The 102,197-nt window shown below is 55.0% G+C and carries 86 protein-coding genes (1 of these 86 only partly in view); 33 read left to right on the top strand and 53 right to left on the bottom strand.

The window, feature by feature from the left end; translation table 11 throughout:
• Positions 1–45: 45 nt before the first annotated feature.
• Together V7787_RS01495 and V7787_RS01490 are read right to left on the bottom strand one after the other, a co-directional pair.
• Positions 46–1,404, bottom strand: coding sequence for a DUF4041 domain-containing protein (locus tag V7787_RS01495; RefSeq protein ID WP_336085063.1), 1,359 nt, complete (start codon positions 1,402–1,404; stop codon positions 46–48).
• Between the two features lie 189 nt (positions 1,405–1,593).
• On the bottom strand, positions 1,594–1,842 hold the full coding sequence (locus tag V7787_RS01490; RefSeq protein ID WP_336085061.1) for a hypothetical protein: 249 nt from the start codon (positions 1,840–1,842) through the stop codon (positions 1,594–1,596).
• 197 nt (positions 1,843–2,039) lie between these two features.
• Here V7787_RS01490 and V7787_RS01485 point away from each other — a divergent pair, with 197 nt between their 5' ends.
• Entirely contained in the window at positions 2,040–2,375 is a 336-nt protein-coding gene (locus V7787_RS01485; RefSeq protein ID WP_336085059.1) for an XRE family transcriptional regulator, read from the top strand.
• A 593-nt stretch (positions 2,376–2,968) separates the two neighbouring features.
• Here the strand turns inward: V7787_RS01485 and V7787_RS01480 are convergent.
• Both V7787_RS01480 and V7787_RS01475 read right to left on the bottom strand, forming a co-directional pair.
• A complete protein-coding gene (locus V7787_RS01480; RefSeq protein WP_336085057.1) occupies positions 2,969–3,409 on the bottom strand; it encodes a nuclear transport factor 2 family protein in 441 nt (146 codons plus the stop codon).
• Positions 3,410–3,826: 417 nt separating this feature from the next.
• Positions 3,827–4,249, bottom strand: coding sequence for a hypothetical protein (locus V7787_RS01475; RefSeq protein ID WP_336085055.1), 423 nt, complete (start codon positions 4,247–4,249; stop codon positions 3,827–3,829).
• 659 nt (positions 4,250–4,908) lie between these two features.
• Here V7787_RS01475 and V7787_RS01470 point away from each other — a divergent pair.
• Positions 4,909–7,092 carry an AAA family ATPase gene (locus V7787_RS01470; protein WP_336085053.1) on the top strand — a complete coding sequence of 728 codons (2,184 nt, stop codon included), beginning with the start codon at positions 4,909–4,911 and terminating at the stop codon, positions 7,090–7,092.
• 11 nt (positions 7,093–7,103) lie between these two features.
• Positions 7,104–8,003, top strand: a complete 900-nt coding sequence (locus V7787_RS01465) for a hypothetical protein (protein ID WP_336085051.1) — start codon at positions 7,104–7,106, stop codon at positions 8,001–8,003.
• A gap of 130 nt (positions 8,004–8,133) precedes the next feature.
• Here the strand turns inward: V7787_RS01465 and V7787_RS01460 are convergent, their stop codons facing one another.
• The 3 genes from V7787_RS01460 to V7787_RS01450 all read right to left on the bottom strand — a co-directional run bounded on the left by V7787_RS01460 (position 8,134) and on the right by V7787_RS01450 (position 11,260).
• Entirely contained in the window at positions 8,134–9,495 is a 1,362-nt protein-coding gene (locus V7787_RS01460) for an MFS transporter (protein WP_336085049.1), read from the bottom strand.
• A 255-nt stretch (positions 9,496–9,750) separates the two neighbouring features.
• On the bottom strand, positions 9,751–10,491 hold the full coding sequence (locus V7787_RS01455) for an SDR family NAD(P)-dependent oxidoreductase (RefSeq protein ID WP_336085048.1): 741 nt from the start codon (positions 10,489–10,491) through the stop codon (positions 9,751–9,753).
• Position 10,492: 1 nt separating this feature from the next.
• On the bottom strand, positions 10,493–11,260 hold the full coding sequence (locus V7787_RS01450; RefSeq protein ID WP_336085046.1) for an enoyl-CoA hydratase/isomerase family protein: 768 nt from the start codon (positions 11,258–11,260) through the stop codon (positions 10,493–10,495).
• A 338-nt stretch (positions 11,261–11,598) separates the two neighbouring features.
• Here V7787_RS01450 and V7787_RS01445 point away from each other — a divergent pair, with 338 nt between their 5' ends.
• A complete protein-coding gene (locus V7787_RS01445) occupies positions 11,599–12,234 on the top strand; it encodes a TetR/AcrR family transcriptional regulator (protein WP_336085044.1) in 636 nt (211 codons plus the stop codon).
• Between the two features lie 207 nt (positions 12,235–12,441).
• Here the strand turns inward: V7787_RS01445 and V7787_RS01440 are convergent, their stop codons facing one another.
• The 11 genes from V7787_RS01440 to V7787_RS01390 form a co-directional block, all read right to left on the bottom strand.
• On the bottom strand, positions 12,442–13,788 hold the full coding sequence (locus V7787_RS01440) for an OprD family porin (RefSeq protein WP_336085043.1): 1,347 nt from the start codon (positions 13,786–13,788) through the stop codon (positions 12,442–12,444).
• Positions 13,789–14,128: 340 nt separating this feature from the next.
• On the bottom strand, positions 14,129–15,496 hold the full coding sequence (locus V7787_RS01435; protein WP_336085040.1) for an MFS transporter: 1,368 nt from the start codon (positions 15,494–15,496) through the stop codon (positions 14,129–14,131).
• Positions 15,497–16,043: 547 nt separating this feature from the next.
• A complete protein-coding gene (locus V7787_RS01430; RefSeq protein WP_336085038.1) occupies positions 16,044–17,744 on the bottom strand; it encodes a class I adenylate-forming enzyme family protein in 1,701 nt (566 codons plus the stop codon).
• 57 nt (positions 17,745–17,801) lie between these two features.
• Positions 17,802–19,313 (bottom strand): 3-hydroxyacyl-CoA dehydrogenase PaaH, encoded by a 1,512-nt coding sequence (gene paaH / locus V7787_RS01425; protein ID WP_336085036.1) that lies wholly within the window; start codon positions 19,311–19,313, stop codon positions 17,802–17,804.
• 1 nt (position 19,314) lies between these two features.
• Positions 19,315–20,313, bottom strand: coding sequence for an NADPH:quinone oxidoreductase family protein (locus V7787_RS01420; protein ID WP_336085034.1), 999 nt, complete (start codon positions 20,311–20,313; stop codon positions 19,315–19,317).
• 14 nt (positions 20,314–20,327) lie between these two features.
• On the bottom strand, positions 20,328–21,440 hold the full coding sequence (locus V7787_RS01415; RefSeq protein ID WP_336085032.1) for a CaiB/BaiF CoA transferase family protein: 1,113 nt from the start codon (positions 21,438–21,440) through the stop codon (positions 20,328–20,330).
• 42 nt (positions 21,441–21,482) lie between these two features.
• A complete protein-coding gene (locus V7787_RS01410; protein WP_336085030.1) occupies positions 21,483–22,130 on the bottom strand; it encodes a 3-hydroxyacyl-CoA dehydrogenase family protein in 648 nt (215 codons plus the stop codon).
• 3 nt (positions 22,131–22,133) lie between these two features.
• Positions 22,134–23,006 carry a 3-hydroxyacyl-CoA dehydrogenase family protein gene (locus V7787_RS01405; RefSeq protein ID WP_336085028.1) on the bottom strand — a complete coding sequence of 291 codons (873 nt, stop codon included), beginning with the start codon at positions 23,004–23,006 and terminating at the stop codon, positions 22,134–22,136.
• 25 nt (positions 23,007–23,031) lie between these two features.
• Positions 23,032–24,198, bottom strand: coding sequence for an acyl-CoA dehydrogenase family protein (locus tag V7787_RS01400; protein ID WP_336085026.1), 1,167 nt, complete (start codon positions 24,196–24,198; stop codon positions 23,032–23,034).
• A gap of 29 nt (positions 24,199–24,227) precedes the next feature.
• On the bottom strand, positions 24,228–25,007 hold the full coding sequence (locus V7787_RS01395; protein ID WP_336085023.1) for an enoyl-CoA hydratase-related protein: 780 nt from the start codon (positions 25,005–25,007) through the stop codon (positions 24,228–24,230).
• Positions 25,008–25,034: 27 nt separating this feature from the next.
• On the bottom strand, positions 25,035–26,258 hold the full coding sequence (locus V7787_RS01390) for a CaiB/BaiF CoA transferase family protein (protein ID WP_336085022.1): 1,224 nt from the start codon (positions 26,256–26,258) through the stop codon (positions 25,035–25,037).
• A gap of 105 nt (positions 26,259–26,363) precedes the next feature.
• On the opposite strand from V7787_RS01390, the gene V7787_RS01385 reads away from it, so the two are divergent.
• Positions 26,364–28,097 carry a sigma-54 interaction domain-containing protein gene (locus tag V7787_RS01385; RefSeq protein ID WP_336085020.1) on the top strand — a complete coding sequence of 578 codons (1,734 nt, stop codon included), beginning with the start codon at positions 26,364–26,366 and terminating at the stop codon, positions 28,095–28,097.
• A gap of 70 nt (positions 28,098–28,167) precedes the next feature.
• On the opposite strand, the gene V7787_RS01380 is transcribed toward V7787_RS01385, so the two are convergent.
• Complete coding sequence (locus V7787_RS01380) at positions 28,168–29,088, bottom strand: LysR family transcriptional regulator (protein WP_336085017.1); 921 nt, start codon at positions 29,086–29,088, stop codon at positions 28,168–28,170.
• 96 nt (positions 29,089–29,184) lie between these two features.
• On the opposite strand from V7787_RS01380, the gene V7787_RS01375 reads away from it, so the two are divergent.
• Positions 29,185–30,186 carry an LLM class oxidoreductase gene (locus tag V7787_RS01375; protein ID WP_336085015.1) on the top strand — a complete coding sequence of 334 codons (1,002 nt, stop codon included), beginning with the start codon at positions 29,185–29,187 and terminating at the stop codon, positions 30,184–30,186.
• Positions 30,187–30,242: 56 nt separating this feature from the next.
• Here the strand turns inward: V7787_RS01375 and V7787_RS01370 are convergent, their stop codons facing one another.
• The 4 genes from V7787_RS01370 to V7787_RS01355 form a co-directional block, all read right to left on the bottom strand.
• On the bottom strand, positions 30,243–31,055 hold the full coding sequence (locus tag V7787_RS01370) for a DUF2971 domain-containing protein (RefSeq protein WP_336085013.1): 813 nt from the start codon (positions 31,053–31,055) through the stop codon (positions 30,243–30,245).
• A 141-nt stretch (positions 31,056–31,196) separates the two neighbouring features.
• Positions 31,197–32,612: an efflux transporter outer membrane subunit gene (locus tag V7787_RS01365; RefSeq protein WP_336085011.1), complete on the bottom strand. Its 1,416-nt coding sequence runs from the start codon at positions 32,610–32,612 to the stop codon at positions 31,197–31,199.
• Complete coding sequence (locus V7787_RS01360; RefSeq protein WP_336085009.1) at positions 32,609–35,749, bottom strand: efflux RND transporter permease subunit; 3,141 nt, start codon at positions 35,747–35,749, stop codon at positions 32,609–32,611. The genes V7787_RS01365 and V7787_RS01360 overlap by 4 nt, the downstream gene beginning before the upstream one ends.
• 10 nt (positions 35,750–35,759) lie before the next feature.
• The gene (locus V7787_RS01355; protein WP_336085007.1) at positions 35,760–36,887 is read right to left on the bottom strand and encodes an efflux RND transporter periplasmic adaptor subunit; all 1,128 of its coding nucleotides are present in this window, start codon (positions 36,885–36,887) and stop codon (positions 35,760–35,762) included.
• Between the two features lie 582 nt (positions 36,888–37,469).
• Here V7787_RS01355 and V7787_RS01350 point away from each other — a divergent pair.
• The gene (locus V7787_RS01350) at positions 37,470–38,642 is read left to right on the top strand and encodes a phospholipase D family protein (protein ID WP_336085005.1); all 1,173 of its coding nucleotides are present in this window, start codon (positions 37,470–37,472) and stop codon (positions 38,640–38,642) included.
• Between the two features lie 150 nt (positions 38,643–38,792).
• Here V7787_RS01350 and V7787_RS01345 read toward each other — a convergent pair whose 3' ends face one another.
• On the bottom strand, positions 38,793–39,977 hold the full coding sequence (locus tag V7787_RS01345) for a Bcr/CflA family multidrug efflux MFS transporter (protein ID WP_336085003.1): 1,185 nt from the start codon (positions 39,975–39,977) through the stop codon (positions 38,793–38,795).
• 88 nt (positions 39,978–40,065) lie between these two features.
• Here V7787_RS01345 and V7787_RS01340 point away from each other — a divergent pair, with 88 nt between their 5' ends.
• Positions 40,066–41,079: an MsnO8 family LLM class oxidoreductase gene (locus V7787_RS01340; RefSeq protein ID WP_336085001.1), complete on the top strand. Its 1,014-nt coding sequence runs from the start codon at positions 40,066–40,068 to the stop codon at positions 41,077–41,079.
• Here the strand turns inward: V7787_RS01340 and hpaR (V7787_RS01335) are convergent.
• Both hpaR (V7787_RS01335) and hpaA read right to left on the bottom strand, forming a co-directional pair.
• Positions 41,076–41,498, bottom strand: coding sequence for a homoprotocatechuate degradation operon regulator HpaR (hpaR, locus tag V7787_RS01335; protein ID WP_336084999.1), 423 nt, complete (start codon positions 41,496–41,498; stop codon positions 41,076–41,078). The genes V7787_RS01340 and hpaR (V7787_RS01335) overlap by 4 nt on opposite strands.
• 185 nt (positions 41,499–41,683) lie before the next feature.
• Complete coding sequence (hpaA, locus tag V7787_RS01330; RefSeq protein WP_336084997.1) at positions 41,684–42,589, bottom strand: 4-hydroxyphenylacetate catabolism regulatory protein HpaA; 906 nt, start codon at positions 42,587–42,589, stop codon at positions 41,684–41,686.
• A gap of 174 nt (positions 42,590–42,763) precedes the next feature.
• Here hpaA and V7787_RS01325 point away from each other — a divergent pair, with 174 nt between their 5' ends.
• The 8 genes from V7787_RS01325 to hpaI all read left to right on the top strand — a co-directional run bounded on the left by V7787_RS01325 (position 42,764) and on the right by hpaI (position 50,139).
• Positions 42,764–43,435, top strand: coding sequence for a fumarylacetoacetate hydrolase family protein (locus V7787_RS01325; protein WP_336084995.1), 672 nt, complete (start codon positions 42,764–42,766; stop codon positions 43,433–43,435).
• Positions 43,432–44,199, top strand: coding sequence for a fumarylacetoacetate hydrolase family protein (locus tag V7787_RS01320; protein ID WP_336084993.1), 768 nt, complete (start codon positions 43,432–43,434; stop codon positions 44,197–44,199). Before V7787_RS01325 ends, V7787_RS01320 begins: the two co-directional genes overlap by 4 nt.
• A 5-nt stretch (positions 44,200–44,204) precedes the next feature.
• The gene (gene hpaE / locus V7787_RS01315; RefSeq protein WP_336085082.1) at positions 44,205–45,665 is read left to right on the top strand and encodes a 5-carboxymethyl-2-hydroxymuconate semialdehyde dehydrogenase; all 1,461 of its coding nucleotides are present in this window, start codon (positions 44,205–44,207) and stop codon (positions 45,663–45,665) included.
• Between the two features lie 90 nt (positions 45,666–45,755).
• A complete protein-coding gene (gene hpaD, locus V7787_RS01310) occupies positions 45,756–46,679 on the top strand; it encodes a 3,4-dihydroxyphenylacetate 2,3-dioxygenase (RefSeq protein ID WP_336084991.1) in 924 nt (307 codons plus the stop codon).
• A gap of 62 nt (positions 46,680–46,741) precedes the next feature.
• The gene (locus tag V7787_RS01305) at positions 46,742–47,152 is read left to right on the top strand and encodes a 5-carboxymethyl-2-hydroxymuconate isomerase (protein WP_336084989.1); all 411 of its coding nucleotides are present in this window, start codon (positions 46,742–46,744) and stop codon (positions 47,150–47,152) included.
• Between the two features lie 44 nt (positions 47,153–47,196).
• Positions 47,197–48,504: an MFS transporter gene (locus tag V7787_RS01300; protein ID WP_336084987.1), complete on the top strand. Its 1,308-nt coding sequence runs from the start codon at positions 47,197–47,199 to the stop codon at positions 48,502–48,504.
• A gap of 17 nt (positions 48,505–48,521) precedes the next feature.
• Positions 48,522–49,325: a 2-oxo-hept-4-ene-1,7-dioate hydratase gene (gene hpaH, locus V7787_RS01295; protein ID WP_336084985.1), complete on the top strand. Its 804-nt coding sequence runs from the start codon at positions 48,522–48,524 to the stop codon at positions 49,323–49,325.
• Between the two features lie 10 nt (positions 49,326–49,335).
• A complete protein-coding gene (gene hpaI / locus V7787_RS01290; protein ID WP_336084983.1) occupies positions 49,336–50,139 on the top strand; it encodes a 4-hydroxy-2-oxoheptanedioate aldolase in 804 nt (267 codons plus the stop codon).
• 87 nt (positions 50,140–50,226) lie between these two features.
• Here the strand turns inward: hpaI and V7787_RS01285 are convergent, their stop codons facing one another.
• From V7787_RS01285 to hpaR (V7787_RS01275), 3 genes are all read right to left on the bottom strand, one after another.
• Positions 50,227–51,171 (bottom strand): p-hydroxyphenylacetate 3-hydroxylase reductase component, encoded by a 945-nt coding sequence (locus V7787_RS01285; protein WP_336084982.1) that lies wholly within the window; start codon positions 51,169–51,171, stop codon positions 50,227–50,229.
• Positions 51,172–51,247: 76 nt separating this feature from the next.
• Positions 51,248–52,417, bottom strand: coding sequence for a p-hydroxyphenylacetate 3-hydroxylase oxygenase component (locus V7787_RS01280; RefSeq protein ID WP_336084981.1), 1,170 nt, complete (start codon positions 52,415–52,417; stop codon positions 51,248–51,250).
• A 431-nt stretch (positions 52,418–52,848) separates the two neighbouring features.
• Positions 52,849–53,271 (bottom strand): homoprotocatechuate degradation operon regulator HpaR, encoded by a 423-nt coding sequence (gene hpaR, locus V7787_RS01275; protein WP_336084980.1) that lies wholly within the window; start codon positions 53,269–53,271, stop codon positions 52,849–52,851.
• 932 nt (positions 53,272–54,203) lie between these two features.
• On the opposite strand from hpaR (V7787_RS01275), the gene V7787_RS01270 reads away from it, so the two are divergent.
• Both V7787_RS01270 and V7787_RS01265 read left to right on the top strand, forming a co-directional pair.
• Positions 54,204–56,588 (top strand): membrane-bound PQQ-dependent dehydrogenase, glucose/quinate/shikimate family, encoded by a 2,385-nt coding sequence (locus V7787_RS01270; RefSeq protein ID WP_336084978.1) that lies wholly within the window; start codon positions 54,204–54,206, stop codon positions 56,586–56,588.
• Positions 56,589–56,866: 278 nt separating this feature from the next.
• Complete coding sequence (locus V7787_RS01265; RefSeq protein WP_336084976.1) at positions 56,867–58,009, top strand: alkene reductase; 1,143 nt, start codon at positions 56,867–56,869, stop codon at positions 58,007–58,009.
• 149 nt (positions 58,010–58,158) lie between these two features.
• On the opposite strand, the gene V7787_RS01260 is transcribed toward V7787_RS01265, so the two are convergent.
• A complete protein-coding gene (locus V7787_RS01260; protein ID WP_336084974.1) occupies positions 58,159–59,100 on the bottom strand; it encodes a LysR family transcriptional regulator in 942 nt (313 codons plus the stop codon).
• Between the two features lie 276 nt (positions 59,101–59,376).
• Here V7787_RS01260 and V7787_RS01255 point away from each other — a divergent pair, with 276 nt between their 5' ends.
• The 4 genes from V7787_RS01255 (at position 59,377) to V7787_RS01240 (ending at position 64,835) form a co-directional block, all read left to right on the top strand.
• Positions 59,377–60,714: an MFS transporter gene (locus V7787_RS01255; protein WP_336084972.1), complete on the top strand. Its 1,338-nt coding sequence runs from the start codon at positions 59,377–59,379 to the stop codon at positions 60,712–60,714.
• Positions 60,711–61,451: an SDR family NAD(P)-dependent oxidoreductase gene (locus V7787_RS01250; protein WP_336084970.1), complete on the top strand. Its 741-nt coding sequence runs from the start codon at positions 60,711–60,713 to the stop codon at positions 61,449–61,451. The genes V7787_RS01255 and V7787_RS01250 overlap by 4 nt, the downstream gene beginning before the upstream one ends.
• On the top strand, positions 61,448–62,254 hold the full coding sequence (locus tag V7787_RS01245) for a sugar phosphate isomerase/epimerase family protein (protein WP_336084968.1): 807 nt from the start codon (positions 61,448–61,450) through the stop codon (positions 62,252–62,254). The genes V7787_RS01250 and V7787_RS01245 overlap by 4 nt, the downstream gene beginning before the upstream one ends.
• Positions 62,255–62,432: 178 nt before the next feature.
• Positions 62,433–64,835, top strand: a complete 2,403-nt coding sequence (locus V7787_RS01240; protein ID WP_336084966.1) for a glucose/quinate/shikimate family membrane-bound PQQ-dependent dehydrogenase — start codon at positions 62,433–62,435, stop codon at positions 64,833–64,835.
• Positions 64,836–64,947: 112 nt separating this feature from the next.
• Here V7787_RS01240 and V7787_RS01235 read toward each other — a convergent pair whose 3' ends face one another.
• From V7787_RS01235 to V7787_RS01215, 5 genes are all read right to left on the bottom strand, one after another.
• Complete coding sequence (locus V7787_RS01235) at positions 64,948–66,270, bottom strand: OprD family porin (RefSeq protein WP_336084964.1); 1,323 nt, start codon at positions 66,268–66,270, stop codon at positions 64,948–64,950.
• A 99-nt stretch (positions 66,271–66,369) separates the two neighbouring features.
• On the bottom strand, positions 66,370–67,224 hold the full coding sequence (locus V7787_RS01230; protein ID WP_336084963.1) for an acyl-CoA thioesterase: 855 nt from the start codon (positions 67,222–67,224) through the stop codon (positions 66,370–66,372).
• An 8-nt stretch (positions 67,225–67,232) separates the two neighbouring features.
• Positions 67,233–68,327 carry an alkene reductase gene (locus V7787_RS01225; protein WP_336084962.1) on the bottom strand — a complete coding sequence of 365 codons (1,095 nt, stop codon included), beginning with the start codon at positions 68,325–68,327 and terminating at the stop codon, positions 67,233–67,235.
• A gap of 11 nt (positions 68,328–68,338) precedes the next feature.
• Positions 68,339–69,115, bottom strand: a complete 777-nt coding sequence (locus tag V7787_RS01220) for an enoyl-CoA hydratase/isomerase family protein (protein ID WP_336084960.1) — start codon at positions 69,113–69,115, stop codon at positions 68,339–68,341.
• An 11-nt stretch (positions 69,116–69,126) separates the two neighbouring features.
• Positions 69,127–70,647, bottom strand: a complete 1,521-nt coding sequence (locus V7787_RS01215; RefSeq protein WP_336084957.1) for a class I adenylate-forming enzyme family protein — start codon at positions 70,645–70,647, stop codon at positions 69,127–69,129.
• 187 nt (positions 70,648–70,834) lie between these two features.
• Here V7787_RS01215 and V7787_RS01210 point away from each other — a divergent pair, with 187 nt between their 5' ends.
• Both V7787_RS01210 and V7787_RS01205 read left to right on the top strand, forming a co-directional pair.
• Positions 70,835–71,671 (top strand): SDR family NAD(P)-dependent oxidoreductase, encoded by an 837-nt coding sequence (locus V7787_RS01210; RefSeq protein ID WP_336084955.1) that lies wholly within the window; start codon positions 70,835–70,837, stop codon positions 71,669–71,671.
• A gap of 35 nt (positions 71,672–71,706) precedes the next feature.
• Positions 71,707–72,303 carry a TetR/AcrR family transcriptional regulator gene (locus tag V7787_RS01205; RefSeq protein WP_336084953.1) on the top strand — a complete coding sequence of 199 codons (597 nt, stop codon included), beginning with the start codon at positions 71,707–71,709 and terminating at the stop codon, positions 72,301–72,303.
• 35 nt (positions 72,304–72,338) lie between these two features.
• Here the strand turns inward: V7787_RS01205 and V7787_RS01200 are convergent, their stop codons facing one another.
• From V7787_RS01200 to V7787_RS01190, 3 genes are read right to left on the bottom strand one after another with little or no spacing between them, the layout of a single operon-like run.
• Entirely contained in the window at positions 72,339–73,283 is a 945-nt protein-coding gene (locus V7787_RS01200; RefSeq protein ID WP_336084951.1) for a hydroxymethylglutaryl-CoA lyase, read from the bottom strand.
• Positions 73,284–73,288: 5 nt separating this feature from the next.
• Entirely contained in the window at positions 73,289–73,690 is a 402-nt protein-coding gene (locus tag V7787_RS01195; RefSeq protein WP_336084949.1) for a cupin domain-containing protein, read from the bottom strand.
• An 11-nt stretch (positions 73,691–73,701) separates the two neighbouring features.
• Positions 73,702–75,084 carry an acetyl-CoA carboxylase biotin carboxylase subunit gene (locus tag V7787_RS01190; RefSeq protein ID WP_336084947.1) on the bottom strand — a complete coding sequence of 461 codons (1,383 nt, stop codon included), beginning with the start codon at positions 75,082–75,084 and terminating at the stop codon, positions 73,702–73,704.
• Between the two features lie 186 nt (positions 75,085–75,270).
• Between V7787_RS01190 and V7787_RS01185 the strand changes: the two genes are divergently transcribed.
• From V7787_RS01185 to V7787_RS01165, 5 genes are all read left to right on the top strand, one after another.
• The gene (locus V7787_RS01185) at positions 75,271–76,047 is read left to right on the top strand and encodes an enoyl-CoA hydratase/isomerase family protein (protein ID WP_336084945.1); all 777 of its coding nucleotides are present in this window, start codon (positions 75,271–75,273) and stop codon (positions 76,045–76,047) included.
• The gene (locus V7787_RS01180) at positions 76,044–77,576 is read left to right on the top strand and encodes an acyl-CoA carboxylase subunit beta (protein ID WP_336084943.1); all 1,533 of its coding nucleotides are present in this window, start codon (positions 76,044–76,046) and stop codon (positions 77,574–77,576) included. Before V7787_RS01185 ends, V7787_RS01180 begins: the two co-directional genes overlap by 4 nt.
• Before the next feature lie 24 nt (positions 77,577–77,600).
• Entirely contained in the window at positions 77,601–77,813 is a 213-nt protein-coding gene (locus tag V7787_RS01175) for an acetyl-CoA carboxylase biotin carboxyl carrier protein subunit (RefSeq protein WP_336084941.1), read from the top strand.
• A 15-nt stretch (positions 77,814–77,828) separates the two neighbouring features.
• Entirely contained in the window at positions 77,829–78,677 is an 849-nt protein-coding gene (locus V7787_RS01170) for a fumarylacetoacetate hydrolase family protein (protein WP_336084939.1), read from the top strand.
• A 71-nt stretch (positions 78,678–78,748) separates the two neighbouring features.
• Complete coding sequence (locus V7787_RS01165; protein WP_336084937.1) at positions 78,749–80,110, top strand: MFS transporter; 1,362 nt, start codon at positions 78,749–78,751, stop codon at positions 80,108–80,110.
• Positions 80,111–80,180: 70 nt separating this feature from the next.
• Here the strand turns inward: V7787_RS01165 and V7787_RS01160 are convergent, their stop codons facing one another.
• Together V7787_RS01160 and V7787_RS01155 are read right to left on the bottom strand one after the other, a co-directional pair.
• Complete coding sequence (locus V7787_RS01160; RefSeq protein ID WP_336084935.1) at positions 80,181–80,924, bottom strand: hypothetical protein; 744 nt, start codon at positions 80,922–80,924, stop codon at positions 80,181–80,183.
• A gap of 144 nt (positions 80,925–81,068) precedes the next feature.
• On the bottom strand, positions 81,069–82,196 hold the full coding sequence (locus tag V7787_RS01155) for an alkene reductase (RefSeq protein ID WP_336084933.1): 1,128 nt from the start codon (positions 82,194–82,196) through the stop codon (positions 81,069–81,071).
• 147 nt (positions 82,197–82,343) lie between these two features.
• Here V7787_RS01155 and V7787_RS01150 point away from each other — a divergent pair, with 147 nt between their 5' ends.
• Positions 82,344–83,267 (top strand): LysR family transcriptional regulator, encoded by a 924-nt coding sequence (locus V7787_RS01150; protein ID WP_336084931.1) that lies wholly within the window; start codon positions 82,344–82,346, stop codon positions 83,265–83,267.
• 6 nt (positions 83,268–83,273) lie between these two features.
• Here V7787_RS01150 and V7787_RS01145 read toward each other — a convergent pair whose 3' ends face one another.
• Positions 83,274–84,197, bottom strand: a complete 924-nt coding sequence (locus V7787_RS01145; protein WP_336084929.1) for a LysR family transcriptional regulator — start codon at positions 84,195–84,197, stop codon at positions 83,274–83,276.
• 142 nt (positions 84,198–84,339) lie between these two features.
• Between V7787_RS01145 and V7787_RS01140 the strand changes: the two genes are divergently transcribed.
• Both V7787_RS01140 and V7787_RS01135 read left to right on the top strand, forming a co-directional pair.
• Positions 84,340–85,536 (top strand): MFS transporter, encoded by a 1,197-nt coding sequence (locus V7787_RS01140; RefSeq protein WP_336084927.1) that lies wholly within the window; start codon positions 84,340–84,342, stop codon positions 85,534–85,536.
• A complete protein-coding gene (locus V7787_RS01135; RefSeq protein ID WP_336084925.1) occupies positions 85,529–86,578 on the top strand; it encodes an EthD domain-containing protein in 1,050 nt (349 codons plus the stop codon). The genes V7787_RS01140 and V7787_RS01135 overlap by 8 nt, the downstream gene beginning before the upstream one ends.
• Positions 86,579–86,758: 180 nt before the next feature.
• Here the strand turns inward: V7787_RS01135 and V7787_RS01130 are convergent, their stop codons facing one another.
• Positions 86,759–87,550, bottom strand: coding sequence for an IclR family transcriptional regulator (locus tag V7787_RS01130; RefSeq protein ID WP_336085080.1), 792 nt, complete (start codon positions 87,548–87,550; stop codon positions 86,759–86,761).
• Positions 87,551–87,729: 179 nt separating this feature from the next.
• On the opposite strand from V7787_RS01130, the gene V7787_RS53000 reads away from it, so the two are divergent.
• Entirely contained in the window at positions 87,730–88,158 is a 429-nt protein-coding gene (locus tag V7787_RS53000; protein ID WP_400711155.1) for a DoxX family protein, read from the top strand.
• A gap of 539 nt (positions 88,159–88,697) precedes the next feature.
• Here V7787_RS53000 and V7787_RS01125 read toward each other — a convergent pair.
• The 11 genes from V7787_RS01125 to V7787_RS01075 all read right to left on the bottom strand — a co-directional run.
• Positions 88,698–89,654, bottom strand: a complete 957-nt coding sequence (locus V7787_RS01125; RefSeq protein WP_336084923.1) for an MBL fold metallo-hydrolase — start codon at positions 89,652–89,654, stop codon at positions 88,698–88,700.
• 471 nt (positions 89,655–90,125) lie between these two features.
• Complete coding sequence (locus V7787_RS01120) at positions 90,126–91,493, bottom strand: MFS transporter (protein ID WP_336084921.1); 1,368 nt, start codon at positions 91,491–91,493, stop codon at positions 90,126–90,128.
• Between the two features lie 47 nt (positions 91,494–91,540).
• A complete protein-coding gene (gene maiA / locus V7787_RS01115; RefSeq protein WP_336084919.1) occupies positions 91,541–92,179 on the bottom strand; it encodes a maleylacetoacetate isomerase in 639 nt (212 codons plus the stop codon).
• Entirely contained in the window at positions 92,179–93,474 is a 1,296-nt protein-coding gene (fahA, locus tag V7787_RS01110) for a fumarylacetoacetase (protein WP_336084917.1), read from the bottom strand. Before fahA ends, maiA begins: the two co-directional genes overlap by 1 nt.
• Before the next feature lie 14 nt (positions 93,475–93,488).
• On the bottom strand, positions 93,489–94,787 hold the full coding sequence (gene hmgA, locus V7787_RS01105; RefSeq protein ID WP_336084915.1) for a homogentisate 1,2-dioxygenase: 1,299 nt from the start codon (positions 94,785–94,787) through the stop codon (positions 93,489–93,491).
• 425 nt (positions 94,788–95,212) lie between these two features.
• A complete protein-coding gene (locus tag V7787_RS01100; protein WP_336084913.1) occupies positions 95,213–96,568 on the bottom strand; it encodes an OprD family porin in 1,356 nt (451 codons plus the stop codon).
• Between the two features lie 75 nt (positions 96,569–96,643).
• Positions 96,644–97,993 carry an MFS transporter gene (locus V7787_RS01095; protein WP_336084911.1) on the bottom strand — a complete coding sequence of 450 codons (1,350 nt, stop codon included), beginning with the start codon at positions 97,991–97,993 and terminating at the stop codon, positions 96,644–96,646.
• Positions 97,994–98,565: 572 nt separating this feature from the next.
• Entirely contained in the window at positions 98,566–99,357 is a 792-nt protein-coding gene (locus tag V7787_RS01090; RefSeq protein ID WP_336084909.1) for an IclR family transcriptional regulator, read from the bottom strand.
• On the bottom strand, positions 99,354–100,124 hold the full coding sequence (locus V7787_RS01085) for an IclR family transcriptional regulator (RefSeq protein ID WP_336084907.1): 771 nt from the start codon (positions 100,122–100,124) through the stop codon (positions 99,354–99,356). Before V7787_RS01085 ends, V7787_RS01090 begins: the two co-directional genes overlap by 4 nt.
• A gap of 176 nt (positions 100,125–100,300) precedes the next feature.
• Positions 100,301–101,074, bottom strand: coding sequence for an SDR family NAD(P)-dependent oxidoreductase (locus V7787_RS01080; RefSeq protein WP_336084905.1), 774 nt, complete (start codon positions 101,072–101,074; stop codon positions 100,301–100,303).
• Between the two features lie 68 nt (positions 101,075–101,142).
• Positions 101,143–102,197, bottom strand: the 3' portion of a protein-coding gene (locus tag V7787_RS01075; RefSeq protein ID WP_336084903.1) for an FAD-dependent oxidoreductase. The gene runs 682 nt beyond the window's last position; only the last 1,055 of its 1,737 coding nucleotides appear in the window; the start codon falls outside the window, past its right edge — the gene reads right to left on this strand; the stop codon is at positions 101,143–101,145.

Raw genomic sequence — 102,197 nt, 5'->3', positions numbered from 1 at the left:
GTACCGTCCCTGTGTCGTTACGCTTCACACGCCTTTGGTCACGAACTAGCTTTGCGCAGCCATGCGCTCTGATTGCTGGATCACCGGCTTGGGCAATGCCATGCGCAAGCTTTCGCGATACTGCTCCGCCGGCGCCTCATGCATGACCTCGACGACAGCATCGTAATTTTCTCGAATGACCTTCTCGATCTCAGCAATCTCGGCTCGGAAGAACTCTTTCCGCCCATTGACCTTGTTGAGCCGACCAGCTGCAAAATGCTCGTGGAGCTTCGCTTCCAATGCAGGAGCGTTGTTCGAGAACACCATCGCATGCACGTCGAACCAGAACGGTACCGAGGCGTCGCCGAGCTCATCAACTCGATCCATAGGCTCAAGGCGGCGAGTCATGCCAATCTTGTAGATGCCCTCTCCGAAAGCCCCCAGGTTAGAGATCACGTAGACGTACCCGGCTTTGGCATTCTGCTCACGGTAATCAATGAGCTTCTCTTCGCTCTCAAGCTCGGCGCGACCTGCCTCAACCTCGGCCAGTTTCACCAGCAGCGCTGAACGCTCCTCATCAGATTGCACTTGCTCAAGGCGGGCCTGGAGATCACGCATAGCGGTGGTGAAGTGCTTCCGCTCCTTCGCGATTTTCTCCCGGGCCGCGCGAATTTCCTGCTCGAGCTTCTGCTGCTCTCGAAGCTCTTCACGGGCGCGTTTGGCCTCTTCCTTTTCCTCTTGCTTCTTGATCTGGAACTCATGGGCAAGGTGCAGCTCATCGAGCTTAAGGTCGAGATAGATCCCAGAAATCTCCACGCTCATGATCTTGCCTAGTCGATTACATGCCTCATACGACTTGAGGATTCGCTTCTCGCCGAGCTCAACGTTGTCGAATTTCACATTGGCCACGCAGGCATCAGCTTCGTTGTTGAACGAGCGAATCACCAGCTTGATCATGTCGTTGACCAGCTTTCGACCTTGGGCTTGGCTGTTGTTCACCGTCCAGTTCATGTTGCCGGTGGCCGCCTGCCCATTCTTGATCAGGACTTTCTGACGATCACGGACGTGATCCAGTCGCTCCTTGTACTCCTGGCTGGAAGTCAGCTTGAACTTGGGCTCATACAGGGCAAAGCTTTCCAAGAGCAACGTTTCTTCCCAGACGAGTATCTGCCCCTGCAGGTCAGTGGAGCGCTGTGCGAGTGCAGCCAACTCCCTCTCTGAGCGTCGGGTCTCTTCGCGTACACCTGCCAGCTTCGCCTGCTCTTGCTCAATCAGCTTCTGGATATTCACTACGTCCATGGCGCCGATTTTCGTAACGAGCTCTTGCAGCTGCGAATGCTGTACCTGGAGCTCGGCAAGCTGTGCCTCGAGAACTTCCGCACGCTGTCGGTGAGCTGGGCCTTTCAGATAGTCGCTAAATGACATGGGTTCCTTCCTCGTTTTGAGTCGAATGCATAGACCAGAGAAGCACGAGGTAGGTATCGGAACGCCCTACGATGATTTGCCGTGCAAAGCCCACACGGCACTAGCTCAATGCACCTCTTCCCTGCTGAGAATGAGCGTAACCGGAGTGGAATCATAAAGCCATCATGAAGACAGCTAGGGTGCCGAGGGTTATGAGTGACCAGTGGTGCTCATATCAAGCTGCTGCCTTGCCTCACTCAACTCCACCTCCGCTTGCAGTAGCTCATTCTTGATGCCCGTCCACATCAGAACCAAGGTGGCAATTTTTTCGCGGGAGGCACTTAACTCCTCGCCCATCACAAGCAGCTCACTCTCAAGCAGAAGGCACTGCTGCTCGAGCAGCTCCTCTCGCGAGAAAAACGCGAAGCAGTCGTCCTGGGTCTCGTGTGGATTCTTCATGGCGCTCGTCACCGCGTGGAGTACAAATGTTCTCCTTCTGAGTTTAGCGAGATACACTGTATGCATCAACAGTACTTCGACGGAGGGGAATGCTCGTCACGCCTCCTTCCTGTCCTGAACAGAGGGACATTCAGACTGAGCCAGGCCGTGACCTCACGTGGAGCAACTGAGGACGAGAACATATGGAGGAATTGCACATGTCACTGAAGTCATCATTCGCCATCGTCCTTCGGACGCTTCGCACCAGGCGAAAAATCTCGCAGCGCGACTTCGGAGATACTAGCCGGACTTTCCTTTCCAAATTGGAAGGCGCCCGATCAAGCCTAACGCTGGACAAGCTCGAGCAGGTGAGCCACCGGCTTGAACTGAGTTCATTGACGTTGCTGACTCTTACCCTGAGCCAGGAGTCTGGTAAATCTGCAGCGGAACTCATCGGCGACCTCCGCTCAGAAATTGAGAGATTGGAACGCGATGGAGATATGCCGGGCTTGGAACAGGCTGCCCGTGAATCGCGCATACCGCTGGCTTCGTAGGCACGGCTAACACAGATGTGCTCACCAGAATCCTGAATCACAGGAAGCATTTTGTGCGTGTCGCCCAGGGAGTGGCATGACCTCAATAGAGCCAGGGCCCGGGTTTCGCTAGCGATGAGATCGTCGAGTCAGCTCAAAAAAATTTGGGGTAGCTCAAATTTTGAGTACAAAAGAGAAGCTAGCCGTCCTAACGGCCGAAGGAAGCGACACTTACTAATATGCCCCGAACCGTTGAATCAGATGACAAAAAGCAGGGCAAGCTCCCTGCTGAATATGTAGCTAGAAAAATCTAGGCTGCAACAGGAATCGCAACGACAGAAATGGCAGGAGCAGCGTCTGCTAGGGCATGGGAATTCTAGGAGAGTGGCGCTTTTCTTTGATTACAAAATATATACTCCGTCGCGCAAAAAAAATTTCAAGGGGGGTGGTTGAAATTTTTTTCATTCGAAGCTTTCGACGGACGTTGAGCTAACGAGTTGGCAAAGGTAGCTGCCCTCCTCGTCCTCGCCTCAATCTGTTGAGCCGGAGACTCAGGGATCAACGAAACCGTGAGATTCGATGATCCTCTGATTTGAAGGCCATCAAGCAGTGGGCTAGGCGCGCTTGGGCCAAACCACCTCCAGCTTGCTACGCGAGATGCGCCAGCGGCCGTCGATACGCTGATACTGATCCGCATACAGGCCAAGCAGGAATAGTGGGTTAGGATCAGGCTTGGACGCAGTTTCGAAATCGATGAGATAGCAGCGCCCTTCTGCGGTATCTGGCCCCGTCAGGATAATCGAGTGGTTGACGATGGCATGCATGAACGGATAGCGGCCTGTTTGGTCTCTATCAAATTTCTTGAACGCGTTCTCCAGGCCGACTCGTATTGACTCAATCCCTTCCATTTTTCCAACGGTCACCTCCACCACCGCATCAGCCGCGAAAACCTGGTCGAGCGCTTGGATGTTATTGCTGTCCAGGTGGTGAGCGTACAAGGTACGGAGATTACGGATCTCTTCACGATCAACGACGTCTTGAATGCTACTGCTCATTGGTATTCCTCTGTAACACTGAGCCAATACGGGCGCGAGACACGACAGATGTCGTCATTTCGTCGGATCGAAGCTAATGCCACGCATCCCTCACCCTAGAGCTGCTTACTTTAGTGAGGAAAAATCAAATGATAACCGGCATTGGATTCCAGTCACTTAGGAACCACAGGCTGAAATCGAGGCGGTTCGCGACTGGAAGGCTAAGCGCCCTGGCAATGGTCGCATGACGTAACAGCTTCGGCCGTCACCCGAAAAGAAGTCATTACACACTGGGCACATGTACCTGCGGCACCTCGTTGGGCACCATCCACGATTTTGCGATACGTCGTCTCGTTGGGTCAGCGCCAGTGCTGTACCAAACGCCTGGCAGTGACTGATCTAAAAGAGTCACTCACTGCCTGGCGAACGACGAAACGCCTAATCAATCGTTAAAAATTGCCCCAGTATCCAGGATCCGTAGTGAATCGCCGCCAACCCCAGAATCTGGGTCTTGATTTGGCCCAATTGCTGCCACGTAAACGCTTCTACGGCAAGACCAGAGATGATCGCGATAGCTACAAAAGCCGGCCAGGCCTTGAGAAAAAGCCGTAGTAGCCCACCATTTGTGATTGACGCCCTGATGCGCGGGAAGGCCCGGCGGTAGTCTGTCCCCACATAGGCGAGGTAAAGACCAGCACATACTCCGGTACCCAAAAGCACCGAGGTGCTTACGTTGACTGTCGCCAGCAGCCAGCACAGCGCCAATAGATTGCTACCCACCCAACTCAGCTGCTTGATGTATTTCTCGGCAGTTTTCATTTCAGGGATGGGAAATCGGGGATCGTATAATGAGCCGAACATGCGTATTCCTTACGTTCAGGCGAGCCCTATGCTCGCACTCTACCGATCGTAACGGCATAAGGCTCGCTCGCCTAACCGAAACATGACCTCTAAATTCGAGTGTGACATCGCTGAGCTATGGCCACAGTGCCGCTCTTCTACAATACTCGTCGCGCAGACGGGGTTTTCAATTTCCCCCCCTGAAACATGGAATGCGACGTTCCGTAACCACAGCGCAGGGACGGCTGCCCACCTCAAGCTCATGCCATTGGTAACTGATTAGCCGATTTTGTGGGCCTTAGGTTTGAGGGGTTGTGACGGAGGAAGCCCATGTGCTGACGCGCCACACGGCCGCTTTCAATCAAGCACCTCTGCCGTGATGACATCTCTCCAACGTCCGACACTAATCGTGTCTACTTCCCATACACCTCAGCAAGCAATGACATCCCTTGAAATTGATAAGACATGATATCATTAGGCCGCCATCGATCTACATAATGGGCGTGCAGAAACATGGACAAGCAATCTGGGAAGGAAACCCAACATGTCAACGACCTTAATATTCTAATTACCAAGGTAGTTCCGCAGGCGCCTTCCGTGTCAAGACCTTTAGAAACGGAAGCCGCAAAGGACGCCCCTCTCTTTCGTGGTTTTCATCCAATCGCATCGAGTACAATAATATGTTACGGATCCAACGGCCAGCAAAGGTGCCGAATTTTCTCAATACCTCGACTGTAATGGAAGAGCGAAGACGAATTTTAGATTTTCTTCGAAGAGATGAAGGTGACCGCAGGCAGCGTCGTGATGGGGTCAATGAGGATATGTTTTTTGACAGAGACTTTGTTAGAGCCCTAGCTCACACGTTCAAGGATAAGTGTGCATTCTGCGAGGTTGAGTTAATTGAGTCCGGACGCACCTTGCATATGCGCCCGCTACGCTATGTCGAAGGATTCAGCAAAGAATACCGGGAGTATTATCTCTGGTTGGCGTTTGAGTGGAGAAATTTGTTTTACTCCTGCGATGAATGCGCCCTCAGGAAAGGTAATAAGTTCCCAATTGAAGGCAGTCCTGCAAATTTTTTGTCAAGCTATCAAGATACTGTAAAGCATGAGCGTGCGCTGCTCATAGATCCTACAACTGACGACCCAGAAAAACATCTATTTTTTAGGCTCAACGGAGATGTTCACCCGCTGACTCACAAAGGCTACGAGACCATACAGACGTTTGGGCTCGATCGTTCTCAATTGGTCTACGCTAGGCTTAAAACAGTTCAAGATTTTTTTAGAGCGCTACAATACAGGGCTGACATGGACTTTCAGTCCATGCTTCATGCATATGCTCCACATTCAGGCTTCCTGCGAAGTATCCTTCGCAGATTAGTTGGGGCATGGAGACCGTTAGGGCGCTCATCTCTTGGCCGCGGTGACGCATTCATCCGACGTTTTGTAGAAGCATACGAAGCGGCTAGTAATGATGAGCATAGAAGATTAAAAGCGTCGATTGAAGAAATCGAGCGTGAAGAAAATCTACCTGAATTCTATTGGGAGGGTTCCCTTCCTTCAATTGACCATATACCTGGACGAGAATGGCATTACACCGCTGGAGAAATTTCAAATATAACCATCTCCAATTTCAAAGCCATTGAAAATCTATCGTTTACTCTGCCTAAGCGCAGGTCTCATAGATCTGGTACTCCGGCGCTCATGATCTTGGGGGAGAATTCAACTGGAAAGTCCAGCATTCTTACGGCAATTGCATTGGCGGCAATTGGAGCGAATGAAGCCAAAAAACTAAAAAAACATCTACCTGCACTGGTGCACAGTACGGCACTGAGCCGTTTCGATCAGTTAGATGATCGAGAAGTTTCAGCGGATATAAGTTTTCATCTGAGTGATCGCAGTGCTGCTTTTGTCTACAATCGTTCGCTAGAAGCTCCAGAAGGCTCGCCATATCCTGCTCTTAAAGTGCTTGCCTATGGGCCTCGCCGTTTTTTTGATACGGACAAGCGAAATCGGGGGTACGGGGCGGCTGCTCGTGTTGTAACTCTGTTCAACCCATTAGCAACAATTCCGTATCCGGGTGATTGGTTGCGAGCCCAAACAGGCTATAGATTTGACAGCATTGCGTCAGCCTTGAGAGTTGTCCTTGCGCTAGGTGACGATGACGAGCTGATTGTAGAACCAGATTATCTCGCAGTCAGAGCTAACGGGCGAGTGACCCCAATTGACGCGCTCAGTGAAGGTTATCGATCTGTGTTTGTCATGACGGTCGATATTATCCGCGAACTGATTGATGACTTTGAGAACCTAGAGGAGGCGCAAGCCTTAGTCCTCATTGATGAGTTGGAAACTCATCTGCATCCTCGATGGAAAATGCAGGTTATGACCTCACTCAGGAACGTATTTCCTAAAGTACAGTTTATTGTCACCACTCACGACCCGCTCTGTTTACGTGGGATGGACGACGGTGAAGTGATGGTGCTTCAAAGAGATCGAGCGGGACGCATCCACTCTCTAGCTGGTCTGCCAAGTGTTCAAGGTATGACTGCAGAGCAATTGCTAACCTCGGACTATTTTGGGCTGGCAAGCACAACTGACCCTTCAACCGAAATCCGCTTGGCCAACTTAGCGGGCGATGTAGCTAGAACAACTGGGCGAGGAGACTCGACATTCGCTCCTGCATTGGCTACGACCGAGCTTGTGAGCCGCTTGGCTATCGGTGACTCGCCAACAGAACAAATTGTTCAAGAGGCCTTGACTCAATATCTCGAGCACCGAGAATCTCAACGGGGAATGCTAAGACCGCAATTGCGCGCTGAAGCGGTAGAGGCTGTCCTAAAAGCTCTAACTGAGGACGATGTCTGATTATGAGGTACGTGGATCGCAGTTCGGTCGCCGCACCGCCTTCATTGACAACACCCAGTGCATCTGTCAGAGACGAGAAGCTGGGCGCTGCGGCGTACTATCGAACTTTCAACGCAGCTGCGGAGCCTCGTCCAGCCGCGTATACATTTAACCACTACAAAGGATTTGATGTCACCGCCGCCCTTCGCATTCTATTTCACGACAAATGCGCATACTGTGAAGACGAGGTTGGAGATGATATGGATGTTGAGCATTTCAGACCTAAGGGCGGTGTCACAGGTGACCCTGGGCATCCTGGTTATTGGTGGTTAGCCCACACCTGGGAAAATTTGCTCCCTTCTTGCACTCCTTGCAACCAAAGTAGACGCCAGCATCTAGTTACAGAACTTATGACTGAGGAGCAATTTTTAGCCCTACGATCCACGCAGGCTAAATATTCATATGGAAAGGCGAACCAGTTTCCGATCGACGGTGTTCGGGCTACATATGGTTTCCCTCTGACGACCGAACGGCCGCACTTGATTGATCCAACCGCCGAAGATCCAGAACCTTTTTTTAAATGGTCTGATGTAGGGTCATACAGCGTTGTTCTAGCTAATACCGATGATCCTTGGGTTTGCACTCGAGCTCTTGCTAGCATCAGTGTGTTTGCGTTGAACCGTCTGAAACTGGTTCAAAGTCGCACAAGGATCCTCAACGAATTAAGGTACCAAGCCAGCAGGACGATAGAAGAGCTTGAAGAGGACATGGCGTTAGGTGGATCACCAAAATCTGTGGAGCGAGCGCTCAAACGAGTTCGTGAAATGCGCAGGATGCAAGCTTCTGACATGCCCTACTCAAGCATGGTCAAGGCGTACGTAGACTCTTTTGAGGTACACCTGAAATCATTGTTGGTGCCGGAGGCAGTTTGATTGTCTTCACACCAAGAATCAAAGCATCGCTCCTCTCGCTTCAGAGCTCATATGCATCGGGCTCTGACTCGAGAGGATAGATCAGTCGACCAACGTGGAGTCGGTCGACTGCCTATTTCATGATAAAGGGTCAGCGAGCTGCACGAGATCCCATAAGGCGATCATTTTGATTGTCCACAGGCTCATGACCCTTAGCGGTAGCGGCTATCAGGTGGGGAGCGGTTTCTCGTGCTGCAGCTACCGCTACGAAGGTCATGACGCCTCCCAGGATTACATAGACCGCCAGAGGCCAGGATGCTCCTGCCCATGCGACTAAGGCCGCAGCCAGGAATGGAACAGGCCCGCTATGGATCATGCTGCCGCTGTGGTAACCGAGCGCAGAGCCCGAGTATCGAAGATGTGTGTCGAATTGCTCAGTTACGAAGCTGGCGAGTGGGCCGTATGTGGCAGCGTGCAGCAGCGGCAGGCAGAGCATCAGCGCAAAATAGACGTTAAGCGTCTCTGCAGAATCCACGAGCCAGAAGATCGGGTAGGCCAACAAAATCATCATCGCGCAGCCCGTCATCAAAATTGGGCGACGACCGTAGCGATCCGCCAAGATAGCGAAGACCGGAATGGTGAAAATCTGAACAAAAGATGCCAGGCACACTGCGCCCAGAACCGTCGAGCGGGAAAGCCCAACGGTGGTCGACCCGTACTTCAGGATGAACACCGTCGCGATGTAGAAAATGATGTTCGGCGCCGCCATTGAAAACATCGTGATGAGTACAGATCGCCAGGCTTTCGATAACACCTGGGCCACCGGGAAGCGCACCTCCCGACCTTCCCGCTTCACAGCGGCGAACTCGGGGGTTTCGGAGATCTTCAGCCGGATGTAAAGGCCAAGTGCTACAAGCAGTGCACTTGCGATGAATGGGATGCGCCAGCCCCAGCTCATCATCTCAGCTTCGGGAAGGAGCTGCACGAAGTAGAATGATGCGGTGGCTAGCACCAGGCCTGCCGGGATACCACATTGAGGCCAGCTGCCGTAAAACGCGCGCTGGCGTGGCGGCGCATGTTCAACAGCCATAAGAACTGCCCCGCTCCACTCTCCACCAATCGCAACACCTTGAACCAGTCGAGCCAGCAATAGCAGTATGGGCGCCCAGAGGCCGACTTGTTCATAGGTTGGCATCAATCCCACGGACAGGGTCGAGAGTCCCATCATGAGCAAGCTCAGTACAAGCATCGTCTTACGTCCTAAGCGGTCGCCGAAATGACCGAAGATTATTCCGCCCACTGGTCGAGCTATAAAGGCAGCACCGAAAGCGCCGAACGCTGCCAGCGTGCCCAGCAAAGGATCGAGAGTCGGGAAAAATACCTTGTTGAAGATCAGCGCCGCGGCGGTACCGAACAGGAAGAAGTCGAAGTATTCAATCAGCGTCCCGATGAAGCTGGCGGTTGCCACTTTCACGATTGGGGAGCGGTGCGGTTTGTCACTTGGGCGACTCATGGGCGCATCTCCAGTGGAGGTTTTTTATTGTGTTTGTGAACCGTCCTGGCCTTCCAGCAGTGCTGGATCAGGCCCAAGGAGTTTTGCAAGAGGCGTACCATCCTTGTGGCGCTGTGTAACTCCATGTTTACCAACGATTTTTCAAAGGATCAGCCAACTCGGCTGTTAATTTTGTATTTTCGGAAGACACTTCAATCCATGAGCACAGACACAAAAAAGGCGGCCTCGTGGCCGCCATCTTGAGAGGGTACGAAACTAAAGGGCGACGCCCTGACCGCCGTCAAGGTAGATGGTCTCACCGGTGAAGTAGTCCATCTGTTCCCGGAAGAGCATTGTGATGAGAGCCGCTACGTCTTTGGCTTTTCCAGGCCCACCGACGGGAATGCGAGAAGCTAGGAAATTCTTCACCTTTTCCGACTGAAGAAATTCCTTATTCAGGTCGGTCTCTATGTAACCCGGCGCCACCGTTATCACACGTATTCCCTTAGCCGCCCACTCGACCGCAAGGCAGCGTCCCATAGCTGCGATCGCTGCCTTTGATGCAGAGTAAGCCGCATTGCGACGAACACCCATCTTGTCAAAGAAGGAACCCACGTTAATGATGAGGCCGCCGTGACCCTCTAGGTACGGGTAGGCCTGCTGGCAGGCGGAGAACGTTCCGATCACGTTGGTCTGTACGACTTCGCTAAACTCGCTCAGTGCCTGTCGCGCAGATGGTGCTTCGAGCTGGATACCAGCGTTGTTAATCAGCCCGTGGATCGACCCTACCTTGGCGCTGAAGCTTTCCAGGGCTGCCGCAATTGAGGATGGATCTGTCACGTCACCTTTCAAGAAGACCAAACGATCTCTTAAATCGTTGGGAATCGCGACGGACTCCGGGCCCATACCTTTACGTGAAAAACACCCTACCGTGTTGCCAGAACTAGCGAGTTCCAGAGCCAGCACAGCCCCGATTCCGCGGCTCGCTCCCGTCAGGAAAATATTCTTCCCATTCATCTCAGAAATCCTTGAATTGTGGTGGGCGTTTTTCTACGAATGCAGCCATTCCTTCGTTGGCATCCGAGGTTTGGAATGTCAGCGTGGCGAGGTCTGCCTCGACTCGCAGTCCGTCCTGAAGCGTGGAACTCAGGGCGCGTTGGACTGCCTCCCGCGCGAATGATGTTGCCGCTTTGCTGTAACCACTGAACAGGTCAGCAAATGCCGTTGCTGCCTGCACAACGTCCTCTTCAACAACTCGATTCACGAGACCAATCGCTAGAGCCTCGCTCGCCTCCACGGTTCGTCCGGTAAGGATGAGCTCCATCGCTCTAGCCTCACCTACAAGCCGGGGGAGACGCTGTGTCCCGCCGTACCCAGGTATGAGACCCAGTTTCACTTCTGGTAAGCCCAGTCGAGCTTTGATTGACGCAATCCTGAACGTGCAGGCTAGGGCCAGCTCAAGCCCGCCTCCGAATGTGTAGCCATTAATCGCGGCAATCGAAGGCACGGGAAATTTATCCAGGCGTGCGAAGACGCTTTGTCCCAACTCGAGACCTTTACGTTGCTCTCCAAGCGTACGGTCTTGAAGCTCTTTGATGTCCGCGCCGGCACAAAATGCTTTGTCACCAGCGCCCGTAATGATCAGGGCTCGAATGTCCCACGTAGCGGCCTCATCCAACGCCTCGCCGATTTGGGCGAGGATTGAAAAGCTAAGGGCATTCAATGCCTCGGGACGGTCTAGAGTCAGGCGGGCGTAGAGTCCTTCTCGAGTGAGTGCTAGAGTCATCGATGTCTCTCGTGCTGGTTTTGTTGAAGCCCCCTCTAATGGAAGGCCTATGCGTATTGCTCAAGCCTGTGGAAGGTCAGGCAGGCTCGTATGTCATCGCAAGCGTCGTGCCATCCTCTCATGAACCCGTCCTGCCTCGTCTGCACCGTCCCCGTTCCAGGTTTCACGACTGCTTCGTGTCCGCGCTGACTACACGTAGCACTAACCTGCTGTAGCTTCAGGGGACAATGGAGCGACTTCCCTTGGCCTTCAGATGCCCAGCATCGACAGAATTCGTAGCCCCCACCGGCTTGGCACATCACTTGCGGTTGTAGGCTAAACGGGTCTTGGGGAAAACCATGATTGATACTTCCGTTATGCACCATCAGGGTGACCGTGCTCGGCGAATAATGACGGTGGCGGCTCAGCTGTTTCACGCACAGGGATATGAAGCGGTGACGTTGAGGCAGATCGCGCAACTTTCCGGAATCAGCTCGGGATCCCTGTACTACCACATTGAGAGCAAGCAGTCCCTCTTGGCCGATATCATAGATGAGGCGCTGTCACGCCTAGTCCATGCGAGTTCAACCGCAGACATGACCCAGCGGACTCCAGACCAACGACTTGCCGTTCTGGTGCGTATTTTCATGTCGCACGTGCAGCAAGATCGCCTTGCTCTAGGCCTCGCCTTCCGTGAAGTGGGTCGCATGACAGATCTTCAACGTGCAGAGATCGAACAACTACACCAGCGATATCGAGTGCTGCTGGGCTTAGCCATCAGCGCGCGCTGTGGGATGGAGGTAAACCATCCCAGGCTCAACCAGATCACCAGCAGTATCCTTGCTGTTCTTAAGAGTCAGCTTTACGACGAGGCGTGGCTGGTTGAAGAAGAGGCAGAAGCATTGCTCTGTGGAGTTGTCGACGCTCTCGTGCAAGGCCTTGATTGCCGCACTCCTTGCATGGTTAGTAAGCAGCAGATGGCTCGTGTCGACTGAACAAGGAGCATAACCATTGAAGCCAACCATGAGCCCGCGGCTCTAGGATCATGTCAACGTGCTTCATCGCTCCCAAGCCGCAGCTAGGCTATTGAAGGGCTTACTTCTACAGCGGGACGGGCATGCTGAGATTCCCAATCGCCTTCCTGTCACTTCAAAATGGAGTCAGTCCTAATAAGCCGAGCAGCGGCATCCCTGCCGCAGCCGTTAGAAGATAGATATCGGGTAGTCTACAATCACGCGAACTTCGTTGTTGTCGGCATATCGATAGCCGGTCGAACCTCGATGAGTAGCCTGCCTGACCCGAATGGACAAGTCTTTGGCAGGGCCAGATTGCACGACGTACCGAGCTTCAATATCACGTTCCCAATGGCGTACGTCATCACCTTCAGGATACACGTATCGACGGGTATAGAACGTGTTGTCACTCCCATGATTGCTGACATCATCCCCTCTCGCATAGCGCGTCATGAATGAAAGCCCTGGAACTCCAAAAGCTGCCATATCGATGTCATAGCGAAGCTGGAAAGATCGCTCGTTCGGCTCAGTAAAGGTCGAGAACTGGATCGCATTTGCGAGTGAAACTACACCAGGTGCCGTACCAAAACCAAGCCAATCCATAGGCTCATCGCTGTCAACTTTCTGATATGCCAACGTGAACGTGTGTGCTTTGTACTTATAGGCCATCGACAGGGAATAGGTAGTGTTATCAATTACGCTTGCGAGCTTTTTACCTGTATCAACTGTGCGGTATACGTTTGCATCAAAAGTAATGGACTGGCCGGCATCAATGGCATGGGTGTAATTACCGTTGGCATAGTACTGCTTCCATGTGTCCTTTGCCTCAGACGCGTAGATGGATGCCTTCAATGCATTTCCAAAACTGTATTTTGCGCCAACATAGCTAACGGACTTGATCGCAATTGGTAAGCCGTAGTCAGTCGTGAAATCGTCGTCATTATTCGACGAGTCCACGCCACCTTGGCCATTGAAATGCGCGGCATCGAGATGCAATTTATCGATGTCCCATCCGAGCATACCACCAGTTGCAGAGCTCGGGAAAAGCCTCACTGTGTTCACCGACAATACGGGTACGCTTGGGAATAGGTTGCCATATTGCAACAGCCCGCCGCCGTACCGCAATTTTACAGCGCCGCCTGACTTGCTAAAGTGATCTCGTGGCTCACCATCACTATCAAGTTGTGTCAGGCGAACACCCGCTCTGCCGCCACCACTGTCGAGTTTTATGCCCAAGAAGCTATACGCATCGAAACCTAAGCCTACAGTGCCAGGCGTAAACCCAGACGAAAAATTGGCCATGAAGCCTTGCGCCCATTCTTCAGCGTAGCCGTTGCGATCCCCTACGCTCTTGGAGGCATTAGTTCCTCCGCCATTGCTCATTCCGTGACGAAAGTCTCGATTGAAGTAAAAGTTACGAGACGTGATGGTTAGCTTGCTATCATCAATAAATGATGGTGAATGGCTTTCGTCAGCTTGGGCCTCACAAAAAAGGACAGAAAGCAATGCAACGCAAGTTACTTTTTTGGTGGTCATCTTTTTCTTCCAGCTATTGTTTTTGTAGTAAGGAGAGCAAGGTGTTGAGCGGGAATTAAGTATCAGGAAATAGAACTAACCTTGTATTGGCTGCTGCAACAAGTAACGACAACCAGCATTGAAATCTCAATGTTCGATCGTGATCAGCAATTGCATGTTGTTGATATGCTATGCGAAAGAAACCGACAGGTAGCTCTATCGAGATCATTTCCCAGACTAATTTTCCGTGTGCCGCGCAATAGGGTCGCTAGCTATTTCCATACTGCAGCATGCCCGCAGCGCTGGTAGCAACCGCGGGGCTTCCGAGCGCCGACTCAAGCCGTCACTGATGATGTGCCATCTAGTTCTTTGAGGTCTTAGGCACTTGATAGCCTAAAGCTTCCTCAGAATTATCTGATGGCACTGCATTGGGGTGTGCAATATTTATAGCGAAAATACCCGAAAGAACTGCGGGAATTGCCGCAAGGAACATGATGCCGACGAAGGGAATGTGGATGGCTATCAGCGTCGCTCCGACGAGGGGGCCTGCGATAGCGCCCAACCGACCCACGCCCAGCGCCCAACCCACTCCGGTAGCACGAATGTGTGGAGGATAGAAGTTACTGATAACACCATTCAATGTGAGCGATCCGCCGATCAGGCAGAACCCGGCCACCATTACGGCAAGAACAGTGAAAGTAGCGTTCCCATGCTCCAGGCCTACGGAAGCCGTAGCTATACCGCAAACCACCATGACTTTACCCACTAACCAGACTTTACTCTTAACCTTATCTGCTAGGTACGAAAGCGTGACAGCTCCGAGAGTCCCTGATGCCAGGAAGGCAGAGGTGGTAAGGCTTGCGGCGCTGGATGAGAACCCTGTATCTCTCAGGAGAGTCGGCAACCAACTGACGGTAAAGTAGAGAACAGTGAAGCTAGCAATGCAGGAACCCCAGATGAAAATAGTGGGCTTCAGGTAGCCATAACGGAAAAGATCAACAATCGTGACTTTCTGTGGCTTGCCGTCCTCCGAGATAGGAGCTGGCGGAGTCCATTGGGGCAGATATTTATGCAGCATGGCGGCCAGTGCAGCGCTCATGTGTTTAGCGCGGAACAGCCTGGACAAGGATTCAGGCAGCCACAGATAAAGCAGAGGCATCAAAAGCAAGGGAGCGACACCACCAACGATGAAGATGCTGTGCCAGCCGTAGACTTGCATGATGCTTGCAGCGATAAAGCCCCCCACAGCCCCGCCAAATGCGAAACCTGCGGCAGCCATTGTCACGAAGAACGTTTTCATTCTGGGAGGCGAATAGTCCGCCATCAAGGCCATAGCGCTTGGCATAGCACCACCCATTCCTATCCCGCAAAGAAAACGGATGGCCGCAAGAGTGTAGATGTCGTTAGCCCATGCGGACAGAAGCGTTAGCCCAGAGAACAGGAGTACGCAGCTGAGCAGTGTTTTCCTGATGCCGAAGCGATCTGCTAAAGGGGTTAGCAATAGCGAGCCGACGGTAAGTCCAAGTAGGTTGCAAGTAAATACAACACCGAATGCAGCTTTTGGTGTTTCCCACTCTTGCGCGAGGGTCGGGACAACAAATCCCAAAAGCTGAGCGTCGTATCCATCACAGATAAGCAATAGAACCAAAAGCACGAGGGTTTGAATCTGATATCGCGTAAGCGGTCGTTGATCTAAAGCAGCACGAAAGGCTTCAATTTGGTTATTCATCATGGCATTCCGATTATTTTTGTGAGGCCACGTAAGAATTAGTCGTTATTTTCACGACAGTTGGGTATTAGCCTGCATCGTAGGCAGCACAAGCTGAAATGCAGGGTGCTCGGTCGGCTGCTGCTCAATCCATAGATTTCCTCGAGAACGCACTACTCAGACCGAGACTGGGTCGCAGAGCTGTGTACATCAGCAGGCATTGAAAACCATGAGCCAAATCGGGCTCCTTGCCTAAGACCCATCTATTGCCGAACCGCTCCGAATCCGCAGGCGTTCCACACCTGGATTCATGAGTGGTGAAATTCCTCCTTATACCTTGGATACAAGCTCGAGGATCTTCTCGCTACGCCGATAGGATGCTCATCGCGTTGGGTGGCAATTAGATACTAATGAGCGCGATTAATTAAATATATAGGGTCTCTATCGCAAGTAAGTTGACTGGCAGTCGTCAATCCGCGCGTTGCGCTGCACCCTTCAGAAATACGCTATGCCGACGTGATGTGCCCTTCGCTAGGGCGCATGACGGCGATCGTGGCCCATCCAATCTTCACGCGCGCTTTGCCTCACTTGTCGCTCCCCAACAGATCGCTGCTGGCTTCAGATGACCGTCTTTCACCTGCTCAGTGAGCTCTCTTTTAAGAATCTTGCCGCTAGCCGTCATAGGAAAAGCCTCCAAGCAGAGGAAATACTCGGGCATGTCATAGCGCGATAGGCCGACCTCGTTCAAATGGAGAAGGATCTCATCGCTGCTCGGGGTAGCGCCTGGTACAGGGATGATGGCCAGGCACACCTTTTCTCCTAGTCGCTGATCTGCGACGGGGAATGCTGCCACTTTTGCAATGCCAGGATGACGTAGGGCCAGGTTCTCGATTTCCGCCGGATAGATGTTATGCCCGCCTCGGATGATGAGGTCTTTCGAGCGACCAACAATCTCGAGGTTACCCTCGGCATCGATCCTTCCCAGGTCTCCGCTCATGAACCAGCCCTCACGGTTGAATGACGCTTGAGTGGAGGCATGATTACCAAAATAACCGAGCATCAGCGTCGCGCCACGACCACCGATTTCACCAACCTCCCCTTGTGCGGCTTCAGTATCGCGATCTTCGGCCTTCCAAATTTTGACCTCATAGGCAGGGTTCTTTCGGCCCACCGGCTTGCCTACTGTGCGGGTAAGCGTCTCGATACTGTCGCTTGGAATTGTGGAGTTGTGAGAGCCGTTCTCACTCATCCCGTAGATGTTCTGAGGCACGATCCCCAGTGCTACCAGGCGCCTTGCTAGCTCTTCAGGAATGGCGGCGCCCGCCATGTAGAACATTTTGACGCGCCCTAACCTTTCCAAACCACGCTGACGAAGCTCTTGGAGGAGATCGATCGCATGGGTGGGTACACCCATAATGTAATCGGCACTGGTTTCCAAAATCCGGTCGATGGGCGACGCACCTTTAGGCTGATCGTTGACGACCATTTCGCACCCAGTCACAAAACACTGCTCGAATCCTACCGTGGCGATGTGGTGACTCAAGGGGCCAAGGCAATAGATGACATTCTCGCGTGTCATGCTCCAATCGGTGACGAGTGCTCGGCCATTAGCCAGCAACGTGTTATCGCTATGCATCAAAGCTTTAGGATGGCCGGTCGTGCCGGAAGTAAGCGCAATGTAGACAATCTTGTCTGGATTCTCGTCTGCGGGTGGCAGCGATTTGACTACCTTGGCCCTTGGAAACACCTCGGCACCTTCAGGCAGCTGGAACTGGGAGATGTCAGGAGGGGCCACTGCATACGCACGACAGAAGCCATTCAGATCCTGAAGCCGAGCAAAAATATCCTTGGTGCCGGCATCAGCTCCATATCCTGGCTGACCAACGAAAGCACACGCCCCACAGCGCTCTAGCAGCGTGTAAATTTCGTCAACGGTGTGGTTTTGATGAAGTGACTGCATGGACACGTAACCGTTACGCGAGCAGGCTAGTAGTAACACCACGCACTCAACACGGCTTGGCATCCACCCTGCAACGCGGTCACCACTTCGTAAACCAGCTTCATGGAGCCCCGCTGCTACGCTATCAGCCCAATCAACCAGCTGCTCCCAGGTCAGACGATGCTGACGATCTCGGAATGCAAACCGTGCTGGGTGTGAGGCAGCGTGACGACGCGCCATCGTGTACAACGTCGCGTCTTGCCATAAGCCGCGGGCATAGAAATCTTTAGCAATTGCCGGGTCGTGTAGGGTCATCAAAGTCGAGCGCATACTGCCTCCAATCTTATTTTTTTATCATGAGGTCTGTACTGGACAGGTTCTGAGATTTCAGTGGAATCCGCGCCCACCAGTAGCCAGGCGACCCATAAGGGCTGAGGGACGATAACGATCCTCCTGATAGTGCTGCTGGAGGTTGCTGAGCACCTGATGGAGAAAGCTCACACCCAACCGATCAGCCCATTCCAACGGGCCTAGTGGATAGTTCACGCCGTAACGCATGGCAGCGTCGATGTCGTCGGTACTCGCTACTGATTGCATCGCGGCATCTGCTGCTTCGTTTGCCAACATCGCAACCGTGCGAAGCACGACTAATCCTGGGCTGTCATCGACCACGCTGACACGCCAGCCCAACGCCTGCAGCAAACCCGTCGCGATTTTCAAAGCCTCGTCGGATGTTTGGTCTGCTTTGGCAATAGCCAATCGCCCAGGCTGTTGGTAATTCAAAGCAAGATCGAACAGCACCAGGTCGGGATAGCTTTCCTGACTACTCCGAACAGTCGCAGAGCGACCGTCACTCATGGCGAGCGTGCAGCCTTCCATTCGTAAAACCCCGCTGCCCGGGCGGCGCTCCACAGCTATCCCCTCGGCCGCGGTTTCCATCAAGGCATGCGCCGGGCCAAGATCCCCTTCGATTATCACGATTGATGGAGAAGCTTGATGAACTTGCTCTGCGGCGGCGGGCGGCTCTGATGCTGGGCCATACTGGTAAAAGCCTCGTCCAGCTTTTCGGCCCAGGTGGCCAGCGAGCACCAATTCTTGCTGTGTCAATGAGGGCTTGAACCGTGGGTCTTGGAAGTAAGCATTGAACACCGAGCAAGTCACAGCGTAATTCACGTCATGACCGATCAGATCCATCAGCTCAAAAGGCCCCATTGGGAAGCCTCCGCCCTCGCGAATCAATGCATCAAGGGTAGGTGCGGTGGCAACTCCCTCCTCGAGCAAGCGCAACCCCTCAGCATAGAAAGGGCGTGCGACACGATTAACGATGAACCCCGGGGTGGAACGGGTGTACACGGGTTTCTTGCCCCACGCGCTAGCGGTTTGATAAAGCGTTTGAGCTACCTGCTCGGCAGTTGCCAAACCAGATACGATTTCCACCAGCGCCATCAGCGGCGCCGGGTTGAAGAAATGCAGCCCCGCCAGACGCTCTGGACGGGACAAATGAGCGGCGATGGCTGTGACAGACACAGAAGAAGTATTTGTAGCCAATATGGCGGTTGGCGCTACCACCTCTTCGAGTTGGGCAAAAAGCTGTTGTTTAGCCTTGAGATCTTCAACGATCGCTTCAACCACCAGCCCTGCTTCAGCGATATCTGTCAGTGAGCTCGCCACACGCAATGAGTCACCAGCTGCGATGGCTCGCTCAGGACTCATGCGCCCTTTTTCAACCAGCCTGGAGAACACGGCCCTTATTTGGTCGCGACTCTTGGCGGCTGCTCCCTCTCGGGCATCAAATAGCCAGACAGTATGCCCCGCCGTTGCTGCAACCTGGGCGATGCCGCTGCCCATTGCACCTACTCCGATTACCGCAACGGGAACCGATTGAGACAATGCGTTCATATCACGCTCCTCGTTCCATAGAGACTACCGCCTTACCATGAACCTGCCCGGCCTTGACCATAGCGAGGGCTTCACTGGCTGACTCAAAGTTGAACAAACGCATGATGCGAGGCTTCACCGCCCCCTCTCGCCAGAGCTGCAACAGCGCCGCCTGAGCCGCCTCCACTTTTTCCGGCGTCCGATTGCGGTAGTCGCTCCACTGCAGTCCGCAGACGCCGATATTCTTCAGAAGCAGGTAATTCACTTTAAGCGTGGGGATTTCACCGGCCGCAAAGCCGATGACGACGATGCGCCCACACCACGCTGTTGCACGTAGGGCACCAGTGAAGAATTGGCCGCCCAGTGGATCAATGACGACATCAGCGCCTTGGCCATCTGTTACCGAGTAAACCTGCTCGCGAATCCGCTCTATGAGATCTCCTCCGGACAGGTCGATGATGTGATCTGCCCCCGACTCTAAAGCGACCCGTGCTTCCACATCGCTACGCACACCTGCAAGCACAGTAGCGCCAAGGCCTTTTGCGATCTGAACTGAGGCAAGGCCGATTCCACCCGCAGCACCGCCCACCAGGACGACATCGCCAGCATTAACTCGCCCGCGCTCCACCAGTGCAAAGTAGGCTGTCTGGTAAACCAATCCCATTGCTGCGGCTTCCGCGTACTCAAGGCCATCCGGCAAATGGAAGCTCTGAGCCGGAGTAGTAATCGCTTGCTCTGCCAGTGCTCCCCATTCGACCTGGGACATGATCCGGTCACCTATTGCGTACCCTTCGACACCGGCACCGACTGCACTGACAACCCCAGCAAAATCTTTCCCAGGCGTAAAAGGGCGAGGCGGCAACAGCTGGTATTCGCCGGATATCACCAGCACATCTGGGAAATTGATCCCAGCGGCTTTCACATCCACAACTATCTCGCCTGCGTCTGGCTGCAGCGGAGGAAGCTCATCGATTTGGAGAGTGTGAGGCTCGCCATGTTCGTGCACTCGATAACTACGCATGGGATCGTCTCCAATCAGATCAGCAATAGGGGATCTTGGGTTTCGTTGAGCCGAGGAGCGTTGGCGCAGACCTGGGCCGAGCGAAACAGCGGTGCAACGGGGCTTGGCAACGCAGGCACTCTGCGTCCGCCAGCGTCGACTTGACGTTCGAACAAACGACGGGCTGCAACTTGCGCATCACGCACACCCTCTTCCAAGGTTGCGACAATCGAGCAGCAGACATCTTGGCCCTCGAAGACTGCTCGCCAATGCAGAGAGGTATGACGCTCCACCCTCTCACCGACTGCTGCCTTGACTTCCTCGGCGGGCGCTTGCTCCGAGCGCATTGCTTGAGGTAGGTCAATCAGGTCGCAGAAGAGCTCCCAAAATTTGGATTCCAACGGCGCAGCCGCCAAGAAACGACCATCCGCAGTGGGGTAGATTTGATATCGAGGTGACCCGCCAGTTACTACCTCGTCGCTCATTCCAGGCCAGCGGTCTGATGCAAAGCCATTTCCGAGCCCCCAATACATAAACGTGTAGAGGTTGTCTGCCATTGCTACGTCAAGGTAGCAACCAAGGCCCGTGCGGTCTCGCTGAGTCAAAGCGAACATGATGTTCATGACCGCGGGATAGGCGCCCCCACCGATGTCAGCCGCCAAGACTTGGGGTAGAACTGGCTTGCCACCAGCCCCTGTCAGACCCAGTAGTCCGGTCTCCGCCATGTAGTTGAGGTCATGTCCTGCACTCTTGGCTTTGGGGCCCGTTTGGCCCCAGCCGGTGATTGAGCAATACACCAATTTTGGATTGATACGCCGTACCGACTCATAGCCCAGTCCGAGCCTCTCCATGACGCCTGGACGGAATTGTTCGATGAGGACATCCGCACGCTCAATCAGCGGTTTGAGCCTTTGCACAGCGTCAGGTGCTTTCAAGTCGATAGCGATCGACTGTTTCCCACGGTTGAGCAGCGCGAAGTTCACGCTGTCTTCGCCGAGCTTTGGCTCATAGGAACGCATCTCGTCGCCACGTTCCGGCTTCTCAAGTTTGACAACTCGTGCGCCGGCATCCGCCAAGATCAGGCTAGCCATAGGCCCGGGCAGCAATGTGCTGAAATCCAGAACCAAAAGTCCTTCCAAAGGTTGCATAGGGTTCACCTCTTATTGGAGTTTTCGGTGAAGCAGCCAGGATTATTTTTTAGATATCGCCAACGCCACCTGAGCTCGGCGTGCTGGCGCATAAGCCGGGTCGCCCAACGCTCGGTACAGCGACTCGGTGGTGACGCAATGCTCCGCGAGGCCGGTTCGCTCCAGCAGCTCGATCGGGCCCTCTGGGTACCCCAACCCCAGACGAAGAGTGAGGTCGAGATCGTTCGCCGTCGCTAACCCCGCATCCAGCTTGGCTAGAGCAGCGTTGTAGTAAGGTCGAACCAACCGGTTGACGATGCGACCAGGGAAGTCCGCGCAGACGGCTGTCTTGAGACCATGCGACTGGAACAGATTTTGAGCCAGCGCAACCGCCTCAGCCGCGCTGTTGGGTTGGCGCACAATTTCAACTAATGGAGTAGGATCTGCGTGCCCCAAGCGGAACCTCGCGAAGCCCAAGACATTGCTTCCTTCGGTGCCGCGCTGCTCACCTGTGTGCACACCTAAGCACTCGTCTTCGAGTTCAATGAGGATCAGCTTGAATCGCTGGATATCGGTGAGCTCGGCGAATGCGCGGCCCGAATCTTTGCCGTTGATCATGAGCGAGTTGGAGTTAGGATCATGCGCTTCGATCAACGAATGCGAAGTCGGAAATGAGCGGCTGGCGCCAGCAGTCAGAATCATGCAGTTCATCGATCAGCTCCCGTAAATTTTGTTGGAGTCATACTCAAGGAAGCCGCGTTGGGTTTTACGCCCTAAGCGCTTGGCTGCCACCATCCTGCGGAGCAAGGGAGGACAGGCCGCCCGAGGTTCATGGGTCACGCCATGTAACGCCTCACAGAGCAGTACCTGGGTATCAAGCCCTACCAGATCCAGCAGCTCCATTGGCCCCATCGCATATCCCAAGGCACCTTTGATGGCCTTGTCGATTTCTGCCGGTTCTGCCACACCCTGCTCTACCAGACGGATCGCGTCGTTGTTGAATGGCACCAGGAAGCAATTAAGGATGAAGCCTGGTTGATCTAGCGTTTTAACCGGCTGTTGTCCTAACCCTTCACAGATCGACCAAGCGCGATCAAAGGTCTCATCGGTGGTCTCCAGCCCAGGGGACATTTCGACCAGCTTCATTAGCTGCGCTGGGAGGCAGAAATGCATGCCCACAAAGCGATCTGGGCGTCCGCTGACCGCTGCAATTTCGGTGATCGACAAAGTCGAGGTGTTGGACGCGAACAGAGTTGATGGGGAGCAATGTTCGTTCAACCGTTGGAACAGGGCGCCCTTCACCTTCAGGTCTTCAAAAACGGCCTCTATGACAAGATCACAGTCACTAACCTCGGCGGGATCAGTTGCCAAGCTAACTCGCCCCATGATCTCTTCGACCTGCTCAGGGGCTAGCTTGCCGCGCGCTACCGACTTCTCGAAGAAGTTCGCCATTTGCTGGCGTGCCGCTTCAAGGCGATCCCGCGCGACGTCAAAAAGCACGGTGTTGGCACCCCCGCGAGCGGCAACGATTGCTATGCCGGTACCCATGGTTCCACAGCCTGCCACGCAGATGGATAACTTGGACATTGGTCTTTTCCTTTGCTGTGAGCAGTTAACGTTCGACGAAACTGCGGCCGATGATTTGCCGGTGAATCTGGTTGGTGCCTTCCCAGATCTGCTCGATCTTCGCATCCCTGAATAGGCGTTCGACTCGGTACTCTTTGCAGTAGCCATAGCCACCGTGCAACTGAATAGCCTCGGTAGCCATCCGCATGGCCAGGTCAGAAGCCCTGAGCTTCAAAATGGAAGCCTCAACACCGATGTCCGTTTCACCACTGTCGACCAGGCGAGCCACATTGAGCAGCCACCCTTCGCAGAGCGCCAGCTCGGAGGCCAGATCCGCAAGTAGGAACTGGATTCCCTGAAACTCGATGATGCGCCGAGAAGACTGGCGCCGACCGTTGATATACGCGACCGCGTCGTTGAAGGCGGCTCGGGCTATGCCCAACGAATGAGCGCCGATGCTCGGGCGAGACTTATTTAAGGAACCAATCAGCATTCGCAAGCCTTCGCCAGGGCCGCGTATCAGATTCCGACGAGGGATGCGGCATTGGTCGAAATTCAACGTGGCGGTGCTGGAGGCACGATGACCAAGCTTGTCCTCCAGTCGAGCTACGCTCAGGCCTGGAGTGCCTTTTTCTATGACAACACATGAAATCGCCTGCTTGGCGTCCTCTACTCCGGCCCATTTCCCGAACACCAAGTACAAATCCGCGACATCGCCGTTGGTAATGAACGTCTTGCTGCCGCTGACGACAATATGGTCACCGTCCTCCCGGAAACTGGTTCTCATCCCGGTTGCATCCGAACCAGCATCGGGTTCGGTGATGACCAGTGCACCGAGACCGCCATTGGCAATTACGGGCAGCAGCCGTTCTTGTTGCTCATCGGTTCCGAACTCGATAATGGGCTTAATCGCGTGATAATTGGTGGCCCAGATGATGCCTGTGCTGGCGCATGCCGAGCTGATTTCGCGAACGCATGCCAGGTAAACCAGATACGACAGGCCTGCTCCCCCGTATTGCTCGGGAATGAACATCGCATTCAGACCCAGACGATTGATTGCTTCAACGTTTGCCCAAGGGAATTCCTTGGTCTCATCATAATGAGCGGCACGGGGAGCAATTTCATTCTTGGCCAGCGCTCTGACAGACTCCAGGAGCATGGCCTCTTCAGGGTTGAGACCCAATTGACTATCAAGCCGCTCGATCACATTCATGGGTGTCTCCGGTGGTGCTTGAAATGGGATCAATGCCCGAATTTGTTGGCATCAGGCTTGCGGCGCTCTGCGAAAGCATCCTTAAGCTCGTGCGCTTCTTGGGAATCCAGGTAGGGTCGAAGAAGCAGGTCATGCGAAACGCGCGCGAGTCCAGCTACGCCGTTGTGACGTGCGGTAAACGCCGCCTTCAAGGAAGCCAACGCGAACGCACCCCGTTCAGCTACAGCCAATGCCATTTCACGAGTCGCGGACTCCAGTTCGTCGTCCGGAACCACCTTGTTGATAAGCCCATATTCCAAAGCTTGCTGAGCGCTGAGCTTGTCGTTCAGGAACCACATTTCTTTCGCCCGACGCTTGCCTACAAGATCTTCCAGGTACCATGTGCCGTAACCAGCGTCGAAGCTCCCCACCATAGGGCCCACCTGACGGAACACCGCGCTTTCTTTGGCGATCGACAGATCACACACGACTTGCAGCACATTGCCCCCACCCACGGCGTACCCATTGATACTTGCAATCACGGGTTTCTGAAGACGCTCGATGGCGTCATACATTTCGAGCGTTGGCAGCACGCCTGCGTACAGCAAAGAATCCTCCATTCCATCCTTGCGTCCCCCTGTGCAGAAGAAGCGATCTCCGGCACCGGTGATCACCAGCACACGGGTGCGGGTCTCGGTACGAATAGACTCGATGCAGTCGCGAATCTCGAGGCACATGGTCTTGGTAAACATGTTGCCGTCTTCAGGACGGTTCAGCGTCAAGGTGCCAACCGGGCCGTCTTCTTTGTACAAGATGGTTTCGTAATGCATGGCAGTTATCCTTAGGTGAATTGGCAGTCAGATGACTTCTTCATTTCGCAGCAGCTCAATCTGCTCGGATGTATAACCCAGCAGATCGCCCAGAACTTGTTGAGTATGCTCGCCCAGTCGAGGTGGGGCACTACGGTAGCCCGCAGCTTTCCCATCGAGGTGAATCCCCAGGCTAACCTGGGGCAATGCCTCTCCGTTTCGAGGAATTTGGAAAAACAGGCCACGGTCGTGGAAGTGCGCATCCTCCGTGACCTCGTCGACCCGGTAAATGGGGCCGGCGGGCACGCCGGCTGCCGCAAACAGCTCCAGCCACTCAGCTCGGGGCTTGTGCAGCAGGATGTCTTGAATCCCCGCGACAATTTCCTCTCTTCGCACTCGTCGCTGGGCATTGCTGGCGAGAGACGGATCAACTCCGATTTCTGGTCGTTCAACCAGATTCCAGAAGCGCTGCCAGATCCGGTCGGTTCCCAAGCTGAGTGTGAGCGGCTCGTCGGCTGTCTCGAATGTCTGATACACAGCGATGACACTGTCGCGGCCGCCGGTTCTGCGTGACACTTCGCCAGACCCAAGGTAAGGGATGATTCGCGGCGAAGTGAAACGCACCATACTTTCAGTCAAAGCGATATCGACTGTGGCACCCTGCCCTGTTTGCTGCCGGCGGTAGAGGGCCGCTAAAACCGCCATGGCAGTATCGCTTCCTGCAAGCATGTCAGCTGCGGGAGCGCCAACCTTTTGAGGAGAGGCTTCTGAGGGGCCGGTCAGATCCATGATCCCGCTGTAGCCTTCAGCGATGAGGTCGTAGCAAGGTTTGCTTGCATTGCGGCCGGTCAGCCCGAACCCAGTGATGCTGGCAACAATCAGCCCCTCCCGACCCGCTCGCAGTTGCTCCGGCGACATCCCAAGCTTTGCCTGTACGTCTCGTGTCTGATTGGTCACCACCACATCAGCCTTATCCAGCAGAGCGTCGAGTACGGTGCGGCCGCAGGGCTTGCTGAAGTCGAGTCGAATGCTTTGTTTGTTCCTGTTTACACTGAGGAACCAAAGCGATTCGCCATCCAGGAAGGGTGGCCCCCAGAAGCGAGCATCATCACCGGTGGGCCGCTCGACTTTGATGACATCAGCCCCGAAATCCGACAACAGCATTGTTGCATAAGGCCCGGCGATCGACGTGGTCAGGTCTACCACGCACACCCCTTTGAGAATCGAGAAGGTGGTTTCCGAGTGACCTGTAGGAAGGCTGGTGGCTAACATTGGTTTCACCTTTTGCTTTTTGTAGTCTGGAATGCAACCGGTGTGCCACTTGTCGAGGACTGCTGAAACATCAATGATTTACGGATGCTGCGCGATTATTTTTGATTGACAGATGCAGCAGAACTGACCGAGTTTGTATTTACGGAATACACCCAAGCTGAAGGCAGTGTCTCTCGGGGACACAGTGCTGACCTACAAGAATATGAGGTGCGAGTGATGCAACCCGGCTTTGAAGTGATCGCGTTTGATAGCGAATTTGCCGTGCTTTTTTGTACCGCTGGGATAGCAAACCCCTCCCATCAAACCGAGCTCGCTCAGCTCGTGAGGAACACACCGGGTCACAAGCAGATGGTGTCATTGGGTGCGGAAGATAGCCGTATCGGGCTCGTCCTCAGGCGCGCAGATCAGACTGTGGTGATCATTCACGAGCAGAACGCTGATCATGCATTGCTCGACTTCATCAGTACGGTCGATATCGCATTCGACATCCTCAAACACTTCATCACCAACCCCTATGAAGGGATTACGGTTGTCGATAAGGACGCGATATTGAGGTACATCAGTCCTGTCCATGAGCGGTTCTTTGGCTTTATACCAGGCGGTGCAGTCGGCCAGCCGGTACAGGAAGTCATCGAGAACACGCGCTTGCAGGAGGTCGTGCGTACCGGAAAAGCGGAGATTGGCCAGGTTCAGCAAATGCGAAACACATCTCGTGTCGTGAACCGCATCCCGATAACCCGGGGGGATGAGGTGGTCGGGGCGATTGGTCGGGTGATGTTCCGCGCCCCTGAAGAAGTCCATGAGTTGAGCCGGCAGATTTCATCCCTTCGGGCAGAGGTCAACTACTACGAGACGGAACTCACCCGATTACGGCACCGTACCTACGGCTTAGAGGAAATTGTCGGTGAGAGTGATGCCATCCAGCGGCTGAAAGCCCAGATTCGCAAGGTCGCTCCCCTCGATGTTCCTGTCTTCATCGCAGGAGAAAGCGGTACTGGCAAGGAGCTCGTAGCACACGCAATTCACAACTTGAGCCGGCGAAGCGAAAAACCGATGGTGGTTGTGAACTGTGGCGCACTGCCTGACACGCTGGTCGAGAGCGAGTTATTTGGCTACGACCAGGGAGCATTCACCGGAGCAAAGCGTGAGGGACGCGTAGGTAAGTTCGAGCTGGCTGACCGTAGTAGCTTGTTCCTGGACGAAATCGGCGATCTGCCGCTGGAGGCACAGGTGAAGCTGTTGCGTGTGCTTGAGGGCAGCAGCTTTGAGCGGGTTGGCAGCAATAAAGCACGAACCGTAGACTTCCGATTGATCAGTGCCACCAACAGGGATCTAAAAGGTGCCATCGAAAGCCAAGACTATCGGGCAGATCTCTTTTACCGAATCAATGGGGTGACCCTCACTATCCCACCTCTGCGCGAACGTCGTGAAGACATTCCATTAATCACCCGTCATTTCATCACGCATATCTCGCAACGAGTAGGTTCCAGTGTACGGAGCATCAGTCCTGAGGCTTTGGCTTTACTGCAGCGTCATTCGTGGCCCGGGAATGTTCGACAGCTGTACCATGAGATTCAGCAGGCTATCATCTTCGCCAGCCACCACGAGCTAGAGCCACGGGACTTCAGCCACCTGGCATTGCCTGACGAAAATCATGACCATAGAGCTCCGCTCGAACCCGCGCCTGTGACGATGAAGGACACAATGGACAACGTCGAGCTGAACCTGATTCGCGACGCTCTGAAAAAGTATGATGGCAATAAAAAGCGGGTCGCTGAGGAGCTTGGGATCTCCAGGTCATACCTGTACAAGCGATTGGCGGATCTGGATCACGAATGAGCCCAAGGTCGGAGCACTAGGGTCAGCTCACGGCCGCGCTACGATCAGCCCGGCCGGCTTGTGCTCTCCCTCAATCCGGTCGGAAAACCTTGGCATCACGCTGGGCTAATGCAAGCAGCTCATCCACGATCATCCTGACCTTAGGTTGAATGTACCGGGTACGTGGCCACATGACGTGGATAGGCATTTCAGCGCCAGAATATTCCTCGAGGACAGGAACAAGCGTGCCTTGCTCTATGTAGTCCTGGACTAGCCAGGTCGGCAACTGGGCTAGCCCTCCTCCCGCTAGCGCCATCTGAAGCAACATTTCACCGTCGCCCATTTCGTGCTTGACCCGAATCTCCTGCTCAATAGCGACCCCATCGCTATCCAGAAGCATCCAAGTCTTTCGGATGCCGTTCTTCCAACCCACGATGCAGTCATGGGTCAGGAGATCCTCCCGCTTGTGAGGAGTACCACGGAGCGTCAAATACTCTGGTGTGGCACAGATGAGTAAGCTTTGTGAACCGAGCTTTCTTGCAACGATTTCACTGTCGTCCTTGAGCGTCCCTATCCTCACGACAAGATCGATTCCCTCATTGATTATGTCGATAATTCGCTCGCTAAAGCTCACAGATAGGTCAAGCTTTTCATGACGAACTGTGAGGTTGATCAGCGTTGGAAGGATGTGGCGACGTCCAAATGCCGCAGGAAGGTCGATACGCAAACGTCCGACGGGCTCCTGATGCCCTGTGGTTAGAAAGTTCTCTGACTCAAGGAGCTCTTCCATAGCACGCAGGCAGCTCGACAGATACGCCTCTCCCTCATTCGTCAGGATCAATCGCCTCGTCGTCCGGTGGAGCAGCTTGACACCAAGACGCGCTTCAAGACGGGTGACGCTTTTGCCGACCGCGGAGCTCGTTACTCCTAGCTCATGAGCCGCAGCGGTGAAGCTCAAGGTTTGGGCCGCCGCGACGAACTCCCTTACCCCGTCGAAGGTGATCATCGACATTTTAGAATTCCAGGCAGCAATGTAGAGAATTTGAACGGGTTAATTCACAAATTCTACAGGAATACACTCAAGCTCTTGATGAAATGGAGAGCAATGATGAACTCAGTCGCAGCACCAGCGGAGTTAGATCTACCAGCTCCACGCCTGGATGGCCACCCAGGTTATCGTCGTCTTTTTGAAGAAAGAAAGCTCACAATCGGCTTGATTATGCCGCTCGAGACCCATCCTGGTAGACCCGCTCCAACGATGGCTGATCACGGCGAAATGGCCCAGCGTGCAGACACTCTAGGATTCGGTGCGCTCTGGCTCAGGGATGTTCCATTCTACGACCCGCACTACGGTGATGTAGCGCAGATTTTCGATCCTGTTCCTTACCTTGGCTACCTTGCAGCAATCACCAAACGAATCGCCTTAGGTACGACCGGCTTCGTGCTGCCCTTCCGAGAGCCGCTGATTTTCTCAAAGCAAATGACCTCTTTGGATCACCTTTCCAACGGTCGCCTGATGATGGGCATATCTTCAGGGGACAGGCCCGCTGAATATCCGTTGTTTGGTATTGATTTTGAAACACGCGGAAGCCGATTCCGAGAAAGCTATGAGGTTTTACGATCACTCACAGAGGAAAGCTTTCCTGCCTTTGAGTCACCTCTATTTGGACGGTCTAACGGAGAATTCGAGCTTGTGCCCAAGCCTGTTATTGGTCGTACACCAGCCTTGGCGGTAGGAAGATCACAGCAATCGCTTGCGTGGATTGCTGAGCATATGGATGGTCTGATTCGCTCTGCCCCGGAACCGTATCAACTGAAAGCCGCAGCGATGGAGTGGCGAAGCGCTCTAGTTGAGTTTGATAGCTCAGTCTTCAAGCCCCTAGGTATAGGCGCATTTGTAGACCTTTTCGAAAATGCCGATGCACCGCTGCGCCGTAGCTTCGGGGGCATTCGGACAGGTAGGAACATGCTAAAAGAGTACTTGCATGAAGCCCAAGAAGCAGGCATTAACCATTTCGCATTGAATCTGAAAGTCAGTCACCGGCCTTATCGTGAAATACTCCAGGAGCTGGCGGAAGAGATCCTCCCTCACTTCCGGTCACATGGATGAGCATGCCGGATTTAATCAGGTGGTGAGTTGAATCACCACCTGATGCCACTTCAATCTCAAGCTTTAGCTGGAGCAGCCCGGTACCGACCACGGCCAGAAGAATATGTTACTTCGACTTCGCTCAAGTTGTGCGACGCCAGCTCATCCCGCACCTGCTCAATGCTCAGGGGGCAAAGAGGGCCAATCAGAACTTCTTTAATAGCACTAATCCCTCTGTATGAAGTCAACAATTTATGATAGTTCGCTTGCTCATTGTAGACATTTTTCCTAACTCCTAGCTCATAATCGTCATCGATACGAGCATCAATTTCAATCATCGCCCTGACCTCCCGCTCGTCTCTGAAAAACTGGTCTTTATAGATAGCCGCATAACGTCGAAGCCCTATATCCAACATTATATCCTTAATCTTAGGGTTGTTATGCTCCAAGGTATCTACTAAGTCCTCCACCTTTCTGATAAACGCCGCTTGGTCATATTCTACTGATCGAAGCGCTACGTGTGACTTTATAGGCTGAAATCCTGCCGCTGTGGAGCGATTGAAAAGATTGTTTCTTGAAATACAAGCTTCATCAAAACCGATGCATAAACCCCTTCCGTCATCAGCATACAGACGCCACTGGCTTCCCAGGTCACCCTCCTGCGAGAAGCATCCAACTAATATCTGACAGCTGGTGCAGGAGATCTGCTCCGAGGCTGAGTCTCGGAGAAGTTTTTTCTTAATCCCTCGCGCCGACAAAACCTCCGAAATCAAGTCGAAACCCGTTACGTACTCGGTCTCATCATTAAGCTTAGTGATATCGGTGAGCCAGACCTCCTGAGTGGAGATAATGCTTGAAAAAACATTAGCGGTGCAGTAGTGATAAATCATTTTTCATCCATTACAAACGACTTACAGGTTATTTGATAGCATGCGGCCACGGCTTGCTGTCCTTGTTCAAGACAGGTGAGGCCCTGTTGCGTATGCCCCACTTATCAATCTCGACAGTCATGGATTGACACTGCTACTGCGCTACGTTCGGCCCGCTGCAGTGCTCGAATCCCACCCTCCTCCCAAGGCTTTATACAACTGAACCTGGGCCGTAAGCTGAGCCAGGTGATCAGTGAGCAGCTTCTGTCGGGCTGAAAGCAGCTGCCGTTGAGCGTCAAGCAAGGTGAGGTAGTTATCAACGCCTTCATCGTACCGTTGTTGAGCCATCTGAGTGTACTCTTCGGTCGCTTGCACCAGATCGTGTTGGCTACTGAGCTCTTCGTCCCACGTACCCAGAGCTGCCAATCCATCAGCCACCTCTCGGAAAGCCGTCTGGATTGACTGCTCGTAGTTCACCACTTCGATTTCCTTTGCAATCTTGGCGTAGTCCAAACTCGCTTCGAGTCGCCCACCTGTGAAGATCGGGATGTGAATCTGTGGGACAAAGCTCCAGCTCTCCGAACCGTTATCAAAAAGTCCACTGAGACGACTGCTGGCCGTACCTGCTCCGCCTGTCAGAGTGATGCTTGGGAAGAAGGCTGCTCGGGCGGCACCGATGTTGGCATTAGCTGCCAAGAGTCGGTGCTCCGCAGCTAGGATGTCAGGCCGCTGTCGAAGCAATGCGCTTGGCAAACCCTCAGGTATCTGAACGAGAATCTGGGTGTCCAGATCAGCGGAAGTTTGCTCTGCCGGTACCGTCGAGCCGAGCAAAAGCTGTAGCGCGTTCTTATCTTGGGCAACCTGTCGTACATAGGACTGCACCTGCCCTCTCGCGCTATCTACCAACGTTCTCGCTTGACGAACATCAAGATCAGACGCAGTTCCTGCTTGGCTGCCTGCAGTAGTCAATTCCAGGCTGTGCTGGTAGTTCTTCAGCGTTGAGCGAGTGATATCAAGCAACTGGCGATCTGTCTGCCAGGTAAGGTATGCCACTGCTACGTCAGCCACCAATCCAATATGCACGCTACGCCGGGCCTCCTCTGTCGCCAGGTAGTTTTCGAGCGCATTGCGATCCAGGCTACGAACACGCCCCCAGAGATCCATCTCATAGCTAGCTAATCCGACCTGCAGACTGTTGCTGCCTGCCGTAAGCTGTTTTCCGGTTTCAGACAGATACCCAGGAGTACGAGAGCGTCCGGTCGCCCCCTCAATTCCGATTTCAGGTGATAGAGCTGCACCTTGAATTCTGTATTTGGCGCGATAGGCAGCCACATTCAATGTGGCTTTTCGCAGATCCCGATTGTTGGTAAGCGCCAGATCAATCAATTGTCGAAGGTATGGATCCTGGAAAAACATTTTCCACTGAATGTGTGAGGCGTCTCCTAACGCATGCTGAGAATACGCAAGACCCGTTGGGTAGCGCTCCGGGGTAGTCGTATCAGGCCGACGATATTCAGGAATCATGCTGCAGCCGGCCAAGGTCAAGGTGAGCGCCGCAATCAAAGTCATTCGGTTCATTGCTGGACTCCGATATCGGCCAGGCTGCGCTCTCCGCATGCTTTCCTGGAAGAAATGAGTTTCATCACCACGACGTAGAACAGTGGCACGAAGAAGATGGCGAGGAATGTTGCGGCCAGCGTGCCGCCCACGACTGCTGTACCGATGGAGTGTTGGCTACCGCTGCCCGGGCCGTGAGCGCGAGCCAGTGGCAAGGTACCCATGACGAAGGCAATCGATGTCATGATGATCGGACGCAGGCGCAGGCGAGCTGCCTCAGTAGCAGCCTGAACCAAGGTACGACCCTGCTTTTCATATAGCTCTTTAGCGAACTCAACGATGAGGATGGCGTTCTTGGCCGCCAAGCCCATGGTGGTGAGCATCCCTACCTGGAAGAAAACATCATTCGACAATCCTCGCCCTAACGTCGCAGCCACCGCACCCAGTACGCCCAGCGGTACTACCATCATCACTGAAACAGGAACCGTCCAGCTCTCATACATCGCTGCCAAGCAGAGGAATACGATGAGCAGAGAAAGCACGTAGAGCATCGTGGATTGTGAACCGGCAGCGCGCTCTTCATAGGACAGACCAGTCCATGCCACATCGAAGCCACTGGGTAACTGAGACGCTATCCGCTCGATTGCGGCCATGGCATCACCGGTACTGTAGCCTTCAGCAGGTGTTCCGAGGAGCTCTACCGATGGAACGCCGGCGTACCGTTCTAGCTTTGGAGAGCCATACACCCATGTACCACTGGCGAACGCCGAAAATGGCACCATCTGTCCTAGCGCATTTCGGACGTACCACTTATCAAAGTCTTCAGGAGAGATGCGAGCATCCATTTCACCTTGCACGTAAACCCGTTTCACCCTGCCCTTGTCGATAAAGTCATTCACATAGCTCGAGCCCCAAGCCACCGACATGGTGTCGTTGATCGACTCAATCGTGACCTGCAACGCCCTCGCCTTTTCGTCATCAATCGTGACTTGATACTGGGCTTCATCATTCAACCCGTTCGGGCGGATGATGGAGAGCGCTGGTTCTTTGGCCACGAGCTTCATTAGCTGATCGCGCGCGGCCATAAGGGCGCTATGCCCTCGGGCGCCATTGTCCTGCAGGTAAAGATCAAACCCGGTCGCGTTCCCCATCTCCATGATGGCAGGGGGCACGATCGAAACAATGCTGGCTTCTGATATCGTTCGTGCAAACTGCGTCACGCGTTGTCCGATAGCGAATGCAGAATTCTCCTTCGCCCCTCTTTCCTCAAATGGCTTGAGGCGCACCCAGACAACGGCAGAGTTTTGCCCACGACCTGCAAAGTTGTAACCGCTGATCGTGAATGCCGAGAGCACACCAGCTTGCTCCTTCTCAAGCAGATAATGCCGCACCTTCTTCAGTACCGACTCGGTGCGTTCAGCGCTGCTGTTGGGCGGTGTCTGGATCTGCACGACCAAGAGTCCCTGATCTTCGTCCGGCAAAAAAGCAGATGGCAGATTCCGGAACATCAGAGCGACGCCGACAAGCAACATGGCATACACAACAAAAGTCCGTTTGCGGTTGCTCAAAATCCGGGTAATCGAGCGTTCGTAACGGGTGGTGTTCCGCTCGAACATGCGATTGAACCAAGCGAAAAAGCCCGTTGCTTTCTTGGCCTCATGAGGCTTGAGTATCGTCGCGCACAGTGCCGGTGTGAAAATCAGGGCGATGAGGACTGACAATCCCATCGCCGTGATGATGGTGATGGCGAATTGACGGTAGATGATGCCGGCGGAGCCGCCGAAAAAGGCCATGGGCATAAACACTGCAGTGATGACCAATGCGATGCCAATCAAGGCTCCGGATATCTGCTGCATGGACTTGTAGGTAGCTTCTTTCGGGGACAGATGCTCCTCCTGCATCAACCGCTCAACGTTCTCAACCACGACGATGGCGTCGTCGACGAGCAAGCCAATTGCTAGCACCATTGCGAACATCGTCATCACGTTGATGGTGAAGCCGCAGGCGTAGAGGACACCAAAGGTACCAAGCAGAACGACAGGGACTGCCAGAGTGGGGATCAATGTCGCTCTCACGTTCTGCAAGAACAGGAACATGACCAGGAATACCAGAACGATGGCTTCGAATAGCGTATGAACCACCGACTCAATCGACGCCTTCACTGATGGACTGGTGTCATAGGGATAAACCACTTCCACACCTGGCGGTAAATTTGCCTTCAGCTTATCGACTGTCTGTTTCACCCGCTCCACTGTCTGAAGCATGTTAGCCCCGCTCGCGAGGCGCAATGCGATACCCGCAGCAGGTTTGCCGTTGTAGTTGACGTCGTAGGAGTAGGTCTCGCTTCCCAATACGACCTCGCCCAAGTCCTTTAGGCGAATCTGCGAACCATCTGGCCGAACCTTTACCAAAATCTCCTTGAATTCATCCGCGCTGCGCAGGCGTGTTTTTCCGATGACATTGGCGCTCAGCTCAACACCTTGGCGAGTAGGAAGGCCCCCAATTGAGCCGGAGGAGATCTGAACGTTCTGAGATGCGATCGCCGCGCTTACGTCACTAGGCATCAGCTGATAGCTATTTAGTTTTGCCGGATCCAGCCAGATACGCATTGCATTTTGAAAGCCGAATACGAAGAAGTCGCCCACTCCTTGGGTTCGAGACAGCGGATCCTTGAAGCTCGATACGATGATGTTACCTAGATCGCCATAGCTCAGCTTTCCGTCGGTGGAGTAGATACTCACCAAGAGCATGAAATTCGCTTGGAATTTGACTACGCGAATGCCTTGGCGCTGAACCTCCTCCGGGAGGTTCGGCGTTGCAAGCTGGAGCTTATTTTGCACCTGTACCTGGGCGATATCTGGATTGACGCCTTGGTCGAAAGTGACAGTGATCTCGACGCTGCCATCACTGTTTGCGTTAGAGCTGATGTATCGCAGTCCATCGAGGCCATTGAGTTGCTGCTCAATGACTTGGATCACCGTGTCCTGAACGGTTTGAGCGGAAGCACCTGGATAAGTAACGGAAATCTGGACTGCAGGTGCGGCGATGTTGGGATATTGGTTAACGGGAAGGCTGTGAATCGCCAGCACTCCAGCGAGCATGATTGCCAGCGCGATGACCCAGGCAAAGATGGGCCGGTCTATGAAAAATCGTGACATCGTTGCCCCCTTAATTCGCGCTCAGAGCTGTTTTCAGCTGAACGTTGTTTGCAGGATGGGCGTCGACGATGGAGTCAGACTGGACGAACTGAAGTCCTTCGGTAATGACCTTATCGCCAGGCTCAAGACCGGCGTCGACCAACCATGCATTGCCTACAGTTCGAACCGTCGTGAGGTCTCGCAGCTGAACGTGGTTGTCATCACCAATGACCCACGCGGTTGCAATGCCGCGGCTGTCATGGATGATTGCTTGCTCGGGCACCAAGATGGCGTTCTGCCTGACTCCTTCTTTCACCCCGGCGTGAACGAACATGCCTGGCAAAAGCGCACGGTCAGGGTTCGGAAACACTGCCCTAAGCGTGACTGAACCGGTTCCCTGATCAACGCTGACTTCCGAAAATTTAAGCGTGCCCGGGATTGGGTAAATGCTTCCATCATCGAGTCTCAGGGTGACTTCAGCCCGATCGTCACCGGCAGACTTGAGATCACCTGATTTGAGTGCTCGCTTGAGTGCCAGGATACGTGTGATGGACTGAGTGACGTCGACATAGATCGGATCAAGCTGATTCACCTCGGCCAACGCGGAGGTTTGGCCGTCTGTGACAAGTGACCCCTCTGTCATCGACGAACGACCAATCCGGCCTGAAATAGGCGCAAGTACCTTGGTGTACTGCACCTTGATCTGTGCAACCTTTGCATCAGCTTGTGCCTGCTGCCAAGCAGCCACAGCGTCGTCGTATTGCTGCTGACTTACCGCTCGAGTTTTGAGCAAGCGTTCGTATCGCTCCGCGAGGTTTCGTGCAGACTTGAGATTGGCTTCGGCTCGGATCTGTTGAGCAAGGTAGGTACGCGGATCAATTTGATACAACGGCTGCCCCTGTTTGACCTCGCTGCCTTCTGTAAACAGTCGCTGTTGGAGAATGCCTGAAACCTGTGGCCGCACCTCCGCCATACGGTACGCGGAGGTACGACCAGGCAGGTCTGTAGTGAGCGTGATCGGCGCTTCGGTTACCTCGTAGTAACCGACTTTGAGTGCGTGAGCAGCCTCCGAATGGGTATCTGCCGGTTTGCATCCCGCCAGCAACAGCGCGCCGACAGGAAGCGCGCAGATAAGCCCAATCAAAATGGGTTTCTTCATTTGATCTCCAATGATTCATCAGCCCACAGCAATACAGCCGCATCCTTTTCAGGGCGCGACTGAGCCTGACGCTGTAGCGCTAGACAGAATGTTTAAGGTGGTTTTATTAGAGGTGTGGCTAGAAGACTCGATTGAGCAGTAGCTCGAGGCAGGGCCTTGGAAAGCCCCAGCTGTCGGCTTGCCTCAAATGCACCCGCGCCTGCGGGTTAAACGGGTCGGGTTGGAAGCTCTAGCTCGCTGACTTGGCGCTGATTCTACGGGCACTAGCTAAAACGATTAATCGCAAGAAATTCCATTCATTTCATCCTTGAATTCCAAAATATAGGGAAATAGCCCTGCTTCTGAACGAAATCGATGCCGTAGCTGCCTTTTCAGCTCAACCTGTAGGTAGGTGGGCTCGAAAGCTTGCAAAAGCTGAGGGCACACGCAACCATTGATAGCTATATGACAGCATCTCTAGACGGCAATTTTGCTGTCTGCGGCTGTTCCATTTACGCGCACAAGACTTTGCCGGGAGTGGCTCCATTTCCAAGTCATCTGGGCAAATTCTGCCGCTGCTTTTCTCTGGATGGATGTTACCGAATGGATTTACTGCTGCTCCCTCAGAGCTCGAAAACAGAGCTTGCGGACATCTACCGCCGCGCCTTCCGCAACTCAACCCATCTGTACATAGTCAGCGCCTACCTCACCCACTGGGACATCGAGGAAGATTTAGGCAAGCAGTGCGAGACCTTTACTTTTATCGTCGGCAAAGACTTTGGAATCACTCGGATAGCGGCTTGCAAGCAGGTGCTCAAGTGGCTTCCTGAGAAATGGCACGAGGAGTTCCTCGTTGCAGAAGGTATCGTGGGCTTTCACCCGAAGGCGGTTTTTTGGCGGGAGGTGAATGGATCATGCCACGCACTCGTAGGCTCATCCAATCTCTCCAAAGCAGCGTTTTCATCCAATCACGAGGCCAATGGGTACTCGCGTATTTCGAAGACAACGTTCCGAGCGGCCGAGAAGTGGATTGAGAATCTCGCGAACAATTGCGCGACACTCGATTCGAACTGGCTTGCGGGCTACCAGGAGGCAAAGCAGCCGAGTAAACCTAAGCGACAGGGGCGGCAGGATGGGGATGACGAAGGGGCGGTTTTCGAGCTAGAGCTACCCAATCCGAAATCCCTTTCAAGGCTCGATCAGGTGCTAGCTCGACGTCGAGGGCAAATGCGTCAGTTCGCTAGGTTCCGCTCGGAGCTGGAGACTGCTTTCCGGGCAGCAGCGGATAAAAAAACCTGGAGGGCCGGCGACGATGCGAGATTCTACGACCAGCTCAACAGTCTCTGGTGCCATGGCCATCGCAATCGCTTCCAGGGTGCGGGCTGGGAGCGTCAGGGACGGAGCAGTAATTTCCAGGAACTGGCTATCAGCGTAGTACGCGTGCTCAATGCCAAAGAGATATCGCGGGATAGGGTTGTCAGGCTTGAGATTGATCGTCTTGCCAGCGCTGGGGTCAACACACGTGGAGCTCTATTCTCTGAGATGCTCTGCCAATTTTTCCCCAAACGATACTTTGTACTAAATTCCCCGATCCGCGATTGGCTGCTAGGAACAGGCGCTGACAGGGTGAGAGGTGCAAGCCAGGGAGCCAACTACATCCGATCGGCGCGATTGCTCCGCATCGCGCTGAGTCGGGCCAAAACCTATCCCGCTAAAAATCTGGCTGAACTCGATGCCGTTATCTGGAGGGAGCGCAACCCTTACGCCGCAGTGTGAATAGGACATGTAGAAAATGCTTCCGCGAGCGGTAGACCCTTCAGACACACGAATCCATAGCATGGCGCTGATGCGGATTCAGAGTGACGATGCGTCTATCCGCCCAGCCACTGCTTCGGGACGGAGATAGAACCACTGGAGTATGCGCGCCTATCGCGTAGCCATTGATTTGATCCTGATCCATCCATAACACAGTGCTGCTCCCATCCCCGCGCCCGCGATGACTAGGCACATCGGCCGCGGCGAGCCGTCAGCCAAGGCACCGACCAGCGCACTGAACGCTGCTCCCATTGCGAACTGCATCGACACCGCCAACCCGGCGGCGGCTCCTGCATTGGCTGGGAATAACTTCAAAAGACTGGCAACGCAATTCGCCCCCATAAGACCGGTGACACTGACGTACAGCACGACCAGTAGGACAATGCCCTCCAAGCTCCGAACTCCTGCGCTCCCCAAAAAGCCCAATCCCAATGCCGCCACCGTGATGATTGCCGCGCCGACACCGAGCATTGCCAAAGGGCCATACCGGCCGACCAGTCGGGCGTTCAGCAAGGTAACCACAATTACTCCCGCGATGTTGAGGGCAAATAGCAATCCGTAGTCGCGAGGCGAAACGTCGAAGTAGACGATGTAGACATAGGGCGAAGCGGTAATGAACGCAAACATTCCACCGAACGACAAACCCATGCACAGGATTAACGCCAAGGCTCGAGAGTTGCGTGCAATCTGCCAATAAGCAGCCACCGCCGCTCGGAACGTTCCCGCTCGTCTTTCGACAGGATGTGTTTCGGGAATGAACAGCAGGCTTGCGCTTAGGCAAATAGCGGCGAAACAGAAAAGCCCCGCAAAAATTGCTCGCCAGCCGTGTAGCAACATCAGGAAGCTCCCAGCGAGTGGAGCGACGAGAGTGGCGAGCATGGTCACCAGATGCATCAGCGAAAGGATCCTGGCCGACTCGTTGAGCGGAAAGATGTCACGCACGATAGTTCGCGCCAGTACCGAGGCGGCAGCTCCGCCCACTCCCTGAAGGAAACGCCAGGCGATCAGTTGCTCCACGCTTCCCGCCGCCATGCAGCCGATAGTTGCGGCTAAGTACAGCACCATCCCCCATAAAAGGACTGGCCGGCGTCCATAACGGTCGGCACAAGGGCCATGGAAGAGCATTCCGATACACAGCCCGGCGAGGAAAACGCCGATCGTCATCTGCACGCGACCCGTGTCGGCAGTTAGGTCTTGAGCGAGGCTGGGTAGGCTTGGCAGATAGGTATCGATGGACAACGGGGCAAACGCCACTAACGCAGCCAGTAACACGATCAGACGACTAGGATGGGTCAAGCGAACGCTCCGCAGGTCAAATTCGATAATATCTTAACATTCTAGGTGCTCCAGCCCGAATTTGTTAATATATTAATTAGAAATCCACGTGGAATTTTTGACCTTGTTCCTTACCGTGATCGACCAAACCCCTGTGCACGAGCACTACACCTCAGGTACCGCACCTGCGGCCTCTCTGGAGCTGGCCCAGGCCTGTGATCGTTTGGGCTTCCACCGATACTGGTTGGCCGAGCATCACAACAGCATCCAGTTCGCTGGAGCCGCTCCAGAAATCCTACTAACCCGTATCGCTAGTGCCACTCAGCGCATGCGCGTGGGCAGCGGCGGCGTAATGCTCAGCCATTACAGTGCCTACAAGGTCGCGGAAACTTTCGCCTTACTCGGCAGCCTGTTCCCCGGGCGCATTGACCTTGGCATCGGTCGTGCTCCAGGCGGCAGCCACCTGAGCAGTATCGCGCTGGCGGCGCCAGGCGAACTCCTCGGGCACGATCACTTCCCGCAGCAGGCGGCCGAACTTTGCGCGTTCCTGCGTGGCAAGTTCCCCGCTGATCACCCATATGCTTCCCTAACTTGCCAACCGGAGGCAGGGACGCTGCCTTCGCTGTGGATGCTCGGCTCTGGTGGTGGCAGCTCAAATCTTGCAGGTCAGCTGGGTATGGGTCTGGCCCTGGCGCAATTCATTGCACCCAACACCTGCTCTCCAGGCATCTTCGAGCATCACGTTCGGGCATGGCGCCAGGCCGGCAATGACGAAACGCCGCCGCGCCTGTTGGCTTTAGCAGTTGTTTGCGCAGATTCGGACGAAGAGGCGCGCTTTCTCGCTGGCACGGCGGTGTATCGCAAGATGAGTGCAAGGCACGGCGCGCGTGAGCCATTGCTTAGCCCGGAACAGGTACAGCAGCGATATTCGCGCATGAGTTTGGAGGTGCGCTGCGAGTATGCGCAGACACTCGACGCAATGGTCGTCGGGTCAGCGCACACCTGCCGCAGCAGAATCGAAGCTTTCGCTCGGGATTATGACTGCAAGGAGATCGGAATCGTTACGGTTACCCACCGCTTCGAAGACCGTAAGCGCAGCTATGAGTTGATCGCGTGCCGTTAAGGGGCGATGCGCTTGAGGTCGTTCAATAGCCCTAACAATTGCTGCAGCTTGTCTTCTCCAAGCTGCGCCTGGATCTTGCGGTAGTTGGCCTCCATACCTTCACGCATCGCACTGAAGCATGCCTGGCCACTGTCAGTCAGGGTCACGAGTACTCGCCGCTGATCCTCAGCGGCCTTGCGCCGGCTGACCATCCCATCACGCTCCAAGCGCCCAAGAACTCCCGTCATACTCGGTTTTAGGATGCATGCTAAATGCGCGAGCTGATGGCTTTCCAATTCGCCTTCCTGATGCAAGATGCGAATCACCCGCCATTGTTGCTCAGTCAGGTCGTGATCGTTAAGAAGAGGCCTGAAAAATGCCATGGCTGCCTCTCTCGCTTGGAGCAGGCTTAACGTCAACGAGGGTTGTGTCTTGATCATCGTTGGGCTCTGTGCTGATAGAGACTGCTATGGAGATAGGCGCCGCGCGGCACGATAGCAACCTACCTCCACCCTGTGGAAAGTGCAATCTGATCTACGGAAAACCCATTCAAGCCTTGTCGGCAAGCTGCGAGCATCAGTGACAAACAACTACAACGCCCCGCAGGTGTGCCCACGTGGTCAATTCACTGCAACTCCGATTGCCGCTGCCGGTACTCACCAGGCGAGATCTGGGCATAGCGATTGAAAAAACGGCTGAAGTAGGCGGGATCCTTGAAGCCAAGCTGGTAGCAGATTTCATTCACCGAGCTTGCGGAAAACAACAGCAATCGTCGAGCCTCCTGCATCAGTCGCTCCAGCACCAAGCGCTTGGATGGCAGGTCAGCGATCCGTCGACAAACATCATTGAGACGCGCCTCAGTGACCCCGATCTGCTGGGCGTAGCGCGCCAGGGGCCAATGCTCCAAGTAATGCACTTCGATCAGTGCGTTGAAACGGTGAAAAATCTTCAGGTCTTCATGACGGGCTGTCGTGGACTCCTGCGAGTTAGGGCACAACCGCAGCAGGCTGATCATAACCAGCCGGGTCAGCGACTGGAGCGCTGCATCTCGGCCGGGATGAGAGCTTGCGAACTCATCACTAAGCGCCTCCAGCCAGCGCTCCAGGCGTCTGGCCTCAGCTTGATCGGATGCCGGTACCTTCGCCAGTGCCACGCAGGCAGGTCGCGCCTGAACGCCGGCAGGCAGAAGGCTGGCATCGGCCTCGATCAACTGCCAAACCAGTTGCTGACGCACCGTCAACACATGCCCGTCGCTATCCGATTCGGTGACGAAAGAATGCGGCACAGTCGGCGGTGTGAGGAAAAACATCGGCCCCGACTCGATGAACTGCTGGTCATCCAGATACACCCGTACCGTGCCCGATTTCACGTAATGCACTTGGAAGAACCGGTCATGCCGGTGGACGGGCATGTTGCGGCCAAAAAAACCCGCCAGGTTACCGAGCCGGTCGTAGTGCACCTCGCTGTCACTGTATCGCTGGTCGTAAACCTGACCGATGTTGATGTTCGGGATGGGGTGCCGATCGCTCATCACTGCTTACTCGCTAGCCGTTTGACCGAGTTAACCATGACCCATAGTGCACCCGCTGGGAAGCGGACACTACAGGATGGAACCTTGACGTTCGTTAACATCTTAATTATAACGTTAACACATTAACAATCTAGCTGGGGAGGATCTGCTCCCCATCACTGCCAGGAGAGAAGCATGAGCCATGCGTTGCATGACGTTGCGAACGGCACCGTGTTCGGCGTAGCGCTGAACTACAACGGTCTGCTGCAGCAGCGTCTGGCTGAGTTCGAACAGCCCCCTTACAAACAGGCCCCGGTCAAGCCGGTGCTGTTCATCAAGACGCCGAACACCCGTAACGCCCATGGTGCCAACGTGATTCACCCCGCCGGCGAGCGTCTGCAACCGGGCCCGGCGCTGGGCGTGGTGATTGGCAAAGACGCCAGCCGGGTTAGCGCCGCCGACGCCTTGGGCCATGTGGCCGGCTACACCATCGTCAATGAATACAGCCTGCCGGAAGACAGCTACTACCGCCCTGCGGTCAAGGCCAAGTGCCGCGATGGCTTCTGCGCGATCGGCCCAGATCTGGTGCCGGTGGCGCAAGTCGCCGATCCGCATCAGCTGACCTTGAAGCTCTACGTGAACGGCGCTGTGGTGCAGGAAAACACCACCGCTAACCTGGTGCGCAGCATCCCGCAACTGATCGCCGAACTGAGCGAGTTCATGACCCTGCATGCAGGCGATGTGCTGATCACCGGCACCCCGGAGGGGCGCGTGGACGTGCTCCCGGGAGACCACGTGGAAGTCGAGATCACAGGCCTGGGTCGCCTGGCCAACACCATCGTTGCCGAGTCGGGGGAGCCTGCATGAAACACGCGCGTATCCGTTATGAGGGCAGCGTCCACGCTGTCACCGTCGAAGCCGACAACGCCGTGCGCCTGGCCGATGGCCGGGTGCTCGACGAAAGCCAGGTCGAATGGCTGCCACCGGCCGACGGCAGCATGTTCGCCCTGGGCCTGAACTACGCCGACCATGCCCGCGAACTGGCGTTCGCCCCGCCCACCGAGCCGCTGGCCTTCATCAAGTCGCCGGGCACCTACACCGGCCACAACCAGGTGACCTGGCGCCCGGACAATGTCGAGTACATGCACTACGAGTGCGAGCTGGTCGCGGTCATCGGCAAAGCGGCGAAAAACGTCAGGCGCGAGGATGCCCTGGACTACGTGGCCGGCTACACCTTGTGCAACGACTACGCCATCCGCGACTACCTCGAGAACTACTACCGCCCCAACCTGCGGGTGAAAAACCGCGACGCCACCACCCCGGTCGGCCCGTGGATCGTCGATGCCGCCGATGTACCCGACGTCAGCAACCTGAAGCTGCGCACCTGGATCAACGGTGAGCTGAAACAGGAAGGCACCACCGCCGACATGATCTTCGACATCCCCCACCTGATCGAATACTTCTCCAGCTTCATGACCCTGCAGCCGGGCGACATGATCGCCACCGGCACGCCGGAAGGCCTGGCCGACGTGGTGCCGGGCGACGAAGTGGTGGTGGAAGTGGAAGGCGTCGGCCGCCTGGTCAACCGCATCGTCAGCGAAGCTGACTTCTTCAAGAACAACAAGGCATGAGCAGCATGATCAAGCACTGGATCAATGGCCGTGAGGTCGAAAGCAAAGACACCTTCGTCAACTACAACCCGGCTACCGGCGACGCCATCTGCGAAGTCGCCAGCGGCGGTGCCGAGGAAGTCGCCCAGGCCGTGGCCGCGGCGAAAGAAGCCTTCCCGAAATGGGCCAATACCCCGGCCAAAGAGCGCGCACGACTGATGCGCAAGCTGGGTGAGCTGATCGACCAGAACGTGCCGAAACTGGCCGAGCTGGAAACCCTCGACACCGGCCTGCCGATCCACCAGACCAGGAACGTGCTGATCCCGCGCGCCTCGCACAACTTCGACTTCTTCGCCGAAGTGTGCACGCGCATGGACGGCCACACCTACCCGGTCGACGACCAGATGCTCAACTACACGATGTACCAGCCGGTCGGCGTGTGTGGCCTGGTGTCGCCGTGGAACGTGCCGTTCATGACCGCCACCTGGAAGACCGCGCCGTGCCTGGCGCTGGGCAACACTGCGGTACTGAAGATGAGCGAGCTGTCACCGCTGACCGCCAACGAGCTGGGCCGCCTGGCCGTCGAGGCGGGCATCCCCAATGGCGTGCTCAACGTGATCCAGGGCTACGGCGCCACGGCTGGCGACGCCCTGGTGCGCCATCCGGATGTACGCGCGATCTCCTTCACCGGCGGCACTGCCACCGGCCGCAAGATCATGCAGACCGCTGGCTTGAAGAAGTATTCGATGGAGCTGGGGGGCAAATCCCCGGTGCTGATCTTCGAGGACGCCGACCTCGAGCGCGCCCTGGACGCTGCACTGTTCACCATCTTCTCGCTGAACGGCGAACGCTGCACCGCCGGCAGCCGCATCTTCATCCAGGAAAGCGTGTACCCGCAGTTCGTTGCCGAGTTCGCTGCACGCGCCAAGCGCCTGATCGTCGGTGATCCGACCGACCCGAAAACCCAGGTCGGCTCGATGATTACCCAGCAGCACTACGACAAGGTCACTGGCTACATCCGCATCGGTATCGAAGAAGGCGCTCGCCTGGTCGCCGGTGGCCTGGAGCGCCCGGCTAACCTGCCTGCGCACCTGGCCAAAGGTCAGTTCATCCAGCCCACCGTGTTCGCCGACGTGAACAACAAGATGCGCATCGCCCAGGAAGAGATCTTCGGCCCGGTAGTCTGCCTGATCCCGTTCAAGGACGAAGCCGAGGCGCTGCAACTGGCCAACGACACCGAGTACGGCCTGGCCTCGTACATCTGGACTCAGGACATCGGCAAGGCTCACCGCCTGGCCCGTGGTATCGAAGCAGGCATGGTGTTCATCAACAGCCAGAACGTGCGCGACCTGCGTCAGCCGTTCGGTGGTGTGAAAGGCTCCGGTACCGGCCGCGAGGGTGGGCAGTACAGCTTCGAAGTGTTTGCCGAAATCAAGAACGTCTGCATTTCCATGGGTAGCCACCACATCCCGCGCTGGGGCGTGTGACCGTTTTCCCTGAGTACCGGGCGGGCTTCTGTTCTGACGACTGCGACCTCGCTTGGTGCTCTGGGATCTATAAGAATAAGGAGTCTGATCATGGGTAAAGTGGCGCTCGCAGCCAAAATCACTCACGTGCCCAGCATGTATTTGTCCGAACTGCCTGGGCCCCGCCAAGGCTTTCGCCAGGCCGCTATCGATGGACATCACGAAATCAGTCGCCGTTGCCGTGAGCTGGGCGTCGATACGATCGTTGTGTTCGATACCCATTGGCTGGTCAATGCCAATTATCACATTCTCTGCGGAGAGCGATTTGAAGGGGTCTATACCTCCAACGAGCTGCCGCATTTTATCAGCAACATGCCCTACGCATTCCCTGGTAACAAAGAGCTTGGGCTGATCCTCTCCGATGCCTGCAATGCTTTTGGTGTTGAAACCATGGCCCACCATGCCACCACGCTGGGCCCTGAGTACGGCACCCTGGTACCAATGCGCTACATGAACCAAGACCAGCACTTCAAGGTGATCTCGGTCTCGGCTCTGTGCACGTCGCATTATCTGGCTGACAGCGCCCGCCTTGGTTGGGCCATGCGCAAAGCCGTGGAAGACCACTACGACGGCACCGTTGCGTTCCTTGCCAGTGGCTCGCTGTCGCACCGTTTCGCCCAGAACGGCCAGGCCCCGGACTTCGCCACCAAGGTGTGGAGCCCGTTCCTGGAAACCCTCGATCACCGGGTGGTGAAAATGTGGGAAAGCGCCGAATGGGCAGACTTCTGCGCAATGCTCCCCGAGTACGCCTCCAAAGGTCATGGCGAAGGTTTCATGCATGACACGGCGATGCTGCTCGGAACCCTCGGCTGGTCGAACTATGACGGCGAGGCTGAGGTAGTGACCCCGTACTTCGGCTCTTCGGGAACTGGCCAGATCAATGCCATCTTCCCGGTCACCCCCCAGGACGGTTCGGCGATTCCGCAACCGCAGGCGGCTAATCCGGCCAACGTTGCTTCCACCAGTCGCCTGTAACCCACCCGTTCGCAACTGGCCGTCCCCGCGATGGCCAGGTGCTTCTCGCTGAGGATGCCTTCATGCCACACCTGGTTCTGCTCTACACCCCTGACCTGGAAGCCGATGCCGATATACCCGGGCTGTGCCGCGCCCTGGCCGACTGCATGCTCGAACAGCACGACGAAACCGGCAAGGCCGTGTTCCCCACCGGCGGCACCCGCGTGCTGGCCTACCCCGCCACCCATTGCGCGGTGGCTGACGGCAAGGGCGAGTACGGCTTCCTGTACGCCAACCTGCGCATGGGCAGCGGCCGCAGCCGCGAGGTGCACAAGGCGGTCGGCGACAACCTGCAACAGGTACTCAAACAACGCCTGGACGGGCTGCTGCAACAACGCCCGGTCGGCATCACCCTGCAGATCGATGAAAGTGCCCAGCAGGTCTACGACGCCAAACAAAGCACCTTGCACCCGCTGTTCAACCGCCCGGCCTGAACCCAGGCCGCCCGTTGCCTCATCACACAACAAGTACAAAAACCATGAGCACACTCGAACATGCCTCGCCGGCGCCAACCCAGGCTGAACTGGCCGACGCCACCCACCGCACGATTACCTGGCGGCTGATGCCTCTGCTGCTGGTCTGCTACCTGTTCGCCCACCTCGACCGCATCAATATCGGCTTCGCCAAGATGCAGATGAGCCAAGACCTGCAGCTGTCCGATACGGTCTACGGCCTTGGCGCCGGCCTGTTCTTCATTGCCTATGCGCTGTTCGGCGTGCCCAGCAACCTGATGCTGGAACGCGTCGGCCCGCGTCGTTGGATCGCCACGCTGATGGTGGTGTGGGGATTGCTGTCCACCAGCATGCTGATGATTGAAAGCAGCAGTACCTTCTACCTGCTGCGCTTTGCCTTGGGCGCGGCCGAGGCCGGCTTCTTCCCGGGCATCCTGGTCTACCTCAATCGCTGGTACCCCGCCGGGCGCCGGGCCCAGGTCACCGCCCTGTTCGCCATCGCCGTGCCGCTGGCCGGCGTGGTGGGTGGGCCACTGTCCGGGGCGATCCTCGCCTTCATGCACGACAGCGCCGGGCTGCGAGGCTGGCAGTGGATGTTCCTGCTCGAAGGTGCGCCGGTGGTGGTGCTGGGCCTGGTGGTGCTTGCGGCACTGCCGGAACGCTTCGAGCAGGTGCACTGGCTCGACGACCGGCAGAAGGCGGCGCTGCGAGCCCAGTTCGGCTGTGAAGAGCAGCGCAAGACGGTCACCTCCCTGGGCGGCATCCTCATCAGCCCGTCCATCTGGCTGCTGGTGGCTGTGTATTGCGCGGTGATGCTGGCGGTCAACACCCTGGCCTTCTGGATGCCCAGCCTCATTCATGGTGCCGGCATCGGCAGCGACGCCAGCGTCGGCCTGCTCAGCGCCCTTCCCTACCTGGCCGGCTGCGTGTTCATGCTCGCCTGCGGGCGCTCCAGCGACCGCCAGCGCGAACGCCGCTGGCACCTGTGCGTACCGCTACTGATGGCCGCCTCCGGCATCGCCATCACCGGCCTGGCACCGCTGCAACCCTGGCCGGTTTTGGCCGGGCTGATTCTGGCGGGCATGGGCGCCAGCGCTGCGCTGCCGATGTTCTGGCAGTTACCACCGGCTTTTCTCAATGCCCGCACTCAGGCCGCCGGCATCGCCCTGATCAGTTCGCTGGGCAGCATCGCCTCGTTCGCGGCGCCCTACTTCATCGGCTGGGTGCGTGACACCACACAAAGCGCCAGTCTTGCGCTGTACGCCCTGGCCGTCTTCATAACCCTCGGTGGCCTGCTGGTGCTGCGCACCCGGGCCGCCATCGTCAACCCTTGAATCCAGAGATCCCCACCATGCTTGATAACGCATTCATCCAGCAGGCTGCCGAGCGCCTCGACCAGGCCGAACGCTCGCGCGAGCAAGTTCGCCAATTCTCCCTAGAGCAACCAACTATCACCATCGAAGATGCATACGCCATCCAGCGTGCCTGGGTCGCGAAGAAGATCGCGTCTGGTCGCAAGCTGGTCGGCCACAAGATCGGCCTGACCTCGCGCGCCATGCAGGTGTCGTCGAACATCACCGAGCCCGACTACGGCGCGCTGCTCGACGACATGCTGTTCGACGAAGGCAGCGAGATTCCATTCGAGCGCTTCATCGTGCCGCGAGTCGAAGTCGAACTGGCATTCATCCTCGGCAAGCCGCTCAAAGGCCCCAACGTGACCGTGTTCGACGTCCTGGACGCCACCGAATGGGTGATCCCGGCATTGGAAATCATCGATGCCCGCATCCAGCAGGTCGACCCGCAGACCCAGGCCACGCGCAAGGTCTTCGACACCATTTCCGACAACGCCGCCAATGCCGGCGTGGTCATGGGCGGGCGGGCCGTGCGCCCCACCGAGATCGACCTGCGCAAGGTGCCGGCGGTGCTCTACCGCAATGGCGTGATCGAGGAGTCGGGGGTCAGCGCCGCCGTGCTCAACCACCCGGCAAAAGGCGTTGCCTGGCTGGCCAACAAGCTGGCCGCTTACGACATCACCCTGGAGCCTGGCCAGATCATCCTCGGCGGCTCGTTCACCCGCCCGGTGGCTGCGCGCCCCGGCGACACCTTCCACGTCGACTACGACCTTCTCGGCTCGATTGCCTGCCGGTTCATCTGAGGAGCTCGCCATGGACATGCCCATCAACACCTTCAAGCAACGTCTGCGCAGCGGCCAGGCGCAGATCGGCCTGTGGCTAGGCCTCGCCGATGCCTACTGCGCAGAACTTGCCGCCAATGCCGGCTTCGACTGGCTGCTGATCGACGGCGAACACGCGCCCAACGACCTGCGCGGCATGCTCGCGCAGTTGCAGGCGGTAGCGCCGTACCCGAGCCAGCCGGTGATCCGCCCGGTCATCGGCGATACCGCGCTGATCAAGCAGGTGCTGGATATCGGTGCGCAGACACTGCTGGTACCCATGGTCGAGAGCGCCGAACAGGCACGCCAGCTGGTCAAGGCCGTACACTACCCGCCTAAGGGTGTGCGTGGCGTGGGCAGCGCCCTGGCGCGGGCCTCGCGCTGGAATAGCATCCCGGGATACCTCGACCAGGCTGACGCGCAGATGTGCCTGCTGGTGCAGATCGAGAACATGGAAGGCCTGGCCAACCTGGACGAGATCGTCGAGGTCGACGGCGTCGATGGCGTGTTCATCGGCCCTGCCGACCTCAGCGCGGCCATGGGCCACCGCGGCAACCCCGGGCACCCGGACGTGCAAGTGGCGATCGAGGACGCCATCGTGCGCATCGGCAAGGCGGGCAAGGCGGCGGGGATTCTCAGCGCCGACGAGAAGCTGGCGCGGCGCTATATCGAGCTGGGTGCGGCCTTCGTTGCGGTCGGGGTCGATACCACCGTGCTGATGCGTGGATTGCAAACGCTCGCCGGCAAATTCAAGGATACGCTGGTGTTCAGCAGTGCTGGTGGTGGTGTTTACTGACACCACATCGCGCGCACAGACAGAGTGCGATGAACAAGACGAAAACGGCGCCCAATGGGCGCCGTTTTTTTGCAGTGTTCAGAAGAATTACAGCTGAATGATCGCCTTCAGCACAGTCTTGAAGTTCTCGATTTGCTCAGGATTGAATCGGTCGAAAACTTTCTCTTGTTGCTGTTGGGCAATACTCCAGAGAGCTTCGGTCTCATCAATACCCTTGATCGACAAGCGTACCCGGCCTTCATCGTCGGCGATCAAACCCTTACGCTTTAGGTTCGCCACCGCCTCGTCGATTTCACGCGCAGGCATCGCCACCTCGCGTTGCAGGTCATTCAGGCTCAGACCTGCATCGTTCTCCAGAACCATCAACATGCGCGCTTCGCTGGTACGCAATCCGGTGGACAGTTGACGTGGCTGATAGTCGGCCTGGTAAGCGCGCAGTGCCTGTGTCATCAAGTAATACAGGTTATACTGCAAGCGGCCTTGAAAACTGCTGCTCGGTGCAAGCCCTTCGGTACGCTGAGTCATACGAGTGTGTGGGAGTACCATGGAATAGGCACCTTGGTGGTACAGCAGCGGCGAGCGTCCAAAGTCGTCAAAAGCTACTACCTTGCCCACCAAGATCCAGTGATCCCCGCCGTCGAGTTGCTGGTGCTTTTCGCATTGGAAACGCGCTGAGCAATCGACAAGCAGAGGCGCGCCACCGGCCCCCTGCTCGTAATCAACGCCTGCAAAGCGGTCATCCTTGGGGCGTGCGAAGTTATTGGACAGATCGATCTGATCAGCCGCGAGGATGTTCACGGCAAAGTGCGAAGCCTCCTCGAATACCTCATGGCTAGTGGAGCGTTTGTCGATGCTCCAGAGGATCAGCGCCGGCTCTAGTGATACCGAATTGAAGCTGTTCGCAGTAACACCGACCTTCCGGCCGCTAGGCCCAGCAGCGGTAATCACTGTTACGCCAGTCGCGAAATTACCCAGCGCTCGGCGGAAGGCACGGGTGTCGAAATCAGCAGGGTTTACAGTTTCATTAGACATGCAAGACTCCCAGGCAGGCCAGACGGCCTACCCTGTTCATTATTGTGGTTGTGTGGGGATATCAGCCTGAAGCGGCTTAGACCATCGCTGGGTCGGGTTCCAGCCCCATCAGCTCACGCCCCAGAATTTGTGCGCATACGTCGTAGTCGGTATAGGCGTGGGCGCCAGTCAAGTGCGAATCACGGAAGAGTCGTTGCAGCTCGTTCGTTTCGAACCAAGCACCGCCACCGGCAGCTTCCATCAGCCGATCGACCGCTTGGATGCACAGCTTCACTGCATATCCTTGGTTGGTGCGCCAGAATGCAAGCGTGCCGCGCGATGGGTATTCGTGGCGCTCGCTGTGTTCGGCAATCTCATCCCAGCTTTTTTCCAAGAGTGCGCGAGCAGCCGCGACCTGATGGGTGGATTCGGCGAGGCGCATCAGCGCTGGCGTTGCGGCGCCGACCGTGGCCCCCGTATAGGCGCGTACGCGATTACGGGTCTTCTCGCGGAAGACCTCGAGCATGCGCTCGGCGACGCCGAGGCTGACTGTCGAGAATCCACTGGCGAAGTATGGACGGTAAGGGGTGAAGAAGATCTTGCTGTCCGGGTACAGTCCGAAACCTGCTGACTTGCCTTCCATCATATCCTTGGCTTTCTGGATACGGTGCTCAGGCACAAATGCATCCTTAACGATTAGTGTCTTGCTACCGCTGCCGCGCATACCGACCGCGTACCAGTCATCACGAATCTCATAGTCACTGCGCGGCAGTAGCGCGAAACAGTAATCCTGGGAGCCTTCGGCGTTAGGCCTGCGGAATCCAAGAATGGCCCACTCGGCGTGATCACAGCCGGAGCTCCAGCCCATCTCGCCGCTGAAGCTCACACCACCTTCTACTTCTTCGGTACGACCGAAGGGTGCGATGCTGCTGCTGGCGGTGGCATCAGGGTTGCTGCCCCATACCTCTTCCTGCAGCTTTGATGAGAACATCGCCATCTGATGGCTGTGGGTGCACAGCAAGCTCATCGCCCATGCAGTGCTGGCACAGGCACCGGCCAGCAGTGCAATGCACTGAGCAAACTGTGGTAGGGATATCTCCATCCCACCATACTGCTTGGGCAGGAACGCACGGTGCAGGCCAATGCTCTTGAGCAAGGCGATGTTCTCTGCGGGGACGCTGCGATCCTGCTCCGCCCGAAAGGCGTTGGAGGCAATGGACGGCAGAACAGCTTTGAGGTCTTCCAGCAGGGGGTTTGGCTTTTTCATGAACTGTCTCTTTATTATTGGATAGTCAGCGCGCATGCCCAATGCAGAATTGGGCAGCCGAGAAATCTCGATGACAGTTTCAGTATGTGTCGCTGGACGTGGTCGAGAAATGCACGTTCCGAGGGGAAAATTGCACTTTCCATGAGACGCTTGCCTGGAATAACCAAGGCGCGACGCTCTCGAATTTCAGGAATGGTAAAGCGTGATGCAAAGTCATCACATGCTCTTGGTGTAGCGATCGCACAAGCGCCAACTCTTAACGTGGCACGTGCTATGGCCCTTGATTAGGCGACCGACGATGTCAGGCAGGCAGAGTTGTGATAGCCAAGACTTTGCCTCCAAGAACAGCTTTCAGTGTAGACATTGGTAAGCCAGAAATCGCAGGCTGAACCCTGCCAAGTGCATCGGTACCTGGCTAAGCTACGGGCGCTTCACGGCTTTACCTTCTTCATCTCCTCGAGCAACTGCATCAGATGCTGGAGCTTCTGCTCGCCGAATTGACTTAGAATTTTCTCGTAATTTCGACCCATTTCCTCACTCATCGCCAGGAATGCCTGATGCCCCTTTTCGGTCAGGCTTATGAACACGCGACGCTGGTCTTCAGCTGATTTGCGCCGGCCCACGATGCCATCGCGCTCAAGACGCTTGAGTACGCCCGTCATGCTGGGTTTGAGAATGCACGCTGCCTCAGCCAACTGGTGGCTTTCCAGTTCTCCCTGCTGACGCAAGATGCGAATGACGCGCCATTGCTGTTCAGTGAGGTCATGGGCATTGAGCGCGGGGCGGAAGAACGCCATCGTGGCTTCGCGCGCCTGCAGTAAGGTGAGCGTCAGGGAGGGTCTTGGTGTGCTCATGCGTACCTAGGCATAAGTGATGAAATGTGCAAAGCATTATGCCACTGCAGGCTCATTAATACATTAACAATTTTTGGGGTTCAGCTTTCACGATAATGCGGATTGCTTCCACTGGGCCTCATGGCCTTACCGTAGCACGCGAGAAGCCTTAAGCAAGACAGGCAAAGCAATCTCGGCAATACAGAAGATCCAACTAATCGATAGCAAGAACGCAACATTTGACGAAGCATCAAGTAGTGCTAAATGCTCTTTATTACCTACCACTGAGCTCTTTCAGAATATTTATTTTAAAGTTCAGCTTCTTTTACAGAGACCAACCGAAACCTGGTCACACTCCCTAACTTTCGCTTAGATGTTTCAGCCCTGGCAACCACCATCCCCTTAAGCCACGGAAAACCGATCTGACGTGCCCTCTGTGCTCATCCACACTGAAAGACAGCGAGACTCAAAAGCGCAGCCAGTTTAGTTAATCAATTGTAGGACGCATTTAGTAAGTGAGTTGACTGAAAGTCGTCAATGAGTGATCAGAACTCAATTTCATAGGATTGATTGAACGGTCAACCAATTTTGAGCGTTCATGCTAGTTAGTTAGAAATCAACGACCCGGAACACACACACTGAACCCTGAAGCCTAGAGAATACGGGGCATTCAGCATAGGCACCTCACATACCTGCTAGGCTCGGGCGGCATACTTCATATGGGTCACAAGCGTAGGGCGGCTGAAGTCAGCGTGATTGACTGGCACTTTTCGCACCCCAAAGTGATTACCTGTGCCACCTCAAATCAAGTCCTAGTGCTGTCGTGAGAAATGTAACTTCTTGCTTCCCCTGCGTTTTTGCACGTACATTTTTCGCGCGTCGCGTTAACACCATCTCTCAAGCCAGATGATCCTTCTGCTCAGCAAGGAATTGGCTCTATGAAGGTAATAAAAATGAGCGAAGTATCCCCTGCAACAAAACGAACTTGGCCCGCCTTGTTCGGCTTTATTCTGCTACTGTGCGGTTTAGCTCTGTTAATTGGCGGAGTCCAACTTCTTAAATTAGGCGGCTCTGGGTATTATGCATTCGCCGGAATCGTGTGCCTTGTCAGCGGCTATCTCCATGTGAAAGCAAGGCGCTCCGGATTCTGGGCATTTTGCGTACTGTTTATCGGTACCCTCCTATGGGCCCTTACAGAGGTCGGGCTACAGTTCTGGCCACTTGTGCCACGTCTGTCTGGTGTATTGGTACTGGCAGTTCCAGCACTGCTAATCGCCCCTCATCTCTCCGGCCCAACCTCACCCACCCGCCCTTGGTACAGTGCGGCAGCAGTTATGGCGGTCGCCGTCATTGCAGGGTTCGCTGCGATGTTCGTGCCCCATGGGGTGATCAGCGATCCGCAGGAAGTGACAGTCAATCCATCCGCTGAAACCTCTGCCGCCAGCGACTGGGCCGCCTATGGCCGAACCGCTGCAGGCACACGTTTCGTTCCAGCTGATCAGATCAACAAAACTAACGTAAGCAAGCTAAAGGTTGCCTGGACTTTTAGAACTGGTGAGCTGCCAGTTAACGGCTCTGAGTATCAAAATACTCCTCTACAGGTTGGAGATACTTTATATGTGTGCACTCCGCTCAACCGTGTGATCGCACTGAACGCTGATACGGGGGAGGAGCGCTGGCATTTTGATCCGAAGGTGCAGAGCAACGGTAAATGGCAGCGTTGCCGCGGTGTGAGTTACTTCGACGTCAGCATCTCGCCCGCTGGAGCGAGCGTGAACGCTTCGGTAGATCAATCATCCCAAGCTTGCAGCAAACGGATTATTACCAGCACCGTGGATGCACGGCTGATCGCGCTGGATGCCGCCACTGGCAAACCATGCGAGGAGTTTGGCGATAAAGGCAGCGTCGATTTGAAGCGCGGCTTGGGCCAAATAAAAAATGCTTTCTACGTTCCGACTTCGGCGCCGACCGTGGCAAAAGGGCTGATCCTTGTCGGTGGTTGGGTGTACGACAATCAGGAAGTGAGCGAACCATCGGGCGCCTTCCGTGCCTTCGATGCCCGCACCGGCAAGATCGCCTGGGCATGGGATGTAGGTAATCCGAATCTGCAGATGCCCCCGGCAGAAGATTATCAATACACCCGCGGCACTCCTAACGTCTGGAGCACGCCAGCTTTCGACGAAAAATTGGGCCTGGTTTACCTCCCGACTGGCAACGCGACTCCGGATTACTACGGAGGCAAACGGCGTGATTTCGATGAGGAGAATTCATCCTCTATCGTGGCTCTCGACATTGCCACCGGCAAGATCGCATGGCGTTTCCAGACAGTTCACCATGATCTCTGGGACTATGACGTTCCCGCGCAACCAGCGCTGTACGACATTCCTGCACAGGATGGGAGCAAGACACCGGCCTTGGTGCAAGTAACTAAGCGGGGCCAGATTTTCGTGCTTGACCGTCGCAACGGAAATCCAATCCGAAAGGTTGAAGAGAAGCCTGTACCGCAAGGCGCAGCGCCAGGTGATCACCTGGCGCCTACACAACCGTACTCAGTGGAGATGCCAGTCATCGGCGTCAAGCGTCTCCAAGAGGTGGACATGTGGGGAGCGACGATCTTTGATCAGATGCTGTGCCGGATAACGTTCAAGAGCGTCCGGTACGAGGGTGACTTTACTCCTCCTCGGCCCGAGTCCACAGGGCTGCAGTTCCCCGGCAACTATGGCGGTATGAATTGGGGCAGCGCATCGATCAATGAAGATACCGGCACACTTATCGTCAATGACATTCGTCTTCCGCTGCTTACGACTCTGGTCGAGCCGCGCGCAATCGGCGATGCACAAAGCACCGGCGTTCATGACGGCAAAAACCTCTATTCGCCACAAGCAGGACTTCCGTATGCAGTGGTGACCTCTCCGTTCATGTCCCCACTCGGCATTCCGTGTATCGCTCCGCCGTTCGGGACGGTGTCAGCGGTTGATCTCAATACCGGAAAACTACAATGGCAGCGGCCAGCAGGTACAGTGCGTGATATCCGCATGGCGAACGTTCGCGTCAGCCTCCCAGTACCACTAGGCATGCCTACATTGGGCGGGTCATTCACCACGCGCTCTGGTCTGGTTTTCCATTCCGGCACACAGGACTACTACCTGAGGGCTTATGACCAGACGTCTGGTGATGAGCTCTGGAAAGCAGAACTGCCGGTTGGCTCCCAAGCAACACCGATGAGCTACGTTTCGCCTCAAACCGGTAAGCAGTATGTCGTGGTAGTCGCTGGCGGAACGCGCCAGTCCCCTGACCGCGGTGATTACGTGATTGCCTATTCTTTGCCTGATCAGTAAGCGCTCGGTAGAGGGTGCATTGGTTGACCAATTGCACCCTCCTGCCCCTAGGCATCAGGTTTGCGTGATTGCTGCGAATTCGAGTGGCAGTCAGTCAAGCACGGCCTGGAATTCCGTTTAAAGCAATTCTGTTTTGCAGCTATCTGCCATTGAAGTAGCCCTCGATTCTGTCGGAGGCTCTTCTTCAAGACGGTTGGGATTCCCACCCTACACGTTCCTCACCTTAATGGGGCATTGGCTAACGGCCCCAGTGCCTCCTCCACCTAAAAGAGCAGCTTATGACTAACCTTTTTTGTCCCTTTGATCTATCAGGAATCGAGCTTTCTAACCGGATCGTTATGGCTCCCATGACTCGTGTCAGGGCGCCTGATGACATCGCTAATGCTGGGATTGCCCTGCACTACACTCAGCGTGCAACAGCAGGGCTGATCGTTACGGAGGGCACGCCAATATCGCGTGAGGGTCAGGGGTATATCTTTAACCCTGGTATTTATACACCCGCACAGATCGAAGGATGGAAGCTGACCACTGATTCAGTCCACTCGGTCGGGGGGCGAATCTATGCGCAGATCTGGCATGTTGGGCGGCTGTCGCATCCGTCTATCCAAGACAATGGTACATCTCCAGTCAGTGCTACATCCAAACAAGCTAGGGCGTCGCAAGCCTTTGGTTATGACGCACAGGGTAAGCCTGCGAGGTTGCATTCCCCTGCCCCTCGCCGTTTGAGTACTGAGGAGGTAGAGCGAGTTATCCGTGATTTCGCCGATGCCGCAAACAACGCAGTGAAGGCTGGATTCGATGGCGTGGAAATCCATGGCGCGAACGGTTATCTGCATGAGCAGTTTTTAAACCCGCATGTCAACGATCGCAGCGACCGGTACTCTGCAGAAACGCTTGAGAACCGTATCCGCTTCACTTTGGATGTTATCGATGCCTGTATAGAGCGCATTGGTTCTGAGCGAGTAGGCATTCGATTGTCACCATACGGTGAACTTTTCGATATGCCTCTCTATGACGAGATTGATCAGACCTATGAGCAATTAGCGATTGAGGCAGGTGAAAGAAATCTTTCCTATGTTCATATCATGAACCAGAGAGGGGCAGAACGCTTCTACTTTGTCGAGCGCACGAACCAAGACGATGACTTCTTTGTACTCCTAAAAAAGATGAAGGCTCACCTGCCACGCACAGCTTTAATCCTGGCCGGTGGCTTGACCCCAGTTCGGGCAGAGCGCTTGATTACTCAAGGTTATATTGACCTAGCAGCTTTCGGTAAGAACTTCATCAGTAATCCAGACCTGGTTGCTCGGTTTAAGAATGGCTGGCCTTTGGCTCCCGTAAACACTGATCGTATTTACGCTGGTGACTTCACCGGTTATATCGACTACCCGCCCTTTCATGCCAACACCTCTGTAAAATAGTCGTCGCGACCTATCGATCGCACCCTCCGCTGCTTCGCTGGGAGGATGCGGTCGTTTTTCGTGCCGTAACCGACGTCCGAGAGCTAAGTCCCACATAATGATCCAATCAAATAGGCCATTTTCAGTACATTTGTGTCGAGCTTAAGGAGTCAGTTGAATGGGAGTCGACTACCCGGAATCAATCGATTTAGAACAGCCGCACGATCGAGCAAAATCCTCATAAGCTGCATTGAAGATTCGGACAAAGCCTCAAATTTCGAGTACACAAAGCTGATATCGAACTCAATGGGCTCTACCAACCGAACTACGGCTAAGCCGCTATCTTGTGCCACGAACTCATCGACCAACGCAATACCTAAACCTTGTTTCACCAAGGCAACGCCCTCAACTGCCGTGGTGAAATTGAGAATTGGAGAATAAGCAAGCGCCTGATCCTCAAACGCTTTCGCCAAAATTCCACCAAAGGGTATGTCGCGCCTGAATAACAGCAGTTCAAAGTCGGCCAACTGCTTTAGGGTTGCAACCTCCTGGCTCGCAAGAACATGGTCTGGCGGCACAGCGCACACCATGCTGCCGCGCATAAATGGAAAACAGTTAAGGTGCTCATGCTCCACAGGAAGGGCTGCAACAGCAAGATCTATCTGTTTTCCGAGTAGCTGAGCAGGCATGTCTCTTATGAGTGCAGTTTGCCAGTGGATGTCAAGCCCCGGGACTTCACGCTTCAACTTCGCTAACGCGTAAGGGATAAGCACTGTCGAAAGTGTAGTACTACAGCATATTCGCAACTGCCGAGCCGGCTGCCCTGCCAACGCCATCGCACACTCATTGACCGCTTGGGCGGCGAGGTAAACTCGCTCTACTTCTCGATAAAGAGTGTGAGCTTCTGCAGTAGGTACCAGCCTGTTGTTAACCCTCTCGAATAGCCTGTAGCCCAGACGAGCCTCCACATACTGGATGAGCTTGCTGACCGCCGGTTGGGTGACATACATCATCTTTGCAGCCGCGCTGACCGACCCCGTGAGCATCACGGCTCGGAACATTTCCATGTGGCGCATCTTGAATACCCACTGGGCGGAGTCTGACATGGACATGAACATCATTACCTTGGCTAATGGTTTAGGCGATCTCGTCATGAGCGTCGCCGGCTGAGTCGTCGTAATGTGGTTACGAGCCACAATAACAGTGGGCCTTGCCTTCTTCGAAAGGTCAAGCCGCTGACCGAAGCCTACCGGTTGAATTGTGGCCCTTTTGCTGATGCTTGCTCGTGTGTGGGACGTGGCTCAGAAAGGACTCTGAGCTCGCGTCCTTTTTTGCCACGCCCGCCGAGCCTGCGCGCTACCAACCAATAATGATAAGAGGCACCCCAAATGGCGATCGATACTCCCGTGCTAGATACGCCCGCGACTCAAGCGCGGCGTACGCGGACACGCTTCATGATCCTGGCCTTGATCTCCGGCGGCACAATGATCAATTACCTTGACCGCACGGTCATGGGTATTGCAGCCCCAGCCATCAGCCAAGACCTGGGCCTGTCAGCAGTGATGATGGGCTTAATCTTCTCTGCGTTCTCTTGGACTTACGCTGCTGCTCAAATCCCGGGCGGCATCCTCATTGACCGGCTCGGCACGAAGCTGACCTACTGGCTAGCACTGACACTGTGGTCAGTGTTCACTGCGCTACAGGGCCTAGCACAAGGCTTTGCGTCGCTTCTGGGCCTCCGAATGCTAGTCGGCGCTTCCGAGGCTCCATGCTTTCCGACCAACAGCCGCGTTGTCGCCACATGGTTCCCGCAAAGCGAGCGCGCTCGAGCAACGGGTATTTACACCTTCGCTGAGTATGTAGGTCTCGCCTTCCTCTCCCCTGCGCTGTTCTGGGTTCTGCATGCCTACGGATGGCGAGTGCTGTTACTGAGTGTTGGCGCTGTAGGTGTGCTCTATGGCTTGGTTTGGTGGCGGAAATACCATGAACCACACGAGTCGCGCACCGCAAACAAGGCCGAGCTCGATTACATCCGCGAAGGTGGCGGTGTGGTCGACGGTGGTCAAAAAGCTACTCGCTTTGAATGGCGTCAGATCCCTGCTCTGCTCAAGCATCGCAACATGCTGGGCATTTGCCTTGGTCAATTTGCGTGTAACTCCACGAACGTCTTCTTCCTGACATGGTTCCCGACTTACTTGGTTACAGAGCGCCATATGCCCTGGCTGAAGGTAGGTTGGGTCGCCGTGTTGCCCTTCATTGCTGCATCGCTGGGAACCTTGGTGGGTGGCTGGCTCTCGGACGCGCTGCTGCGCCGCGGTTATTCCTTGAACGTGGCACGCAAGCTGCCAGTCATCGCAGGCCTACTCACTGCATCCGTGATCGTACTCGCAAACTACGTCGATTCTGACGCCTTGGTGATCGCGATCCTGTGTGTCGCTTACTTCGCACAGGGCATGTCTGCACTCGCATGGATGATCGTTTCTGATATCGCCCCCAAAGGCATGCTTGGTCTCTCTGGCGGTGTGTTCAACCTGTTTGCTAACGCAGCCGGCATCGTGACTCCACTGACGATCGGCGTGATCGTTTCCACAACAGGTTCCTTCGTCTGGGCACTTGCGTTCGTGTCGTCTATCACCGTGCTCGGTGCCCTTTGCTACCTCTTCATCGTGCGTGATCTCACCCGTTTGCCTTCCATTGAGCAGCCTGAGCAAGGACTTACCAAATGAAACAGTATCTCGAAGGCCAAACGGCGATTGTGACTGGCGGCATGCGGGGGATAGGACTGGGCATCGCAAAGCGCCTCCACACCTCAGGCGCGAGAGTTGTGATCTGGGATCTGAATGTCGACAACTGGGATGCAGAGGCTAATGGTTTTGAGCCGGCGCTTCGGCAGGCCGTCAATGTCGCCTCCCTCGCATCCGTGGAAGAGGCTTTTGCTGTAGCTGCAGCCGAGTTCGGTCGCATCGACATCCTGGTAAACAACGCCGGAATCAATGGCCCCGTTACACCCTCTTGGGAATATCCGATCGAAGCGTGGGATCAGGTCATCGCCGTAGACCTGAACGGAGTGTTCTATTGCTGCAGAACCGCCATCCCCCACATGCGTGCCAATGGCTATGGACGGATTGTTAACGTTGCATCCATGGCGGGTAAAGACGGGGTGCAATACATCTCCGCCTACTCAGCTGCCAAGGCCGGTGTGATCGCTTTCACTAAGGCTGCTGCTAAAGAGCTCGCCCAAGACGGCGTAATTCTGAACTGCATCGCTCCCGCAATGGCCGAAACCGCGCTCATGAACGAAATGACGCCAGAGCACATCGCCGCCAGCAAAGCGAAGATTCCGATGGGCAGGTTCCTGCAGATTGAAGAGATCGCCAATATGGTCAACTGGATTGCTGGGCCAGAGTGCAGCTTCACCACAGGGTTCGTCTTCGACTTGAGCGGCGGGAGGGCGACATATTGAAACGCTTGAGTGTTGCTCATCTCACGGCCCTCGACTTGGCACCAGTTGCCTTAGCTAAGGAAGCTGCCCAGGCTGGATTCACACATGTCGGACTTCGCCTGCATCCAGCCATGAAGGGCGGTCTGGCTTATCCAGTGCGCTCAGGCACCCCAGCAATTGCCGAACTCCTTAGCGTGCTCAAGAGCGAAGACATTAGGGTCAATGATGTTGAATTCGTTGAACTGACGCCTGAAATCGACGTGAAGAGTGTGGAATGGCTTTTGGAGGCCGCAGCGGAGCTTGGCGCTGATTCCCTGACGGTTTCCGGTGATGATCCAGACTTTCCTCGGCTCAGCACAAACTTCAGCAGTCTTTGCGACCTGGCCGCGCCTTATGGGATCCGCATCAACATTGAATTCATGCGCTGGCGTGATGTGGCCAACCTCAAGCAGGCCGCTGCGCTTGTTGAAGCGGCTGGTAAACAGAACAGCGGAATCCTCTTGGATGCGCTGCATCTGTTCAGGGCGGGGAATACGCTGGCTGATCTTCAGCAGGTTGATCCCGGGTGGTTGGCAGATGTCCAACTATGCGATGCCCCTCTTGCTCCCCCCTCCCCTGAACTCATCATTCAGGAAGCCCGGGAGGGGCGCTTAATGCCTGGGAGCGGATTGCTGCCCCTTGCTGAGCTGATTGAGGTGCTGCCGCGAGATGTTCGTTACGGCGTGGAGGTGCCGGTTAAAGGCCTATCAGCAAGTGAACGCATGAAGCGAGGTGCTGACAGCATCTTCACATCGACGCTTTCCGGGCTGCTCTACCCATCTTAATCAACTCGAGGCCTGAGCAAGCACAGTTAAAACAGACCTCGCGCGACAGCCTCCCGCCGTCGCGCTTATAGCCCAATATTCAAAGCCACCGGATTGGTAGGTGATCGATGGAACCCTCCCATATCGATCCTCTACCGGTGGATGGAACACAGTTTTCTCCTCGTAGGACTCACGCAATATGACTACTCCCCAACCCCCCAACACTAGCCGCTGGCCTATCTGGCTCGCCGTGTTAGGCATGCTGATCTTCGCCCTGCCCTTCATCGGTTTAGGCGCCTACCTGGCAGGCCTTGGAGGATCATGGTACTTCCTGCTCGCTGGCGTAGGTTTCCTAGTATCAGCAGTGCTCACAGCACGTAGACGGCTAGAAGGGTTTTGGTTGTTCGCCCTCGTCATCATCTGTTCGGTTATCTGGGCACTGGTAGATGTTGGCCTGCAGTTCTGGCCATTGATCTCAAGGCTCTTCGCCCTTGGCGTCCTCAGCTTGGTCGTGGCACTGGTTTATCCAACGGCGTTGAGAGCGCACGGTAAAGCGCATATCGCCGGATCCTACAGTGTGGCAGGCGTTTTGTTCTTGGCATTGATCGGTGGATTCTGGGGTATGTTCCAGCCTCATAATCCGGTGAACGGCCAAGGGCCAGGTTTGACAAGCGTTGATCCTGCCCTCGCGCAGAAGAATTGGCAGTCCTATGGTAATGATGCAGGGGGTAGCCGGTTTGCTGCACTGGATCAGATCAACCGCAGCAACGTCAGTAAACTCGTGCCGGCGTGGACGTACCACACCGGTGACGTTGCGCTCAGCGATGGTAACGGAGCTGAAGATCAACTGACGCCATTGCAAATCGGCAACAAAGTCTTCATCTGCACCCCTCACAACAACGTGATTGCACTGGATGCGGACACCGGTAAAGAGCTGTGGAGACACGACACCAACGCTAAAACTAAATTGTGGCAACGGTGCCGCGGCATGGCGTACTTCGATGCCTCTACGCCGCTCATTCAGCCCTCGGACGGAAGCACTCCCGTACCCGCTGTTGCCGTAGCTGCAGGCGCCAATTGCCAGCGTCGCCTATTCACCAACACTATCGACTCTCGACTGATCGCTGTGGATGCCGACACGGGTGCCCTCTGCCAAGGCTTCGGAGTGAACGGTGAGGTAATTCTGAAAGACGGTATGGGCGACATGCCAGATTCCTACTATTCACTGTCATCTCCGCCTCAAGTTGCGGGTACCACGGTGGTAGTAGGCGGGCGAATCGCTGACAACGTACAAACTGACATGCCAGGCGGCGTGATTCGGGGCTTCGATGTTGTCACTGGTGCCATGCGCTGGGCATTTGACCCAGGCAATCCCACTGACCGGGCCGCACCTGATTCTGGAAAGACGTACGTGCGGAGCACCCCAAACAACTGGGCTCCGATGACCTATGACCCATCCTCGAATACCATCTTCCTGCCTATGGGCAGCTCCTCCACCGATATTTACGGTGTCGAGCGTACTGCTCTCAACCACAAGTATGGCGCTTCCGTACTTGCTCTCAACGCCACCACTGGTGAGGAGAAATGGGTCTATCAGACGGTTCACAACGATCTCTGGGACTTTGACCTGCCCATGCAGCCAAGCCTGGTCGATTTCCCTGTTGAAGGAAAATCTGTGCCTGCTGTAGTCATTGGTACCAAAGCGGGTCAGATCTTCGTTCTCGACCGAGCTACTGGTAAGCCTCTGACTCATGTGGAGGAGGTACCGGTTAAAGCGGCCGACATTCCTAACGAGCAGTATTCACTTACCCAGCCGAAGTCGTTGGGCATGCCACAAATTGGCGCTCCTACTCTTACTGAATCAGATATGTGGGGCGCGACACCGTTTGACCAAATGCTGTGCCGGATCTCCTTCAAGCAGATGCGATACGAGGGTCTATTCACCGCCCCTGGAACTGATCTGTCGCTGAGTTTCCCAGGCTCCTTGGGCGGAATGAATTGGGGTGGGCTGTCGTTTGATCCCGTTCATGGCTACATCTTCGCCAATGACATGCGGCTCGGCTTGTGGGTGAAGATGACTCCTCAAGAGAAGAATGCGCCCACTGCGTCTGGCGGCGAAGCGCTGAATACCGGGATGGGAGCAGTCCCGCTCAAAGGTACTCCTTACTCAGTCAATAAAAACCGTTTCCTGTCGATCGCTGGCATTCCTTGCCAAGCGCCACCGTTCGGAACACTGACTGCGATTGACATGAAAACCCGTCAAATCGCATGGCAGGTACCAGTCGGTACCGTCCAGGACACTGGGCCACTCGGTGTCAAAATGCACCTGCCGCTTCCGATCGGCATGCCAACCTTGGGAGGTACACTGTCGACCCAAGGTGGCTTGGTATTCATTGCGGGTACGCAAGACTACTACCTTCGCGCTTACAACACCGCCGATGGCAGCGAAATCTGGAAGGCCAGGCTGCCAGTTGGCAGTCAAGGCGGGCCAATGACCTACGTGTCTCCGAAAACAGGGAAACAGTATGTCGTCATCACCGCCGGTGGAGCCAGACAATCGCCTGACCGCGGCGACTACGTGATCGCCTACGCTCTTCCTTAAGTGCGATTCTAAGCGGGAGCGAGGGTCAAACTTCAAACCCGCAAGCAGTGGTATGCGCGGCTGAAACAGAATTTATTTCAGCCGCGTACCTGTGTAAGTCCGCTCGGGATCTCTAGAAAATAGAGATGGGATAGTCGATGATAATCCTTACCTCATCATCATCTACGTAGCGGTATCCAGTCGAGGAGCGATGGGTAGCTTGTCGGACACGGACAGAGAGATCTCTAGCTGCGCCAGTCTGTACGACATACCGCGCCTCTATGTCCCTCTCCCAGTGGCGAACATCAGCGCCCTCGGGATAGACATAGCGTCGAGTATAAAAAGTGTTATGACTATCTCGGTTATCGATCTGATCGCCTCTGACGTAGCGTGTCATAAACGATAGTCCAGGCACCCCGAACGGTGCCATGTCTAAGTCATAACGCAACTGGAAAGATCGCTCATTGGGCTCAGTAAAGGTCGCGAACTGTACCGCGTTGGCTAAAGAAACTGATCCACCCATGGTGGTAAATGCAGCCCAATCCATCGGCTCATCGCTTTCTACTTTTTGAGCAGCGAATGTGAACGTATGCGCCAGATACTTATAGGCAACCGACATCGACCAGGTTGTGTTATTGATCACGCTGGCCAGTTGACGCCCAGTATCCAACGTTCTGTAAATGTTGCCGTCGAATGTGACCGACTGAGATGGATCAATCTGGTAGCGGTAATTGACGTTGCCGTAGTACTGACGCCAAGTGTCTTCGAGTTCGGAGCCGTACACCGAAAGCTTTAGGTTATCAATAACCGAATATATAGCACCTACATAGCTCACTGAGTCAATAGCAATGGGTAGGCCGTAGTCCGTAGTGATTGGGTCATCGTTATTAGAAGAGGCAACCCCTCCCTGCCCATAGAAGTGACCTGCATCCAAATGCAGCTTTTCCACGTCCCAACCAAACATCCAGCCGGTCGCAGAGCTTGGAAACAGGCGAACGGTGTTGACCGAGAAAACCGGGACTGCTGGAAATAGATTCCCATACTGGAAAAGCGCTCCATCGTAGCGCAATTTTACTGAAGCACCCGCCTTGTTGAAGTTATCTTGCGGCTTACCATCATCCTGTATAGGCATCAGCCGCAAACCCGTGCGCCCTCCGCCGCTATCGAGTTTGATTCCCAAGAAACTGTAAGCATCTACGCCGACACCAATTTCTCCTGGCGTAAACCCAGATGTGAAATTGGCCATGAAGCCTTGCGCCCACTCTTCTGCATACCCATTGCGGTCACCAGCTGGCTTGAATGCGTTTGTGCCGGTACCACTACTTGCACCATTACGATAGTCACGGTTGAAATAAAAATTTCTAGCCGTCACCGTCAGCTTACTATCACCAATGAAATCGGCATTCTGTTCAGCGTTTGCCCTCCCCTCAAAAAAGACAAAGGGGATGATAGCCAAGCACGCAACTCGGTTCGCAGTCATAGGGTGCACCATCTATTATTTTTGTATTTAGATACAACGAAAGAATGTGACTTTCTGGCCCAGTAGCTTCAATCTTTACAGCTTTCTGATCAACCCTTCCTGAGCCACACTGGCAACCATTGCGCCGTGTGCGTTATAAATATTCCCTCTCGACAGGCCTCTTCCTGTATCAGACCAGGGACTGTCCATCACATACAGAAGCCAATCATCAGCCTTGATATCTTGATGAACCCAAAGAGCATGATCGAGGCTGGCGACCTGCATATTCTCCTGAAGATCTGAAACACCATGAGGCAATAGTGATGTGATGAGCAACCCGATGTCAGAGGCGTAAGCCAGGATTGACCTATGCAGCGTTTGATCTTCGGGTAAGTCACCTGCTGCCTTGAACCAAAAGCGCTTCAAGGGCTGTTGCGCTATTGGCTTGCTGGGATCAATCAAGTCGACAGGACGAATTTGGATCGCTTGGGCCGCGGAAAAACGCAGTCTGACTTGCTCTGCCAATGCCTCATTCCCTTCCATTAAATCAATCTCTAGCGGAAGGGTTTCCGGCCCCGGCACACATGGCATCTTCGTCTGATAACTCAAGCCAGGCTCGAAAATGTGGAACGAAGCCGAAGCAGTGAATATCGGCTTTCCATCCTGACTTGCAGTGATCTGGCGTGTACTAAAGCTTCTGCCATCGTGCAGTGAGTCGACTTGATACAGCACTGGTTTGGCGGCCCTTCCTTTTCGGATGAAATATCCATGAATAGAGTGCAGCACTTTCTCGCTTCCGACGGTCATGCTAGATGCAGCAACGGCCTGGCCCAGCGCTTGGCCTCCGAAAAGTTGCGGTAAATACAGTTCCTGACTAGCGCCACGAAAAATGCCTTGCTCAATGCGTTCAAGCGAGAAAATGTTCACCAGTTCAGCGAGCGAGGTGGTCATGGGTGAGCCTATTGCTGATTCACAAATGGATAATCGGTGTAGCCCTTGGCGTCGCCACCGTAGTAGGTCGAGGAGTCAGGTTTCGTGAGCGGTAACCCCAGTCGAAAACGGTTGGGAAGGTCGGGATTCGCGATAAACGGACGTCCGAATGCCACTGCGTCTGCCAGATTCTGGTTAAGCAAGTGCTGAGCGCTCTGAGCATCGTAGTGACCGCAGTAGATCAAGACGCCCGGAAACTCTTGCCTCAGAGCACGGCGAAAGTCCTCAGTGAGTTTGACTTCCCCTCCCCGCCAATCAGGCTCGTTGATATGCACATACGCCACCTCACGGCGAGACAAATGCTGGGCCAGGTACAGTGCCATCTCTTCTGAATCGTCATCTGTGATATCAAAAATGTCAGTCAAAGGAGAAAGGCGGACACCCACCCGGTCGTAACCGATGGCGATACCTACCGCGTCGACAATCTCAAGCACAATCCTTGCTCTGTTTTGGATCGTGCTGCCGTATTGATCCTTTCGCTTATTCGTACCAGTGGCAGTGAACTGATGGAGGAGATATCCGTTCGCGGCATGGATCTCCACCATGTCACATCCCGCACGAGTGGCGCGAACTGCTGCCCTGCGGTAATCATCCACGATGCCGCCAATTTCATCGGTACTCAGTTCTCGCGGCGTACTGGCGGGCGTCGGCCCAGAGGAGCCATCAGCAAACTCCACGAAGGCCTTGGTAGTCTCACCTCGGATTGCAGTCGGCGCCACAGGCTGAGCTCCTCTTGGCTGAACCAGCTCGTGCGATACGCGCCCTACATGCCAGAGTTGCATCGCCAAGCGGCCCCCTGCAGCATGTACTGCGCGGGCAACACCACCCCAGCCCTTTTCCTGATCGTCGGTGTAGATCCCTGCCGTGTACACGTAGCCAACTGCTGTCGGAGAAATGTTCGTGGCTTCTGAGATAACCAGCCCAGCACTCGCGCGCTGACTGTAGTAGAGCTCTTGAAGCGGCCCAGGTACTGTGTCCGGTGTGCGCGCTCGGGTGAGGGGCGCCATGAGAATCCGGTTGGGAAAAACACAAGCGCCGCATTTCAAAGGTGTGAAGATATCCATGCGATTAACCCTCAGATGCCCTTGTAGACGGGAGTTCGCTTTTCAGTAAACGCAGCGATCCCCTCTTTAAAGTCTTCACTGAGGAGAACACGGCGGAATGCAGTGCGCTCGAGCTCAAGTGCAGCATCAAGGCCGCAGTCTGCACCGCGGCGAACCACTTGCAACGAAGACCTGACAGCCAATGGGCCGTTTCGCACAATCAGCTCCGCGATTTCCATTGCACGAGGCAGGAGTTGGTCAGGCTCAACCAGCTCACTAACCAAACCCTCAGCCAACGCTCTATCTGCCGTTATCGGTTCACCGGTCAAAATCATTTGAGTCGCCAATGAAGTAGGCACCGCCCGCGCAAGACGGGTTACGCCCCCCGCCCCAGCGATAACACCCCATTTGGGTTCAGGAAGAGCGAATCGAGCATGAACTACAGAGATTCTGATGTCGCATGCCAAAGCGATCTCAAGGCCACCCGCGTAAGCCAGGCCGTTGATGGCAGCAATGATGGGCTTCGTCGTGGGCGGCTTTCGATTGATACCGCAAAAATCACCATCATCCACTTCGCGCTGGGCACGCTCGCGCAGGTATGGAAGGAACGTACCGATGTCAGCACCTGAGCAGAACGCTTTACCGCCGGCTCCAGTAATGACAACAACGTGCACTTGGTCATCAGCGTTCACCTTCCCCCAGACCTGCTGGAACGCGAGATGCGATTCGAGGTCAATGGCATTCATGGCCTGGGGCCGATTGATCGTAACGAGGCCTACATGGCCGACTTTTTCAAACATGATGGACATGGCGGACTCACTCAATTGGCTGGCTGGAAACGCTGACGCAGGTCGCGCTTAAGAATTTTGCCGTTGTGATTGAACGGCATTTCCTCGTAGGCGATGTACTCAATGCGCTTCGGTACCTGGTAGCTAGCCAGCAGCTCCTTGGCGTGATTCAGCAGAGACTCGGGATCCGGCAGACTGTCGACTTTCAAAACAACGATGGCAGTGACCTCTTCCCCCCATCGTTCGTTACTCAGGCCGACTACGGCGACCTCTCGGACGTCAGGGTGTTTGGCCAGGACGGCTTCCACTTCTTGCGAGTACACATTGAGCCCGCCCGTTTTGATCATGTCCTTGAGGCGGTCATAAAAATAGACGTAGCCGTTGCTATCCATGTGGGCCAAGTCACCGGTGTGCAGCCATCCGTTAGAGTCGAGGACTTCAGCTGTGGCGTCCGGGCGGTTGTGGTACCCCAGCATGACGGTCGGCCCACGCAATACGATCTCGCCGACTTCTCCAGGTACTGCCACTTGGCCATTAGCGTCGTGGATCTCAACTTCCATGTTGATGAACGCCCTGCCAATCGAGTCAGGAGCCTTCTGATAATCCTCCTCCTTGAGCACGGTGGCGATCGGGCCAGCCTCGGTGAGCCCGTACTGATAGAAGATTTCTACCCCAGGAATACATTCCTTCATCGCCTGGCGGTCAGAAGCTGTAAGGATGCCACTCCCCACGTACCAACGCTTGAAGCTCGAAAGGTCAAGGGATTTGGACAGCGGATGAAGGATGAACTCTCGAGTCAACGACGGTGGCATGAATGTGTTAGTAACGCGCTCTTGCGCAATCACCCGTAGCACATCCTCGGTGGAATATTTTTCGAGGATGGTCGCAGTGGCGCCGAGGTAAAGATGGGGTAGCAGCCAGCAGTTCAGTGCGGCGGAATGATGCAAGGGCGTTGCGATGAGCGTGTTGTCGCTCTCAATCATCCGGGTATCGATGATTTCGTCCATGCTGTTCCAATACAGATTTGCATGGCTCAACAACACCCCTTTCGACCGGCCCGTCGTCCCGCCGGTATAAAGGATCACTGCAGGATCGTTCGGATCGATTGCTGGCGAGGTGTGCCATTCGCCTGCAGCATTCTTCACAAACTCCGGCAAGGCCTCCAAAGCAACAACAGGAATTGCGAGGTTACCCAGCAGCTGCGCGAACGAATCCTGATGGTGATGAGACACGAAGAGCAGCTTGGCTTCAGAGTCATCCAGTAGCGCGGCGAGTTGCTCGCCTGTCTCACGATAATTTAAGGGTACGGCAACCGCCCCGGCTTTCACGATGCCGAAGAACGCTTCAATCCAGTTGCGACTGGCTGAAGCAATGAATGCCACCTTGTCGCCGTAGCCAATCCCAGCAGCACCTAAGGCATTTGCGACCTGGTTCGCGCCGCGCTCAAGCTCTGCGTATGTAGAACGTCCATATTTATCAATCAGAGCCACTTTGTCCGGGTATCGACGGGCATTGTGGGTGATGTGACCACCAAGCAGCATACGACTCGACATGAGATCTCCTTTTGTAATTGTTATCACGCTGGCGTCGCCCGCACGCAGGGATGCCTTTCAATCTCTCCACCGCAAGAATACCTAACGCTTGTTCGTTTTCAACCCTGAAAAAGTAAAAACTGTGACGAATTGCAGGGCTGAAGGCCTCTTCCGCACCTCAATGCCAGGTCGCCAAGCCTGATTTTGCTTGAAAAATTCCAAGATACCGCTAAAAATAACGGTCGTTAGTTTCCTAAACAAAAACAACAGAGGTGCGCTAATGATCCCGATGACTTTCGATTTTTCGAACCAGGTAGTTCTGATCACCGGCGCTGGTCGCGGCAATGGCGCTATCATCGCCCAAGGATTTGCCGTCGCGAAGGCTACGGTATTGGTAGTCGATATTGATTTCGAAACGGCAGCCAGTACCGCGGCCGAAATCAAAAAAACGGGCGGGGATGCTTTTGGTCTAGCGCTGGATGTCACGGACGACGCTGCGTGCAGGGGCATGGCAGCAGAAATTGAACAGCGCTATGGCGCCGTCAGCGTCCTCATAAATAACGCAGGCCTCCTTTTTCGTGGGCGGTTTGAAGAGCCAGAAACCTTGAAGCACTGGCAGCGGACGGTTGATGTAAACGTGACCGGAATGATCAACGTCACCCATGCCCTGCTCCCACAACTGAAGCGCTCGAAGGGGTCAATCTTGAACATAGCTTCGATTTGCTCATATTCCCCTGGTTCAGAGCTGTCTACCTACAGCACATCCAAAGGCGCAGTGATGCAGCTGACGAGAGCTATGGCAGCTGAGTTCGCTGAGTTCGATGTGAGGGTAAATGGACTAGCCCCAGGGTCATTTCCGACAGCAATGTCGGCTGCTACGCTGGCCGACCCGGAAAAACTCCAGGCCTATATCAGTCACACACCCATGGGGCGAACCGGCCAAGCTCATGAGCTTGTAGGGCCATCTCTGTTCCTGTCCTCCCCGCTTGCGAGCTATATTACTGGCGCAATACTGCCGGTCGATGGTGGATACCTGACTCGCTAAGCCACCCACCCCTTCAATTTGAGACACGAGACCTAATGCGACCAGTTGGTGCGAAACGAGAAGTAACAGAACAGGCAATCCACACAGCCGGCGTTGATCTGATAAGCACCTACGGCTATGAGGCCATGACCCTGCGCATGCTCGCTGAGAAGGTGGGCATGAAGGCTGGATCGCTTTACAACTACTTCAACACCAAGCAGGAATTCTTGGCAATCGTGCTGAAAGCGGTCATGCGCGATCTGCTCCTAGAGTTTACTGAGCGGGTGGATTTCCAGCCTACAACCCTGGCGCGTTTTGAGGCGATGATTATCGTGCACATCGATTTTCACACTCGTCGCCGCAAAGAGGTTTTCATCGGCAACATGGAGCTTCGCAGCCTTGACCAGGAAAATTATCGGATGGTTGTGAGGCTCCGAGCTGAGTATGAACGTCGCGTCCGTCAACTGATCGAGGAAGGTGTCGCAGAAGGCATCTTCCATGTGACGGACAGCAACCTGACTACTAAGGCGCTGATCTCCATGCTCACCGGAATCTGCTCCTGGTATGACCCAGAGGGTCGGTTAACCATCGAAGATCTTGAGGGGCAGCACATAGAGCTGGCCTTGCGAATGGTGAGTTACAAATCATCGTGAGAAAAAGAACCCCACTAACGTGGGGTTCTCCTTTTCTAGGCCTTGTATTTTGTGAGGCTGCCTCCTCGCATGACCTTACCAGGCAGCTGTCTTCCGAAAACTGACTCGGCCAAATGAGCGACCTCGATCAGCTTTTCCAGATCTACGCCAGTCTCGATGCCCATTTCTTCACACATGAAGACCAAGTCCTCTGTGCAGATATTTCCAGCAGCGCCTTTGTGACCCGCGAACGGGCAGCCACCCAATCCGGCACACGAACTATCGAATTTAGCCACACCAAGCTTGAGCGCGGCATATACGTTGGCAAGCCCTGTGCCGCGGGTGTCGTGCAGGTGCAAGGCGAGAGGCAACTCTGGCCAGCGCTCTCTAACGGCACCAATGGTACGTTCCATGAGCAGAGGATTAGCCCAGCCCACGGTGTCAGCAAGGTACAAGCCTCTAAGCGCGACATCCGCGTCGCGAGCGAGCTCAAGTACCTCGCCGACCATACGCACCACCTGCGGGATAGGCATGTAGCCCTCATAATTGCAACCGAAGGCGGTCATGACGTAGCCCCACTCAACCTGAACATCATGCTCAGCGTAGGACTTCAACCACGCCCGCTGCTCGTCGAGTGTTTGCTCAATATTTTTATTGGTGTTCTTGATCGAGAAGGTTTCAGAAGCGGTCACCCGGATCGAGCCAATCACATCTAAGGGGGACTGATAGGCTCTCTCCAGCCCTTGCTGGTTCAGCCACAAGCCTGTGTAGCGTACGCCTGGTTTTTTTCGAATCGCCTCAGCCAGCTCATCGGCATCTGCCATTCCTGGAACACGCTTCGGGTTCACGAATGACACACAGTCGATCTGCTTCAGCCCCGTATCCGCCAACGCATGAATGAGTTCTGCTTTACGCTCGACCGGGATTGGATTGGGCTCGATTTGGAAACCTTCGCGCGGCCCCTCTTCGTTGATAGCAATTCGTTTAGGCAAGTCGGTCATGTCAATTACTCCAGATTTTGCCCGGCAAATTCGCCTTCAAGGAACTTGTTGGGACGCAGGAAGAACGAGATCACAAGTGCGCCATTCGGCGACCATGCAAGATGTCGATTGCCCCGTGGACGCCAGACGAAGTTTCCCGCGGTGACCTCACCCTCGTCGTCAACGATGCTGCCTTCAAGCACATAGGTTTGCTCGATTTCAACGTGCTCGTGCAGTGGCAGACGTGTCCCGGGAGCCCAGCGGAAAAGAGCCGTAAGCAATCCGGTCTCTTGATCCTGGAGCAGAATCTTCATATCGATCCCGGGCGTAGGCGTCGGTTTCCAGGGCAAGAGCTCCAGGCTCACGTAACGAGAGGCTAGCGCTGGGAGCAAATCCAGCTCGGCAAGGTTAGGTGTTGTAGCCGCCATGACTGTCTCCTTTAGGCTGGCTGCGCAGCTGGAAAAAGCGATTCGCTGTGCGCATCAATGAATCGGGTATGAACCGCGGTGTCCCGATAAGCGGGGTGGCTGAGCACTCTCAACAAGAATTCGCGATTGGTACGCAGACCGGTGATGATTAAGCCGCTCAGCGCTTCTTGTAGCCGCTCCACCGCTTGGGCACGGTCGTCGCCATGAGCAATGATCTTCATGACCATTGGGTCGTAGAACGGAGTGATCCGATCACCGGCAACGAAGCCCGTGTCAATGCGCACGCCGTTAACAGATGGAAGCACCAGAGTTTCAATCAGACCTGGCGCAGGCAGGAATTTCTTCTCAGGCGTCTCAGCGTATATGCGCGCCTCAATCGCATGACCGGTGGCGCGAATTGCGTTTTGAGCGAGCTCCTGCTGCAGGTCTTCACCTAACGCATGTCGGATTTGAGCGGCGACTAGATCAACCCCGGTGATGGCCTCGCTAACGGGATGTTCGACCTGAATGCGAGTATTCATTTCCAGGAAAGCGTATGACTGGGAGTCGTCGTCGTAGAGAAACTCCACAGTACCTGCCCCGTCGTACCGGCAAGCGCTGGCCAATCGCACGGCGGCCTCAGCCATGTGTTCGATCACATTCCGGGGCACGCGTGGTGCCGGCGACTCCTCCAATACTTTCTGATAGCGCCGTTGAATTGAGCAATCACGCTCAAAAAGATGCACGGCTTTCCCGTTACCAAAGCCGAAGATCTGAACCTCAATGTGCCGGGCACTGAGAATCAGTTTTTCGAGAAACACGGTTCCATCACCAAAAGCACGTTCGGCCATCCTTTGCGTGCTTGCAACGGCATCGATTAGCTCCGCCTCAGAATGAACAGGTTTCAACCCGATGCCACCGCCACCAGCCGAGGCTTTAACCAGCAGCGGGTACCCGACCGCTGCAGCTGCCACTCGCAGGGCTTCAGGGTCATCGGCTGTGACATTTTCCGCCGCTGGTTGAACGGGAACGCCCGCCTCGATCGCAAGATGACGGGATCGTTGCTTGTCGCCCATCGCCTTGATGACTGCTGCTGTAGGGCCGATGAATTTGATTCCGGCTGTATGGCAAGCATCCGAAAAGTCGGTGTTTTCAGACATAAACCCGTAGCCAGGGTGCACCAGCGTCGCGCCGCTTTTCTTCGCTGCCTCTAGCACCTTTCCAGCGTCAAGATAACTCTCCGAAGCTTTGGCCGGGCCCAAATGGAATGCCTCATCCGCCATCTTAACGTGCTGAGCCTGCGCGTCGGCGTCCGAGTAAACCGCCACCGTAGGAATGCCAAGCAGCCGTGCTGAACGAATTACGCGGCAGGCGATCTCGCCTCGGTTCGCGACCAGTAGTTTTTGTTGTGTCACGCCAACCTCCTAGAAACAAACGGTTGTAAGTATTCCATTAACCAGAAAACCCTTCCCCTACTAGCTAGAAAATCGGGCTATTCAGCCAGTTTAGGAAAATTTACGTGAAGGGTTGTGCTGCCAGATGAGCGTAGCTATATTCTAGAAAACTAACAACCGTTAGATAAAACAAGAAAGGAGACCGCAGTGACCTCCACCGACCTTCTCATCAGTCGCCAAGGCGCGCGTGCAACCATAACGATTTCAAACCCCGCCAAACGCAATGCGATCGCCACCGCTACTGCCTCGCAGCTGGTAGATGCACTCAAGCAACTGGATCTGGAGCCCGATGTCCGGGTGATCGTGATCACGGGCCAAGGGGAATGCTTCTCTTCCGGGGGTGACCTGGATGAGTTCCTCGCGACGGTCGACGCGGGCGCCACTCAGCTCTGGGAAACGGGTGATGCATGGATGGCGCTCTTTGGGTTGATCCCCACGCTCAGCAAGCCAGTTATCGCTCGCGTTGTAGGCCCTGCTATGGCGGGTGCTTGCGGGCTAGTGGCGGCCTGCGACTTTGCCTATGCGAGCCAAGAAGCGACTTTTGGCTCACCGGAAATCAAGATTGGGTTGTTCCCCCTGTTCATCCTCCCTGCTCTGCTTAACCGCATGGGTCAACGCCATGCCCTTGACCTAGTGATGACTGGACGAACCATCGGTTCTGCTGACGCGGTTCGCATGGGCTTGATCAATGCGGCTGTGGAACCTAGTCAGCTCGATGATTTGATCGAGACCCAGGTGGCTGCTTTCGCCCGACTTGAACCTGCCACGGTGAGGCGTGGTAAGCACGCTTTCCACAAAATATCGTCCGTTGGCTTCGAGGAAGGCCTTGAACTCGCGCGTGGATTGCGTCCCGCCTTTATGTGTTCGGAAGAGCTCCGTCGGGGTATCGAAAAATTCTTCACTAAGAAAGGAGCTCAAGCATGAGCGGCATCGAGAACGTAAAAGAACTGCAGCGCCGAGTCGAAATTGCCATGGCTGGCGGCTCCGATAAGGCGAAGGAAAAGCACAAAGCGCAGGGTAAAATGCTGGTGCGTGAACGCTTGGAGTTCATCTTCGACAACGGTGAGTATCTCGAAGACGGATTACTGGTTGGGGCATCTCGAGGGATGCCCGGCGACGCCGTTGTTACCGCAATTGGCAAGATTGATGGGCGGGAAGTTGCAGTCATTGCCAACGACATGACTGTGAAAGCCGGTACCTGGGGCTACCACACCTTCCGCAAGATCGTACGGATGCAAGAGATTGCTGTCGCCAGCAAGATGCCCATTATCTATTTGGTGGACAGCGCCGGCGCCCGAATCGATAGCCAGTTCGACTGCTATCTCGGCCGAATCGCTTGGGGGAATATTTTTTACACCCAAGTGCAGATTTCAGGCGTGGTACCGCAGATTTGTGTCCTGTTTGGCCCTTCGCCTGCAGGCTCCGCTTATGTGCCAGCCCTCTGCGACCTGATCATTATGGTCGATAAGCAAGCCACGGCCTACCTGGGCTCACCGCGCCTTGCAGAAATGGCGATCGGTGAAAAAGTGACTGAAGAGCAGATGGGCGGTGCGCGCATGCACTGCGCCGTTAGCGGCCTGGGGGACTACCTCGCTCAAACCGAAGACGAGGCTCTCAAAGCTGCTGTCGACTACCTGCGATTCTTCCCATCGCACAATAGCGACCTGCCGCCGCTGCGCGAGAGCCAGAAGCCTTCGTCCTCGCGCAAGATCAGCGAAATCGTTCCGCCCGATCAGAACCGCCCCTTCGACGTGAAGGAGCTTATCGAGTCGCTGGTAGACGCGGACAGTCTCTTTGAAGTCAAAGCACTTTTCGCCAAGGAAATGTTCACTGGACTCGCCTACCTCGGCGGGCGCCCGGTAGGGATCGTGGCCAACAATTCGAAGAACAAAGGTGGAGTTTTGTTCAACGACAGCGCAGATAAAGCAACCCGGTTTATCTGGGCCTGCAACGCATTCAATGTCCCCCTTCTGTTCCTGCAGGACATCAGCGGCTACATGATTGGTAGCGCGGTTGAGAAGGCAGGAATCATCCGCCACGGCGCTAAATTGCTCCATGCAGTTTGTGAGGCAAAAGTCCCACGAATCTCGGTGATGATCCGGAAAGGCTATGGCGGCGGCTACCTTGCGATGTCCGGAGGGCCGACTCAGCCTGATGCTCAACTCGCCCTCCCCGGCGCTATGCCGGCACTGATGGGGCCAGAAGCAGCGATCAACGCGATCCACTTCAATGAGATCCAGGCAATGGAAGGCGAAGAGCGTGAACGCTTTATTGCTGAGAAACGCCAGGAGTACGCCAAAGACATCAACGCGTTCGATCCCGCCGACCAGTTCTCTTTCGAAGCGGTGGTGGATCCTGATGCGCTGCGCGAAGACCTCATCAAGCGCTTCACCCTCTACAGCCGTCGGGCAATCCCGCGCATAGACCGTCGCAACGGCATTTACCCAGTTTAACCGTAGCCATACCGGAGATATTCAATGAGTCAGATCAAAGCGCAGATGGCCGGCAACGTCTGGAAAATCAATATTCAGCCAGGCCAGGCCATCGACTTTGGCGATGAGGTCATCATTATGGAATCCATGAAAATGGAGATCCCCGTTGAGGCCGATGAAGCCGGAACAGTCAAGGAGATCCGGGTAGCTGAGGGGGATACGGTAGACGAAGGCGATGTGTTGATCATCCTCGAATGAGCCAAGGAGGCATTTATGAAACTGGCAAGCTTTATCCATAACGGCCGCGCCTCCTATGGTGTAGTCGAGCACGAGCACATCACGGATGCAGGGCAGTCGCTCGCGGTCAAATACCCTGATCTCAAATCTGTACTCGCATGTCCTGAGGGGCTGGATCTTATCGGGAGTCTCAATGATGCTCCGCGGATCCCTGTGGACGCAGTTCAGTGGCTTCCCCCCGTACCAAACCCAGACAAAGTTCTGTGCGTTGGTTTGAACTACAGCAAGCACATTGAGGAGACCGGGCGAGAGGTTCCGAAGCACCCCACTCTCTTCACACGCTTCTCAAGCGCACAGGTTGGACATGATCAGCCGCTGATACTGCCGGCCGCGTCCAAGGCTTTCGACTTTGAGGGTGAATTGGCTGTTGTAATCGCCAAGGGTGGTCGTCATATCAAGGCCGAGGATGCCTTGGAGCACGTCGCTGGCTACAGCGTTTTCAATGACGGCTCGATCCGAGACTGGCAACGGCACACCCTGCAGTTCACCGCCGGAAAGAATTTCGTAGCCTCCGGCAGCTTCGGGCCATGGATAGTAACCAGAGATGAGGTCGCCGATCTGAACAAGCTGGTGCTCACGACCCGGCTCAACGGAGAAGTGGTGCAACATTCCGGAATCGACGATCTGCTGTTCAAGGTGCCTGACCTCATCGCCTACATCTCAACATTCACAGAGCTCCTGCCGGGGGATGTCATCGCTACAGGTACTCCAGGTGGTGTCGGCGCGTTTCGGGAACCACCGCTGTGGATGAAAGCTGGCGACGTGGTTGAGGTCGAAGTCAGCAGTATAGGCACTCTTCGAAATCGCGTAATCGACGAGCAGTAAGTCACCAATTCAGCGCGGGGCCGTTCGGCCCCCGTTTGCAGTCCACGACAAAAACAATACAGGACACTGAAATGGAACCCACCACTGACAGCGGTCAGTGGGTGCATGCTGACGCCTGCACTCTCTCATCGCAGAAGGCACTGTTCAGAAAAATCACCTGGCGCGTAATGCCACTCGTGTTCATCGCCTACGTATTCGCGTTCCTCGACAGGGTGAACATCGGCTACGCCAAACTGCAAATGGCTCCTGAGCTCGGTCTTTCTGAGAGCCAATATGGTCTCGCGGCTGGGATTTTTTTCATTGGCTACGCGCTTTTTGAGATCCCCAGCAACATCCTGCTCGACAAGATCGGGGCGCGAAGGACGATGACACGGATCATGATTCTGTGGGGGGTGACCTCCGCCATGACCATGTTCGTCACCACGTCTCAGCAGCTTTACATCTTGCGCTTTTTCCTTGGTGTATTTGAAGCAGGTTTCTTCCCAGGTGTGATCCTCTATCTCAGCTATTGGTACCCAAGCTACATGCGTGGCCGTGCGACAGCCACGATCATGATTGCAACCCTGGTCGCCCCCATACTCGGCGGGCCGATATCAGCGTTGATCATGCAACACTTCCACGGCGTTGGCGGCTGGTCGGGTTGGCAATGGCTGTTTCTCCTGGAGGCTTTGCCGATTATCGTGATCGGGGTCGTCTGCTTCTTTGTGCTCTGCGACAGACCTTCGGAGGCGCGCTGGCTGTCAGCGGATGAGCAAGTGCTACATCGACAGGTGATGCAAAAAGATCAGAAAGGCGCTGACGATCAGCAAGGGTCTCACCAGCACAAGGACGCACTGCTCGCTGCCTTTCTGGATCCGAAGGTTTACGTGCTCGCATTCCTATATTTCAGCAGCGCGCTCGGCACCTACACCTTCAATTTCTGGTTGCCGACAACCATTCAAAAAATGGGTGTGACTGATCTCACGCATATCGCGCTTTACGCGATGTTCCCCTTCACATGTGCTGCCTTAGGGATGCTGTTGATCGGGCGGAGCTCGGATCTGCGACGAGAAAGACGCTGGCATTACACCGCAAGCATACTGTTTGGTGCATTGATGCTCTCGCTGTCGACGCTATCAAATGACTCTCTGTTGCTCTCGCTACTGATCCTGGGAGCCGCCGCGTTTGGGTTCAGTGGAGCGATCATCGTTTGCTGGGCAATCCCCTCGACGTATCTGAAAGGCAAGGCAGCCCCAGCGGGGATCGCATTGGTGAGCAGCCTCGGTGTTACCTGTGGTTTCGTCGGGCCTGCGCTGATCGGGTTCGTTAGAGACATTACAGGGAAAGACCATGCAGGACTCTATGTCATCAGCTTCATCATGGTGCTCGCGGCGTTTGCGATGATTTTCCTAACGCCTAAGCGAGCGCTTCACGTGGGCAGCTCCGAAGCATAATCTTGGCAAACCTAAGAAAGCGGCACGCTAAGCGTGCCGTTTTGCATTCAAGATCGCGGTGGGAATAGGTTCAATGACGAGATCCAGATGACGATGCTTTGTATCTGCTGCTTAGCTCCGCAAGCTCCTGAGCAGTCATCACTCCTGCGCCGTTTCCACCCCCAGCCACCCAGTCAAAGATCACATGTATGACTTCATCGGTATCAGGGATTTCAACAGACAGGTTTCGACAAAACGCAGACCTGATGCGCTGACCCTTCTTGACCTGGCGTACCACTATTTCCAGGCGATGATCATCTGGAATATTGAGCTGCTGATACTCGGGTGGAAGGGTTTCAAACTCTCCTGGGTAGATCTGCCGCATCCTGTGGGTGCGATTCTTGTTCCGATCAAACCAGGCGGCGTCGTCCGATTTCCAAGGTGTTTCCGTCAGAGAAATACCGGTGGGCTTAGAAGTGAGACCGCCCTTTGCCATCATTTCTTGGGTCAACCGATCAATTGAGTTGACGCCTGAGCGCATGCGCTCAGCCGCCGCAATGACGTCAGTGGCGGGGCCCTGCCCTTGCGGCATCTGTCTGAGGACACTGCGGATAGCGTCGGTATTTTGATTCACATACACCCCAGACCCCATCAGGGTGTGCAGTAAGTGACGGCAGCACTCGGAGGTCAAAGTCGTCGTGCCGTCAGCGGTGAATCCCCCGAAAGTCTGACAGTTATGCTCCAGAGGCTTTCGACAGATCCCACATCTATCACCGTCCTTCCTCAAAATCTTTTTAAATTCTTTGTCGTAGCGACGTCGTGACGATCGGCTCATTCGCGGTACTCAAAAGGTTTGGGTAAAGGCCCATAGCAAGGCTTCCCATCCACTCTAGACCACCTCTTTTTCCCGCGCCCGATCCACCCCAGACCAGTAAACCCCTCCCGCAATTCCAGCCAGGCGTGGAGCAGATTTCCAGGATTACGGTCGATAGGCCGGGTAATCGACGTAGCCTTTCGCATCACCACCGTAGAACGTTTCTCTGTCAGCTGGAGTCAATGGCCATCCATGTTCGAGTCGAGCGACCAGATCGGGATTGCTGATGAACGTGTGTCCAAAGGCAGCCAAGTCGATTTGCCCCTCTGATACCAGTTCTTCCGCCAGCGACCGGTTCAGACCGCCAGCTAAGATCAGTGCGGTGTCCTGCAGCTCAGCTTTAATCTGTTTTAACAGGGCAAAGAATCCGCCAACTGCCTCTCCTTGGACACCTCGATCAATGCGTTCAAAGCTGTCCTGGTTCATGACATGTACGTAAGCGAGCTCGCGTCTTGCGATCTCTCGAGCTAGCGCGACGTAGGTTGCATCGATCTCGTCATACAGGGGCATGTCGAACAGCTGCCCGTACGGCGAGATTCTGATACCCACCCGGTTGGCGCCGATCCGGGCTATCACTGCATCGATCACCTCAAGCGTGAAGCGCAACCTGTTGTCCATCTGATCAGCTGAGTATTTATCGGTGCGATCGTTCACCTTTGGGTTCAGGAACTGCTCATGCAGGTAGCCATTGGCACCGTGAATCTCCACTCCATCAAAACCGGCTTCCATAGCGTTTGCCGCCGCTTGCGCGAAATCAAGAACGGTTCGCTCCACCTCTGCAGTTGTTAAAGGACGCGGTGCTGGAGGAGTTACCTGATCTGGCTCACCTCGTTCGTTGTACCCGTACGCCGTCGCCCCCTTCGCTTGCAATGAGCTAGGACTCACCGGTAGTCCGCCGCCGTCTTGGATGGAAGGGTGAGAGATACGTCCTACGTGCCACAGCTGGGCGAATATGCGTCCACCCACGGAATGCACCGAATCCGTAACCAATTTCCAGCCGGCGATCTGCTCTGCGGTATGGATGGCGGGATTGAAGAGGTAACCGCGCCCTTCATTGGAAATCGACGTGCCCTCACTGATGATTAAGCCTGCAGTCGCTCGCTGCGTGTAGTACAGAGCCGTCAACTCATCGGCCACATCATTGATAGCTCGGGAGCGTGTCATCGGAGCCATGACAACGCGGTTACGTAGCCTAAGCCCTGCAAGGTCGAACGGTTTGAAGAGGTCAGTCATGAGTAGGGACTCCAAGAAGCTGGTGCATAACGCACGTGGATATCCAATGGTAGGTACCCTGCATTGCTGCAACAACAGCTATAATTGGCAAAATTAAATTGCGATTACTGCAATCACCAAGCTTCTCATCGAACAAGATAGGCAGCCATGCAGATCAAAGCTCTACGCTACTTCCTGATGGTGGCCACGACCGGCAGCTTTCTAGCGACAGCCCGGCACTATGAAGTGCCCGCTTCGTCGGTCTCGAGATTCATTGCAGCTTTGGAGAAGGAGCTAGGTCGTCAGCTTTTTTACCGCAGCACCCGGGCCGTGAAACTGACCGAGGAGGGAGAAAGGTTCTACCTACAAGTACAAGAAGCCATAGGCCTGCTGGACGCTGCTGCGGAGGAAATGGTTCAGGGAGATACGGGAATCAAGGGGCTGGTCAGGATCAATGCGCCCGTAGCGCTAGGACGACTGCATGTCGCTCCGCTGCTCGCCAGCATGCAAGCTAAGTATCCCGATCTGACAGTAGAGCTGACGCTCACGGACGCTATTATCGACCCCGTTCAGGAAGGTGCAGACGTTACCGTACGGGTGGGCAAGGTCGTCGACTCAGGGCTGATAGGCCGGGTCGTCAGCGGTCAGCGGTATGTCCTGGCTGCAAGTCCAGACTATTTGGCTGTCCACGACATCCCACGCACGCCTGAAGATCTGCTTCAACACAGTTGCCTCCTCTACAAAGGCGATCAGGGTGCGCAGCGCTGGTTCTTCAAGCGCCCAGGAGATCAAAAATTCAACTCCCTCACGGTGAGCGGCCCTCTCAGAAGCAACAATGCAGAGGTGTTAGTAGCAGCAGCCATCGCGGGCCAAGGTATCGTCCTTTTCCCCAGCTGGCTATTCAACCTAGGGAGCTTCAAAGACGGACACCTCGTCAGGTTGCTCAGCGATTGGGACGTTTCCGCATCAGCCGAGGAAATGCAGGTTCAGCTCCTTTCGCCAGAAAACAAGCTTCGGTCACGCAAAGTACGGGAAGTCTCCGCATTTCTCATTGAGCAGATCGGCTCCCCGCCCTATTGGGATCGCTTTTGATGACCTTTAGCCTCGAACCTCCCAAGGCTGTTCCGGGACGAACCGCTCCGCCAACAGATCAACCACATGCCGAACCTTTGGAGAGAGCAACTGATTTCGCTGCCAAACAGCGTGAATTGGGAAGCCGACCGTCTTCACTTCGGGCAACACGACCGCTAATCGTCCGGCAGCCAGATGCTCATTAACCAGCCAGTCTGCAATCAAAGCGATGCCGAACCCTGCAAGAGTGGCCACCAGAATCGCACCGCTGTCGTTCAGGCCGACACGGCCGCGGATGGCCATGGAGTGGCTGTGCCCATTCTCGTCCAGGAAATACCATGACCTGGCCTGGCCACCACTACCGAATGTGATGCAGGCGTGAGAGTGAAGATCCTCCAACGATGATGGATACCCATTCTCCTCTAGGTATTCGGGTGCGGCACATAGCACCGCGCGCTGAACGCCCAGCGGCTTCGCTATCAATGTAGCGCTGTCATGCAACGGCCCGATGCGGATCGCTAGGTCGACACCCTCCTCCACGAGATCTACAAGCCTGTCCGTGAGGTTGATGTCCAGCTCGAGCGCAGGATGCTGTTTGGCGATTTCCAGCAACTCGGGCAGCACCCACCGCTTGCCTAACACCATAGGAAGTGTGATGCGAAGACGCCCACTCAGCTCCTGCTGCTGAGCGAGCAACTGTGTCTGGGCCTGCTTGAGTTCATTGAGCGATCGACGACAGCCTTCACTAAAGCGTGTGCCTTCGTCTGTCAGCGTGAGGCTGCGCGTGGTGCGATGAAAGAGCCGCGTTCCAAGCGTGGTCTCCAGCCGCGAGATGCTTTTAGCAACCCCCGACTTGCTCATATCCAGGCGTTCGGCTGCATCTGTAAAGCTCCCGGCATCGACTACTTCGAGAAAAATTGAGATGCCACGGAAAGGATCTGCTGTGTTCATTTACCTAAACATCCGATTGACGACCAATAGTCAACTCTATTGCGATCACAGCATGGTATATCTCAAGCAAATTCGTCAATAGCATATGCACAACAAGGTTCCCTGCGTCAGGGGGCCGTCGTAACACGAGATACGAAGCAACATGAACGCTGTAACCCCCTCAAAGCTGCCCCTGAACGTCGAGCTGTTCTTGCTCGCGGTCTGCTCAGGCCTCGGTGTGGCGAACGTTTACTATCTCCAACCCAGTCTTCAATTGGTGAAGTCCGATCTGGGCGCCACCGTTGAGCAAATCGGCTGGGTTCCCACCCTCACCCAGATCAGCTATGCACTGGGCATGCTTCTTTTGGCTCCCCTCGGAGATGTGATCTCGAGGCGCAAGCTGATCATCATCAAATCCCTGATCCTGGTTCTGGCCCTCATTGCTACCGCCACCGCACCAAGCCTGAATATCCTGCTTGTGTCTTGTATGGTCGTGGGCCTGCTTGGCAGCGTAGGCCAAGATTTCATTCCCGTTGCGGCTCATGTCGCACCAGAGAAGTCGCGTGGCCATGCTGTGGGGATGGTCACCACCGGGCTGCTTACTGGCATCCTTCTCTCTCGCACCCTTGGTGGGTTTGTTGCGGACAGCTTTGGCTGGCGAGAGATGCAATTCTTAGCTGCCGGGCTGATGTTGGTGGTTATCCTGATCACATTCCTGACGCTGGCTCCTACCCCTGCTCCTCTGCGCACGCCTTACACAAAATTGCTCGCGAGTCTGTGGACGCTTTGGGTAGAACACCGGGCTTTGAAATTGGCGATGATTGTCCAAGGTCTGCTGGCTGCTACCTTGGGTGCTTTCTGGTCTTGCCTTGCCCTGGTGCTTGCTGCGGAACCATTCCACTTGGGGGCTGGTGTAGCAGGTTCGTTCGGTATTGCCGGCGCAGCCGGTGCTCTAGCAGCGCCCCTGTTCGGTCGCTTGGCAGATCGACGTGGGCCTCTAATCGCAATCAGAGCAGGGTGCGCTCTGGTGATCGTCTCCTTCGTAGCCATGGCAGCTCTTCCGCCCAGCCTTGCGCTGCTAGCTGTGGGTGCCGTGCTCTTCGACCTGGGTGTACAAGCTGGATTGGTGTCACATCAGAGCATCATCAACAGCCTTGACCCTCAAGCACGAAGCCGCTTGAACGGACTTATGATGGCTGGAGCCATGGCCGGTATGGCCGTAGGCGCGGCAATCGGCACGTTCGCATTCACGAATTTCGGCGCCCGAGGCATGTTCATCTTTGCTGCATTCTCAGGAATTGCCGCCCTGGCCGTCACCTATCTTCACCATGTACCGAAACGGGAACAGCGTTATGCCTAACACCACACACGATCGCCTGCTACGCACTCCATACATCGAGCCCAAGTTGGCCGAGCGGGCACCGTTGACTGTATTGTTCTCACTCCTTTCCCGGTCAGATAACACGCCGCTGAATGAGCGCAGCCGTGCGCAGGGCTTCGGCCTTGATAATGATGGCAACGTCATCGAGGATCCTGCGGCCGATCCTTCTAAAAACGCGCTTGAGGGCGATCCGAATCTCAGCTTCGAGCATTGGGGTGAATACTGGCGCAAGGTTCACGGCCCACGATTCGTGCACGTTGAAGAATCGGATGACAAGTCTCTTGAGCGTCTGCTGCGGTACGACCAGCTTCACCGATTCGCTCCGGGCCCCACCAGCTTCAATGCGCCCCCCTATCAGTTCCCAGTTGATGAACACGGAAAGCTGTGGCCTACGATCGTTGGGCACGTGCCGCCGTATCACCGCCCATCATGGGACGGAGTGGCGTACCTACACTTCGCCCGACTGGAAGATATGGCAGTTGTGTTCGGAAATGAGCGGGTGCGAAACAAGATCGCTCCTGAAGACCACGCGATGTTCCGAAACATTGCGCCAATCCCCGCGAAGCAGTACATCGTCTTGCCAAGCACCTCGGACAACGAGCCTATCACCTTGGTCAAGCTACACGTCCGGAAGGTCGGAACCACCCGCGCTCAATTTCAACACTGGTGGTTGCATGAACATGCTCCGACCTTCATGCAGCATACCGGTGGCCTGGTGCGACGCTATGTTCAGTTACACAGCATTGGCCCAACAGAACCCGGTGAGGCTTTCTACCACCCTGAAGCGAGCAAATTCGACGGGGTCAGTTTGCTCAGCTTCGCAAGCCTAAACGACCTGGAGGATTTCCTCCGTAGCGAAGACTATCAAGCGATTGCTAAAGACGAGGGTTTGATGATCGACACCAGTGCTGGTGAATGGTGGACGTCAGTCAGCATGACAATTGTCAATCGGCTCATCTTCGAGAAAACAACCGCGATTGAAGAGCAACCTACTCCCTTCAGCGTGTTCGATTCGCTGTGATTCCCATACGGTGAAGGTGCCGCCTTCACTTATCGAGTTCATGCTCTCGACCTGAGCCACTTACCACGCATTTGTGGCATCAGATCGAGAGCGTGGCATTTAGATCCAAGACAACCGTTAATGCACTCACCCAGCCTGCACACGAGCTCTACACCCGCTTCCGCTCCGTCATGAGCGCATCTACTCCTCACGATACCCGAGCTCTGCACTCAATTGCCTGGCAGCCTGATCCAGTAATTGGGCTTGAGAGCTGTTCAGCTCAGCAGCAAAGCTTGATACCGACCCGACTATTGTAAGCACACCCTTGATGTTCCCGAACGCGTCGAAGACTGGTGCCGATAGAGCATTGATTCCAGGCATAAACAGCCCGCGGATCGAGCACATACGCTTGTCGCGCACGCCGGCGAGTTGCGCCTCGATATCTTCCCTGCGCAATGCGTCTGACGATTTGTGCTGGGCGGTGTCTTTGTCGAGCCAATGCTGGAAATCAAGGTGGTGCAGATAGGCGCCAAAAACGAGTCCCGTCGAAGACCGAAAGATCGGTAAGACCGATCCAATCTGCGTGACGACAGTCACAGACCTGGGGGCTGGCTCGACCTGGATGACCGTTGCTCCCTCGCTGCCCCAAACTGCTAAGAAGCATGTCTCTTCAATGGCATCGCGCAATTCCACGAGGGCTCTGCCGCCACTTCGGTAGATATCTACACTGCTGAGCGCCGCTAACCCTACATACAGAGCCTCACGGCCAAGCCTGTAATGGCTGCTTTGCTCATCTTGCTCGGCGAACCCGCTTGTAATCAGCGCTTGTAGATACCGGTGTATTTTGGCCGCCGGCATGTCGATGAATTTGGCCAACGCACTGAGAGAGGTGGACGGTGAGAGCTGGGCAAGCGCGCGCAGAATCTCAGTCCCAACCTCCGCAGATCTCACCGTCTGTTTATTTGCGGCAGCTGGAGCTGGCACATTTTCCATAGCCCGGACTCTTATCGTGTAAACCGGCTTTATAGCGCGTTGGTCGAACGAGCTGCAAATTATCATTTGCGTAATTTGATTACGCATAACAAAATTCCTATGGCCGCCTGGCTATCCCGCTGGCGAAGCACTGCCCCACTCGCTGGCGCTTCTGAACCACTCCTCAAGGTAGAAGCTGAATGATTTATGCGAAGCCCCACTCGCCCTCCGCTAGCATGAACCTAGCACCGGTAATCGCGAGAGTATTTCTTTGCGCTCTGTTTTTGATATTCGCTGTAATCAAGGTGATGCACCTGGATCAGACAATCGCATCGATGGCCAAAGTAGGAGCCCCCTTCCCCACGCTGTTCGCTGTCGTAGCCATTGCGATCGAGGGGCCCCTCGCCCTCCTGTTACTGCTGGGGGTGTGCTTCCGACCTCTAGCGCTATTTTTCGCCGCCTATACCCTCGTAACGGGCTTCATCGGTCATGCGTATTGGTCGGTACCTCCGGAGCAATACATGGCCATGTTTACTCATTTCTATAAGAACGTAGCCATCGCAGGTGGTTTCTTGGCTCTATACGCTGTCGGCCCTGGGCAGCTAGGGGTATTCCGACTGTCAAAATGACTTAGCTATCGGTATCAGACCCCATCCTGTACAGGGTCTGATACTGGCTAGAGATAAAGAGAGTCATCTACAAAATCTCTCAGGTCTCGAACCAGGATGCTACATGGCCGAACGAGATAGCGGGGGTGACGAAATGCACGCGCGCCGTGGTTCAGACCTTTGCCTGACAATATGGAGCGTGACCTTGGCAAGCATCAGAGTTCAGTGTCTGCGGGGAAATGGAGCTTGCTTCTTGATCAAACGTCAGACGGAAGCTATTTCTCGCAACGGAACTTGGGCTCAGTTAGGTTGATTGGCTCGGGCAAAAGGTGTGAGGTGAACCCAGACGGGTGTGTGAAAGTCATCCGTAGGATTTTTCGCTGCCTGTGAAGCCGATGCTCATCAAATTGTTCACGGTGGATTTGGATGGGATGGGAGATAATTTACATCCAAAAAAACAGAGCGGCCTAGGCCGCTCTGTGGGGACAAAACACGATGTTCATAGCCGTCAAAACTTCAAGCTGTCCCTAAACAAAGGAGTTGGAAACTAGGCGTGAGCCTTAGCCCTGCAGCAGAGCCCACACTTCGCGATCGCGTTCAGCAGTCCACACGCGTGGCCACTCAACGCCTTCGTACTCGTCCCAGACCCGCTGAACGTCGAACGGCAGGCAGTGTTCGAAGATCGGCCATTGGCCATATTGCGGCTCAAGGGCCTTGTGAGTTGCTTCGAACGCATCTTTGACAGTGCCACCGTTGCGGTGAGCGTTGCCAACATGCTCCAGCATCCCGTTGATGAACGAGCGGGTTTGTTCAATGGCGGCATCCGAAGCTTCGAGGCCTTTGGCAACTGCGCCTCGACCACCGACAACGTTCTCGGCGCGGAAGGCTTTGACGCCATCCAGGGTCTTACCCGCCCAGTCGAAGTGGAAGGCATCACCGGTGTAAAGTGCAGCTTCTGCTTCAACCAGGTCGCCGGCGAAGAGAGTCTTGCTCTTGCTGTGCCAAGCGACCAGGTCACCCGCAGTATGGCCACGACCCAGGAATTTAACTTCCAGAGTACCGCGATCCCCGCCCAGCTCGATGGTGTAATCGTCGCTGACAATGTTGGGGATAGTCAGTCCTGGGATTTCTTCTGGGTTCTTGAACAGGCGCGGCATACGACCGAACTCGCTATCCCAGTCCTCCTGACCGCGCTCCTCGATCAATTTCGCGGTGGCAGTGCTGGCCAAAATGTTCTCAGCCTCGAAAGCACTGGCGCCCAGCACGCGCACGGCGTGGTAGTGGCTCAGGATCAGGTACTTCACAGGCTTGTCGGTGTGTTCGCGGAGCTGCTTGAGCCAAGTGTAAGCCGAAGCCGGAGTAGCGCGTGCGTCGAAGCAAACCAGGAAATCTTCACCTTCGATGGCGCCAACGTTTGGATCACCTTCGGCGGTCAAGGCATATACACCGTCAGCAATCACTTCCAGCGTTTCAATTTTGTCGACGGTGTCAGTCGAAGAGGCAAAGGCTTTGGCCATGGATATTCTCCTTAGAATTAGATGTAGAACATATCGGCCGCTTCAATGTCATTTGATGCTCGGCGCCTTATTCAGGCCAACTAAGCGCCCAGCTGACGATAGGTTTGAGCGACTGTCCTGAGTTCATCCTAATCCGCTACACAGAGTTTATATATACAGCAGCCTTCGCAAGAGTGTTGACTCAGAGTCGCCTATGATTCGCCAAACGGCTGAAAAAAGCTTTCAGCCGCTGGCTCCTTTGAATGGTTGTCTTCAATGCCTACCTCCGCCTCCTTGGAGGTGTTCAGGTTGGAAACTCCTCAGATCGTTAGGAAGCTTGGCAAACAATCATACAATAGACACTGTAGACGTACGGTGGGCATTCTGCAGCGAAACCTCTTGATCTTTTTAAACGAAAAAAACCCCGCCGCATCAGAGACGCGACAGGGCGAGGTTAATCTAGCAGTTGTCTACAACTTTCCGCAGACCTGATTATTTGGAAGCTAAAGATGTCGGGCGGAGGCTATCAACCTCTTGTATCTTTTTTTCGCAAGCTGTGTCCGGATGAGAGATGTTCACGATAAGGCACGCCGCTACTATTGCCGGAATCGCGGCGATGAGCATCACGGTACTGAGCGGTAGTTGCATTGAGATGAGCATGGCACCGATCAATGGCCCAGAGATCGAACCTAAACGGCCGATACCTAATCCCCAACCTACACCGGTCGCACGGATGTGAGGGGGGTAAAAATTGCTGATCAGTGCGTTCAACGTCAACTGACCACCGATCAGGCAGAAGCCAGCGATCATCACGGCTAAGACAGTCAGCGTAGGTATCCCATGGTTGTAGCCGATCGCAGCGGTTGCAATACCGCAGACCGCCATGATTTTACCGAGTAGCCAGACTTTTTTCTTGACCTTATCCGCCAGGTACGAGAACGCGATAGCGCCGACCGTTCCTGATGCAAGGAAGGAGGATGTTGCAAGGCTCGCCGCGCTAGTAGAGAAACCGGCCTCCGATAGCAACGTAGGCAACCAACTGATAGTGAAATAGAGCAGGATGAAGGTAGATACACACGTGCACCAGATGAAGATGGTTGGCTTCAAATAACCGTAGCGGAACAGATCCGCGATAGTCACCTTCTGTGCTTTGCCGTGCTCAAGAACAGGCGCCGGTGGAGTCCACTGAGGTACCAGAGTGGCAAGCATCCTCTTAAGCGATTGGCCAAGATGCTTGGCACTAAACAGCCGCGCCAAGGACTCTGGCAACCATAGGTAAAGGAATGGCAGCAGAACCAATGGCGCTACCCCGCCGACGATGAATACACTTTGCCAGCCGTGATGCTCCATCATACTCGCGGCGACAAAGCCACCAGCGGCTCCACCGAACGAAAAGCCACACGCCGCCAAAGTCACAAAGAATGTCTTCATGCGAGGCGGTGCGTAGTCAGCCATCAGCGCCATCGCACTCGGCATAGCGCCACCCATGCCGACTCCACACAGGAAGCGAATCACCGCTAGGGTTTCGATGTTGTGTGCCCAAGCGGACAGGAGCGTAAGCCCAGCAAACAACAACACGCAGGACAGTAAGGTTTTTCTGATCCCGAATCGATCTGCGAGTGGTGTAAGGAACAGTGAACCCAGGGTAAGGCCAATCAGATTGCATGTGAACACAATGCCGAACGCCGCTTTCGGGGTAGCCCATTCCTGCGCCAAGTTAGGGACTACGAAGCCCAGAAGCTGGGCATCGTAACCATCACAGACGAGCAGGAGGATCAGTAAAACAAGTGTACGGAACTGGTACCGAGAAAACGGTCGTTGATCCAATGCCGCACGGAAGGCTTCAATCTGGTTATTCATCATGGCAATCCGATTATTCTTGTGAGGCCACGTAAGAATTGCTCTTTTTACGTCGGAGGCGGTGTGTCGACCTGGTTCGCAGGATGTGCACGCTGGAACCCTGGATGATCCGCGGCCAGTGCTTCAACCCTCGAAATTCGGGGGAATTCAGTCAGATCCAAGCCGAATCGACGGGCCGCGTAAATTTGCGGTAAAAGGTACACGTCAGCGAGACCAGGCTTTTCACCGAGTGCCCAACCGTTTTCGCCAATCAGGGCCTCCACTGCCTGGAAGCCGCTATAGATCCAGTCCTGAATCCACTGATTGACGAAGGCCTCATCGTGTCCAGCCGCTCGTAGCTTGTTCAGCACAGACACGTTGTGTAGAGGATGGATATCGCAACCAATGATGCCTGCAATCGAGCGCGCCAACGCTCGATCTGCTGGGCTACCAGTTAGCAACGGCTTGTCAGCGTATGCCTCTTCCAGGTATTCGATAATCGCCGGTGATTGAATAACCCGAACCGACTCATCTACCAAGGCAGGCACGCGGCCTTGGGGGTTGATCTCCAGATAGCTAGCGGAGTGGTGTTCTCCGCCGTCCTTGATCAGATTGATGGGGCAAACGTCATACGACAGCCCCTTCAGTTCCAGAGCAATCCTTACCCGGTACGAAGACGTCGACCGGTAATAGGAGTAAAGGATCATCAACGGATCTCCCGGGCAGGGAGAACCACCGCACGGCACTCACCGAAGCCGATCGACCCAATGCCATCTTGAGCGCAGCGAGCTCTCAGAATGATCTCGTCACCGTCCTCGAGGAACGTCCGGCTTTCACCGTTTGGAAGCGTTATAGGGTGCTTGCCGCCTTGCGTCATCTCTAGCAGAGAGCCCATCGACTCGGTGGTGGGCCCAGACAGCGTGCCGGTACCGAACAGGTCACCCGGGTTAAGCTGGCAACCATTCACAGTGTGATGAGTCACCATCTGCGCGAACGTCCAATACATGTTAAGCGTAGTGCTTGCGCTGAGCGGGTATGGTGCGGCACCCTCCTCTCGCATGCTTGCGGTTAGGAGCAGAACTTCGAGACGAATATCAAAAGCGCCCGTGCTCTGATCTTCCTCATCCAGCAGATAAGGAAGCGGAGCTGGGTCACCGGACGGCCGAGCAGGCTGGGCCGTGCGGAAAGGTTCAAGTGCTTCGGCAGTCACGACCCATGGTGAAATGGTCGACGCGAAACTCTTGGAAAGGAATGGGCCCAGCGGCTGATATTCCCAGGCCTGAATATCGCGGGCCGACCAGTCATTCAACAGGCAGAATCCAGCAATATGTTCGCGTGCATCGCGGATGTCGATCGGCTCGCCCAGACCGTTAGGACGGCCAATCCAAAGACCCAGTTCGAGCTCATAATCCAGGCGGCGGGAAGGTGCATGGATTGGAACATCACTATCAGGAAGCTTGATTTGCCCTGAAGGACGTACAAAAGGCTGGCCGGACGGAACGATGGTTGATGCACGGCCGTGGTAGCCGATTGGCACATATTTGTAGTTGGGCAGCAGCGGATTGTCCGGGCGGAAGAGTTTGCCCACGTTTTCGGCGTGATGGATGCCAACGTAAAAGTCTGTGTAGTCCTGGATGCGAGCAGGCACATGCAGATTGCAGCGAGAAGCCTCGATCAGCAATCGATCACCGAATTGGCGCTGAATTTCGACCTCAGCCCCGTTCTCGCCGAGCAGCTCAATCAAACGCTCACGCAAGGCCTTGCGGTCTTGGCGTGGCAGGGCGAAGAAACTGTTGAGTGATCCGCCTACCGCAGCCTCCGCCGCTGCCTCAGCTGCGCCGGTCAGCAGGCCAGCTTCGAGGGCGACTTTAAGGTCATAGATGAAGTCACCGATAGCAACGCCAGTGCGGCGCTCGCCGCCTTGAACGCTGAAAACACCGAATGGCAGGTTGGCCAGCGAAAAATCAGGATGGCCATTGGCCGAAGTTACCCAGCTGTTCATCACTACTCTCTCAATTAGGAATTTGTGCTTTCAAATTTTCCAGCGATGCCTTCCCAGCATGCGTCGTAATTGCCCTGCAACGCGGGGCTAGCCAGCGCAAATTTCGTAGGGCGGAGTACCTGGTGTGTCTCAAACATGAAGGCCATGGTGCCATCAAGCTTCTGAGGTTCCAGGTTGGCTGCCATGGCGCGTTCGGAGGTTTGGGCGTCTGGGCCGTGAGCGCTCATGCAGCTATGCAGGGAGGAGCCACCGGGGGTAAAGCCATCAGCCTTGGCGTCGTATTCACCCTCGATCAACCCCATGTACTCGTTCATCAGGTTGCGGTGGAACCATGGCGGACGGAAGGTGTTTTCCGCGACCAACCAGCGAGGAGGGAAAATCACGAAATCAAGGTTCGCGAGTCCAGGAACGCTCGTGGGGGAAGTCAACACAGTGAAAATGGATGGATCTGGATGGTCGAAGCTTATGGAACCGATGGTGTTGAAGTGTCGCAGGTCGTATTTGTACGGAGCGTTGTTGCCATGCCAAGCGACCACGTCGAACGGCGAGTGATCCAGTTCAGCTTCCCAGAAGCTCCCTTGGAATTTTTGCACCAATCGAGTTGGCGATTGCTCGGACTCAAACCAAGCATTTGGAGTGAGGAAGTCGCGAGGATTGGCCAGGCCGTTGCTTCCGATTGGCCCCAGGTCGGGTAGTCGCAACGGAGCACCATGGTTCTCGGCAATATAACCGCGGGCCGATGCGCCGAGCAGCTCCACCTTGAATTTCATGCCACGAGGGATGACAGCAATCTCCAGCGGCTGCAGCTCAATACGTCCCAGCTCAGTCACGAGCAAAAGCTTACCCAACTGAGGCACGATCAAGAGCTCGCCGTCGGCGCTGTAAAACGCTCGCTCCATCGAACGATTTGCTACGTAATGGAAGATTGTGATTCCACTGGGATGATCCAGGCTGGAGTTCGCAACCATTGCGCGGAGGCCGTCCACGAAGTCAGTAGGCTCTGCCGGCACTTCAAGCGCATCCCAACGCATACGGTTGGGGTTGGCTGGTGCCAAATTACCCTCTGGGATAGGTGAAGGAATCGCTTTGAAAGTCGGGTGGGATGCAGATGGACGGATTCGATACATCCAAGTACGACGGCTTTCATGGCGAGGCATCGTAAAGGCAGTGCCAGAGAACAGCTCCGCATAGAGACCATGAGCTACCCGCTGGGGGGAGTTCTGGCCAATCGGCAGCGTGCCCGCGATTGCTTCACTGGAAAATTGGTTGCCGAATCCTGACTGATACCCGATGCCGCTGTCGTTGGTGCTCATCGTTCCTCCTGCGTCGCTGTGTGCGTTTTATTTTTCGTAACTCGATTACGCAAATCGTAAATCCGTAATGAGGTGCGGTCAAGCGTCGCAGGTGAGATCGCGTCTGACAGTCCAACGCAGTCGGATCTTTCTCAACATTTGAGGGACTCAGGATGAGGGCTGGCAGACACTTCAGACCCCCGCCTTGGGCGGGAGAGAGCTCTGTACTACCCCCAAGGCTGTCAGCGATGGTCATATGGGTATGCGCTCGGGAGGCGTATGGGACGACCAGGAAGCTGAGTGCGATTCGCCAGCATCATCGGCTGGCGATCGCTGATTGCGCATGTAGATGATCAGCATTGCGCTGACCTATCGTCCCACTGAGTGCAATCGCCAGCTGGGTGTCAATGACTCAAAGTGAGGTGCGGAGGGGGAATCCAAACGGCTCAAAACACGTTGATAGGCATCTCAACAATGAATCGATATTCATCTACGTCAAGGTATCGGTAACCCGTGGTGGCGCGATGAGTCGCTTGCCGTAACCGCAGCGATAGGTCTTTTGCGGGCCCGCTTTGAATGACATATTTGATCTCGATATCGCGCTCCCAGTGTTTGTTGTCCTTGTCATCATCGTAGATGTGCCTGGCCGTGTACCGGGTGTTGGAACTCCCATCGTTGTCCATTCCATCTCCACGGACATAGCGCGTCATGAACGCCAACCCAGGTACCCCGTAAGCCGCCAGATTAAGGTCGTAGCGGATCTGCCAAGATTTTTCGTTGGCTTCAGTGAAGGTCGCGTACTGAACCGCGTTACCCATGAGAACGTTTCCTCCCATCGTTCCAAAGCCCACCCAATCAAGTGGCTCGTCGCCATACAAGGCTTGATAACCTACGCTAAAGGTGTGACCCGATTGGCTATAACCTGACATCAGCGACCAAGCGAAATTATTAATTTCCCCACCATTTTCCGCACCGTAGCTGGTAGTTCTATATGAGTTAAAGTTGAAAGACACAGACCGATCAGGAGAAAGGATGATCCTATATTTTCCACCGAAATAATATTGACGCCATACATCTCGAAGTTCTGAGCCGTAAATGCTGGCAGAAAACTCACCCTCTTTGTAGTTTAACCCCAGATAGTCAATTCGCTTGGAGTGAATTCCTACCGCATAGTCCGTAGTCAGGTCATCATCACTATTAGTGGAATCCACGCCACTAATGGATGTAAAGCGACCAGCGTCAATATTTAGATTGTCTATTTCATTAATATTCAACGACCACCCAGTTGCAGTCGCCGGAAGTAGTCTGACAGTGCTCACCGCGAAAACTGGCGTGGCCGGCATCTGTGAGCCGTAGCGAAGCACGCTTTTAGATGCGCGGACTTTTAGTGACCCTCCGATTTCAGCGTAGCTGTCACTAGGATGCCCCTCGCTGTTGACGTTGAGAAGATTCAAGCCCGCTCGCCCTCCTCCGCTGTCTAGTTTGAAGGCCGCAAGTAAATGACCATCAGCTCCGACCCCCACCAAGCCAGGAGTGAAACCCGATACAAAATTTGTTATGAAGCCCTGCGCCCATTCTTCACGATAACCATTACGTTCATCGGCCGGCTTGAATGCATTTCGACCCAAATTGTTAGATAAGCCGTTACGAAGATCTCGATTGAAGTAGAAATTTCTTGCCAGTACATCCAGATGGCTATCACCGATCAGCCCGTTACTTTCAGCAGCTGTCGCGAGTACCGTATGTGCCATTGCAATTGCAATGGCCATCAGTGGCACAAGGCCGTTGTTAATTTTTGCCATGATTAATCTTCTTGTTTTTATAATACACACGACGAACGCCATCACCACCGAGCGAGGTGGCTGACATGAGTGTTCTCAGTTCGGATTAGGTGCGACGTATGTTGCTCGACTTGGGATGATGAAAATCATGGCAAGCGCTGAAAGCAGCATCATACCGCTAATGCTGACTAGCCCTGCACTACTACTACCGGTCAAGTCACGTGCGACACCAATTAGCCATGGGGCAACAAAGCCGCTGAGCGTTGCCAGTGAACTGACCAGCGCGATGCCTGCCGCAGCCGCTCTTCCTTTTAGGTACGTCGCAGGCAGCGCCCATGCAACAGTGACACCGCCGCTGAAGCCAAAACCTGCCAAGCCCAGGAGCAGTAGTGAAACGACGAGGGAGTGCTGCCAAATACTGGCTGCTGCCAACATCACTGCCGCAAAAATCATACTCAAAGCATAGTGCCAGCGACGCTCCCGCCTCAGATCAGAACTCCGCCCTATCACCAGCATCCCTAGAGCCGCCATCGAGAAAGGAACTACGGCATAAAGCGCGATGGTTGAAACATCTTTTATGCCCATCTGCTGGATCATGGTAGGAAGCCAAAAGTTAAATGCATATGAGCCGCAATATGCACTAAACGCCAGGAATGCCAAAAGATAGACTCGAGGATCTGTCAGCGCCGAGAAAATCGCTTCCTTACCATGACCACCGGCACTCACATTAGCGGCGCTATCACGAACCATAATTTCTTGATGAATGGCTTTTTCTTCTGCAGTCAGCCAAGTGGCGTGGGACGGTTTATCACTGAGATAGAAGAAGCAGCATATCCCAATGAAAATGATGGGTAGTGCTTCAAGCAAAAACATCCACTGCCAACCTGCCCAGCCGTAAATACCTTCCATGTTTTGCATGATGAGACCAGAAATCGGCCCGCCGACGATTGGTGCTGCCAGTGTCGCTAAAAGTAAGAGGGATGTTACCCGTCCACGCATGTAGCTGGGGAACCAATAGCTGAGATAGAGAATTACACCTGGAAAGAACCCTGCCTCAAATACACCCAAGAAGAATCTGAGAATGTAGAGGTGCAGTGAGGTTGATACAAACATAGTCAACGCTGAGGTGATACCCCACAGCACCATGATGCGGGTCAGCGTGGCTCTCGCGCCGGTTTTCTCCATCAGCAGATTGCTTGGAATCTCAAAGAAAGCGTATCCCAGAAAGAATATGCCCGCAGCCAGTCCATACTGGGAATCAGTAAAACCCAGTAGCGGCTGCATCTGAAGCTTGGCATAACCAATGTTTACTCGATCTAGGAAAGAAAAAAAGTAGGCAAGGAATAAGAATGGCAGCAACCGCCGTAAAACCTTACGAAAAAGCAGCGCCTCACCGGATGCCGACACTCCCTGACCCACAGGCGTGCCTATAGATTGCGTATTCATCATCGTGACTCTCTTATTTTTATCTCAACGACCTTTGAAGGCGTCTCGGGGCATCCTGCCGGAGTCGTGCCTCCGCTGTGCCGAATCCGGCGTAAGCCGGAACCGCGGGGCTGAATTTGCCAATAGCAAATCATATTGTCAATTGCAAATTCCATAAGTCCGACCCCCATTCAGGCGCGCCCCCGCGGCCTTAATCGGCTTGGTTCACTTCGTTTGATGGCCCTTCAGAACGGCTCAAAGACGCTCCCCAAAGCGCTTGAGATAGACAGGCTGACAGTCCAGTGGGGTGACCTACGTCTTACAAGGCGAAGGGAGGCCGATCGACTAAATTGGCCTAAGACGGCGTGTTTTTCCGTCGTTTTGGACAAGCGCAGACCAAAACAACGCTGTAAAAGCGTTGCACTTTTCATGGCATTTGCTGTGGATTCAGACCCGTAGCGCTTAAGAATATTGTTACTTCGCTGCTAGCAAACGTCACTCAGCCCCACTTCTGGGCTGAGCATGCTTAGCGCCGGGCTACCTGGAAAGGGGCAAAGGTTTGGATGTCCAGGTACGGTTACAGAGGCCGAAGCTCAAGGGGTCGAATAATGACCCAATTGCCTGGAAAGCTTCTGAGTACTTCTCTGAAGCGTAAGCGAAGTTTCGCCATCCACCGAAAGGTTCATGGCATTCGTGTCGTCAAATACAGTAAGGGTAAATACGATTTCTCCGTTGAGCCCGAACACAGGTGCGCTCAGCGAGCTCAACCCTGGCATCGGGCGATCTCGTTGGACATCCACGCCGCGTTCGCGAATCAAGGAGAGTTGCTCAAGGTAGCTAGGGAGATCGAGGCGCGCAGTACTAGAGCCCGCATCACGGATCTCTTCAAGCAACAGGTTTTTCTGCAAGGCCGATTGGGGCAGCCAGGCCGAGAATGTACGACCGATCGAAGAATTTGTCAGCGACATCACCGAGCCAAGTCGGATCTCAGAGTAAAGACTGAAGCGAGCCTCCTCCATTCGTACCACAGTAGGGCCAAGAGATCCCCAAACGCTGAGTACAACTGCGTGGCCCGTGGCTGCAGCGAGCTCTTTGACGACCGGCTCCGCCTCATGGGTGGGACTGAGGAAGTGCAACCCCAGCACTCCTAGATCTCGTGCGACCAATCCAGGCTCGTAGAGACCTGTCTCTTCATCTTTGAAAACCAGGCCGGAGCGTACCAAGCTGACCAAATAGGGAAACGCACGCGCAGAACTCATGCCTACAGCTGAGGCAAACTCCTTCAAAGATACAGGTTTTTGAAGAAGCGTTAGCGCCTCTAACAGCTCAGCCGCCACCTCAACAGATTGGATGCCGCGAGGGCTTTTCTCGTCATGCTCGCTCATGGCTTGCCTTCCGCATATCCATTAATGAGACGCTCAGATGCCGCGCGCATCTCATTGGTTACCTCAGCAATCCGTGCCAAATCGAAGCTGGCGGCTGCGGAAAATGCTGTCATTGTGAGCAAGAGACACCCTGCATCGTTAAAGACGGGAATGGATATGGTAGATACCGAAGGGGTTGGGTAGCCTTGTGCGACAGATCTTCCGGCACTCCGAATTTCATCCAAGACTTCTTTGAATTCTTCGGACTGGAATGTCTCGAGGCTGTCTCTGGTGAAGGTCTGATTTTCGATTACAGACGCCGACAGTTCCTGAGGCTGGTAGGCAGCGAACAGTCGGCCTGTTGCAGTCCTGGTTAAAGAAAGAACCGTACCAAGACGAAAGCCGATACTCAGCACCGTACCGTGTTCCGCATAGTGCACTACGATCGGGCCGTGTCGACTCCAGACAGCCACAAATACGTTGACTTCCAGGCGGCGTCCAATCTCATTGACGATTGGAATCGCTTCGCTGACTTTCGGAAGCCGATAAAGAGCCGAAACGCCGAGCCGGAACGAAAGCTGCCCCGGCTCAAACGCTTGGGTGTAGTCATTGCGCTTGAGAAGACCTACACGCGTCAAGCTAACGAGGTAGGTATAGACCTGTGACGGAGGGGTTTCGACAAGGTCTGCGATTTCCTTGAGGCTGAGAGGACGGGACTGCTCCACAATCGTGCGCAGGATCAGCCCCGCCATCTCAACGCTTTGCACTCCCCGCTGAGACGACTTCATCGAATGTCTCCATCAGCAAGCAGTGTCCCTTCCTGAATACCTGCTCTGTTCTGCATGCGATAACTGGTCAATGCGTTAAAAGCGGCACTGTATCGCCTCCAACCGTCTACCGCAATCAACAGACACAGGTACATTGTGCCGTTCCTAAAGGCTTCTCTGCAGGTGAAATGCCGGGATCAATGGACGAGGTAGCCCCCATCTACAGGCAGAACGACACCTGTAACGTAGCTAGCCGCGGCGGAAGCAAGAAACGTAATAGGCCCAACGAGCTCATCGGGATCAGCTGCACGTCTCATCGGAACATGCTGCAAGAAGGTGCTGAGGGCGTTTTCGTTTCCGCGTGTACTTGCAGACATGGCGGTAGCGAACATGCCAGGCGCAACCGCATTTACTCGGATTTCAAATTCCGCCAGTTCCGCTGCCAGGGTTCGGGTCATCTGAGCCACTGCGCCCTTTGAAATCGCATAGGTAGGCGACGTAGTGGCTGCGACGAAGGACTGAATCGACGCGACATTGATCACGTTGCCTTTGGTTCTCTTCAGAGAAGGAAGAAAGGCCTTTGTGACATTGAAAGGCCCCGTCACGTTCACCGCCAGCGTGTCAGCTAAAGCCTGCGAAACAGCTGGTGATTCAAATACTACTCGCTTCAAAATCCCAGCGTTATTGATCAGCACATCGATGTCACCGATCTCACCCACAATCACCGCGGCCAGACGCTCACAAGCCTCCTGATCACTAACGTCCAGCCCAAAGCCCCACGCCTGATTGCCTACGCCGCAGATCGCTTCGGCTGTTTTCGTAGCACCTTCGCCATCAATGTCGACAATGACGACTTTGGCGCCTTGCTCGGCGAGACCGTGCGCGACAGCCTTGCCATTTCCTTGAGCCGCACCAGTAATCAAGACCAGCTTTCCGGCAACAGACAGGCGAGTTTCACTCAGTTTTTTCATGGTAAACCTTTGTTGTTATTTGATCGTTCATTGCGGGTGACGTACGACTCGATTCAATGTCGCCCTTATCAACCGGTTTTTCTCACCAAGCTGGCGTCATCCACTCGTGCAGCATTGCTTAAGTGAATCCCTACGGCGTAACCAAAGGTCAGCGCAGGGCCCAAGGTGATACCCGCTCCCGGATAGTTGCCTCCCATGATGCTTGCAGAGTCATTACCCACAGCGAATAGCCCTTGGATCGGCCGGTCATCCGCTCCGAGTACCTGGCAGTTGCGATCCACTGCGATGCCGGCATAGGTACCAATGTCTCCTGGGACGATCTTCACTGCATAGAAAGGCCCGCGCTCGATAGGTGCGACGCAAGGGTTTGGCGCGCGGTAGGCATCTCCTTGATAGCGGTTGTACGCTTTTGAGCCTTTGCCGAACTCAAGGTCATGGCCCGCTGACGCGGAGACATTGAATTGTGTGACGGTTTCTACCAGCTGCTGCTCGTTAATCCCTGCTGCTTTCGCCAACGCACCCAATGTTTTGCCCTTGATCAGGTAGCCAGTTTTCAGGTGCCTGCCTATTGGCAGTGGGAATGGGGCTACACACCCCAATCCATAACGTCGAAGCGTGTAGTGGTCACAAATGAGCCAGGAGCATACTTCGGGCTCTTGGCTGCAGGCTTTGATCATGGCTTGGACATAGTCGTGATACGAGTCGGCTTCATTGGTGAATCGTTTGCCGCTCCGAGTAACCGCGATCACACCTGGCTTTGCACGATCAATGAAGTGCGGCATGACACCCTGAGTTCCATCCTTACGCGTGGTCAGAGACACTGGTGTCCATGCCGCAGGATTAGGGAGATTCGTGTTGAGCTTGCCTCCCATTTTTTCGACCATTTTCAGGCTATCGCCGGTGTTGGTTTTAGGAGTAGGCGTCCAATGTTCGTTGCCGGTTTTAGTGTGCGAGTAGAGAGCTTTGCGGCGCTCAATGTCATGAGGGAACCCCCCGGCAGCCAATACGACCCCCCTCGCCGCCCGAACGACTACCTCTTCACCATTTCTCCGCACGCGAGCCCCTACAACCGCGCCGCCTTCGATAATCAGCTCAGTAACTGGGGATTGCAGCCAGATTGGTA

It is taken from the genome of Pseudomonas sp. CGJS7, assembly GCF_036961695.1.
This window is presented reverse-complemented; position numbering and strand designations above follow the sequence as displayed.

Coding starts and splice junctions, on each gene's coding strand:
- V7787_RS01255 (WP_336084972.1), top strand. CDS start 59,377: ATGGCGATCGATACTCCCGTGCTAGATACGCCCGCGACTCAAGCGCGG.
- V7787_RS01480 (WP_336085057.1), bottom strand. CDS start 3,409: ATGAGCAGTAGCATTCAAGACGTCGTTGATCGTGAAGAGATCCGTAAT.
- V7787_RS01200 (WP_336084951.1), bottom strand. CDS start 73,283: ATGACCGACTTGCCTAAACGAATTGCTATCAACGAAGAGGGGCCGCGC.
- V7787_RS01085 (WP_336084907.1), bottom strand. CDS start 100,124: ATGAAGTCGTCTCAGCGGGGAGTGCAAAGCGTTGAGATGGCGGGGCTG.
- hpaE (WP_336085082.1), top strand. CDS start 44,205: ATGATCAAGCACTGGATCAATGGCCGTGAGGTCGAAAGCAAAGACACC.
- V7787_RS01365 (WP_336085011.1), bottom strand. CDS start 32,612: ATGAACCGAATGACTTTGATTGCGGCGCTCACCTTGACCTTGGCCGGC.
- V7787_RS01475 (WP_336085055.1), bottom strand. CDS start 4,249: ATGTTCGGCTCATTATACGATCCCCGATTTCCCATCCCTGAAATGAAA.
- V7787_RS01285 (WP_336084982.1), bottom strand. CDS start 51,171: ATGTCTAATGAAACTGTAAACCCTGCTGATTTCGACACCCGTGCCTTC.
- V7787_RS01405 (WP_336085028.1), bottom strand. CDS start 23,006: ATGTCCAAGTTATCCATCTGCGTGGCAGGCTGTGGAACCATGGGTACC.
- V7787_RS01355 (WP_336085007.1), bottom strand. CDS start 36,887: ATGAAGAAACCCATTTTGATTGGGCTTATCTGCGCGCTTCCTGTCGGC.
- paaH (WP_336085036.1), bottom strand. CDS start 19,313: ATGAACGCATTGTCTCAATCGGTTCCCGTTGCGGTAATCGGAGTAGGT.
- V7787_RS01090 (WP_336084909.1), bottom strand. CDS start 99,357: ATGAGCGAGCATGACGAGAAAAGCCCTCGCGGCATCCAATCTGTTGAG.
- V7787_RS01095 (WP_336084911.1), bottom strand. CDS start 97,993: ATGAATACGCAATCTATAGGCACGCCTGTGGGTCAGGGAGTGTCGGCA.
- V7787_RS01100 (WP_336084913.1), bottom strand. CDS start 96,568: ATGGCAAAAATTAACAACGGCCTTGTGCCACTGATGGCCATTGCAATT.
- hmgA (WP_336084915.1), bottom strand. CDS start 94,787: ATGAGCACCAACGACAGCGGCATCGGGTATCAGTCAGGATTCGGCAAC.
- hpaH (WP_336084985.1), top strand. CDS start 48,522: ATGCTTGATAACGCATTCATCCAGCAGGCTGCCGAGCGCCTCGACCAG.
- V7787_RS01240 (WP_336084966.1), top strand. CDS start 62,433: ATGACTACTCCCCAACCCCCCAACACTAGCCGCTGGCCTATCTGGCTC.
- fahA (WP_336084917.1), bottom strand. CDS start 93,474: ATGAACAGCTGGGTAACTTCGGCCAATGGCCATCCTGATTTTTCGCTG.
- V7787_RS01195 (WP_336084949.1), bottom strand. CDS start 73,690: ATGGCGGCTACAACACCTAACCTTGCCGAGCTGGATTTGCTCCCAGCG.
- V7787_RS01080 (WP_336084905.1), bottom strand. CDS start 101,074: ATGAAAAAACTGAGTGAAACTCGCCTGTCTGTTGCCGGAAAGCTGGTC.
- V7787_RS01430 (WP_336085038.1), bottom strand. CDS start 17,744: ATGCGCTCGACTTTGATGACCCTACACGACCCGGCAATTGCTAAAGAT.
- V7787_RS01440 (WP_336085043.1), bottom strand. CDS start 13,788: ATGACCACCAAAAAAGTAACTTGCGTTGCATTGCTTTCTGTCCTTTTT.
- V7787_RS01400 (WP_336085026.1), bottom strand. CDS start 24,198: ATGAATGTGATCGAGCGGCTTGATAGTCAATTGGGTCTCAACCCTGAA.
- V7787_RS01260 (WP_336084974.1), bottom strand. CDS start 59,100: ATGTCCATGTCAGACTCCGCCCAGTGGGTATTCAAGATGCGCCACATG.
- V7787_RS01395 (WP_336085023.1), bottom strand. CDS start 25,007: ATGCATTACGAAACCATCTTGTACAAAGAAGACGGCCCGGTTGGCACC.
- V7787_RS01145 (WP_336084929.1), bottom strand. CDS start 84,197: ATGAACACAGCAGATCCTTTCCGTGGCATCTCAATTTTTCTCGAAGTA.
- V7787_RS01435 (WP_336085040.1), bottom strand. CDS start 15,496: ATGAATAACCAAATTGAAGCCTTTCGTGCTGCTTTAGATCAACGACCG.
- V7787_RS01120 (WP_336084921.1), bottom strand. CDS start 91,493: ATGAATAACCAGATTGAAGCCTTCCGTGCGGCATTGGATCAACGACCG.
- V7787_RS01495 (WP_336085063.1), bottom strand. CDS start 1,404: ATGTCATTTAGCGACTATCTGAAAGGCCCAGCTCACCGACAGCGTGCG.
- V7787_RS01125 (WP_336084923.1), bottom strand. CDS start 89,654: ATGGCCAAAGCCTTTGCCTCTTCGACTGACACCGTCGACAAAATTGAA.
- maiA (WP_336084919.1), bottom strand. CDS start 92,179: ATGATCCTTTACTCCTATTACCGGTCGACGTCTTCGTACCGGGTAAGG.
- V7787_RS01390 (WP_336085022.1), bottom strand. CDS start 26,258: ATGTTAGCCACCAGCCTTCCTACAGGTCACTCGGAAACCACCTTCTCG.
- V7787_RS01165 (WP_336084937.1), top strand. CDS start 78,749: ATGGAACCCACCACTGACAGCGGTCAGTGGGTGCATGCTGACGCCTGC.
- V7787_RS01160 (WP_336084935.1), bottom strand. CDS start 80,924: ATGAGCCGATCGTCACGACGTCGCTACGACAAAGAATTTAAAAAGATT.
- V7787_RS01215 (WP_336084957.1), bottom strand. CDS start 70,647: ATGTCGAGTCGTATGCTGCTTGGTGGTCACATCACCCACAATGCCCGT.
- V7787_RS01265 (WP_336084976.1), top strand. CDS start 56,867: ATGACTAACCTTTTTTGTCCCTTTGATCTATCAGGAATCGAGCTTTCT.
- V7787_RS01180 (WP_336084943.1), top strand. CDS start 76,044: ATGAGCGGCATCGAGAACGTAAAAGAACTGCAGCGCCGAGTCGAAATT.
- V7787_RS01220 (WP_336084960.1), bottom strand. CDS start 69,115: ATGTCCATCATGTTTGAAAAAGTCGGCCATGTAGGCCTCGTTACGATC.
- V7787_RS01410 (WP_336085030.1), bottom strand. CDS start 22,130: ATGAACTGCATGATTCTGACTGCTGGCGCCAGCCGCTCATTTCCGACT.
- V7787_RS01205 (WP_336084953.1), top strand. CDS start 71,707: ATGCGACCAGTTGGTGCGAAACGAGAAGTAACAGAACAGGCAATCCAC.
- V7787_RS01150 (WP_336084931.1), top strand. CDS start 82,344: ATGCAGATCAAAGCTCTACGCTACTTCCTGATGGTGGCCACGACCGGC.
- hpaD (WP_336084991.1), top strand. CDS start 45,756: ATGGGTAAAGTGGCGCTCGCAGCCAAAATCACTCACGTGCCCAGCATG.
- V7787_RS01230 (WP_336084963.1), bottom strand. CDS start 67,224: ATGACCACCTCGCTCGCTGAACTGGTGAACATTTTCTCGCTTGAACGC.
- V7787_RS53000 (WP_400711155.1), top strand. CDS start 87,730: ATGATTTATGCGAAGCCCCACTCGCCCTCCGCTAGCATGAACCTAGCA.
- V7787_RS01155 (WP_336084933.1), bottom strand. CDS start 82,196: ATGACTGACCTCTTCAAACCGTTCGACCTTGCAGGGCTTAGGCTACGT.
- V7787_RS01360 (WP_336085009.1), bottom strand. CDS start 35,749: ATGTCACGATTTTTCATAGACCGGCCCATCTTTGCCTGGGTCATCGCG.
- V7787_RS01370 (WP_336085013.1), bottom strand. CDS start 31,055: ATGATTTATCACTACTGCACCGCTAATGTTTTTTCAAGCATTATCTCC.
- V7787_RS01140 (WP_336084927.1), top strand. CDS start 84,340: ATGAACGCTGTAACCCCCTCAAAGCTGCCCCTGAACGTCGAGCTGTTC.
- V7787_RS01375 (WP_336085015.1), top strand. CDS start 29,185: ATGAACTCAGTCGCAGCACCAGCGGAGTTAGATCTACCAGCTCCACGC.
- V7787_RS01280 (WP_336084981.1), bottom strand. CDS start 52,417: ATGAAAAAGCCAAACCCCCTGCTGGAAGACCTCAAAGCTGTTCTGCCG.
- V7787_RS01300 (WP_336084987.1), top strand. CDS start 47,197: ATGAGCACACTCGAACATGCCTCGCCGGCGCCAACCCAGGCTGAACTG.
- V7787_RS01270 (WP_336084978.1), top strand. CDS start 54,204: ATGAGCGAAGTATCCCCTGCAACAAAACGAACTTGGCCCGCCTTGTTC.
- V7787_RS01135 (WP_336084925.1), top strand. CDS start 85,529: ATGCCTAACACCACACACGATCGCCTGCTACGCACTCCATACATCGAG.
- V7787_RS01130 (WP_336085080.1), bottom strand. CDS start 87,550: ATGGAAAATGTGCCAGCTCCAGCTGCCGCAAATAAACAGACGGTGAGA.
- V7787_RS01460 (WP_336085049.1), bottom strand. CDS start 9,495: ATGAGTCGCCCAAGTGACAAACCGCACCGCTCCCCAATCGTGAAAGTG.
- V7787_RS01420 (WP_336085034.1), bottom strand. CDS start 20,313: ATGCGTAGTTATCGAGTGCACGAACATGGCGAGCCTCACACTCTCCAA.
- hpaA (WP_336084997.1), bottom strand. CDS start 42,589: ATGAGCGATCGGCACCCCATCCCGAACATCAACATCGGTCAGGTTTAC.
- V7787_RS01325 (WP_336084995.1), top strand. CDS start 42,764: ATGAGCCATGCGTTGCATGACGTTGCGAACGGCACCGTGTTCGGCGTA.
- V7787_RS01175 (WP_336084941.1), top strand. CDS start 77,601: ATGAGTCAGATCAAAGCGCAGATGGCCGGCAACGTCTGGAAAATCAAT.
- V7787_RS01305 (WP_336084989.1), top strand. CDS start 46,742: ATGCCACACCTGGTTCTGCTCTACACCCCTGACCTGGAAGCCGATGCC.
- V7787_RS01470 (WP_336085053.1), top strand. CDS start 4,909: ATGTTACGGATCCAACGGCCAGCAAAGGTGCCGAATTTTCTCAATACC.
- V7787_RS01455 (WP_336085048.1), bottom strand. CDS start 10,491: ATGAATGGGAAGAATATTTTCCTGACGGGAGCGAGCCGCGGAATCGGG.
- V7787_RS01490 (WP_336085061.1), bottom strand. CDS start 1,842: ATGAAGAATCCACACGAGACCCAGGACGACTGCTTCGCGTTTTTCTCG.
- V7787_RS01485 (WP_336085059.1), top strand. CDS start 2,040: ATGTCACTGAAGTCATCATTCGCCATCGTCCTTCGGACGCTTCGCACC.
- V7787_RS01450 (WP_336085046.1), bottom strand. CDS start 11,260: ATGACTCTAGCACTCACTCGAGAAGGACTCTACGCCCGCCTGACTCTA.
- V7787_RS01320 (WP_336084993.1), top strand. CDS start 43,432: ATGAAACACGCGCGTATCCGTTATGAGGGCAGCGTCCACGCTGTCACC.
- hpaI (WP_336084983.1), top strand. CDS start 49,336: ATGGACATGCCCATCAACACCTTCAAGCAACGTCTGCGCAGCGGCCAG.
- V7787_RS01445 (WP_336085044.1), top strand. CDS start 11,599: ATGATTGATACTTCCGTTATGCACCATCAGGGTGACCGTGCTCGGCGA.
- V7787_RS01250 (WP_336084970.1), top strand. CDS start 60,711: ATGAAACAGTATCTCGAAGGCCAAACGGCGATTGTGACTGGCGGCATG.
- V7787_RS01350 (WP_336085005.1), top strand. CDS start 37,470: ATGGATTTACTGCTGCTCCCTCAGAGCTCGAAAACAGAGCTTGCGGAC.
- V7787_RS01415 (WP_336085032.1), bottom strand. CDS start 21,440: ATGCAACCTTTGGAAGGACTTTTGGTTCTGGATTTCAGCACATTGCTG.
- V7787_RS01225 (WP_336084962.1), bottom strand. CDS start 68,327: ATGGATATCTTCACACCTTTGAAATGCGGCGCTTGTGTTTTTCCCAAC.
- hpaR (WP_336084999.1), bottom strand. CDS start 41,498: ATGATCAAGACACAACCCTCGTTGACGTTAAGCCTGCTCCAAGCGAGA.
- hpaR (WP_336084980.1), bottom strand. CDS start 53,271: ATGAGCACACCAAGACCCTCCCTGACGCTCACCTTACTGCAGGCGCGC.
- V7787_RS01170 (WP_336084939.1), top strand. CDS start 77,829: ATGAAACTGGCAAGCTTTATCCATAACGGCCGCGCCTCCTATGGTGTA.
- V7787_RS01380 (WP_336085017.1), bottom strand. CDS start 29,088: ATGTCGATGATCACCTTCGACGGGGTAAGGGAGTTCGTCGCGGCGGCC.